Here is a 112,834-nt window from a genome sequence, read left to right as displayed (position 1 = left end):
CGGGAGTGGGCGTCGAGGTCGATCACCCGGTGCCCCGCCGCCCGCCAGAACGCCGCGACCGTGGACTTCCCGGAGCCGATGCCGCCGGTCAGGCCGAGTCGCAACAGGGACGGGGAGGTGGCCGGTCTCATGCCCCGATCGTACGGGGAGCACGCCGGTGCGGCGGCGGGGGACTACCGTCGTCTCCGTGGACCCCCTCGAGCTGCTCGTGACCAACGACTTCCTGCGCGTGCTGGACATGATCGGCGTGGCCGTCATGGGCGTCGCCGCGGGCGCCCTGGCCGCCCGACTGAAGTTCGACGCGGTGGGCTTCGCGATCATCGGCATCGTCGCAGGCCTGGGCGGCGGTCTCGTGCGCGACCTGATCCTCGACTACGGCACCCCGGCGGCCTTCGACGGCCCCTGGTACCTGGCCTGTGCGCTGGTGGGCTCGCTGTTCGCCTTCGTGATCTCCGCCGAGGGCGCCTGGTGGCGCCGCCTGGTGACCGTGCTGGACATCGCGGCGATGGCGCTGTGGGCCGCGACCGGGACGGCGAAGTCCTTCGGCTACGGTCTGGAGCCCCTGCCCGCGATACTGCTCGGAGTCACCAGCGGCGTGGGCGGCGGGGTGATCCGTGACGTGCTGGTGGGGCGCATCCCCGCGATCTTCGGCGGCGGTCCTCTCTACGCGACCGGCGCGCTGGTCACGGCCATCGGCACCTGGGTGGTCGTCGCGCTCGGCCTGCCCTCGCCCTACGTGCTGATCGCAGTGGGCCTCGGGGCGCTCCTCGCCGCGGTCGCCTCGTGGCGGCGGTGGAAGCTGCCCGCGCACGGCGACTGGCAGGTGACGATGTCCGCCTCCCAGCTGAAAGCGCTGGTGCGTCGCACCCGTCGCTCCGAGCGGGAGCGGGTGGCGCACGAGACCGGCGCGATCCCGGTGGTCGATGCCACCGTCGACGACCTCGCCGCCGACGTCGGCTTCCTGGACGGTGAGGCCGGCGAGTACGCCGAGCGCGCCTTCCTCGACCACGACGGCGACGACATCGAATTCCCGCAGTACGACGCGACGGGTTCCGAGAACGATACTGACCCCGATGACGACCGACCGCAGGAGAAGGGACGCGCACCATGACCCTGGCCGACCTCACCCACCCGATCTTCCCCGGCATGACGATGCACCCGGGGCTTCCCGGCCCCCGGACCGCGGACCACCTCGGCTTCGACGACTCCCGGGGCCATTACGCACCGGGCACGGAGTTCCGCATCGCCCGGGTCGAGATGATCACGAGCACAGGCACCTATCTCGATGCACCGCAGCACCGGTACCGGGACGGCGAGGACGTCGGGAACCTCCCCCTCGAGCGCGTCGTGGACATCCCGTGCCTCGTGGTCGAGGCGCCGGGGCCGGCGATCGGCGCCGAGGACCTGCCCGCCGCGGTCGATGGCTGCGCCGTGCTGGTGCGCACCGGGTGGGACCGGCACTGGGGCACCGAGGAGTACACGGCCGGAGAGAATCCGCACCTCACCGCGGAAGCGGCGGACCACCTCGCGGACGCCGGGGCCTTGCTGGTGGGGATCGACTCGGTGAACATCGACGGGACCACCGTCCCGGAGCGTCCCGTGCACACGAGACTGCTCGCGGCGGGAGTCCTGATCGTCGAGAACCTCACGAATCTGGCGGCGGTGCCGCCGTCCGGTGCCCGGTTCTCGGCGGTCCCGCTGCCCGTGGCGGGAATGCCCTCGTTCCCCGTCCGCGCCTTCGCGCGCCGGCCCTGAGGCCGCTCAGGGGCGCAGGAGCTCCAGCATCCGGGAGACGTCGTCGGCCTCGAGCTGCCCGGGAGCGGAGCTGCGACCGACGGCCGCGAAGGTCGCGGCGCTGCCGAAGGTCTCGGCCGAGACCCTGCTGACCACGCCGAGCGAGCCCATGGCGATCGCGATGTGCGGGCCCTCGCCGTCCGCGGCGACCGTGAGGCTCGCCGACATCAGGGTCAGCACGTCGCGCGCGTCGTGCGGGGTCACGGCGATCTTCGGGACGTCAGCCCCCAGCCGCCGCTGCGCCCGCAGCTGCTCGATCAGCTCTTCCTCCCCCGCAGTCCCCTCGAGGTCGTGAGAGGAGCCGACGACGACCACACCGTTGCCGTGCGCGGTCGCGATCACCCGCGAAACCATCTCCGGGGACCGGGAGGTCTCCACGTCGATCAGGTCGACCTGGGACTGGGTCCCGGCACGCCGGGAACCCATCAGGGCTTCCAGCAGGAGAGCGAGATCGAGGTCGCGGATCCGGCGGCCGCCGCCCTCGGCGGCGGTGCGCAGCGTGGCCAGGAGCGCCCGGTCCGGACCGAGGGTCGCGCGCAGCGTCGGCAGGGTGGCCAGCACCGCCTCGCGGTGCTCCTCCGCATCCTCGAGGTCCGGGCGGAAGCGGTCGATCCGCCACTCGAGGATGCGGGCAGGGGTCGCGGCCGCCGCCCCGGCCTGCGCCAGCACCTCCTCATGGTCCTCGCCCACCAGCGGCACGATGATCTCGGGCCGGGCCCTGCCCAGCTCGATCCCACGGACCGTCGCGGTTCTCGGGACGATGTCTGTCACCTTCTCCTCCTCAGTCTGCCGTGATGGCGGCGTAGGCGGACAGCAGCAGCGCGGGGTCGGGGCCCTCGAGGCGGGAGACAGTCCCGATCCGATCGAGCACCACGAACCGCAGCAGGCCCGCGCGGGTCTTCTTGTCGCGCTTCATCGCGTCCTCGAGCTTGGGCCACTGCCGGTCCCGATAGGTGATGGGAAGCCCGAGGGAGGTCAGGACGCGCCGATGGCGATCGACCTCGTCCTCCGAGAGCTTGCCGGCCAGGTGCGAGAGCTCCGCGGCGAACATCATGCCGACGGAGACCGCCGCTCCGTGACGCCACTGGTAGCGCTCGTTGCGCTCGATCGCGTGGCCGAGCGTGTGACCGTAGTTGAGGATCTCGCGATCGCCCTGCTCGGTGAGATCGGCGGAGACGACCTCCGCCTTGACCCGGATCTTGCGCTCGACGACCTCGCGGAAGGCGTCGGTGGAGACGTCGAGCACGGCGCGGGGGTCCTCCTCGATGATCTCGAGGATCCGCGGATCGGCGATGAACCCGCCCTTGACGACCTCGGCGAGCCCGGCGGCGACGTCGTGCGCGCCGAGACCGGCGAGCACGTCGAGATCGGCGAGGACCGCGAGCGGCGGATGGAAGGCGCCGACGAGGTTCTTGCCCTCGGCGGTGTTGATCCCGGTCTTCCCGCCGACGGCGGCGTCGACCATGGCGGCCACCGTGGTGGGGATCTGCAGCACGTCGACACCGCGCAGCCAGGAGGCGGCGACGAAGCCGGCCAGGTCGGTGGCGGCCCCGCCGCCGAGACTGACGACCAGATCGTGGCGTCCGATCTCCGCCTGGCCGCACACGCCCCAGAGGAAGCCTGCGACCTGGGCGGTCTTGGCCTCCTCCCCGTCGGGCACCTCGGCGGCGAAGGTGTCCCGTCCGGTCTCGGCGATCGCGGCGCGGACCTCCTCGGCGACCTCCCGCAGACTCGGCTGGTGGACGATCACCACCCGTCGCACCCGCTGAGGGACCAGCCCAGGGACGTCGGCGAGGATCCCCCGGCCGACGCGGACGTCGTACCCGCCGGTCGGGGTGGTCACGGGGATCACGGTGGAACTCATGCGGTCTCCTCCTCGGGGCCGGACAGCAGGTCCTGGCCCATCATGTCGGTGATGGCGCGGGCGACGGCCGCGGCGGTGCCGTGCCCGGCGTCGACCCGCCAGCGCGCCAGGTCACGGTAGACGGGGCCGCGCTCCGCGGCGAGCTCTCGCCAGCGGGGCATGGGATCCTCTCCGCCGCCGAGCATCGGGCGTCCGTGGCCGCGGCCGAGCCGCTCGGCGGCCACTGGCTCGTCGATCTCGAGCAGCACGATCGGGCCGCCCCGCAGCCGCTGCCGGGAGTCGGGATGCATGACCGCTCCCCCGCCGAGGGCGAGCACGCCGGAGCTCGCGGTGAGGGCGCTCTCGAGCACCGAGGCCTCGAGCGCGCGGAAGCCATCCTCGCCGTCGGTGGCGAAGAGGTCCGGGATGGAGCGTCCCGCCGCGCCGACGATCAAGGCGTCGAGATCCTCGAAGGGGAGGTCCAGCCGGGCGGCGAGCTCACGGCCGACGCTGGTCTTGCCCGCCCCCATGGGGCCGAGCAGGATGACCGCGGGACCCGTCACGGGGCCCCGCCCGTGCCGCCGCCCACGATCCGCGACTGCAGCGAGACGGTCTCCTCGAGATGAGCCCGGATCTCCTCGACGCTGTCTCCGCCGGTCTTCTCGAGCAGGGCGTCCACGAGGGTGAGGGCGACCACGGCCTCGGCGATGACGGCAGCGGGCGCCACGGCGCACACGTCCGAGCGCTGATGGTTCGCGGTGGTCTGCTCGCCGGAGGCGACGTCGATGGTGCGCAGAGCACGGGGCACCGTGGAGATCGGCTTCAGGGCGCCGCGCACACGGATCACCTGACCGTTGCTCATGCCGCCCTCGAGGCCGCCGGCGCGGTTGCTGCCGCGCGGGACCGACGTGGCGCCGACCGCCTGCTCGGCGGCGAGGATCTCGTCGTGGGCGGCAGAGCCGCGGCGGGCGGCGGTGGCGAAACCGTCCCCGATCTCCACACCCTTCATGGCCTGGATGGACATCAGCGCCTGGGCGAGACGGCCGTCGAGCTTGCGGTCCCACTGGGTGTGGGAGCCCAGCCCCACGGGGACGCCGTAGGCGAGGACCTCGACCACACCGCCGAGCGTGTCGCCGTCGGACTTGGCCGCATCGACCTCTGCGACCATCGCCGAAGAGGTCCCGGGATCGAAGCAGCGCAGCGGGTCGGCGTCCAGTGCGGCGTCGTCGCCCGGAGCGGGCAGGGGCGCCTCATCGGGCACGCGGACGGTGCCGACGGCGAGGGTGTGGGAGACCAGGCGGATCCCGGCGGCCTGCTCCAGGATGGCGCTCGCGACACGGCCTGCGACCACCCGCGCCGCGGTCTCGCGGGCGCTCGCGCGCTCGAGGATCGGGCGGGCCTCGCCGAAGCCGTACTTCAGCATCCCGGACAGATCGGCGTGGCCGGGCCGGGGACGGGTCAGGGGGCGATTGCGGGCGATCTCGCGCTCGTCGCCGGTGCCGGCATCGACCAGGAGGTCCTCCCGCGGCACCGGGTCCGCGCTCATGACCTTCTCCCACTTCGGCCATTCCGAGTTGGCGATCTCGATCGCCAACGGCGAGCCGAGAGTGCGTCCGTGACGGAGCCCGCTGTGGATCCTCAGCACGTCCTGTTCGAACTTCTGACGGCTGCCGCGGCCGTGTCCGAGACGACGGCGGGCCAGCGCCGCCTTCAGATCGTCACTGGTCAGCTCGACCCCGGCGGGGACGCCGTCGAGCAGGGAGATGAGGGAGGGGCCGTGGGACTCCCCGGCCGTGAGCCAGCGCAACATGGCTCCGATCCTCTCATGCGGGCCTGAGGGGACGAGTCGGCGTCCGCCGCCGTCGCCGCAGGCCGCTCACGGCCCGTCGATGCTGACCAGGAGCGCGGGTGCCTCGCCCTGCGTGGTGATCGGCAGCAGGGTCACTCCGACCGTGCGACCGGAGACCTCCTCGACCGCGGTGCCGGAGACGGGCTCGGGCACCCGCAGGTCGACGTCCTCCTGGACGGTGCGCACCGTGAGGTCATCGCGTCCGATCCCGTCGAGCACGTAGTTCGCGCGGTCGACGGCCAGGGAGGGCTCCAGCACCTGCGGCGCGTCCCCGTCCGTCTCGTCGAACACCGGATAGACGCCGGTGCCGTTGCTGCCGTCGTTCAGGGCCGTCCTCGCCGCCGAGGACAGCGGCGTGTCCTTCGCGAAGTAGAGCTCGTAGTCGACGTCTGCCACTGCCCCGGACGCGACGTACGCGTAGTAGGTCTCGGTGGTCCCCGAGTACCCGGTGACCGTGCAGGCGGCCACGCCGGTGGGGTCGTCCACGTCCAGGGAGGCGTCGCAGGAGGCGTCGTCCCCGGAGTCCGGGGAGACACGGTCGCCGAGCTCCTGGGCCACGCTCGAGGACGGGACCGCGGACTCGCCGAGCTCGGAGAAGTTCTGCGGCCCCGTCGTGAACAGGTCGGTCGGGTGCTCGCCCCGATGGGCGACCTCCGTCGGGGCCTGCGTGCCCGGGGCGGTCGGCGCAGCGGGCTGGGCGCCGGCCACGGATCCCGCGCCGAGACTCAGTCCGACGAGCAGCGGGGCGGCCAGCCCCAGCGCGGTCACGGTCCTGATCTGATGCCGACGAGTCATCGTCGTCTCCTTCGCTCTGTGGCCGGGGAAGCCCTTGCACCCCGGGACCCGCCGGGCTGACGGCCGACGTCGGGATCACCCCGAACCTCAGAATTTGACCGTCTCTTTACCGTTTGGCGGGTCAGGCATGACCCTTCCATGGGGTTCAGAAGGGGTCAAGCGCTGAGACCACGACGTCCACGCGGCCTACACAACCTCTTCACCTTTCGCCGTGGCGACATCGGGAGCCCCTGGCTCGGCTGGCTCGGCCTCCACCACATCGGCGCCGACCCGCTGCGCCCGGCCGCGCAGACCGGGGAGACGCGGAATCAGTCCTCGTCGAGCTCGACGGACTCCAGCGGGGTGAGCGTCTCGACGAGCGGGACGACGTCGGCGATGCCGTCCAGCACACTGGTCGGACGGTACGGGTACTGGGCGATCTCGTCCTCGCGGGTCGAGCCCGACAGCACCAGCACGGAGCGCATCCCCGCCTCGAGTCCCGACTTGACGTCGGTGTCCATCCGGTCCCCGATCATCACGGAGGTCTCGGAGTGGGCGCCGATGCGGTTCAGCGCGGTCCGCATCATCAACGGATTCGGCTTGCCGATGTAGTACGGGTGGATGCCGGTGGCCGCGGTGATCATGGCGGCCACGGAACCGGTGGCCGGCAGCGGGCCCTCCGCGCTGGGCCCGGTGACGTCAGGGTTCGTGGCGATGAACTTGGCCCCGTTCTTGATCAGGCGGATGGCGCGGGTGATCGACTCGAAGGAGTAGGTGCGGGTCTCCCCCAGCACCACGAACTCGACGTCGAAGTCGGCCAGGATGAATCCTTCCTCGTGCATCGCACTGGTGAGCCCCGCCTCGCCGATCACGTAGGCGGAGGAGCCGGGAGCCTGCTCGGCGAGGAAGCGGGCGGTGGCCAGGGCGCTGGTCCAGATCGACTCCTCGGGGATGTCGATACCGGTGCGCGAGAGGCGGGCGCGCAGGTCGCGGGGGGTGAAGATCGAGTTGTTGGTGAGCACCAGGAAGGGTCGCCCGAAGCGCTGCAGCGCCGCGATGAAGTCGGCCGCGCCGGGAAGGGCGGACTGCTCGTGGACGAGCACCCCGTCCATGTCGGTGAGCCAGGAATGGATCGGATGGTCATCGAGAGCGGTGGTCATGGCACCAGTGTGCACCGCGGAACGCCCCCGATGCAGGTCCGTTCGTGGCGCGTCCGTGCCCCACCGCGTCGCAGAGCGACCGGGAACGACACAGCGGCCCGACCCCTCCTCGGGGTCGGGCCGCTGTGTACGGCGGACGGATCGGCCGATCAGTTGCCGGTGAGCTTGGCGCGCAGGGCGGCCAGGGCCTCGTCGGAGGCCAGGGTGCCCTCGTCCGTGGTGTTCGACTGGTAGGAGGACTGCGCCGCGGGAGCGGCGACCGGCGTCGAGGAGGTCGAGGCGGAGGACGTCGTCGACTCGGCGGCCGGCGCGTTCGCGGACTCCTCGTCGGCCTTGATCGCCTCGGCGACCTGCGCCTTGTGGGCGGTCCAGCGCTCGTAGGCGGCCGCGTACTGGCCCTCCCACTCCTCGCGCTGGGTCTCGTAGCCCTCGAGCCACTCGTTGGTCTCCGGGTCGAAGCCCTCGGGGTACTTGTACTCGCCGTTCTCGTCGTACTCCGCGGCCATGCCGTACAGAGCCGGGTCGAAGGTGGTGTCGTCACCCTCGGGGTCGACGCCCTCGTTGGCCTGCTTGAGGGACAGCGAGATGCGGCGGCGCTCGAGATCGATGTCGATGACCTTGACGAAGACGTCCTGGTCGACGGTGACGACCTGCTCGGGCAGATCCACGTGGCGCTGGGCCAGCTCGGAGATGTGCACGAGGCCCTCGATGCCGTCCTCGACGCGCACGAACGCGCCGAACGGGACGAGCTTGGTGACCTTGCCCGGGACGACCTCGCCGATGGCGTGGGTGCGGGCGAAGAGCTGCCACGGGTCCTCCTGGGTCGCCTTCAGCGACAGGGAGACTCGCTCACGATCCATGTCGACGTCGAGGACCTCGACGTTGACCTTCTGACCGACCTCGACGACCTCGGAGGGGTGGTCGATGTGCTTCCAGGAGAGCTCCGAGACGTGCACCAGGCCGTCGACACCGCCGAGATCGACGAACGCGCCGAAGTTGACGATGGAGGACACGGCGCCCTCGCGGACCTGGCCCTTCTGCAGGGTCTGCAGGAAGTCGGAGCGGACCGCGGACTGGGTCTCCTCCAGGTAGGCACGACGCGACAGGACCACGTTGTTGCGGTTCTTGTCGAGCTCGATGATCTTCGCCTCGATCTCCTGGCCGACGTAGGGCTGCAGGTCGCGCACGCGGCGCATCTCGACGAGGGAGGCGGGGAGGAAGCCGCGCAGGCCGATGTCGACGATGAGGCCGCCCTTGACGACCTCGATGACGCGGCCCGTGACGACGCCCTCGTCCTCCTTGATCTGCTCGATCGTGCCCCAGGCGCGCTCGTACTGGGCGCGCTTCTTGGACAGGATCAGACGGCCTTCCTTGTCCTCCTTCTGGAGGACCAGAGCCTCGATCTCATCGCCGACCTCGACGACCTCACCGGGGTCGACGTCGTGCTTGATGGAGAGCTCGCGCGAGGGGATGACGCCCTCGGTCTTGTAGCCGATGTCCAGGAGGACCTCGTCGTGATCGACCTTCACCACAGTGCCCTCGACGATGTCACCATCGTTGAAGTACTTGATGGTCGCATCGATGGCAGCCATGAGGTCGTCGGCGCCGCCGATGTCGTTGATGGCGATCTGGGGGGTCGTGGTGTCGGTCATGTAGGTATGGACTCCGTCGGGACAGGTTTGAGTAGGAACGGTGGACGTGCAGCGCCCGTGAGGCGCATCCGTGCATGGTGTGCATGGCAGGACCCGCGAGGCGGGATAGCCTGCGCACAGACCTCCGAAATGTTACCAGCCCAGCTCGCGGAGCGCGAGGCACCTGGGCCCCCGAGCGCACTGCGAGCGTGTGAGGTGCATCCCGGACGCATGGATCGTAGGAGCCCGGCGGTCGACGCCCGGGCACCGTCCCGGGGGCCGAGGCGGCTGGGTCAGTGCGCCGCCTCGCGCCAGGTGCGGCCGATGCCGACGCCGACCTCGAGCGGGACCGAGAGCTCATAAGCACCGTCCATGCCCTCGACCACGATCTCCCGCACCGCCTCGAGCTCGCCGGGTGCGACCTCGACCACCAGTTCGTCGTGGACCTGCAGCAGCATCCGGGAGCCGAGCTCCGCCGCCTGCATCCGCTGCTCCACGGCGAGCATCGCGAGCTTGATGATGTCCGCGGCACTGCCCTGGATCGGGGAGTTCAGCGCGACGCGCTCGGCGTTCTCGCGACGCTGACGATTGTCGGAGGTGAGGTCCGGCAGGTAGCGGCGTCGACCGAGGATGGTCTCGGTGAATCCGGTGGACCGGGCCTTCTCGACGCTCTCGTGCAGGTAGTCCCGCACCCCGCCGAACCGTTCGAAGTAGCCGTCGCGCAGCGAGGTGGCCTCCGCGCGGGGGATGCGCAGCTGCCGCGAGAGCCCGAAAGCGGACAACCCGTAGGCCAGGCCGTAGCTGACGGCCTTGGTCTTCGAGCGCATGGCCGGGTCCACGGCGTCCGGGGAGACCCCGAACACGCGGGAGGCGACGAAGTTGTGGAGGTCCTCGCCCGAGCGGAACGCCTCGATGAGCCCGGAGTCCTCCGACAGGTGCGCCATGATGCGCATCTCGATCTGGGAGTAGTCGGCCGTCAGCAGCGTCTCGAAGCCCTCGCCCGCGACGAAGACGTCGCGGATGCGCTGGCCCTCCGCGGTGCGCACCGGGATGTTCTGCAGGTTCGGCTCGGTCGATGCGAGGCGTCCCGTCGCCGCGGCGGTCTGCTGGAACGTGGTGTGCACCCGCGAGGCGCCGTCGTGGGCCTTGTCCAGGCCGACGACGTAGCCGGTCAGCTTGCTCATCTCCCGGAAGCGCAGCAGCCAGGACAGGAAGTCGTGGCCCGAGGAGCCCGGCGCCAGCTTCTCCTGGAGGTCGGTGAGGGACTCCGCGTCGGTGGAGTGGCCCGAGGAGATCTTCCGCGTCGTCGGCAGCGCGAGCGTCTCGAACAGCACGATCTGGAGCTGCTTGGGCGAGGCGAGGTTGACCTCCTCGCCCACGATCGCGCCGGCCTCCCGCTTGGCCTGGGCGACGAAGCCCTCGAACTCCTCGCGCAACGCCGCCAGCGCCGGCAGGTCCACCGCGATGCCACGATCGTGCATGGTCTCCAGCACCGACTGCAGGGGCCGCTCGAGATCCGCGAGGATGCCCGAGGCCCAGGACTCCTCCCCCGCCTGTCGCGACAGCTCCTCGGCGGCAGGATGCAGCGCCGAGGCGGACTCCGCCAGCCGGGCCCCTGCGGCGGCGACGTTCTCCGCGCGCAGCTCGGGGGTCTCCTTCTTCAGGCTCGACTCGGCGGGCTTGCGCGGGCGCGGAGCGAAGCGGGCACCGCCCAGCTCGGTGCCGAGCGCCTCGGCGTCGTAGCTGCGGGCACCGGGACGCAGCACGAAGGCTTCCAGAGCCAGGTCGCGGGCCCGGCCGCCGAGCTCGTACCCGTTGGTCCGCAGCCAGGACCTCACCGCGGGCACATCGGCGGTGCGCACCTCGCGGGCGCCGTCGAGCGCCTCGGCCAGCACGGCGGAGGCATCGGAATCCAGCAGTTCGAGCCGGATCCCGGCGCGGGCGTCGGGCGTCGCGACCCCCAGCATCGGCCCGCCCCGGACGTCGTCGGCGACGGTCAGCGCCAGGGCCCCCGCCGTCTCCCCCACCAGGTCACGCACTGAGGCCGCTCCGTCGATCTCGAGCACCTCGGCGGTCGGCTCCTGCGCGGCGGGCGCACCCTCCTCCTCGCCGAACAGCACGGCGGGCAGGTCGCGGCGGATGGTGTCGCCGAAGGCGAGATCGTCGAACACCTCGGCGATGCGCCCGCGGTCCCCGCTGCCGAGCGTGTAGTGCCCCGGGTCGACGGGCAGATCCAGGTCGAGGACCGCGGCGTTCATGAGGCGGTTGCGCTCGACATCGGCCAGGTGGTCGCGCAGCGACTGGCCGGCCTTGCCCGCGATCTCCCCCGCATGGGCGATCACTCCCGGCAGGTCGCCGTACTTAACGATCCACTTGGCGGCGGTCTTCGGCCCCACCCCCGGCACCCCCGGCAGGTTGTCGGCGGCCTCGCCCACCAGGGCTGCGAGATCGGGATAGCGCTCCGGCAGGATCCCGTACTTCTCCTCCACGGCCGCGGGCGTCATGCGGCGCATCTCGGTGACGCCCTTGATGGGCTGCAGGAGGGTGACCTCGGGGCCCACCAGCTGGATCGCATCACGGTCGCTGGAGACGATCAGGGCCTCGTCGCCCTCGGCGGCGGCACGGGTGGCGAGGGTCGCGATGATGTCGTCGGCCTCGTAGTCCTGGACGGTCAGCCAGCGCACCCCGAGCGCGTCGAGCACCTGCATGATCAGGTCGATCTGGCCGATGAACTCGGGCGGGGTCACCTCGCGCCCACCCTTGTACTGGTCGTAGATGCGGTCGCGGAAGGTGCCGCCGGGCAGATCGAAGGCGACCGCGACGTGCGTCGGCCGCTCCGAGCTCACGACGTTGATGAGCATCCGTGCGAAGCCGTACACGGCGTTCGTCGCCTGCCCGCGTCCGTCGCTGAAGCCGTCGGCGGGCAGCGCGAAGAAGGCACGGAACGCCATGGCGTGCCCGTCGATCAGGAGGATTCGCTGGTCACCGGTGTCGCTCGCACTCATGAGGAGAAGTCTCGCACGTCGGGCGGACGCCCGTGGGTCACGCCGACCGAATGCCCCAGGTGTGGCACGCTCAGGGCATGACAGACGCGATGGACCTGCCGGACACCTCCTCCGCCCCGCTGTCGGGGGAGCCTCTGCGCGCCCTGATCGCCCCCATGATCCGGGGCACGATGGTGGAACGCTGCGGGATGGAGCTGCTCGAGCTGGACGCCCGGGGCGGGATCATGACGATGCCCGTGGACGGGAACACCCAGCCGGCCGGGCTGCTGCACGGCGGTGCCACCATCGCCCTCGCCGAGTCGGTGGCCTCCTTCGCGGCGATCCTGCGGGCCCGTGAGGTCCACGGCGAGGGGGCGCAGGCGGTCGGCACCTCGGTCTCGGCGCTGCACCACCGCTCGGCCCGCAGCGGAGTCGTCACCGCCACCTGCACCGTCCGTCATACCGGCCGCCAGGTCGCGAGCTATCTCGTGGACGTGCACGACGAGGCGGGAACGCTGCTGAGCACGGTGACCATCCAGACCATGCTGCTGCCGCAGCGCTGAGCGGAGCGATCATTCGGGGGCTTCGAAGTCCGCGTCGCCGCCGGAGACGATCGCGTTGGCCTCGTTCCAGGTGAAGGTGCGCAGCTTCCCGGTGCGCGGATCCTTGGCCGAGCCCAGCTCCAGCGGGCCCGTCCGTCCGGTGTAGGAGACCGACGCCCGCTCCTGCGACTGCAGTCCCGTGCGCAGGATCGAGCTGCAGTCTCCGTAGTTCGTGCACTCCTCCGTCCCGGTGAGCACCTTCTCCACGGAGCCGGCGATGTCGACCCCCTCCACCGACAGAGCGTCCTGGGCCGCCAGCGCTGCCAGCATCACGGCGTCGTAACCCTGCTGGGAGTACCCGTAGCTCGAACCCTCCAGCTCGGGATCGGCGTTGAGCATCATGTTCACGTGCTCGACCGTCAGCTCGGCGCCGGGGAGGTGGCCGGTCGCCTCGCTCAGCGTCTCGGCGGCGAGCTTCGCCTCCGAGTAGTCCACGCTCGAGGCCGGGCTCAGCCGCCGCGCGAACTCCACCGTCGGTCGCTTCCGGTCATCGAGGGTGGCCTCGTGCAGGGCCGACAGGAACGGCCCCACCTCGGGGCCGCCGTTGACGACCAGCAGCGCCGGCGGGGTCTTCAGCACCTTCTTCACGACGGGATCGGCCTTGCCCATCTTTCCGGCCGGGTAGAAGTGCTCGGCGATGACCTTGCCGCTGTTGGGGTCGAGGATCCGGCTGAGCTCCTCGCGCAGGCTGTGGCCGTGCGCCGTGTCCTCGGAGACGAATGCGACCGTTCCCGGCGAGCCGCTCTTGTCGGAGCCGCCCTCCCACGAGGCCTCCGCGTACAGCGCCGCGAGCGCCACGTCGTTCGGGGCCAGGCGGATCAGCATGTTGGAGGTCTGCACCTCGGGGGCGCGCACGCTCATGCCCGAGGTGAACACGTCGATCACGGCGATCCCCGCCTCGACGAAGGCCGGGATCGCCGCGACCAGCGCCTCCTCGTCGATCGAGGTGATCACCGCGGTCACCCCGGCCTCGGCGAAGCCGGCGATGACCTCGCTGAGGTCCTCACCGGCCTCCTTCATCACGTGGCGGTCGGCCATGGTGACCTCGTGGCCGAACAGTCCCTCCCACTGCTTGTTGAGGTCGATCATCGCCTCGTGGAGGGCGAGGCCGATCGGTGCCTCGAACGCGGCGGAGCGACCGTAGGAGGCGCCGATCGACCCCAGCACCAGCGGGGTGTCCGGCTCGGTGAGCTCCTCGCCCGTCGGCGCGGTCGTCTCCGCCTGGCGGCCACGACGTCCGCCGCGGGTGCAGGCCGACAGGGCGCCGGCCCCGAGGACCCCCGCCCCGAGACCGCGCACCAGCGTGCGTCGTGAGATCACCATCGCCCCTGTGCTTCCCCTCTCGTCCCGGCGCACCCCCGGCGCCGGGTCGACGTGTCGGTCAGTCCTTGCCGGAGCCGCCCAGCTGGTCCACCACGGCATCGGCGACCTCGCGCATGGTCAGCCGACGGTCCATGGAGGTCTTCTGGATCCACCGGAACGCCTCCGGCTCGGACAGACCCATGTTGGTCTGCAGCAGACCCTTGGCGCGGTCCACCCGCTTGCGGGTCTCGAAGCGCTCCCCGAGGTCCTGGATCTCGGACTCGAGCTGGGTGATCTGCGTGAAGCGGGAGATCGCGATCTCGATCGCGGGCAGCAGGTCCGCCGGGGTGAAGGGCTTGACCACGTAGGCCATCGCGCCGGCGTCGCGCGCCCGCTCGACCAGCTCGGCCTGCGAGAACGCGGTGAGCATCACGACGGGGGCCAGGCTGTCCTCGCCGATCCGCTCGGCGGCGGTGACGCCGTCGGTCTGGGGCATCTTCACGTCCATCACGACCACGTCGGGGCGCAGCTCGCGGGCCTTGGTCACGGCGCTCTCGCCGTCACCGACCGCGGCGACGACCTCGAATCCGGCCTCGGTCAGGGTCTCCACGATGTCCATGCGGATGAGGCTCTCGTCCTCGGCCACCACCGCGGTGCGATGGGGGCGGTCCTCCTCCTGGGGCGGGAGGTCCTGCGGGTCGTCGGGAAGGGAAGCGGTGTCGTCAGTCATGTCACCCTGTGTCTCGGGTAGTGCCTCGAGCGGGGGTGGCCTGCACCCACACGGTCGAGGACGGTGGTCATCAGCGGTATCCTAGTCCAGCCCTCCCCGGTGGGGGCGAGCCGGGTTGGCGGAATGGTAGACGCGGCGCACTCAAAATGCGCTGTCCGTGAGGGCATGCGGGTTCGAGTCCCGCACCCGGCACCTGCCGCGTGAGAACGCCCACGGCCCGGAGGTCGTGGGCGTCCTCACGCGCCTCGTGCATCTCAGCCCTGCGTCTGCGGACCGGCGGCGATACGGTCGGCCTCGATGCGCGCGGACTCGGTGCCGTCGAGGTCACCGATGCGATGCACGCGCAGCGTGTTGGTCGAGCCGTGGACGCCGGGGGGCGAGCCGGCCGCGACGACGACCAGATCGTTCTTCTGCAGGCCCTTGTGCTCGCGCAGCAGGTCGTCGACCTCGGCCACCATGGCGTCGGAGTCCTTCTGCATGGGCACCAGATGCGCCTCGATGCCCCAGGTCAGCGACAGCTGGCGGGCGACCTCCGGATAGGGGGTCATGGCCAGCAGCGGGATGGAGGGGCGCAGGCGGGACAGTCGGCGCGCGGTGTCGCCGGACTCGGTGAAGGTCACCAGGTACTGGGCGGAGAGCTGGTCACCGATCTCGGCGGCCGCACGGGTGATCGCACCGCCACGGGTGTGCGGGATGGTGCCCAGCGGGAGGATGCGGTCGGCACCGTTCTCCTCGGTGTTGGTGACGATGCGGGCCATCGTGCGGACCGCCTCGAAGGGATACTTGCCCACGCTGGTCTCGCCCGAGAGCATGACCGCGTCGGCGCCGTCGAGGATCGCGTTGGCGCAGTCGGAGGCCTCGGCGCGGGTCGGGCGCGGGCTCTCGATCATGGACTCGAGCACCTGGGTGGCCACGATGACCGGCTTCGCATTGCGGCGGGCGAGCTCGATGGCGCGCTTCTGGACCAGCGGGACCTGCTCCAGGGGCAGCTCGACGCCGAGGTCGCCGCGGGCGACCATGATGCCGTCGAAGGCGCCGACGATGGAGCGCAGCGCCCGCACGGCCTGCGGCTTCTCGATCTTCGCGATGACCGGGACCCGGCGACCCTCCTCCTGCATGATGCGCAGGACCTGGTCCATGTCGTGGGCGTCGCGCACGAAGGACAGGGCGATCACGTCGGCCCCGAGGGCCAGGCCCCAGCGCAGGTCGGAGATGTCCTTCTCGCTCATGGCGGGCACGGACACGGCGACGCCGGGGAGGTTGATGCCCTTGTTGTTGGAGACCGGCCCGGGCACCTCGACCACGGTGGTGACGTCGGTGTCGGAGACGTCGGTGACGCGGACGGAGACCTTGCCGTCGTCGATGAGCAGCACGTCGCCGGGGCGGCAATCGCCCGGCAGGCCCTTGAACGTGGTCGAGACGCGCTCGCGGGTGCCGACGATGTCGTCCGTGGTGATGACGAAGGTGTCACCGACCTCGAGCTGGTGCGGACCGTCGCCGAACGTGCCCAGGCGGATCTTCGGGCCCTGGAGGTCGACCAGCACGGCGACATTGCGCCCGAGATCCTCGGCGGCTCGGCGGATGTTCGCGTAGACCTGCTCATGCTCGTCGTGCGAGCCGTGGCTGAGGTTCATCCTCGCCACGTTCATGCCCGCCTCGATCAGGGTCCGGATCTGCTCGTAGGTGTTGGTCGCCGGACCGAGTGTGCAGACGATCTTCGCTTTTCGCATGTCAACCCATCAGTAGTTCGAATAAGGGCCGTGGCCCTCCGGCGGGCACCACGAAGTGCACTGCCGGACGGGCCGCAGCATCGCGTGGTCGCCCTAGTCTTTCACACCGCCACCGGCTTCTCCCCGGGACTCACCGGTGCCGGCAGGGAGCTGCTGCCCGTGAGGTGTCGGTCGACGGCGGCCGCGCAGGCGCGGCCCTCTGCGATCGCCCAGACGATGAGGCTCTGACCTCGGGCGCAGTCGCCCGCGGTGAACACATCGGGAGCGCTCGTCGACCACTGCTCGTCGTGGACGATGGTGCCGCGGGCCGTGAGGTCCACCCCGAGGGAGGACAGCAGGCCGTCCTCGCGGGCACCGGTGAAGCCCATCGCGATCAGCACGAGGGTGGCGGGCAGGACGGTCTCGGTGCCAGGGGTGGGCAGGCGGCCGCCGTCCCGGTACTGGGTGCGGGAGACCTTCAGGCCGGTCACCGCACCCGCGTCGTCGACCTCGAACCCGGTGGTGGAGGCCAGGAAGGAGCGATCGCCGCCTTCCTCGTGCGCCGCGGAGACCTCGAAGAGCACCGGGTGGGTCGGCCAGGGCTGGCTCTCGTCCCGCTCGGCGGGCGGCTGGTTGCCGATCGCGAGCGTGGTGACCGAGCGGGCACCCTGGCGCAGCGCGGTGCCCAGGCAGTCGGCGCCGGTGTCGCCGCCGCCGATGATCACCACGTCCTTGCCCTCGGCGGAGATCGGGTCGGCGACCCAGTCACCCTCCACCAGGCGGTTCGCCTGGGTCAGGTACTCCATGGCCGGGTGGATGCCGACGGCCTCGCGGCCGGGCACCGCCAGCTCCCGCGGGACGCTCGCCCCGGTCGCCAGGACGACGGCGTCGAACCGGGAGCGGAGGTCCTCGACCGAGAGGGCGCCCTCCCCTGTGCCGCCGACCTCCACACCGGTGCGGAAGCGGGTGCCCTCCGCGCGCAGCTGCTGCAGCCGGCGGTCGACGTGACGCTTCTCGAGCTTGAACTCGGGGATCCCGTAGCGCAGCAGGCCGCCGAGGCGGTCGTCGCGCTCGAGGACCACCACGGAGTGCCCCGCCCGGGTGAGCTGCTGGGCGGCAGCGAGCCCAGCGGGGCCGGAGCCGACAACGGCGACCGCTCGCCCAGTCTGCCGCGCGGGCTCGACGGGTTCGACCCAGCCCTCCTCGAAGGCGCGGTCGATGATCGAGACCTCGACGTTCTTGATGGTGACCGGGGGCTGGTTGATGCCCAGCACACAGCTCGACTCGCACGGGGCGGGGCAGGCGCGCCCCGTGAACTCCGGGAAGTTGTTGGTCGCGTGCAGGCGCTCGCTGGCCTCCCGCCAGTCGTCGCGGTAGACGAGGTCGTTCCACTCCGGGATCAGGTTGCCCAGCGGGCAACCCTGGTGGCAGAACGGGATGCCGCAGTTCATGCAGCGTCCGGCCTGGCGGGAGACGACGTCCAGGGTGCCCTTCTCACGGGCCTCGTAGACCTCCCGCCAGTCCATCAGTCGCACCGGCACGGGGCGACGCGTGGGCAGCTCTCGGTCGCGGTAACGCAGAAATCCCCGGGGATCAGCCATGAGTGCTCTCCATGATCTCGTTCCAGACATCGTTCGAATCGGGGTCGATCCCCTGGGCCAGGGCGTCCTCGCGGATCCCGGTGATGCGCAGGAAGGCCCGCGGCGTCACCTGCGTGATCCGGTCGAGCAGCTCCTCGGGATCGGCCAGCAGCGCGGCCGCCCGGTCCGAGCCGGTGCGGCGCTCGTGCTCCGTGATCGCCTCGAGCACGAACTCGCGATGCTCCGCCCGCACGGGCGTGATCGCGAAGGTCGCGGCGTCCTGGGGATTCAGTCTCGCCCGGTCGAGATCGAGGACGAACAGGGTCCCGCCGCTCATGCCGGCCCCGAGGTTGATCCCGGTAGGCCCCAGCACCAGCACGACGCCGCCGGTCATGTACTCCGCGCCGTGGTCACCGATGCCCTCGACGACCAAGGTGGCCCCGGAGTTGCGCACGCCGAACCGCTCCCCCGCCGCGCCGGCGAGGAGGAGCCGGCCGCTGGTGGCGCCGTAGGCGCAGGTGTTGCCGGCGATCACGGAGGAGGTCAGCGAGGGTTCGGTGCCGCGGCCATGGCCGACGGCGATCACCCCGCCGGAGAGCCCCTTGCCGACGTAGTCGTTGACGTCGCCGGTCACGTGCATGCTGATCCCTCGGGGCAGGAACGCCCCGAAGGACTGCCCGCCGGTGCCCACGAGGTCCAGCACGATGGAGTCCTCGTCCAGTCCGTCCCCGCCGGTGCGCCGGGTGACCTCGTGGCCGAGCAGGGTGCCGGTGGAGCGCTGGACGTTGCGGATGGTGTCCTGCAGGCGGATCGAGCCCTCCCCGGCCTCGAGCAGCGGTGCGGCCTGCGCGATCCAGGGGTGGTCGGCGGCCCGCTCCAACTGGTGGTCCTGCCCGCGGCGACGGCGCGGGAAGTCGCCCTCGTGGACGGTGGGGGGCGTGAGGATCGCCCCGAGGTCGAGTCCCTCGCGCTTGGCGACGCCGAGGGCGGAGGCGCTGCGGGGGTCGTCCCGCAGCGCGAGCAGATCGGTGCGGCCGACCGCCTCGTCCAGGGAGCGCAGCCCGAGTGCCGCGAGGTGCTCACGGACCTGCTGCGCGACGAACTGGAAGAAGGTGACCACGTGCTCGGCACGGCCGGTGTAGCGCGAGCGGAGCTCCGGGTTCTGGGTGGCCACCCCGACCGGGCAGGTGTCCAGGTGGCACACGCGCATCATGACGCAGCCGGAGACCACCAGAGGGGCGGAGGCGAAGCCGTACTCCTCCGCGCCCAGCAGGGCCGCGACGACCACGTCCCGCCCGGTCTTCATCTGCCCGTCGACCTGCACCGTGATGCGGTCCCGCAGGCCGTTCAGCAGCAATGTCTGCTGGGTCTCCGCCAGCCCCAGCTCCCAGGGGGTGCCGGCGTGCTTGAGCGAGTTCAGCGGGCTGGCGCCGGTGCCGCCGTCGTGCCCGGAGATCAGCACGACATCGGCGTGGGACTTGGAGACCCCGGCGGCGACCGTGCCCACCCCGAAGCGGGAGACCAGCTTGACGTGGACGCGGGCCGCCGGGTTGGCGGACTTCGCGTCGTGGATCAGCTGGGCGAGGTCCTCGATCGAGTAGATGTCGTGGTGCGGCGGCGGGGAGATCAGACCGATGCCCGGGGTCGAGTGGCGGGTGCGGGCGATCCACGGGTACACCTTCTGCGGGGGCAGCTGGCCGCCCTCTCCGGGCTTGGCCCCCTGGGCGATCTTGATCTGGATGTCCCGCGCGAAGGTGAGGTACTCGCTGGTCACGCCGAAGCGTCCGGAGGCGATCTGCTTGATCGCGCTGCGCCGCTCGGGATCCCGCAGTCGCTCGGGGTCCTCCCCGCCCTCGCCGCTGTTGGACATCCCGCCGAGACGGTTCATGGCGATGGCGAGGGTCTCGTGGGCCTCCTGGGAGATCGAGCCGTAGCTCATCGCGCCTGTCATGAAGCGCCGGGTGATCTCCTCGAGCGGTTCGACCTCCTCGAGGGGCACGCTCTCACGGTCGTCGGTGCGCAGCCGCAGCAGGCCGCGGAGGGTCATCAGGTGCTCCTGCTGGGCGTCGACCTCGTCGGTGTAGCGGCGGAACTCCTCGAACTGCCGGGTGCGGGTCGAGTGCTGCAGGCGGAACACCGCCTCGGGGGTGAACAGATGAGGCTCCCCCTCGCGGCGCCACTGGTACTCACCGCCCACGGGCAGGCTGCGGTGGGCCGGGCGCTGGCCGTCGACCGGATAGGCCAGGGCGTGGCGGGCGGCGTTCTCCGCGGCGATGACGTCCAGGGTGATCCCGCCGATGCGGCTGACGGTGCCGGGGAACCAGGTCTCCACCAGCTCCTCGGACAGCCCCACGGCCTCGAAGATCTGGGCCCCCCGGTAGGAGGCGACGGTCGCGATGCCCATCTTCGACATGATCTTCAGGACCCCCTTGCCGAGGGCGCGGATCAGTCCCTGCACCGCCTGCTCGGGGGTGAGGTCGCTGATCACGCCGCGGCGCACCAGCTCCTCGACGCTCTCCATGGCGAGATAGGGGTTGATGGCGCTGGCGCCGTAGCCGATCAGCAGCGCGGCGTGGTGGACCTCGCGGACGTCGCCGGCCTCCACGATCAGGCCGGCGGCGGTGCGTCGGCCGGTGCGCACCAGGTGGTGCTGGACGGCGCTGGTCAGCAGGAGCGAGGGGATCGGGGCGAGCACCTGGTTGGCGTCACGGTCCGAGAGCACCAGGAAGGTGGCGCCCTCGTCGATGGCCGCCACGGCCTCCTCACAGATCTCGCGCAGGCGCTGCTCGAGGGCGGCGGTGCCGCCACCGACCGGGTAGAGCCCGCGCAGGCGCACGGTATGGAAGTCGGCGGTCGCCGGGTGCGCGTCGACCGCGAGGAGGGTGGCCAGCTCGTCGTTGTCCAGGATCGGGAAGTCCAGGGCGAGCTGGCGGGTGTGCTCCGGGGTCGCCTCGAGCAGGTTGCGCGAGCGGCCGATCGCGACGCCCAGCGAGGTGACGATCTCCTCCCGCAGGGAGTCCAGCGGCGGGTTGGTCACCTGGGCGAACATCTGGGTGAAGTAGTCGAACAGCAGCCGCGGACGATCGGACAGCACTGCGATCGGGGTGTCCGTGCCCATCGCCCCGAGCGGCTCGGCTCCCTTGGACGCCATCGGGGCGAGGAGCACTCGCAGCTCCTCCTCGGTGTAGCCGAAGGTCTGCTGGCGCCGGACCACCGAGGAGCGGGAATGGATGATGTGCTCGCGCACGGGGAGGTCCGACAGATGCACCTTCTGCTCACGCACCCAGGTGCCGTAGGGGTGCTCGGTGGCGATGGTCCGCGTGAGCTCCTGGCTGGGGACGATCCGCCCCTGCTCGAGGTCGAGCAGGAAGATCTCCCCGGGGGCGACCCGCCCCGTGCGCACGAGGGAGCTGCGCGGCACGTCGATCAGCCCGGTCTCCGAGCCCAGGATCACGAGATCCTCGTCGGTGATCCAGTAGCGCAGGGGCCGCAGCCCGTTGCGATCCAGCCGGGCCCCGACCTGCGTGCCGTCGGTGAACACCACGGAGGCGGGGCCGTCCCACGGCTCCTGCAGCGCCGAGTGGTACTCGTAGAAGGCCCGCAGCTCCGGGTCCATCGACTCGTCGTTCTCCCAGGGCTCCGGGACCAGCATCATCAGCGCGTGGGCGAGGGACCGCCCCGACAGGTGCAGCAGCTCGAGAACCTCGTCGAGTCCGGCGGAGTCGGAGGCCCCGGGAGTGCCCACCGGCAGCAGCCGCGCGAAGTCCTCGCCGAAGACGTCCGTGCGCATGCTGCCCTCGGCGGCCCGCAGGCGGTTGCGATTGCCGATGACGGTGTTGATCTCGCCATTGTGCGCCAGGGTGCGGAAGGGGTGCGCGAGCGGCCAGGCCGGGAAGGTGTTGGTCGAGAACCGCGAGTGGACGATCGCGAGCTCGGAGGCGAAGCGCGGATCGCGCAGATCGGGATAGAACTCGTCCAGCTGGGCCGGGGTGAGCATGCCCTTGTAGACCATCACCCGCGTGGACAGCGAGGGGAAGTAGGCGCCCGTGGAGTGCTCGACGCGGCGGCGCAGCGCGAAGGCGGCGCGCTCCAGGGCGAGGCCGCTCCGGGTGCCGGCGGCGTCGACGAGGAAGACCTGCACCATGTCGGGGCGGACGGCCTCGGCGGCGGGCCCGACGAGGCCGTCGGTGATCGGCACCTGGCGCGTGCCGAGCAGGTCGAGCCCCTCGTCGGAGGCGACCGCGGTGAGGGCGTCCAGGGCCTCCTGACGGTCCGTCCCTTCCTGCGGGAGGAAGGCGATGCCGGCGATGTAGGAGCCACGGGGCGGAAGGTCCAGTCCGCTGACCTCGCGCAGGAACGCGTCGGGCAGCTGCACCATGATGCCGGTGCCGTCGCCGGTGGCTTCCTCGGCGCCGACCGCGCCGCGGTGCTCGAGATTGCGCAGCGCCGTCAGGGCGTGCTCGACGATGTCGTGGCCGGGGCGACCGCGCAGGGTGGCGATCATCGCCACACCGCAGGAGTCGACCTCGGACTCGGGGCGGTAGAGCCCCTGGGAGGCGGGCAGGTCAGAGAAACGGGAATCGAGAGGCAGCATGAGCGCGAGGCCCTTCCAGGTGGGCGGCCGGTGACCAGGACGTCGGATGTCGACGTGTTCCCGGTCCCGGGCTCGCTCCCCCTGCCGGCGAGCTCACTCGCGCGGGGTGCTGCGTGCCCTAGGGGCCGGGGGCGGGGTCCTCGCCCGGAGAAGGAGGCGTCCCGGACTTCTCGACCTCGTCCTCGTCAGGAGCGTTCCCGGCCGTCTGGCTGGACAGCTCGAAGGAGCCGTCGGCGGCGGCGACCTCGCCGCCGCGGGCGCGCTTGCGCAGGCTGAGGTGGACGAACACGGCGATGGCCACCAGCGCCATCAGGATGGCGACCAGGGTGTGGATGCGCAGCGGACCGACCATCAGCACCGGCTCGGAGCGGATCGCGTCGATCCCGGCCCGGCCGAGGGAGTAGAGGCCGACGTAGGCCCAGAAGATGCGCCCGCCGGCCAGGTGGAACCTACGGCTGACCAGCAGCAGCACGCCGAGCGCGGCGAGGTTCCACAGCTGCTCGTACAGGAAGGTGGGGTGGTAGGTGCCCGGCACGCAGCCGCTGATGGGCTGGCCGTTCGTCATGCAGGGGACGTCCCAGCCCCACCAGGCGTCCAGCTCGGGGCCGTAGAGCTCCTGGTTGAACCAGTTGCCGAAGCGGCCCAGGATCTGGGCGGCCAGGATCGTCGGGCCGATGGTGTCCGCCAGCGCGATGAAGGACACCTTCTTCACGCGGGCCATGATCCACACCGCGAGCGCGCCCCCGGCGACGCCGCCGTAGATCGCCAGCCCGCCCTGCCAGATGTAGAGCACGGCCAGCGGATTGCCCTCGGGGCCGAAGAACGGCTCCGGAGAGGTCAGCACGTGCCAGATGCGGGAGCCGACGATGCCGGCGACCACGGCCACGAAGACGATGTCGAACAGGTCGTCGCCGTCGCCGCCGCGGGCCTGCCAGCGCTTGGTGGCCCACCACAGGGCGAGGGCGATGCCGGCCAGGATGCAGATCGCGTAGAAGTGGACCGTGAGCGGGCCGAGGGAGAGCGAGGAGATGGGCGGGCTGGGGATCATCGCCGTGCGCTCCTCTCCCTGGGTGGCGGCCATGACGGCCGACGGGGCTCTGCGGTGTCCGGGCGGGTCCGGCGACCCTCAGGCCGCCTCCGCCGATTGCTGCGGGACGGGGGTCACTGCCGGGTGCGGGAACTCTCCACGCCGGAGCGCAGGTCGTCGGCCACTGCCGCCAGTGCGGTGCGTGCCGCCGGGGCGTCGCCCTCGTGCTCGAGGAGCGCCCGCACGAAGGCGGACCCGACGATCACTCCATCAGCGTACGCTCCCACCTGCGCGGCCTGTTCACCGTTCGAGACGCCGAGCCCGACGCAGACGTTCTCCGCACCGGCCGCGCGAGTGCGCTCGACCAGGGACTCGGTGGCCGCGGAGACGCTGGCCCGGGTGCCGGTGACCCCCATGGTGCTGGCGGCGTAGACGAAACCGCGTGTGTGGGAGACCACATGGGCGAGACGGTCCCGCGGGGAGCTGGGAGCGACGAGGAACACACGGTCCACGGCGTGCTCCTCGCTGGCCGCGATCCAGTCCGCCCCCTCGTCGGGGATCAGGTCCGGGGTGATGACGCCGGCGCCCCCTGCCGCGGCCAGGTCGCGCGCGAAGGCATCGGACCCGTAGGCGAGGATCGGATTCCAGTAGGACATGACCAGGATCGCGGCGCCTCGGCCGGACAGCTCCTCGACCGCGTCGAGCACGTGGCGGGTGCGCACGCCGCCGGCCAGGGCCGCGGAGGCGGCGCGCTGGATCACGGGCCCGTCCATCACCGGGTCGGAGTACGGCAGCCCCAGCTCGATCATGTCGGCGCCGTGGTCGATCAGGACGCGAGCGGCGTCGATCGAGCCGGACAGGTCCGGGTAGCCGACCGGGAGGTACCCGATCAGGGCGGCGCGATCCTCGGCGCGGGCGCGGTCGAGGGCGTCGGCCGCGCGCAGCCGGTGGGTGTCGGGGGCGGTCATCGCGTCTCCCTCGGGTCGATGAGGTCACTGGTGGCACGCGCCGCCTCGCGCAGCGTGCGGAGGTCTGCCCGGGCGGGCTCCTCCCCCACCAGGCCGAACCAGCGCGAGGCGGTGTCGACGTCCTTGTCCCCGCGGCCGGAGAGGCTCACCAGGATCACGGCGTCCTCGCCGAGCTCGCGGCCCAGCCGCAGCGCTCCGGCCAGGGCGTGCGCGGACTCGATCGCCGGCATGATGCCCTCGGTCATGGACAGCAGGGCGAAGGCCTCCATGGCCGCCTCGTCGTCGACGGCGCGGTACTCGGCGCGACCGATGTCGGCGAGCCAGGCGTGCTCGGGGCCGACGCTGGGATAGTCCAGGCCCGCGGAGACCGAGTGCGATTCGATGGTCTGGCCGTCCTCGTCCTGCATGACGAAGCTGCGCGCGCCGTGGAGGACGCCCGGGGAGCCTCCGCCGATGGTCGCACTGTGGCGTCCGGTCGCGACGCCGTCCCCTCCGGCCTCGCAGCCGACGAGCCGCACCATCGGATCGACGTCGTCGAGGAAGGCGTGGAAGATGCCCATCGCGTTGGAGCCGCCGCCGACGCAGGCGACCACGGCATCGGGCAGGCGGCCGACCGTCTCCAAGGTCTGGGCGCGGGCCTCCTCACCGATGATGCGGTGGAAGTCGCGGACCATCACCGGGAACGGGTGCGGACCGGCGACCGTCCCGAGCAGGTAGTGGGTGGTCTCGACGTTCGCGACCCAGTCGCGGAAGGCCTCGTTGATGGCGTCCTTGAGGGTGCGCGAGCCCTGGGTCACGGGGACCACCTCGGCTCCCAGCAGGCGCATGCGGGCGACGTTGAGCGCCTGGCGCTCGGTGTCCTCCTGACCCATGTAGATCGTGCAGTCCATGCCGAACAGGGCGGCCGCGGTGGCGGTGGCCACGCCGTGCTGACCGGCACCGGTCTCGGCGATCAGGCGGGTCTTGCCCATGCGCCTGGTCAGCAGGGCCTGGCCGAGCACGTTGTTGATCTTGTGGCTGCCGGTGTGGTTGAGGTCCTCGCGCTTGAGCAGGATCCGGGCGCCGCCGGCGAGGGCGGAGAAGCGCGGGGCCTCGGTCAGCAGCGAGGGGCGACCGGTGTAGTCGCGCGCAAGTCGCTGCAGCTCGGCGATGAACTCGGGGTCCAGGACCGCCTTCTCGTAGGTCTCGCGCAGCTCATCGAGCGCGGGGACCAGGGCCTCGGGCAGGAACCGGCCGCCGAAGTCGCCGAAGTAGGGGCCGGCCTCGGAGCGCAGCTCGCCGTCGGGCCGGGTGAGCTCGGTGACGGCGGGGCGGGGGTCCGAGGAATGGGTCTCGCTCATGCCTGAGCTCCTTCGGGGGCGGGGCGGCCGCGTCGGGCCACCTGGCGGAACGCGGCGACGGATCCGGCGGGGTCGCCGGAGGTGACCAGGGCCTCGCCGACCAGGACCGCGTCAGCGCCGGCGGCGGCGTAGGCCTCGACATCGGCGACGCCGGCGACTGCGGACTCCCCGATCGCGAGGGGGCCGGCGGGGATGCGGTGGAGGAGCTCCACGGCGCGGGAGAGGTCCACCTCGAGAGTCTTGAGGTCGCGGGCGTTGACGCCGATGAGATCGGCGCCCAGGGAGAGCGCCCGGTCCAGCTCCTCGTCGGTGTGGGCCTCGACCAGAGCACTCATGCCGAGCTCGGTGACGAGGTCGTGCAGCTCGCGCAGGGGCTCGTCCTCGAGGGCGGCGACGATCAGCAGCACCAGGTCGGCGCCGTGGGCACGGGCCTCGAGCACCTGGTACGGGTCGACCACGAAGTCCTTGCGCAGCACCGGTGCCTCGACCCGCTCGCGCACGGCGTCGAGGTCCGCCAGGGAGCCGCGGAAGCGGCGCTGCTCGGTCAGGACGCTGAGCGCGGAGGCACCGCTGTCGGCGTAGATCGCGGCGAGCTCCGCGGGCTCGGGGATCTCGGCGAGGGCTCCCTTGGAGGGGCTGGCGCGCTTCACCTCGGCGATCAGGCCCATGGTGGTGCCGTCGCCGGCGAGGGCGGCGCGCGCGTCGCGGGCCGGGGCCGCCGCACGGGCGAGCTCGCGGATCGCGGGCTCGGGGATGCGGGTGCGCCGAGACTCGAGATCCTCTCGTACTCCGGAGATGATCTCGTCGAGCACGGTTCCGGTGCTGGTCACGGAAGCCTCCTGCAGTGGTCGGGGGCGGTGGCCCGCACAGCGGGCCGGTGGTGGGGCGAGCGGTTCAGGCGCCGACGTAGGAGATCGGGGCGAGGAACCAGAAGGCCGGGACGTTGCGCAGCACGGTGAAGACGGCGATCACGACGAGGAGCGCGGCCACGAACCGTGGGGAGGGCAGCAGGTCGGTGGGCCTGCCCTGGACGCGGCGGACGGTCCAGAGCCCGAGCCCGAGGGCGGTCAGCGGCAGCGCCGCCATGACCAGTGCATTGCTGCGCAGCGCGAGCAGCAGGTCGCCGGCGATCAGGGAGTGGACTGCGCGGATCGCGCCGCACCCGGGGCAGTGCAGCCCGGTGAGGTGGTACACGGCGCACAGCGGGATGTCGGTGCGGAACGGGTCGAACACCAGCTGGACCGTGCCCGCGAGCGCGAGACCGCCGAGGACGATGCCGACGGGGAGCAGGGACCTGCGCAGGCTGCGGGCGGGCGCATCCTGCACGGCGCCGCCGTGCCGGCCGCCCACGGCCTGGGTCACCGCGCTTCGGCCTCGGCGGGTCGACGGCGGGGCTGGCCGAGTCCGACCAGGGACAGGACGATGCCGAGGACGATCGCGACGGCGATCACGCCGGCGCCGATCCAGACGAGCAGGATCATCGGCAGGACCATGCCGAGGCCCACGAGGAGCGCCCCGAGCACCACGCCGTAGTTGAGCGTGTAGGCGGCCACGGTCTTGCCCTCGTTGTGGGGCGGGGGCGGCGGCACGGCATAGGTCTTGGTCATGATCCTTCTCCAGTCAGGGGCCCGGTCGAGGCCATTGTGCCACGTCATCGGATGCTCAGCGGCGAGGCTCCGCGGCCCAGGGTCGGAGGCCGGATCGGGGCGTGAGCGTGGTCACCGGGAACCGTGCGGGCGGCCGTCGTCCTCCGCGCTCGGGTCGTCGTCCGCGCTCTGGTGGTCGTCCTCCGCGCTCGGGTCCTCGTCCTCCACGCTCGGGTCCTCGCCGCGGGTCAGGGCGTCCCACGCGGCGGCCGGGTCCCGCTCGGGGTCCGCGGGCGCGGCGACGGCGGCGCTTCGGTAGCGGGTGCCCCTCGGCCAGGAGCGGCCGACCAGGAGCACCATCACCCCCACCACGGCGACCAGCAATGCCGGGACCAGGGTGAGCACCGGCCAGGAGGTCGCGGTGGCCTGCACCTGCCCGCCGACGATCCCCGTGGCCTCGCCGGTGGCCGAGCCGGAGGCACCGGTCGGGTCGAGGACCACGGCGACGGCGGACCAGGCGGCGCCCAGCCCGGCGGCCACGAGGACCGGGCCGGTGACGAAGCGGACCCAGCTCGAGGACAGGGAGGTGGCCAGGGACGCTGCCAGAGCGACCAGACCGAGGGCGAGCACCGTCGGCGCCGCGTCCGAGCCGGTCACGGCCACCTCCTGGGCAGCACCGGTGAGGTCGGGGGCGGTGGCCTGGGCCCAGGTGGTGCGGGTGGCGCCGGCCAGCGCGGCGCCGGCGACGGTGCCCGCGAGCACGGTCACGCGTCGGCTCGGCGCCCACCGCCTGGGTCGACGGGGCGCTGTCGGCGCGCCGTCCGGGCGCTCGGTGCCGTCAGCGTCCAGCGGGGCCGGGGAGGTCGGGGTGCTCATGCGTGACGCAGCGTCTCGGCGGAGGCCACTGCCCGCAGGGCGGCGGCGGCCTTCGACTGGGTCTCGCGGTGCTCCATCGTGGCATCCGAATCGGCCACCACTCCCCCGCCGGCCTGGACGTGGGCGGTGCCGTCCTTGAGCACGGCGGTGCGGATGGCGATGGCCATGTCCATGTCCCCGGCGAAGTCGATGTACCCGACCGTGCCGCCGTACACGCCGCGGCGGACCGGCTCGAGCCGGTCGATGATCCGCATCGCCGAGGGCTTCGGGGCGCCCGAGAGGGTCCCGGCCGGGAAGGTGGCGCGCAGCGCGTCGTAGGCCAGGGCGTCGGCGCGGATGTGGCCGGTGACGGTGGAGACGATGTGCTGGATGTGGCTGAAGCGCTCGAGGTGCATGAAGTCCCGCACCACCACGGTGCCCGGGTCGCAGATCTTCTGCAGGTCGTTGCGGGCGAGGTCGACCAGCATGAGGTGCTCGGAACGCTCCTTGGGGTCCGCCAGCAGCTCTTGCCCGAGGCGCTCGTCCTCCTCGGGGGTGTCCCCGCGGGGACGCGAGCCGGCGATCGGATGGGTGGTCGCCGTGCTGCCGCGCACCGTCACCAGCGCCTCGGGGCTGGCCCCGACGACGTCGATCGGCGCGCCCTCGGCGTCGACCGTGCGCAGCAGGTACATGTACGGGCTCGGGTTCATCCTGCGCAGCACCCGGTACACGTCCAGCGGGTGGGCGGCGGCGGGGAGCGAGAAGCGCTGCGAGGGCACGACCTGGAAGATCTCGCCGTCGACGATGTCCTGGACCGCCTCGTGCACGGCGCGCTCGTAGTCGAGCCGGGCGGTGCGTGCCTTGGGGTCCAGGTCGCGGACGGTCTCGTAGACCATCGCGCCGCTGCTCAGCGGGGTGCGCAGACGCTCCCGCATCGCCTCCAGACGGGCGAGGGCGTCGTCGTAGGCGGCATCCACCCCGTCGTCGGTGGCGTTGAGGTTCAGCGCGTTGGCGACCAACACCACGGTGGAGTCGTGGGCGTCGTGGACGACGACGTCCTGGGCCAGGAGCATCGAGAGGTCTGGCAGGCCCACCTCGTCGGGCGGGGAGGCCTCGAGCTTCTCCCAGTGGCGCACCGCGTCGTAGGCGATGAAGCCGACCATGCCCCCGGAGAACGGTGGCAGATGGGGCTGGCGGGCCGCGCGGAAGGCGCTGGTGACCGCGCGCAGTGCCTCGACGGGGCTGCCGTCGGTGGGGACGCCGGCGGGCACGTCCCCGCTCCAGTGGGCCAGACCGCCCCGCTCGGTGAGGACGGCGCGGGCGCGGGTGCCGATGAGGGAGTAGCGCGAGGCCTCGCCCTCCCCCGCCGATTCCAGCAGGAAGGTGCCCCGGCCGTCACCGTCGGCGGTCAGCCGGCGGTACAGCGAGACAGGGGTGTCCTCGTCGGCGAGCAGGCGCACGCTGAGAGGGACGACGCGCTGGCGCGCCGCGAGGGCGCGGAAGGTCTCACGGTCGGGGTGGATGCGGCCGAGGGCGTCGCCCTCGCGGCCGGCCACCAGCTCGGGGTATGCCTCGTGGGCCTCGCCGGACTCGCCCGGGGTGGTCGGCTCGGGGCGGGAGGGGTCCGTCATGCAGTGCGCTCCGTGGGGTCCAGGACGACGGTGTCGAGGTCACCGCCGTCGAAACAGGTATCGGTGCCGCGGTGGCAGGCGGCGCCGACCTGGTCGACGCGGACCAGCAGGGTGTCGGCGTCGCAGTCGAGGGCGACCGAGCGGACCCACTGGACGTGGCCGCTGGTGTCGCCCTTGCGCCAGTACTCGCCGCGGGAGCGGGACCAGTAGGTGGCCCGCCCGGTGGTCAGAGTCCGGTGCAGCGCCTCGTCGTCCATCCAGCTGACCATCAGCACGCGGTGGTCCTCGGCGTCCTGGACGACGGCGGTGACCAGGCCCGCGTCGTCGCGCTTCAGCCGTGCGGCCAGTCGCGGGTCGAGGCCGGAGGCGGGGGTCGGGGCGGTCACAGGGCGCGCTCCAGCTCCTGGGCGCGGTCGGTCCGCTCCCAGGTGAACTCGGGCAGCTCACGGCCGAAGTGTCCGTGCACCGACGTCCGCGCGTAGATCGGGCGCAGCAGGTCCAGGGCGTCGATCAGCGCGGCGGGGCGCAGGTCGAAGACCTTCCGCACCGCGGCGGCGATCTGGTGGGCGGGACGGTGCGCGGTGCCGAAGGTCTCCACGTACAGCCCGACGGGCTCGGCGACCCCGATCGCGTAGGCGACCTGGACCTCGCAGCGGTCCGCGAGACCGGCCGCGACGATGTTCTTGGCCACCCACCGCATCGCGTAGGCCCCGGAGCGGTCCACCTTCGAGGGATCCTTGCCGGAGAACGCGCCGCCGCCGTGGCGGGCCATGCCGCCGTAGGTGTCGACGATGATCTTGCGGCCGGTCAGGCCGGCGTCGCCCTTGGGGCCGCCGAGCACGAAGCGGCCGGAGGGATTGATGTGGGTCGTGACGTCGGAGACGTCGAGGCCGAGCGCGGCGAGGTCCTCGAGGACCGGGGCGATGACCACCTTGGAGATCGCCGGGGCGAGCTGGCTGCCCAGGTCGACGTCCTCCCGGTGCTGGGTGGAGACCACGACGGCCTCGACGCTGCGGGCCACGCCGTCCTCGTCATAGCCGATGGAGACCTGGGTCTTGCCGTCGGGACGCAGGTAGGGCAGGACGCCGTCGCGCCGCGCGGTCGAGAGGTTCGCGGTGAGGCGATGAGCCGCGTGGATAGGCAGCGGCATCAGCTCGGGGGTGTCGCTGCAGGCGAAGCCGAACATGAGGCCCTGGTCGCCGGCGCCGAGGCGGGCGAAGGCCTCGGCCGCCGCGTCGCCGCGGGACTCGAAGGAGGTGTCGACGCCCTGGGCGATGTCCGGGGACTGCGCGCCGATGGAGACCTCGACACCGCAGGAGTCGGCGTCGAACCCCTTCTCGGAGGAGTCGTAGCCGATGTCGCGGATCACGTCGCGCACGATGGTGGCGACATCGCTGTACCCGGTGGTGCGGACCTCCCCGGCGACATGGACGAGACCGGTGGTCACCATCGTCTCGACGGCCACGCGGGCGCCGCGGTCCTGGTTCAGCAGGTCATCGAGGATCGCGTCGGAGATCTGGTCGCAGATCTTGTCCGGGTGCCCTTCGGTGACCGACTCCGATGTGAAGGTGCGCAGCTCGCTGGTGGTCATGCGGACCAGGGTACGTCCGGCAGATGACCGGCGAGCTCATCGAGCACGGCGTGGGCGACCGCCGTCTTCGAGCCCGCGGCCTCGGCGACCTCCTGCCCTTCGCGGTCCAGGATCCGCACGGCGTTGTCCGAGGACCCGAACACTCCTGCGGTCACGTCGTTGAAGACCAGCAGGTCGGCACCCTTGCGCCGGGCCTTGGCCCGGGCCAGGTCGAGGGCGGAGCCGCCGTTCCCGCCGGTCTCCGCGGCGAAGCCGACGATCGCCGGGTGCGAGGCGCCCCCGCGGTCCAGCACGCTGTGTCGCAGGATGTCCTCGGTGCGGCGGAGGTCGATCGAGGGCACCGAGTCCTCGTCGCCGTCGTCCTTCTTGATCTTCTCCGGTGACCGGTCCGCGGCCGTGAAATCTGCCACAGCAGCGGCCATGACCAGGGCATCGACCTGACCGCGGTGCTCGGCGACGGTCTCGGCGAGCTCAGCGGCGCTGCGCACGTCGAGGCGCCGGGCGCCCGGCGGGGTCTCGAGGTCGACCGAGGCCGCCGCCACACGGACCCGGGCGCCGCGCACGAGAGCGGCGTGGGCGAGGGCCCATCCCTGGCGACCCGAGGAGTGGTTGGCGAGGAAGCGCACGGGATCGAGATCCTCTCGGGTGCCGCCCGCGGTGATCAGCAGCTCCCGACCGGCCAGGTCGCGCAGGACAGCGCCGTGCTCGTCGCGCGGAGCAGCGATCGCGGCCCGCGCGGACTCGAGCAGGGCCTCGGGCTCGGGGAGCCGGCCGGGGCCGGAGTCCGGTCCGGTGAGACGGCCGACGGCCGGGTCGAGCACGGTGACCCCGCGCTCCCGCAGCACACGCACGTTCTCGATCGTCGAGGGGTGCTCCCACATCTCGGTGTGCATCGCCGGCGCCACCACCACGGGAGCGCGAGTGACCAGCAGCGAGGCGGTGAGCAGGTCGTCGGCGCGTCCTCCGCGCATCCGGGCGAGGAGATCGGCGGTCGCCGGGGCGAGGACCACCAGGTCGGCCTCCTGGCCGTAGCGCACGTGCGCCACCTCCTCGACGTCCTCGAAGACGGAGGTGAGGACGCGGTGGTGGCTCAGCGCTTCCCAGGTGGCGGCCCCCACGAACTGCAGGGAGGAGGCGGTGGGCAGGACGCGGACGTCGGCCCCGGCACCCACAAGACCGCGCACCAGGTGCGCGGTCTTGTAGGCGGCGATCCCCCCGCCGACGCCGACCAGGACGCGGGCACCGTCGAGGGTGCGCAGCACGGAGCTCATCGGGCCTCCCGGCGGCGGGAAAGGATCAGAAGGAGAAGTCTGTCGGCGGGATCTCGGGAGCGTCGTCGCCGAGCTTCAGCGGAGCCGGAGCGTTCGGATCCGGCTCGTTCTGCGCGGCGTACTCCGCCTCGTCGATCTCGCGGACGGTCAGCAGACCCTCGTCGATCTCGCGGAGCGCGATCGACAGCGGCTTCTCCTGGTTGTCGACGTCCACCAGCGGGCCGACGAACTCGAGCAGGCCCTCGGAGAGCTGCGAGTAGTAGGCGTTGATCTGGCGGGCGCGCTGGGAGCCGTAGAGCACCAGCGCGTACTTCGAGTCGACGGTCTCCAGGAGACGGTCGATCGGGGGGTTCGTGATGCCTTCGGGCTGAGCGACTGTTCCGGCCACGGATGTCCCTTCGAGAGTTTCGGCGTGCGACGTCCCAGGATACGCCCTCCACCCGGCAGGGGGCGAGGGGTGGGGCGCGCGGGTCAGGTGAGGTCGCGCACGCCCAGCAGTCCGGCGAGCTCGCGCGTGGCGCGCGGCACCTCGTCGTTGACGATGGTGACGTCGAACTCGCTCTCGGCGGCGAGCTCCCGGCGCGCGGTCGCGAGACGACGCTCGCGCTCCTCGGCGGTCTCCGTGCCGCGGCCGACGAGACGCTCGACCAGAGAGTCCCAGCTCGGCGGGGCGAGGAAGACGAAGCGGGCCTCCGGCACGGTGCGCCGGATCTGCCGGGCCCCGGCGAGGTCGATCTCCAACAGCACCGGGTGACCGTCCGCGACGGCCTCGTCGACCGGCCCGCGAGGGGTGCCGTAGCGGTGGCGACCGTGGACCACGGCCCACTCCAGCATCTGGTCGGTCTCGACCAGGCGGGTGAACTCGTCCTCGCTCACGAAGCGGTAGTGGACGCCGTCGACCTCTCCGGGACGGGGAGGCCGGGTGGTCGCCGAGACGGACAGCCAGATCTGCGGATACAGCTCGCGGATCTTGGCGGAGATCGTGCCCTTGCCGACCGCGGTCGGGCCGGCCAGGACCGTCACGGGGGCCGGTGCCTCATCGGCACCGGCCCCGTGGGATCCGGTCACTCGGAGAAGTGGGCGACGAGCTTCTCCGCCTGGTGGGAGCCGAGGCCGCGGATCTTGCGGGACGGGGAGATGCCGATCTCCTCCATGATCTGCTGGGCCTTCACCTTGCCGACGCCCGGAAGGGCCTCGAGCAGGGCGGCGACGCGGAGACGACCGACGATCTCGTTGGTCTCGGCCTCATCGAGGACCTTCTTGATCTCCTTGCCGCGACGGCCGGCGCTGTCCTTGAGCCGGGCCTTGATGGCCGCGCGCTCACGACGAGCCTCGGCGGCCTTCTTCAGGGCCTCGGCCCGCTGCTCTGGGGTGAGGGGAGGGAGAGCCACAGTTCTTACCTCAGTTCTCTTGCTGGTGACGGGCAGGATCCGGAAGGGTCCCGCTGTTCGAAGAGCGTAACCCCAATAGCGTGTCCGAGCCCACTTCTGACACGCACAATCCCAGGTCCGGTGCAGATCGGCTCCGGATCAGGGACCTCCGGGACGGACGTCGCGGGCGCCTCCCGGCGGGAGCCGGCGAGCCTCGGCGCGGGTCACGAGTACTGCTCGCGCAGCTCCTGGACGCGGGCCTTCAGCCGGGCCGGATCCGGCCCCACGGAGAGCACCCCACGGGACCACGAAACCAGCACATGACCTGCATTGTCGTCGAACACTTCGCGCATCTGCGCAGGTCCCGCGCCCTGGGCGCCGAAGCCCGGAGCGAGCAGCGGTGCCGAGGGGGCCGCACGGTCCAGACCGAGGCTCCGGTAGGCGTCCCCGACGGTCGCTCCGACCACCAGTCCGACGCTCCCCCACTCCCCCGGTTCGCCGGATCCGCTCTCCTCGGCGTGTCGCGCGATCTCACGTGCCACCGGCGTGTGACCACCGGTGAGGGCGTGCTGGACCTGAGGGCCGTCGGGATTGGAGGTCAGGGCGAGCAGGAACAGGCCCTTGCCGTGCTCGGTCGCGAGCCGCACGGCGGGGTCCAGCGAACCGGTCCCGAGGTAAGGGCTGAGCGTGATGGCGTCGGCCTCCCCCGGGGCGCCCGGGAGCAGGTGCGCCTCGGCGTAGGCCGCCATGGTCGAGCCGATGTCCCCGCGCTTGACGTCCAGGATGCTGAGCACCCCGCGGGCGCGAGCGGCCTCGAGCAGCTCCTCGAGCACCGCGACGCCGGCCGAGCCGTGCCGTTCGAAGAAGGCCGACTGCGGCTTGATCGCGCAGACCTCCTCCGCGACGGCGTCCAGCGCCACGCGGGAGAACGCGGCCAGACCCTCGGGGGTGTCCTCCAGCCCCCAGTCCTGGAGCAGCGAGGCGTGGGGATCGATGCCCACGACGATCCGTCCGCGGGTCTCCACGGCCTCCCGCAGTCGGGCGCCGAAGGCCCTGGCCGGCGCGCTCATGCGCCGGCCAGGGCGGTCCGGCCCTCGACGAGCCGGCGGGTGTGCTTCTGCAGGCTGCCCACCTCGAAGGGCTCCACGGGATGCGCCTCGATCGCCTGGACCGCCGCCTGGAACTCCTGCAGGGTCGTGATGCTGGGCACGTCCATGCTGGTCGCGGCGGCGCGGATGGCGTAACCGTCGACCCGGGCGTTCGAGCCGGAGGGGGTGTTCAGCACGAGTGCGACCTCGCCGTTCTCGATCAGCTCGAGGACGCTCGCCCCCTCTCCCGTCTCCGAGGCCTTGCGCAGCACCGTGCAGGGGATCCCCGAACGGCGCAGCACCCGACCGGTGCCGGCGGTGGTGAGGATGTCGAAGCCGAGGGCGGCCAGACGCGCCACCGGCAGGGCGAGCGCGCGCTTGTCGGCGTCGGCGACGGAGACGAACACATTGCCGGTCGCGGGCAGGCCCTGACCGGAGATGGCCAGCTGGGACTTCGCGAAGGCCAGGGGGAACGTGGAGTCCAGCCCCATCACCTCGCCCGTCGAGCGCATCTCCGGGCCGAGCACGGAATCGACCGCGCGTCCCTCGTGGGTGCGGAAGCGCTTGAACGGCAGCACCGCCTCCTTCACCGCGATGGGGGAATCGTCGGGGAGGTCCGCGCCGTCGCCGCGGACCGGCAGCACGCCGGCCGCGCGGAGGTCGGCGATCGACTCCCCCGCCATCACCCGGGCCGCGGCCTGGGCCAGCGGCACCCCGGTCGCCTTGGCGACGAAGGGCACCGTGCGGGAGGCGCGGGGGTTGGCCTCGAGGACGTACAGGATGCCCTGCGCCAGCGCGTACTGGACGTTGAGCAGCCCGCGCACGCCCACACCCTCGGCGATGCCGCGGGTGGAGGTGCGGATGCGCTCGAGCACCGTGTCGGACAGCGAGACCGGGGGCAGGGTGCACGCCGAGTCGCCGGAATGGATCCCGGCCTCCTCGATGTGCTCCATGACGCCGCCCAGGTAGAGGTCCTCGCCGTCGAACAGGGCGTCGACGTCGATCTCGATGGCGGTGTCCAGGAAGCTGTCGATCAGGATCGGTGCGTCCGCCCGGCCACCGTCGGGCAGGTTGCGACTCACGTAGTCGACCAGACCCTCCTGGTCGTAGACGATCTCCATGCCGCGACCGCCCAGGACGTAGCTGGGGCGCACCAGCACCGGGTAGCCCACCTCCGCGGCGACGTCCATCGCGTCCTGCAGCCCCCAAGCGGTCCCGTAGGGCGGTGCCGGCAGCCCGGCGTCGGCCAGGACGGCTCCGAAGTGGCCGCGGTCCTCGGCGAGGTCGATCGCCGAGGGGCTGGTGCCGATGATCGGCAGCCCGGCCTCCTCGAGCCGGCCGGCCAGCCCCAGCGGGGTCTGGCCGCCGAGCTGGACGATGACCCCGGCGACCGGACCGGCCGCCTTCTCCGCCTCGTACACCTCGACGACGTCCTCGAAGGTCAGCGGCTCGAAGTAGAGGCGGTCGGCGATGTCGTAGTCGGTCGAGACCGTCTCGGGGTTGCAGTTGACCATGACGGTCTCGTAGCCGCCGCCGGGCAGGTCGCGGTCGCCAAGCGCGAGCGCGGCGTGGACGCACGAGTAATCGAACTCGATGCCCTGGCCGATGCGGTTCGGCCCCGAGCCCAGGATCAGGATCGCGGGGCGCTCCCGCGGCTCGACCTCGGACTCCTGGTCGTAGGTCGAGTAGTGGTACGGGGTGCGGGAGGCGAACTCCGCGGCGCAGGTGTCGACCGTCTTGAAGACCGGGTTGATGCCGAGGGCCTCGCGCACCCCCTTGACCACGTCGCCGTGCTGACCGCGCAGCCGACCGATCTGGTCGTCCGAGAGGCCGTGGCGCTTGGCCAGCGCCAGCAGCGGCGCATCGAGCACCTCGGAGGTGCGCACTTCGGAGGCGATCTCGGCCACCAGCAGCATCTGGTCGAGGAACCAGCGGTCGATCCAGGTCGCCTCCACCAGGCGGTCCAGCGTCTCCGCGGGGTCGACGATCCCTTCGGCCGCGGCCCACAGGATGCGGGCGACGGTCACCAGGCGGCCGTCGGTCGGTGTGCGCACCTCCTCCAGCAGCGCCGGGACTTCGGCGGCCGACGGCGGGGCGCCCTCGTACGTCGGTGCGGAGCCCTTGACGTCGATCGAACGCTGGGCCTTGCCGAGCGCCTCGGTGAAGTTCCGGCCCAGGGCCATCGCCTCGCCGACTGACTTCATGGTGGTGGTCAGCGTCGCGTCCGCCGCCGGGAACTTCTCGAAGGCGAAGCGGGGCACCTTGACCACGACGTAGTCCAGGGCCGGCTCGAAGCTCGCCGGGGTGGTGCCGGTGATGTCGTTGCGGATCTCGTCCAGCGAGTAGCCGATGGCCAGGCGGGCCGCGATCTTCGCGATCGGGAAGCCGGTGGCCTTGGAGGCCAGGGCCGAGGAGCGGGAGACGCGCGGGTTCATCTCGATGACGACCACGCGGCCGGTCTCGGGATGGGTCGCGAACTGCACGTTGCAGCCGCCGGTGTCGACTCCGACTTCGCGGATGATGCCGATGCCGAGGTCGCGCAGCGTCTGCATCTCCACGTCGGTGAGGGTCAGCGCCGGGGCGACGGTCACCGAGTCGCCGGTGTGCACACCGACGGCGTCCACGTTCTCGATCGAGCAGACCACGACGCAGTTGTCGTTGCGGTCGCGCATCAGTTCGAGCTCGAACTCCTTCCAGCCGAGGATGGACTCCTCCAGGAGCACCTCGGTGGTCGGCGAGTAGTGCAGCCCGTCGCCGCCGATGCGGCGCAGGTCCTCCTCGTCGTAGGCCATGCCGGAGCCCAGGCCGCCCATGGTGAAGCTGGGACGCACCACCATCGGGTAGCCGAGCTCGTCGGCGGCCGCCAGCAGGTCGTCGACGCTGTGGCAGATCTTCGAGCGCGCGGACTCCCCGCCCACCCGGTCGACGACCTCCTTGAACAACTGACGGTCCTCGGCCTTGCGGATCGCATCGAGGCTGGCACCGATCATCTCGACGCCGAACTCCTCGAGGGTCCCGTTCTCGGCCAGGGCGATCGCCGCGTTCAGCGCCGTCTGCCCGCCCAGGGTCGGAAGCAGCGCGTCGGGGCGCTCGGCAGCGATGATCGAGCGGATGATGTCGGGGTCGATCGGCTCGACGTAGGTGGCGTCGGCGATGCCCGGGTCGGTCATGATCGTCGCCGGGTTGGAGTTGACGAGGATGACCCGCAGGCCCTCCTCACGCAGCACCCGGCAGGCCTGGGTGCCGGAATAGTCGAACTCGGCGGCCTGACCGATGACGATCGGCCCGGAGCCGATGACGAGGACGGAGGAGATGTCGGGACGACGGGGCATCAGGACTCCTTCTGGGCGGATCCGGCGCGATGCGTCGCGACCAGGTCCACGAGACGGTTGAAGAGGTAGGAGGCGTCGTGCGGGCCGCCGGCCGCCTCGGGGTGGTACTGGACGGAGTAGGCGGGTCGGTCGAGGCAGCGGATTCCCTCGACCACCTCGTCGTTGAGACCGACGTGGGTGACCGCGACCCGGCCGTAGCGGCCTGCGTCGTACGGGGCGACGTGCTCGCCGTCCAGCGGGACGTCGACCGCGAAGCCGTGGTTGTGGGCGGTGATCTCGACCTTGCCGGTCTCCCGGTCCAGCACGGGCTGGTTGATGCCGCGGTGGCCGAACTTCAGCTTGTAGGTGTCGAAGCCGAGCGCACGGCCCAGCAGCTGGTTGCCGAAGCAGATCCCGAAGAACGGGATCCCGGCGTCCAGGACGCCGCGCAGCAGCTCGACCTGGGCGTCGGCGGCGGCCGGGTCGCCGGGGCCGTTGGAGAAGAAGACCGCATCGGGCCGGGTGGCGAGCAGCTCCTCGAGGGTGGAGGTCGCCGGCAGCAGGTGCACCCGCAGACCGCGGACGAGCATGCTGCGCGGCGAGGCGCCCTTGATGCCGAGGTCGACGGCCGCGACCGTGCCGACCGCCTCCCCCTCCGGTTCGAGCACGACCGGCTGGGCGAGGGTCACCTCCTCGACGAAGCTGGAGCCGCTCATCGAGGGCTGCTCCCGGACCTGGGCGAGCAGCTCCTGCTCGGAGGCCTCCAGGGCGGCCCCGGAGAAGATTCCGCCGCGCATCGAGCCGACCTCGCGCAGGATGCGGGTGAGCATGCGGGTGTCGATGTCGCTGATGCCCACGACGTCGCTGCCGGCCAGCAGGTCGTCGAGGGTCTGCTCGGCGCGGTAGTTGGAGGAGATGCGGCTGGCGTCGCGCACCGCGTAGCCGCGCACCCAGACCTTGCGGGACTCCATGTCCTGGGCGTTCGCCCCCGTGTTGCCGATGTGGGGTGCCGTCTGCACCACGATCTGGCCGGCGTAGGAGGGGTCGGTGAGGGTCTCCTGGTAGCCGGTCATCCCGGTGGTGAAGACGACCTCGCCGAGACGGGCGCCGCGAGCGCCATAGGCGGCGCCGCGCAGGACGGTCCCGTCCTCGAGGACCAGCAGCGCCCGCTCGCGGCGGGCGCGGGAGGTGGAGGGGAGAGCGGTCGGCGCCGGCTTCGGGGACCGATGCGGGGCGGAGGCTGTCATGAGTGCTCCTTCCGGGAGAGCAGGAGGTCGTGGTCCTCGCGTCGGGCGAGACGCAGACCGGTGTCGAGGAGCTGGTCGCCGAGGCGCCAGCGGAGGATGAGGACGCCGTCGCCTCCGATGAACTTGCCGGCCATGCCGGGACCGGCGGTGACCTCGGCGACGGAGGCGGCGGGGACGGTCAGGGCCGGGATCCCCTCGCGGACGATGTGCCAGGTGCCGCCGGTCCCGACGCTGACGCGGGCGGCGGCGCGCTGTCCGAGGGTGTGGGCGACGACCCGTTCGAGCGGCCGGCCGGCGAGCACCGTGCTGACGTAGACGGCCGCCAGCGGGCCCACCTCGGTGTCCTCGCCGAGCTCCTGAAGCGGTGCGGTGGCGGGGGCGGGCAGATCCTGCTGCGAGCGCCCTCGTCGTCGCCAGCCCCAGGCCATCAGCGACAGGATCACCAGGAACAGGACCGCGAGGGCGAGGACCGGCACCAGCTGGTCCATCAGTGCTCCACCACGGCGCCGTCGCGCACGGTGACTTGGCCCTCGAGCACCGTCAGACGGTTCGCCCCCGGCAGCTCGCGGCCGACGAACGGCGAGTTGCGGCCGCGCGAGGCGTGCTCGCTCGGGTCGGCGGTCCGCACCGGACGCGGGTCCCACACCAGCAGGTGCGCCGGGGCGCCGGGCTCGAGCGGGCGCCCCTGGTCCTGGTCGCGCCCGATCTCGGCCGGCTTCTGGGACAGCACCCGGGCGACGTCCCGCCAGGTCAGACGCCCGTCATCGACCATCGTGAGCTGGACGAGGGACAGAGCGGTCTCGAGACCGGTCATGCCCATCGCGGCCTGATCCCATTCGCGGTCCTTGGCGTCGCGGGGATGCGGGGCGTGATCGGTGGCGACGATGTCGATGGTGCCGTCGGCGAGGCCCTCGCGGACCGCCTCGACGTCCTCGGCGGTCCGCAGCGGCGGGTTCACCTTGAACACGGGGTCGAAGCGGCGCACGTTCTCGTCCGTCAGCAGCAGGTGGTGCGGGGTGACCTCGGCGGTGACCGCGATCCCCCGCTGCTTGGCCCAGCGCACGATGTCGACGCTGCCGGCCGTGGACAGGTGGCACACGTGCAGGCGCGAGCCGACGTGCTGGGCGAGCAGCACATCACGGGCGATGATCGACTCCTCGGCGACCGCGGGCCAGCCCGTCAGGCCGAGCTCGGCGGAGACGACGCCCTCGTGCATCTGCGCGCCGTCCGTCAGCCGCGGGTCCTGGGCGTGCTGGGCGATGACTCCGTCGAAGGACTTCACGTACTCGAGGGCACGGCGCATGAGCACCGGGTCGTGGACGCACTTGCCGTCGTCGCTGAACACGCGGACCGCGGCGCGGGAGTTCGCCATCGCGTCCAGCTCGGCGAGACGCTCCCCGGCCAGACCGACCGTCACCGCGCCGACGGGGCGCACCGAGCACCACCCGGCGGCGTCGCCGCTGCGGGCGACCTGCTCGACGACGCCGGCGGTATCGGCCACGGGCGTCGTGTTGGCCATGGCGTGCACGGCGGTGAATCCGCCGCGGGCGGCCGCTCGGGTGCCTGACTCGACGGTCTCGGCCTCCTCGCCGCCGGGCTCGCGCAGGTGGGTGTGCAGGTCCACGAGTCCGGGCAGCACGATGCAGCCGTCGGCCTCGACGACCTCTCCGTCGGCGGGGACGGCGAGATCGGGACCGATCGCCTCGATCCAGCCGCCGACCAGGAGGACGTCCTGGACGTCCTCGCCGTAGGGCCGGCCCCCGCGGATCAGCAGCGGGGCGGTGGCGGGGTCTGCACCGGGTGAGGTCTGTGCAGCGGTCTCAGTTCTCACGGGGCGCCTCCCGGGCGTCGGTGGCGAGCAGGTGGTAGAGCACGGCCATCCGCACGAACACGCCGGAGGCGACCTGCTCGACGATGACGCTGCGTGGTGAGTCGGCGACGTCGCCGGCGATCTCGAAGCCGCGGTTCATCGGCCCGGGGTGCAGGACGATCGCCTGCGAGGGCAGGCGGTCGGCTCGCGCGGTGGTCAGCCCGTAGCGGCGGGAGTACTCCCCCGCGGTGGGGAAGAAGCCGCCGCCGACCATGCGCTCGCGCTGGACGCGCAGCATCATCACCGCATCGGGCCCGCTCGCGAGGGCCTCGTCGAGGTCGTAGACGATCTCGCAGGGCCAGGCGCCCGCACCGACCGGCACCAGGGCGGGCGGCGCGACCAGGGTCACGCGCGCGCCGAGCAGCGTCAGCAGCAGCACGTTCGAGCGCGCCACCCGCGAGTGCAGGATGTCCCCGACGATGACCACGTGCAGGCCGTCCAGGCCCGCACCCGGGTCCCCGGGGCGCAGATGGCGGCGCAGGGTGAAGGCGTCGAGCATCGCCTGGGTGGGGTGCTCGTGGGCCCCGTCGCCGGCGTTCACGATCGGCTGGTCGATCCAGCCGGCATGGGCCAGCAGATGGGCGGCACCGGAGGAGCCGGAGCGCACCACGACCGCGTCCGCCCCCATCGCCTGCAGGGTCAGCGCCGTGTCCTTGAGGGACTCGCCTTTGGACACGCTCGACCCCTTGGCGGAGAAGTTGATGACGTCGGCCGAGAGGCGCTTTGCGGCGGCCTCGAAGCTGATCCGGGTGCGGGTGGAGTCCTCGAAGAAGAGGTTCACCACGGTGGTGCCCACCAGGGTGGGCAGCTTGCGGATCGAGCGGGACTGGGTCTCGGCCATGTGCTCGGCCGTCGCCAGCACCGAGATCGCCTCGGCGCGGTCGAGGTCCGCGATGGAGATGAAGTGCCTCATACCTCCTCCCGAGCCGTCGTCGAGGCATCGGGACGGGCGATGTCCACCGCGTCCACGCCGTCGGTCTCGGCGAGCTGGACGTGCACACGCTCGCTGCGGGAGGTGGGGAGGTTCTTGCCCACGTGGTCGGCCCGGATCGGCAGCTGTCGATGGCCGCGGTCGACGAGCACCGCCAGCCGTACGGCGGCCGGGCGGCCGATGGCACCGAGGGCGTCCAGTGCGGCGCGGATGGTCCGCCCGGAGTAGAGCACGTCGTCGACCAGCACCACGGTGCGGCCGTCGATGCCGGCGCGCGGGATGCGGGTCGGGCTCGGGGCGCGGGTGGGATTGTGCCGCAGATCGTCGCGGTACATGGTGATGTCGAGCGAACCCGCCAGGTCCTCGAGGGGTCGGTCGTCTCCCTCGGCCCGGGCGATCTGCTCCGCGAGCCGGTGGGCCAGCGGGACGCCGCGGTGCGGGACGCCCAGGAGCACGAGGTCGTCGGCGCCGTGGCCGCTCTCGAGGATCTCGTGGGCGATGCGGGTCAGCGCCCGGCGGATCTCGTCCGCGCCGAGCACTCGCGAGCTCTGCGCCGCCGAGGAGTCCTCGGGGGCGGTCCTCGCAGGGGGTCGTTCGTCGTGCATGGGTTCTCTCCCTTCCACGCCTCACAGGACGTGTCGTTAAAGGGTGTGGGCGCTCGGATGAGCTGAGCGGAGTCTACGGGGCCCGGGGTCCTCGCCGTGCGGGCGCCCGCCCTTCGGACGGCGGCGCCGCGTCCCGGGCCTGGGATGCGTCCGCGGCACCGGAGGTGGGTCCTCTCAGGTCAGCAGGCCGCGGACGTCGGCCAGGCGCTGCAGGAGCCCGTTGACGAAGCGCGGCGAGTCGTCGGTCGAGAGCACCTCGGCGATCTTGGTGTACTCCCCGATGATCGCTCCGCGCCCGGCGTCGTCCCCGCCGTACAGCACCTCGGCGCTGCCCAGGCGCAGGATGGCGCGGTCCACCGCGGGCATCCGGTACAGGGGCCAGTCCCGCGAGTGGGTCTCGAGGTCCTCGTCGATGTCCCGGGCCTGGGGCGCGTAGAGCTCGACCAGCTCCCGGGCGGCCTGCGGCAGCGGGCTCTGCGCGGCCGTGCGCCGCACGCGCTCGGCGAGCACGTCGAGCACGTCCTGGTCGCGGGCGTCGGCCTCGAAGAGGACGTCGAGGGCACGGATGCGGTCGCGAGAGCGCCGGTGGAGGCGATCGGTGGCGGCAGGCACGGTGCGCTCGAACTCGACCTCGGCCCCCTCCCGCGACGGGAGGGGGAGGCCGGTGCCCCGGGGGGCGGGGGAATCGGTCACTTCACGCGCTCGAGGTAGTCGCCGGTGCGGGTGTCGACCTTGACCTTCTCGCCCTGGTCCAGGAACAGCGGGACCTGGATCTCACGGCCGGTGGTCAGCGTCGCGGGCTTGGTGCCGCCGCTGGAGCGGTCGCCCTGCAGGCCTGGCTCGGTGAACTCGATCTCCAGCACCACGGAGGGCGGCAGCTCGACGAACAGCGCCTCTCCCTCGTGGAAGGCCACGACCACGTCCTGCTCCTCGACCATGAAGTCCTTGGCGTCACCCACGACCTCCGGGGCGAGGCTGGTCTGCTCCCAGTTCGAGGTGTCCATGAACACGTACATGTCGCCGTCGAGGTACGAGTACTGCATGTCGCGACGGTCGACCGTCGCCGTCTCGACCTTCACCCCGGCGTTGAAGGTCTTGTCGATGCCCTTGCCGGACATCACGTTCTTCAGCTTGGTGCGCACGAAGGCAGGGCCCTTCCCGGGCTTGACGTGCTGGAACTCGACCACGCTCCACAGCTGCTTGTCCAGAACGAGGACCATCCCGTTCTTCAGATCGTTCGTCGTCGCCATGTGTCTCCTCGGTTGTCGTCGGGGCGCGACAAGAATACCGCGCGCTCACGCGGAGTCCGCGGTACGGGCGGACCTCACCGCGCCGACGTGAGGTCGATCATGCTGAGCAGCCGCACGGCCAGGGGGTGGGCCGCGCTCTCCTCCCGCCAGCCGCTGGTGCGCACGGCCCGGGAGACGGTCTGCTGGGTCACGCCGAGCCGCTGCGCCAGCTCGGCCTGGGTCGCCCCCGGGTCCTCGCGCAGCGCGCGGACGGTCTGCCACTGGCCGCGGTTGCGCGTGCGGATCATCCACCCGATCAGACGCAGCACCGCTTCGGCATCCTCGGCGGTGCTCTGCTGGCGGTCGTCGGCGGCCCGCACGACCAGTGGCACGCTGGAGGTCGTCCGCGCCGCCCGCACCGCCGCGGCGGCGGCCTCGACCGCCGGGCCCGCGGCCTCCCGGACGCTTCCGGGCAGCGGCCGGTCCACGGCGCCGATCCCGAGTCCGATCCGCCACCGATCCGCCTCCCGGGCCCGCAGCATCGCCTCGAGGGCATCCTCCGCCCGAGAGGCCAGCGCCAGCACCTCGGGCCCCGCGGTGCGCTCGGCCGGGCGGGTGAGCATCACGGGCTCGAGCGCCTCGAGCAGGGCGGGCACCGGGTCCGCACCGTCGGACGAGGGCCGCGCCGCGGCCGCGGAGAGGGACAGGACGAACATGCGGAACTCACCACCTGACACCGGGACCGCGGGAGGGTCCTCGATGCGTCGACGTCGCAGGGATCAGCCGAAACCTGCTGTAGTCGACAGTACAGTCTCCGGTCGCTGAGCGGTCGCTCCCCACGGGGGTCGCGAGCGGTCGGCGATCAGGCCAGTTCGACGAGCTCCTGGTACTCCGCGTTCCACAGGTCCTCGACGGCGTCGGGCATCATCAGCACCCGCTCGGGGGACAGCGAGGAGACCGCGCCGGCGTCGTGGGAGACCAGCACGACGGCTCCCTCGAAGGCCGCGAGCGCCCCGAGGATCTCCTCGCGGCTGGCGGGATCGAGGTTGTTCGTCGGCTCGTCCAGCAGCAGCACGTTCGCGCTGGAGACCACGAGGGCCGCGAGCGCGAGACGGGTCTTCTCCCCGCCCGAGAGCACGTGGGTCGGCTTGTGGACGTCGTCCCCGGTGAACAGGAAGGAGCCGAGGATCTTGCGGGCCTCGACCTCGGGCAGCTCGTAGGCCGCCGTCATCATGTTCTCGAGCACGGTGCGGTCGAGGTCGAGGGTCTCGTGCTCCTGGGCGTAGTAGCCGATCCGGAGGCCGTGACCGGGCAGGATGCCGCCGGTGTCCGCCTCGTCGACCCCGGCGAGGATCCGCAGCAGCGTCGTCTTGCCCGCACCGTTCAGGCCCAGGACCACCACGCGCGAGCCGCGGTCGATCGCGAGGTCCACGCCGGCGAAAATCTCGAGGCTGCCGTAGGACTTCGAGAGGTCCTCGGCCATCAGCGGGGTCTTGCCGCAGGGGGCGGGCTTGGGGAAGCGCAGCGAGGCCACCCGGTCCTGCTGCCGCTCCCCCTCGACGCCGTCGAGCATCCGCTCGGCCCTCTTGAGCATGTTCTGGGCGGCCACGGCCTTGGTGGCCTTGGCGCGCATCTTCTCCGCCTGCGCGGTCAGCGCCGTCGCCTTCTTCTCGGCGTTCTGGCGCTCGCGCTTGCGGCGTTTCTCGTCGTCCTCGCGCTGGCGCTGGTACAGCTTCCAGCCCATGTTGTACATGTCGATCACGGAGCGGTTCGCGTCGAGGTAGAAGACCTTGTTGACGACGTGCTCGACGATCTCCACGTCGTGGCTGATGATGATCAGCCCGCCGCGGTAGGCCAGCAGGTACTCGCGCAGCCAGATGATCGAATCGGCGTCGAGGTGGTTGGTCGGCTCGTCCAGGATCATGGTCGAGGCCTGGGAGAACAGGATCCGGGCGAGCTCGACCCGCCGGCGCTGGCCGCCGGAGAGGGTGCCCAGCTCCTGCTCGAGCAGCCGGTTGGGCAGGCCCAGGTTCGCGGCCATCCGCTTGGCCTCGGCCTCCGCGGCGTAGCCGCCCACGGCGTCGAGCTCGGCCTCCAGCCGCGGATAGCGGTTCATCGCCTTCTCGCGACGCGCCTCGGACAGGCTCATGTCGCCCATCTCCTCCTCGGCGCGGCGCAGACGGCGCAGCACGTCGTCGAGGCCGCGGGCCGAGAGGATGCGGGCGATCACGGGTTCGGTGTCGTCCCCGCTGTGGGTGTCCTGGGGCAGGTACCCGAGCTGGCCGGTCACCTCGACCGAGCCCTCCGAGGGCTGCAGCGTGCCCGAGAGCACCTTGGTCAGGGTGGTCTTGCCGGCGCCGTTGCGACCCACCAGGCCGACGCGGTCGCCGTCGGTGAGCTGGAAGGAGACGTCGCTCATGAGCAGCCGGGCACCGACGCGGATGGCGAGGTCGTGCACGGTGATCACAGGATCGGACTCCTAGGTCGGGAGGGAAGCGGTCGGGGGCCACGGCAGGGGCCGCAGCGCGGCGCCCGGGCCCGGGGCGGCACCCCGGTGCAGGGCCGGATCGAGTCTAGGTGCGCGGGCCCCCGACGGCCTCCGATTTCCGCTCCACGGTGCCACGGACCACAGTCACGCCCGCGACCGCGACCGTCCCTCACAGGATGGTCACCGTGTCGTCCTGCGCCCGCCTCCTCCAGGTGCGATGCTGGTGCTCGACGGCCGCCGCGGGCGGCCCGGCAACGTCGCGTGGAGCGAGGAGGCTTCGTCATGCTCATCGGGGTGCCCCGGGAGATCAAGAACAACGAGAACCGGGTGGGCCTGACCGCCTCCGGGGTCCATGAGCTCGTCGTCCGCGGCCACGAGGTGGCCGTCGAGAGCGGGGCCGGGCTCGGCGCCCGGATCTCGGACGAGGACTACCGAGCGGCAGGAGCGCGGATCCTGGGCACCGCCGAGGAGGTCTGGGGCCGGGCCGGCATGATCGTCAAGGTCAAGGAACCTCTGGAGGCCGAGTACCCGCTGCTGCGGCGGGGCCAGGTACTGCTGACCTACCTGCATCTCGCGGCGGACGCAGCGCTGACCGAGGCGCTGCTGTCCTCCGGCGTCACCGCGATCGCCTACGAGACGGTCCAGCGCCCGGACCGTTCGCTGCCCCTGCTCGCCCCCATGTCCATGATCGCCGGTCGTCTCGCGACCCAGGTCGCCGCCTATCACCTGATGGCACCTGTGGGCGGTTCCGGGATGCTGATGGGCGGAGTGCCCGGAACCGACGAGGCCGATGTCCTCATCCTCGGCGGCGGCATGGTCGGCGAGCAGGCTGCCATGATGGCCCACGGGCTGCACGCGGACGTCACCGTCATGGACCTCGACGTCTCGCGCCTCGGACAGATCGCGACCATGCACCACGGCGGCATCCTCACCCGCTACTCCACGACGCTCGACCTGGCCGCCAAGATCCGCGAGGCCGACGTGGTGATCGGCTCGGTGCTGATCCCCGGCAAGAAGGCCCCGAAGCTGGTGACCGACGAGATGGTCGCGACCATGAAGCCCGGCTCGGTGCTGGTCGACGTGGCGATCGACCAGGGCGGCTGCTTCGAGAACTCCCGCCCCACCACGCACGACGCCCCCACCTTCGCGGTCCACGACACGAGGTTCTACTGCGTGGCAAACATGCCGGGCTCGGTGCCCGTCACCGCGACCTCGGCGCTGACCCACGCCACCCTCCCCTACGTGCTGAAGGTCGCGGACGCCGGCTGGCGCGATGCCCTGCGGTCCGATCCGGCCCTGGCCAAGGGGTTGCACACCCATGAGGGCGCTCTCACGCACGAGGGCACCGGCGAGGCGCACGGCCTCGAGGTCACCCCCGCGGACCGCCTCCTGGGCTGACCTCTTCCCCGCACGCCAGGACGGGCCCCGGGAATGATCCCGGGGCCCGTCCTGGCGTGGTGCGCGGAGCTGGGCTCAGAGGTTGAAGCCGATCGCGCGCAGCTGCTCGCGACCGTCCTCGGTGATCTTCTCCATGCCCCACGGCGGCATCCACACCCAGTTGATGCGATGGGACTCCGTGATGGGGTCGAGCACCGCGAACGTCTGCTCCTCGAGCATGTCCGTCAGCGGGCAGGCGGCGGAGGTGAGCGTCATGTCGACGACGGCATCGCCGTCCTCGATCCTCACGCCGTAGACGAGGCCGAGGTCGACGACGTTGATCCCGAGCTCGGGGTCGATCACGTCCTTCATCGCCTCGATCACGTCCTCGGAGCTCACGGTCGCCGACGGGGTCTCCTGGTCGGTCATGGCTTCCTCCTGATGAGGTGCGGGCCGTGATCACGACCCGCGGTGGGATGGGCTCCGGGCCGACCGCGGATCGCTCCCGCGCCGGCCCGGGTGGCGTGGTCAGCTGCCCGCGCCGACGAGGAACCGGTCGTAGCCCTCGGACTCGAGCCGCTCGGCCAGTTCCGGGCCGCCCTGCTCCGCGATCCGACCGCCCACGAAGACGTGGACGAAGTCCGGCTTCACGTACTGCAGGATGCGCGTGTAGTGGGTGATCAGCATGATGCCGACGTCGGTGGTCTCCTTGGCGCGGTTGACGCCCTCGGAGACGATGCGCAGCGCATCGACGTCGAGGCCGGAGTCGGTCTCGTCGAGGATGGCGATGGAGGGCTTCAGCAGCTGCATCTGCAGGATCTCGTGGCGCTTCTTCTCGCCGCCGGAGAAGCCTTCGTTGACGTTGCGCTCGGCGAAGACCGGATCCATGCGCAGGTCGTCCATGGACCCCTTGACGTCCTTGACCCAGGTGCGCAGCGAGGGGGCCTCGCCGTCGATCGCGGTCTTGGCGGTGCGCAGGAAGTTCGAGACGGTGACGCCGGGGACCTCGACCGGGTACTGCATGGCGAGGAAGAGACCGGCGCGGGCGCGCTCGTCGATGCTCATCTCCAGCACGTCCTCACCGTCGAGCGTCAGCTCGCCCTCGGTGATCTCGTACTTGGGGTGGCCGGCGACCGCATAGGCGAGGGTCGACTTGCCGGAGCCGTTGGGGCCCATGATGGCGTGGGTCTCGCCGGAGCGGATCGTGAGGTCGACGCCCTTGAGGATCTCCTTGGTGCCCTCGGGGGTCTCGACGGTGGCGTGGAGGTTCTTGATCTCCAGGACAGACATGTGCAGTTCTCCTTGACCAGGGGTGCTGGTGGGTTCGGGGGCGGGCATCGAGGCGCGGTGCCCGGGTGATCAGGTGTCGTCGGCGGCGGTCGGATCCACCAGGATCTCGCCGCTGCTCTCATCGACCCGCACGGGGAAGACCCGCACGGGAAGGACGGCCGGGAGCTGCAGCGGACGACCCGTGACCAGGTCGAACTGGCTGCCGTGCTTCCAGCATTCGATGGTGCAGCCCTCGACGTCGCCGTCGGACAGCGGGATCTCCTCGTGCGAGCAGACGTCCTCGAGGGCGTGGACGCCGCCGTCCTCGTCGCGCACCAGGGCGATCTCGACGCCGCCGGCGACGAGGTCGATCGCCTCGCCCGCATCGAGCTGGTCGAGGGTGGCGACGGGGACGAAGGCGTCGGACATCAGCTCATGCTCCGGGCGAGCTCGACCTCGATGGACTCGGTGAGGTGCTCACGGATCTCCGGCACGTCGATCCGCTGGATCAGCTCGGCGAAGAAGCCGCGCACCACCAGGCGGCGGGCCTCCTTCTCCGGGATTCCGCGGGCGCGCAGGTAGAACAGCTGCTCGTCGTCGAAGCGACCGGTGGCGGCGGCGTGGCCGGCCCCCTCGATCTCCCCCGTCTCGATCTCCAGGTTCGGCACCGAGTCGGCGCGCGCACCCTCGGTGAGCACGAGGTTGCGGTTCAGCTCGTAGGTGTTGGTGCCCTCGGCCTCCTTGCGGATCAGCACGTCGCCGACCCACACCGAGCGAGCGCTCTTGCCCTGGAGCGCGCCCTTGTAGGCGGAGTCCGAGGTGCAGTTCGGGGCGGTGTGGTCCACGAACAGGCGGTGCTCGAGGAACTGGCCCTCGTCGGAGAAGTACAGGCCGAGGTTCTCGACCTCGCCGCCGGGACGGACCAGGTCGGAGATCGTGTTCACGCGCACGGCGCTGCCGCCGAGGGAGACCACGATGTGCTTGATCTTGGCGTTGCGACCGATCGAGCCGTGGTGGGTGGCGATGTGCAGTGCGTCGTCGTCCCAGTCCTGCAGGGCGATCACGGTCATCTGCGAGTTGTCGCCGGCGACCATCTCGACGTTCTGCGCGTACTGCGCGGAACCGGTGTGGTTGAGCACGAAGGTCGCGGCCGAGGACTCCTTGGTCTCCAGGACGATGTGCCCGTTGGCCCGACGGTCGGCGCCACGGCCGGAGATCTCGACCCGGTAGGGCGCAGGGAGCTCCGCGTTCTTCGGGGCCACCAGGTGCAGTGCCTGCTCGCTGCGCGCCGACGCGACGGCGGAGGGGAGGTCCTCGGGCACCAGGACGGTGCCGCGGGGGGCCTCGCCGACGGCGAGCGTGGAGGGCGCGGGGGCACCCTCGGGCACCTCGACGCGGTAGTCCACCGCGGGGTCGCCCTCGCGGTCGTCGGTCGGGGCGTCCACCAGCAGAGGGCCGAACCGGCGCAGCGGGGTGAAGCGCCACTCCTCGATGTCGCTGGTGGGCCGCTCGTGGTCCGAGAGCTCGAAGGAGCGGGCCCGGTCGCCGCGGTTGTGAGCGCCGTGCGCCGCGGACTGCTCGTCCGTCAGCGTCAGCCCCTCCTCCTCGAGTTCCACCGCGGCGGCGGAGTCCTCGGCCAGCGCGGACCGGGCGGCGACGGGCGCGGCACCCGCGGCGTGTCCCGCGTTCTCGTCGGCCGCAGGATCCTCTGCGCCGCCCGCATCCTTGAGTTCGGTCATGTCGGAGGTGGTCATCAACCGACTGCTCCTTCCATCTGCAGCTCGATCAGGCGATTCAGTTCGAGGGCGTACTCCATCGGGAGCTCGCGCGCGATGGGTTCGATGAACCCGCGCACGATCATGGCCATCGCCTCGGTCTCCTCCATGCCGCGGCTCCTCAGGTAGAAGAGCTGCTCCTCGGAGACCTTGGAGACGGTGGCCTCGTGGCCCATCTGCACGTCGTCGACGCGGACGTCGACGTAAGGGTAGGTGTCGGTGCGGGAGATCTGGTCCACCAGCAGCGCGTCGCACAGCACGGTGGAGGCGGCGTGCTCCGCTCCGGGCATCACCTGGACCAGGCCGCGGTAGGAGCTGCGCCCGCCGCCGCGCGAGACCGACTTGGACACGATGGAGCTCGAGGTGTGCGGCGCCATGTGCACCATCTTCGAGCCGGTGTCCTGGTGCTGGCCCTCGCCCGCGAAGGCGACCGACAGCGTCTCGCCACGGGCGTGCTCGCCCATCAGCCAGACGGCCGGGTACTTCATGGTGACCTTCGAGCCGATGTTGCCGTCGACCCACTCCATGGAGCCGCCCTGCTCGACCGTGGTGCGCTTGGTGACCAGGTTGTACACGTTGTTCGACCAGTTCTGGATGGTCGTGTAGCGCACGTTCGCGTCCTTCTTCACCACGATCTCGACGACGGCCGAGTGCAGGGAATCGGACTGGTAGATCGGCGCGGTGCAGCCCTCGACGTAGTGCACCGAGGAGCCCTCGTCGGCGATGATCAGGGTGCGCTCGAACTGGCCCATGTTCTCGGTGTTGATCCGGAAGTAGGCCTGCAGCGGGATCTCCACGTGGACGCCCTTGGGGACGTACACGAAGGAGCCGCCCGACCACACGGCGGTGTTCAGCGCGGAGAACTTGTTGTCCCCCGCGGGGATCACGGTGCCGAAGTACTCCTCGAACAGCTCGGGGTAGTCCCGCAGACCGGTGTCGGTGTCCACGAAGATGACGCCCTGCTCCTCGAGATCCTCGCGGATCTGGTGGTAGACGACCTCGGACTCGTACTGGGCGGCGACGCCCGCGACGAGGCGCTGCTTCTCGGCCTCCGGGATCCCCAGCCGGTCGTAGGTCTCCTTGATGTCGGCCGGGAGGTCCTCCCAGTCGGTGACCTGCTGCTCGGTGGAGCGCACGAAGTACTTGATGGTGTCGAAGGCGATGCCGGACAGGTCCGGGCCCCAGGTGGGCAGCGGCTTCTTGCCGAACAGCTTCAGCGCCTTCAGGCGGCGCTTGAGCATCCATTCCGGCTCGTCCTTCAGCTCGGAGATGTTGCGGACGACCTCCTCGCTCAGACCGCGGCGGGCGGTGGCGCCGGCCGTGTCGTCGTCACGCCAGCCGTACGCGTAGTGGCCCATGGAGTCGATGATCTCGTCCTGGGAGAGCTTCTCTGGTGCGCTCGTCATGATGTCCTTCCCTCGGTGAGCGGAATGTGTGTCGTGCAGCAGTGGGCGCCCTGCGCCAGGGTGGCCAGGCGTTGGACGGGCGCCCCGATGATTCGGGAGATGACTCGGGTCTCGGCCTCGCACAGCTCGGGGTGATCCGCGGCGACGTCGAGGACAGGGCAGTGGCCGTGGCACAACTGCGCCGTGACGAGCGTACGCGGGCTCGAGCCGGACCGCGCACCCGGTGTGGGCAGCGGGACGTGCAGGGGGCGCACGGTGGTGGCGTAGCCCCGCGAGGTCAGCAGCTCGGCGAGCAGCTCGACCTTGCGGGAGATGGTGACCTTCTCCCCCGCCGCCTCGCGGACGGCGACGGCCTCGGCCAGTGCCGCTTCCCAGTCGGCGACCCGGCGCTCAGCGAGACGGGCCACGGCCTCGTCGCCGCGTCGGGCGAGTTCCTCGACCGCCATCACGGCGAGCTCGTCATAGCCGCCGGGAAGGTGATCGTGCGCGGACTTCGAGAGCACGAAGGCCTTGCTGGGGCGGCCCCGGCCGCGGTGCGCGACCGGCATCTCGTGCTCGGCGATGACGTCCTCGGCCTCGAGCGCCGCGAGATGGCGCCGGACGGCGGCGCTGGTGAGCCCGAAGCGCTCGGCCAGCTGGCGGGCGGTGATCGGTCCGTGCGCCGAGATCGCCTCGACGAGCCGGTCGCGAGTGGCCGGCGGGCCCGCCGGGTCCAGATCCGGTGCGGTCATCCGTGCATCACCTTCTTCCGTCGACCGTTCTTCATTTTACAACATACGGCTTGCCAAATACCCCCGCAAGGGTGTGTGCCACGGCACCAAGGGTGCCCTTACCTGCGACATCGCGCCCAGGGCAGCTCGGAGCACTGTGCGCCCTTTTCTTTAATACTATTTTCAACTACCGTGGAGCGCACCACGGCACCGCGCCGCCGCCGCCGGAGATCGAGGAAGGGACACCATGACCACCGAGGACCGCACCGCCGAGCACTCGACCGAGGGCTCCTACGTCCACAAGGGCAAGCCCTTCGACCGGGACATGAACTACATCGACGACCGCATCACCCGCGACGGCCGGGATGGCTGGCCCGTCGAGGCGGGGCGTTACCGTCTGATCGCCGCCCGTGCCTGTCCCTGGGCCAATCGCACCCTGATCTCCCGCCGTCTGCTCGGACTCGAGGAGGCCCTCTCGGTCGGCATGCCCGGCCCCACCCACGACCGGCGCTCCTGGACCTTCGACCTCGACGAGGGCGGCGTCGACCCGGTGCTGGGCTACGAGCGCCTCCAGCAGGCCTACTTCGCCCGCTTCCCCGACTACCCGCGCGGCATCACGGTCCCGGCCGTCGTGGACGTCCCCACCCGGGCCGTGGTGACCAACGACTTCCAGCGCATCACCCTCGACTTCGCCACCGAATGGACGGCCCTGCACCGCGAGGGCGCGCCGGACCTCTATCCGCAGTCCCAGCGCGAGGAGATCGACGCGCTGAACACCTGGATGCTCCATCGGGTGAACAACGGCGTCTACAAGGTCGGCTTCGCCGGCGGCCAGGAGGTCTACGAGAAGGAGTACCGCGAGCTGTGGGCGGCGCTGGACGAGCTCGAGGAGCGCCTGGCCGACCGGCGCTACCTGATGGGCCCCTCGCTCACCGAGGCCGATGTGCGCCTGTTCCCCACCCTGATCCGCTTCGACCCGGTCTACTTCGGTCACTTCAAGGCGAATCGCCAACCGCTGGTGACCATGCCGAACCTGTGGAACTACACCAAGGACCTGTTCCAGACCCCGGGCTTCGGCGACACCGTCGACCTGCAGCAGATCAAGGAGCACTATTACATCGTGCACGAGGACATCAACCCCACCCAGGTGGTGCCGCTCGGGCCCGACATGAGCGGCCTGCTGGAGGCCCACGACCGTGACCGGTTCCCCACCGACACCTGGGGCGTCGGCGGCACCGCGCCCGAGCCGCCGCTCGCGGCGGAGGTCGTCGACCCCGCCCACACCCCGCTGCACGTGACGGGGCGCTGACAGGTTCGGTTCCGCTCGTCCGGCCGTGGAGCGCCGATATCCGACGAGCTGACGACGAGGGCGCTCCGCGGCGCAGTCGGACCCCTCCCCTCGTCCCCGCCTACGATGGGTCCGCCATGACTGACCACTCCAGCGCGCCCCCGGCGCTCGTCGCCGAGGACCTCACCCATTCCTACGGCCCCGTCCGCGCCCTCGACGGACTCTCTCTGCGGGCCCACCGCGGGGAGGTGACGGCCCTGCTGGGCCCCAACGGCGCCGGGAAGACCACGGCCGTCTCCTGCGCCACGGGGCTGCTGCGTCCCAGCGGCGGCACCCTCGAGGTGCTGGGACGCGACCCCTGGCGCGCCGGCCCCGAGCATCGCGCCCGGGTGGGCCTGATGATCCAGGACGGCGGCCTCGCCTCCGGGGCGAGGACGATGCAGCTGCTGCGCTACGGGGCGAGCCTGCACGCCGACCCGCTCGATGTGGACGAGGTCGCCGAGCACCTGGGGATCGACGAGTTCGCCGGCTCCCTGGTGCGCCGGCTCTCCGGCGGGCAGCGCCAGCGCCTGGCCCTCGCCCTCTCGCTCATCGGCCGCCCCGAGCTGATCTTCCTCGACGAGCCCACCGCCGGGATGGACCCCGCGATCCGCCGCCGGGTCCGCCGGCTGATCCGGGCGCTCGCCGACACCGGCACCGCCGTCGTGCTGACCACCCACATGATGGACGACGTGGTGGGGCTCGCCGATGCGGTCTGTGTCATCGCCGGGGGCCGCAGCGTCGCCTCCGGGTCGGTCCAGGAGGTCATCACCGCGCACCGTCAGGAGGAGGGCGAAGTCACCGTGCGCGCCGTCGCCCACGGCGTCGAGCGTGAGAGGGTCGCGGCGCTCGAGGCCGATCTGCACGCCGCCGCCGCCCGCCACGGGGCCCGCTTCGAGCTCACCGGGGCCGGCTCCGCCGATCTCGAGGCCGTGCTGCTGGACCTCATGCAGCAGGATCCGCCGCAGCCCGCCACCCCCTCGCCCACCACCCGGGGAGTCACACGCCGATGAGCACCACCTCCGACGGTCCCGCCGCTCCCGGGGCCTCCCTCGCCCCGGGCCCGGCCGTGCGCCCCACCGCCGCACCCGCTCCGCGTCTGCGCCGCGTGCTCGCCCACACCTCCCTCGAAGCCCGCGTGCTGCTCAGCAACGGCGAGCAGCTGATGGTCGCGATCGCCCTGCCGACGCTCGTGCTCCTCGGGCTGCGGCTGCTTCCCGTCGGCCGGCTCGAGGGCGCCGAGCCCATCGACACCGCCCTCGCCGCGACGCTCGCGACCGCGCTGATCTCCACCTCCTTCACCTCCCAGGCGATCCAGACCGGCTTCGACCGGCGCAACGGGGTGCTGCGCTGGATCGCGACCACTCCCCTGGGCCGGGACGGATACCTCGCCGGGAAGGTGCTCGCGACGCTGCTCGTGCACGCCGTGCAGATCGTGGTGCTGGGACTGCTCGCCCTGATCCTCGGCTGGCGCCCCGGTGCGCTGGAGCTCCTGGCCGCGCTGCCCGTCTGGCTGGTGGGCACGGTCGCCTTCGGAGCCCTCGGCCTCCTGGTCGCCGGACTGCTGCGCACCGAGGCCGTGCTCGCCGTGTCGAATCTCGTGTTCGTGCTGCTGGTCGCCGTCGGCGGCGTCGCCTTCCCGGCCGAGGCCTACCCGCGGATCCTGCGCGGTCTCGTGGACCTGCTGCCGTCCGGGGCACTCGGCGAGCTGCTGCGCGCCAGCCTCGCCGGCGGCGTGTTCAGCCTCGGATCGGTGCTCGTGCTGCTGGCCTGGGCCGTGCTCGGCACCGCCGCCGTGATCCGCTGGTTCCGTTGGACGGACAGCTGAGGGGCACGATCACCCCGTGGGCGGGACGGGGAGAGCACCGATGTGAAAGGCGTCGCCGCGACGATGGGACACCCAGGGAAAGTTCTTACACTCGATGGCATGAACGCTTCTCCGCCGGCCGTCGACGAGCATCCGGCTCCCGCCCCGCGCCTCGAGCTCGTCGGACGGATCTCCCTGTCCGGAGAGCGCACCCTGGGGCTCTCCGCGGCCAATCGCGCTCGGATCGCCGCCGTCGTGTTCTGGGGGAATCTGGTCTGCCAGATCGGCATCATCGTCTCCGGCGGCGTCGTCCGCCTGACCAGTAGCGGGCTGGGGTGCTCGACCTGGCCGAACTGCGAACCGGGCCAGTTCACCCCTGAGCTGACCATGGAAGCCGGGATCCATCCCTTCATCGAGTTCGGCAACCGCACCCTGACCGGGGTCCTGGGCGTCTTCGCCGTCGCCCTGCTGCTGGTCTCCCTGCTCTGGCTGGGTCACAAGGGCAGCAGCCTGCGGTGGCTCTCCCTGGTCCCGCTGATCGGCACCGCGGTGCAGGCGATCGTCGGCATGGTGGTCGTCCACGCGGACCTCCACCCGGGCGTCGTCAGCCCCCATTTCCTCATCTCGCCGATCCTCGTCGCGGTCTCCACCGTGCTCCTGTTCCGGCTGTACGACGGGGACGCCGCACGACGGCGCTCGCTCGTCCCGGGTGCCATGCACTGGATGAGCGGGGCGCTGGCCGTCATCGGCTTCGCGATCCTCGTGCTCGGCACCCTGGTCACCGGCACCGGCCCCCACTCGGGGGACGATGTCCACCCCGAGCGCCTCCCCTTCGACGCCCGCACGATCTCCTGGCTGCACGCGGACTCCGTGATGCTCTTCTGCGGCCTCCTGGTCGGACTCCTCATCGCCCTGTACCTCATCGGTGCCGCGCGGCAGACGCGCCGGGCTACCTGGAGCCTGGTCGTCATCACCGTGCTGCAGGCGGCGATCGGGTACACGCAGTACTTCACCCAGCTGCCGGAAGTGCTGGTCGGTCTCCACATGCTCGGTGCGGGCCTGGTCGCCGCCGGCATCGCCTGGGTCGCCGTCTCCCTGTACTCGTGGCAGGGCACGGGGCCCGACGTCGTCGAGTACGGCACGGACCGCTCGGCGCCTCCCGCCCCCACCGGAAAGGCTCCGCGATGATCCTCGGCCGCCGCCGTCGCAGCGCGACGCAGGACCTGCCCACCTTCGAGCAGGCGCAGCCCGCGGGCCGCTTCGTGGCCTCGGTGCTCTCGCACCTGCGCGAGGTCGTGGACGTCGGCTGGAACCTGCTGGAGGTGGACGCCGAGGCCCATCGCCTCATCCGCGAGGCCGGGGCGACCAGCTGCTACATCGACTACCACCCGGTGTTCGGGGCGTCCCCGTTCGGCTACGTCATCTGCACCTCCGTCAACGAGGGCGTGCTCCACGGTCGTCCCTACGACCGGGTGCTCGTGGACGGGGATCTGCTCTCCCTCGACTTCGCCGTCGAGGTCGAGGGCTGGGTCGCCGACTCCTGCCTGACCATCGCGGTGGGCACGCCGCGACCGGAGGACCAGCAGCTCATCCGGGATACCGAGCAGGTGATGTGGGCGGGCATCGATCAGGTGCGCGCCGGCAGCACGGTCGGCGACATCGGCCACGCGGTGATGACCACGGCGCACGACCTCGGCTACACGATCAACGACCGCTTCGGGGGCCACGGCGTGGGGCGCACCATGCACGAGGCGCCCTTCGTGCCCAATCACGGCACCCCCGGCGGCGGCGCGGAGCTGGAGGCCGGCCAGCTGCTCACGGTCGAGCCGTTCCTGGTGCCCACCACGCACGAGCTCGTGGTCGACGACCGGGACGGCTGGACCCAGCTGGCGGTCGACGGGTCCCGCGGCGCGCACGCCGAGCACACGCTGCAGGTCACCGACGGCGAGCCGATCGTGCTGACCGCCCGCGCGAACGATCCCGACCCCCGCAGCTCGGTGCGCTGACGCCCGAGAACGGCCCCGTCAGCCCCGTCCCTCCGCGACCCTCACGTCGAGACCCCCGATATGCACCAGGAACGGTGCATATCGGGGGTCTCGACGAGCGCAGGCGGCGCGCCCGCGGGGCGGCGGGCGCCCGCCAGGGGCTAGGGCCCCCGCGTCGATCTCAGGCGGCGACCAGGGAGCGCAGCACGTACTGCAGGATCCCCCCGTTGCGGAAGTACTCGGCCTCGCCCGGTGTGTCGATGCGCACCACCGCGTCGAAGGTCACGGTGCCGGCGGCATCGCCCTCCTTCGTGGCGACGACCTCGACGGTCTGCGGGACGCTCCCCTCGTTCAGGGCGGTCACGCCGGAGATCGAGAAGGTCTCGGTGCCGTCCAGGCCCAGCGACTCGGCGGACTCGCCGGCCGGGTACTGCAGGGGCAGCACACCCATGCCGATGAGGTTGGAGCGGTGGATGCGCTCGAAGCTCTCGGCGATGACGGCCTGGACGCCGAGGAGCTTCGTGCCCTTGGCCGCCCAGTCGCGGGAGGAGCCGGTGCCGTACTCCTTCCCCGCCAGGACCACCAGCGGGATGTCGCGCTCGGCGTAGGCCTGCGCCGCGTCGTAGATGAACTCCTGCTCACCGGTCAGGAAGTTCTTCGTGTACCCGCCCTCGACGCCGTCGAGCAGCTGGTTGCGGATGCGGATGTTGGCGAAGGTGCCGCGGATCATCACCTCGTGGTTGCCGCGACGGGAGCCGTAGGAGTTGAAGTCCTTGCGTGCGACCCCGTTCTCCTGCAGGTAGCGGCCGGCCGGGGAGTCGAGCTTGATGGAGCCGGCGGGTGAGATGTGGTCCGTGGTGGTGGAGTCGCCGACCTTGACCAGCACGCGGGCGCCGGAGATGTCGCCGACGGGCTCGGGCTCCTGCCCCATGCCCTCGAAGTACGGGGGCTTGCGCACGTAGGTCGATTCCGCGTCCCACGCGAAGGTCGCACCCTCGGGGGTGTCCAGGCTCCGCCAGCGCTCGTCCCCGGTGAAGACGTCCTTGTAGTCCTCGGTGAACATCTCCTGGGAGATGGACTCGCCGATGACCTTCTCGACCTCGGTGGGGCTGGGCCAGAGGTCGCGCAGAAAGACGTCCTCGCCCTCCTCGTCCGTGCCCAGCGGATCGTTCTCGAAGTCGAAGTCCATCGTGCCGGCGAGGGCGTAGGCGATGACCAGCGGCGGCGAGGCCAGGTAGTTCATCTTCACGTCGGGGTTGATGCGGCCCTCGAAGTTGCGGTTGCCCGAGAGCACCGCGGTGACGGCGAGGTCCTTCTCGGCGATCGCGTCGGAGATCTCCGGGTCCAGCGGGCCCGAGTTGCCGATGCAGGTGGTGCAGCCGTAGCCGACGAGGTGGAAGCCGAGCTCCTCGAGCGCGGGCCACAGCCCCGCCCTGGTGTAGTAGTTCGTGACCACCTGGGAGCCGGGTGCCATCGAGGTCTTCACCCACGGCTTGGAGGTCAGGCCGCGGTCGGCGGCGTTGCGGGCCAGCAGGCCCGCCGCCATCATCACCGAGGGGTTGGAGGTGTTCGTGCAGGACGTGATCGAGGCGATCGAGACGATGCCGTGGTCGATCGAGAAGTCCTGCCCGGCCACCTGCGCCGGGTTCGAGGCGCGTCCGGCGACGTGCTGGTGCTCGGGGGCCGCGCCGCCGGACTCGTTGTCCGAGTCCAGGGCCGCCGGGTCCGAGGCGGGGAAGGAACCGGCGGTGTCCGCGCCGTTGACGGAGGGCTCCTCGTGGCCCGCGTAGGTCGGCAGGACCTCGCGGAAAGCCTCCTTGGCCTGGGACAGGACGACGCGGTCCTGCGGACGCTTGGGGCCGGCGATCGAGGGCACCACGGTGGACAGGTCCAGCTCGAGGTACTCCGAGTAGGCGGCCTCCTTCGAGGGGTCGTGCCACAGGCCCTGACGCTTCGCGTAGGTTTCGACCAGATCGAGCTGCTCCTCGGTGCGACCGGTCAGCCGCAGGTAGTCGACGGTGACCTCGTCGACCGGGAAGATCGCGCAGGTCGAGCCGAACTCGGGGCTCATGTTGCCGATGGTCGCACGGTTGGCCAGCGGCACCTGGGCCACGCCGTCGCCGTAGAACTCGACGAACTTGCCGACCGCGCCGTGCTCGCGGAGCATCTCGGTGATCGTGAGGACCACGTCGGTGGCGGTGGCGGCGGGCGGGATCTCGCCGGTCAGCTTGAAGCCGACCACGCGCGGGATGAGCATCGAGACCGGCTGACCGAGCATCGCGGCCTCCGCCTCGATGCCGCCGACGCCCCAGCCCAGCACGCCCAGGCCGTTGACCATGGTGGTGTGCGAGTCGGTGCCGACGCAGGAGTCGGGGTAGGCACGCAGAACCGAGCCGTTCCCGTCACCGGCGGGGACCTCGCGGGTCATGACGGTCCGGGCGAGGTACTCGATGTTCACCTGGTGGACGATGCCGGTGCCCGGGGGGACGACCTTGAAGTCGTCGAAGGCGGTCTGTCCCCAGCGCAGGAACTGGTACCGCTCCCGGTTGCGCTCGTACTCCAGCTCCATGTTCTTCTCGAGCGCGTCGAGGCGACCGGCGACGTCGATCATCACGGAGTGGTCGATGACCATCTCGGCCGGGGCGAGGGGGTTGATCCGCTCGGGGTCGCCGCCGAGGTCCCGCATCGCCTCGCGCATGGTGGCGAGGTCGACGACGCAGGGCACGCCGGTGAAGTCCTGCATGATCACGCGCGCCGGCGTGAACTGGATCTCGACCGACGGGTCCGCCGTCGGCTCCCAGGCCGCCAGCGCCCGCACGTGATCGGCGGTGATGTTGGCGCCGTCCTCGGTGCGCAGGAGGTTCTCGAGCAGGATCTTGAGGCTGTAGGGAAGCTTGTCGGCGCCGTCGACGGCGTCGAGCGCGAAGATCTCGTAGTCGGTCCCGCCGACGGTGAGATCCTGCTTCGCGGCGAATGAGTTGGCTGTGCTCACGGGGCGAACTCCTCGGGTGTTGGGGCGACCCTGTCATCGTAGGCGGGCCCGCGAAGGCGGACGGGCGAACGGCGAACACGGCGACCGCCTGATGCAGGGCTGCGCTCGGGGGCCGCGGGGTCTCCGGAGTGATTCTCCGGCAGGTATCTTGAAGTCAAGATAAAGTCTACCACGGCCGGGCGTGTTCTTCTGACAGGTCGTCAGCTTACGCCGGTGTGCCGCCCCTCACCTCTGCGCTGTCCGTGATGGCCGAACGGCGCCGGAGCGCAGGCCCCTGCGCCCTCAGACGCGCTCGAGCACCGTCACCGACTCCACGTGATGGGTGTGCGGGAACAGGTCGAAGGCGCGCAGGTCCACGATCCTCCAGCCGGACTTCTCGATCGCGGCCAGATCGCGGGCGAGCGTGGAGGGCTCGCAGGAGACGTAGACGATCCGCTGGCGCACCGCATGGGCCAGCAGGCCCATCAGCTCGACCCCGGCGCCGCTGCGGGGCGGATCCAGCACCACGGCGTCCACGCCGCCGCGGCGGGCCCGCACCCAGTCGACGACATCGGCCGTGGCCGTCGAGACCTGGGGCAGGTCCTCGAGGTTCTCACCGGCGAGCTGGGAGGCGCGCCGGTTGCCCTCGACGGTGATCACGCTGCCGTCGGGGCCGACCTGCTCGGCGGCGGTCGCGGCGAACAGCCCGACCCCGCCGTAGAGGTCCCAGGCGCTCCCGCCGTACGGGGCGGCCAGGGTGGAGCCGACCACCTCGGTCAGCAGCTCGGCCGCGCGGCGGTGGCCCTGCCAGAACCCGGTGGCGCTGACGGAGAACAGCCGCTCGCCGACCCGCTCGTGCACGATGCCGTCGCCGCGCAGCGGCACCAGACCACGGCCGGTGCGCACGGCCACGTCGGCCTCGCCCCAGGCCTCGGGGATCTGCACGGAGGCCGGATCCAGCTCGCGGCCGATCAGCACCACCGAGGCGGGGCCTGCCGAGGGGGCGACGACGTCGACCGCCTCGGTGGCCTCGGGGGCGGTCCACTCCCCCAGCCGCAGGTCGCGGATCGCGGCGGCCGCGAGGGGGTTCTCCCCGGCGTCGCGGACGTCATGGGAGCGCCATCCGCGCATCCCCACGCCCCCGTCGCCGTCCACGGCGAACCGCACCCGGGTGCGGGAGCCGAGCCCGTCGATGTCGTGGGGTGCGGGCTCGACCTGCACGTCCTCGATCGGGTAGCTGCCCACGCCGGCGCGGCGCAGCAGCTCCTGCATGACCTCGCTGGCGATGCGCCGCTGGGCGGGCAGGGCGATGTGCGCCCATTCGGCCCCGCCGACGCCGTCGACCGAGGCCTCCTCCCAGACGGTCGGGACGCGGTCCACCCCGGCTTCGAGCACATCGATCGTCTCGGCCCGCCAGAAGCGGGCGTCCGCCTGCTTCTCGGGATCGTCCAGGAGGCGTGCGGTGACCGTCTCGCCCGGAGCGGTGCCGCGCACGAACACCACGCGACCCTCGTGCCGTGCGACGAACGTGCCGCCGGCAGCGGGAGGCCCGACGGTGAGGGTCAGAAGTCGGCCCGGCACGGCGGGGGTGCTCGGCACTCGTCGGGGGTCCGTGCTCATCGGTCCGCTCCCTCTCCGTCCGCCGCAGATCTCCCGCGCGGATCGCTGTCGCTGTGTCTCGATCTCGTGGTGACCCCCGTCATCGGCCGGGGCCGGTCGCCGGGAGTCATCGTGCTCCAGTGTCCCACCAGGCGGACCGGACTCCGAACCGGCCCGGCGCCCGCGCCGGTCAGGACCGGTCGCGGCGGGCCAGGAGCGAACGGTGCATCAGCCACACGAGGTAGGCGATCACCGCGAAGGCGGGCAGGCCCATCGCGAGCTTGGCCACCCCCAGCGCCGCCACCTGGCCGGTCAGCAGCAGCGGCACCTGGACGGCGAGCTTGGCCGCGTACAGCACGACGAACAGCAGCGTCGCCCGGGTATACACGGCGCGGGCATCGGGATCCCGGGCCCAGTCCTGCACCCTCGCATCCAGCAGTCCGATGAACAGGCCGATCAGCGGGCGTTTGGCGATCAGCGAGACCACCAGGACCAACAGGGTCACCGCGTTGATGACGATCCCCGGCGCGTAGAAGTCGGTGCCGTCGCCGGAGCGGATCGCGAGCACGGCACCGAGACCGACCCCGAGCAGTCCGCCGAGCACGGTCGAGGGGCTCTGGCGCTGGACGATGCGCACCAGCAGGAACACCGCGACCACCGCGACGGCGGCCACGGAGGCGACCGTCACCGAGCCCGTGGCGACGAACAGCACGATGAACAGCAGCGTGGGCAGCGCCGACTCGATGATCCCGCGGGGGCCGCCGATCGCGTCGCCGACCGAGAACTCCTCCTGGCGCAGGACACCGCCGAGCCCGCGGCCGGAGGGCTGCTCCTCGGCCCCGGTGCCGGGGGGATCGCTCGGACCGCCCCCGGCCCCGCCGTGCGCTTCCGGGCGGGGAGGCTCGGCTCCGGTGCCCTCGGGTGCGTGGCTCATCCGACCTCGGTGATCTCGGGACCGCGGGCCAGCGGGTCCAGGGGGCCGGCGCCGATCTGGTTCACCCCGGGACGCTGGCCGGGAAGGTTGAGACCGATCAGCTCCTGCGGAGCCATGGCCTCGCCGCCCCGTACGACGACGAGCCGGGAGATCAGGGTCTCGAAGGTCCGCGACTGCTCCGCATCACCGAGCGCCTTGCCGGTGAGGATGGCCCGCAGGAACCAGCGGGGCCCGTCGATCCCGATGAACCGGGCGGGGCGGTAGCCGGTGCGGCCGTCGCTGCGCTTGACGGGGAGGCGGGTGATGAGCTCGGTGCCGAAGACGCCGTCCCGGGTCTCGGCCGTCCCGCCCTGCTTGACGACCGAGTCGCGAAGGGAGGTGCGCACCTCGTCCCACAGTCCACGCGACTTGGGGGCGGCGAAGGCCTGGACCTGCAGCGAGGAGCCGCCGATGACCAGGTTGGCGCCGGTGACGGAGCCGCTGCGCTGGTCGACCTCCATGCGCAGCTCCATGCCGTCGATCGTCGGCACGCGCAGGCCGCCGAGGTCGACGTGATCGTCCTCGGGGGCGTCGTCCTCGTCGTAGGGCCCGTCCTCGAGGTGCTCGGGGCGGGCCTGCTCCGGCGCGTCCTGCTCGGCCCTCTCCTCAGCGGAGTCGTCAGCGGTCCCCTCAGCGGGGTCCTCACCGTCCGCCGTCAGCTCCTCGTCGGGGAGGTCGGTGGCGTCCGACCCCGTCTCCTCGGGGCCCGCGGGCTCCTCGGGGTCCTGTCGCTTGGTGCGCGAGAACAGTCCCATCTCTCATCCCTCCGTGGTCTCGTCGGTCCCGGCGGTGGCCGGGCCGGTGCCGAACCCGCCGCTGGAGCCGAATCCCGAGGCGGCGCGATCGGTGACGTCCAGGTCGTCGACCTCCTGCAGCACAGGCGCCAGGAAGGGCACCACGACCAGCTGGGCGATGCGATCGCCGGCGCGGAGGCCGAACGGCTCGGCCAGGTCGGTGTTGTGCAGGGAGACCTTGATCGGCCCGCGATATCCGGCGTCCACGATACCGGGACCGTTCAGCACGGTGATCCCGTGCTTGGCGGCGAGCCCCGAACGGGGGCAGACCAGCCCCACGGTTCCCGGGGGCAGTGCCAGCGAGATGCCGGTGTCCACGAGCGCGCGACCGCCGGCGGGGATCTCCACGTCCTCCGCGCTGGTCAGGTCCAGCCCGGCGTCATCGGCATGAGCGCGGTGGGGCATCGGGGCGCCCGGGGCAGGACGGATGCGCAGCGGGCTCCCGCCGGCCGGGGCGGGCGTGATGTCGGGGACGGTGTCCAAGGTGTCGGGCTCAGCAGGCATGCGCCCAGGGTAAGCGCTGCGGGCGCGGGAGCACCCAGGACGTGCGTGAGACCATGGACCCATGTCCGCCACGCCCGATCCCGCCACGTCTGCGAGCCCGTCGCGCGGGAACCAGCCCTCGTCCGCACCGGAACCCGCCTCCGGGCAGGAGCCGCTGTTCCGGGAGCGGGTGCTGCCCACCCCCGGTGTCTGGGTCGTGGTGGTGCTGCTGGGCTCGATCTTCGGACTGGTCATGGTCCCGCTGGATCTCACCCTCGCGATCGTGGTCGGGGCGGCGTGCGTGGTGATCGCGATCGTCCTCGCAGTGCTGTACTCCCCCGTCCTGGAGGTCGCCGGCGGTCGTTTCCGGCTCGGCCGCGCCCAGATCGAGGTCTCGCTGCTGGGCGAGCCCGAGGAGCTGCGGGGCGAGGACTGGCAGCACACCGTCGGACAGGGCTTCGAGCCCTTGGCCCACCACTGCGTGCGCGGCTGGGTGCGCTCCGGGATCCGCGTCGAGGTGCTCGACGAGGACGATCCGACCAGCGCATGGGTCGCCTCGACCCGTCGGCCCGACGACCTCGCACTGGCCCTGCGCACCGCCCAGCACAGCGCCTGAGCGGCCACGGCGGAACCGCTCCCCCGGGGCAGCCTTCCCGGGACAGTCGTGCCGAGGGATGATCTCGAGCGGGGCCGGCGAGGGCTCCCCCGACGATCACGACGGCGCCGCCCCGGAGGGGTGCGGCGCCGTCGTGCGCGCAGGAAGGCGGGCGATCGCTCAGGCGGCGGCGCACTCCTTGCAGATGATGAGGGTGCCCTCGACGTGGTCGATCTGGCTGCGGTGCTTGACGAGGAAGCAGCTCGCGCAGGTGAACTCGTCGGCCTGGCGGGGAAGCACCCGCACTGAGAGCTCCTCGCCGGAGAGGTCGGCACCGGGGAGCTCGTAGGAGTCCGCGGCCTCCGCCTCGTCCTCGTCGACCGTCGGGGTCGCCGCTTCGTTCCGGCGACCCTTCAGCTCTTCGATCGAGTCGTCGTTCGAGTCGTCGTCGTTCTTGCGCGGGGCGTCGTAATCAGTGGCCATCTACGGTCCGTTCTCGTGTCTGTGACTGTCACCGGGCGGTGGCCCGACCGGGAAGGCGTGCGGCGATCCAGCACGGCGCGACCGCCCTGTCCCCCAATGGGCCGGTCCGGGTCGCAACGCTGAATGCGGCGGCATTATTGCAGAGAGGTCTGTGTCCGGCAACATAGCGCCCGGAGCGGCCCGACACGCCCCGGACGGAGGTCCGGACACCGGCGCGCGGGGCCCGCAGGAGATATGGTCGCTGCCTAGACTTCTGCACGCGACCGAGCAGGCTCCGACGGAGAGGACGACGATGCGCGAGCTCGAACTCGACGGGATCCATGACGACGGGGAACATGTGATCCTGGTCGACTCCGACGGCGAGCGGTACACGCTGCGCATCGACAAGGCCCTGCGGGCCGCGGTGCGCACGGACCGACCTGCCCTGGGCATGATCCAGGCCGCCGACGCGGCACCGCTGCGTCCGCGGGAGATCCAGGCGATGCTCCGCTCAGGACGCAGCGCCGAGGACATCTCCGAGGCCGCGGACATCCCGCTGGACCACGTGCGTCGCTACGAGGGTCCGGTGCTGGCCGAACGGGAGTGGACCGCCCAGCGCGCCCGCTCCTTCCCGGTCGGTCGCGGAGGGCCCAGCCTCGACGACGTGGTCGCCGAACGACTGGCGGCCCGGGAGGCCACCGAGGAGACCGTCTGGGACGCCTGGCGCCGCACCGACGGCAGCTGGACCCTGGAGCTCACCTTCTCCGCCGGCGGCCGGACCCGCCAGGCGCACTGGGTCGCCGAACTCGACAACCGCTCGGTCGCACCGGTGGACGACGAGGCCCGCTGGATCAGCGACGAGGACGCGCCGCCCGAGCCCACCCGGGGCCGCGGCCGGCTGCAGGCGGTCAAGAGCTCGGTCTACGACGTGGAGGCCGACGGCTCCTTCGACGAGCGCTCCGCGGGGCCCCGTCGTCGCACCCCGTGGCCCGGTCAGCGCCCGGTCTCCGACGAGCATCCCTCGACCCTGGACGAGGGCGAGCTCGACGCACTCAACGCCCGGCGCGGGCTGCGGTCCGTGCCACCGCCCGAGGACGACTCCGCGACGGTCTGGGCCAGCCTCGACGAGGACCCGGCCGAGGGCGAGGCAGCCGGAGACGCCGCCGGGACCGCCCCGGCCGCAGCGGACGCCGGGGCCTCCGCTCCGAGCGCGCAGGAGGCCGACGAGGAGATCGACGAGTCGGATCGCGAGGCGCTGCTGGAACATTCCAGTGCGCCCGCTGAGGAGGATTCCGAGGACGAGTACCCGGCCGAGGACCTCGGCGTCCCCGCGCCGGAGACCGACGACCTCTCCCCGGACGAGGAGGACGAGGAGGACGAGGAGGACGAGGAACTCCCGGCCGCGGAGATCCGCTACCAGGACACCGTCGACCTCACTCCCCTGCCCGGCTTCGACGACGCCGAGGGGACCTCTTCCTCCGGCTCCGACCCCGAGGAGAAGTCGGCGAACTCTGCGAAGTCTGGGAAGTCGGCGAAGTCGAAGCCGAAGAGCAAGCGGGCGTCGATGCCGAGCTGGGACGAGATCGTCTTCGGCTCCAAGCACGAGTGACCCCGCCGGCCGGCGTCGCGGCAGCGCGCCGGCCCTCAGACCGTGACGCGCAGCAGCGGCACCCGGCTCTCGGCCGATGTCAGCGACCCGTGCACCCCGATCAGCGCACGAGCACCGTCCGGGCGGCGTGAGAAGTCATCGACCGTCCATCGCCCGCGGGCCAGGACCAGCACGTCGGGGATCCGTCCCTCCACCCGCGCGGGCACGGGGGTGCCGAGCGGGGCCAGCAGGGCGGAGGCGAGCACCTCGGCGCGGGTGAGCACCAGCGCCCGCTGACCCAGCAGCTCGGACAACCCGCCCGCGAGCTCCGCCGCCGCTCCCCGCCCCTCGACCGCGCGGAGCGCGAGCGCACGGGATTCCCCCGCCACCGTCGCGATCAGCCGCTGCAGCTGCGGATGGTCGGCGAGGTCGACGGTGGTCCCGGGCGCGGTGTCGACCATGCCGTGGTCGGCGGTCAGGTGGATCCGGGTACCGCGCGGGAGCCGTCGCAGCAACGTGCCCACGAGGGCGTCGACGTCCGCGAGGGCCGTGCGCCATGCCTCGCTGTCCACGCCGTGACGGTGCCCGGCGTGGTCGACGTCATCGACGTGCAGGTGGACCAGTCCGTCGGGCCCCGCCCGGTGCAGGGCTGTGCGCAGGGCCTCGACCCGGTCGCCGCGGCCGTGACCGAGGAACTCCCAGCCACGGTAGGCGACACCGCTGAGGTGGGAGCGGGCGTGCTTGGCGGGAGCCACCTGGACGGCGCGGCGGCCTCCCCGCTCCACGGGCGTCGTCTCGGGCATCCACCGGTGCGGGTCGACGGCGGGATCGCCCGTCAGCTGGTTGATCGCGCGGCCGCTGTCCGGGTCGTGAGTGAGATAGCCGAGGACCCCGTGCACCAGCGGCGGGAGCCCGGTGTGCAGGGAGACCATCGCCGTGGCCGTGGTCGCCGGGGACACGGTGCGCACCTGCACGGTGCTGTCCTCGAGGCGGCGCAGGGTCGGGGTGAGGGCCCGGTGCTCGGCCAGCAGCTCCGCCCCGGCGCCGTCGAGCACCACGACCAGGTCGCGGCCCGGCTCCGGGGTCGACACCAGAGGCTCGATCACGTCGAGCTGACCGGGCCGGGCACCGTCGGCGAAGGGTGGGGGCAGCAGGTCCTGCGGCCAGGTGACCTCGGGGCCGAGTGCGCGGTGGGTCCCCTGCTCAGCCACGGCGGACCGGCTCAGGCGTCGGTCGCATCGACCGCGTCGACCAGCTCGGCGTGGAAACGCAGCGCGGACTCGACCGCGTCGTCCCCGTCGGCCAGCGCGCTGACCCGCAGCGCGAGGTCCGCAGGAGCCATCGTGCCCGTGTAGCCGTGGTCGATCTGGCAGTTGGGGTCCTCGCAGACCGCTCGTTCGAGGTCCACCCGCCGGCTGCCGTCCCAGGTGATGCCGAGGGTGATCTCGGACTCCCGGCCCGGAGCGCGCTGGCCGTCGGTGTCGAAGACCTGGGAGATGCCGGTGGAGTAGATCCGGTTCAGCCGCACCCGCTCCGTCGTGGAGACCACCTGGGAGGGGTTCAGGGCGTCGGCCGGGTCGTCGTCGAGGTGGGTGACCAGCAGGTGGGTCGCGGTCAGGACCAGGACGGTGAGATGACGGCGCACCTCGGGGCCGTCGAAGGTGGTCTCGGGGCGCACGAGATGTGCCAGCGGGTGCGCGCCGTGCAGGGAGCGCTGCACGGACTGGGCAGCGGTCTGCGGGAAGTACCCGGCGGTCTCGAGCTCCGTGAGCAGATCAGCAGGGAGAGCGGTGGTCATCGCTCCATTGTTCCACGTGGGGATCGTTCCCCGCGGGCGGCTCAGCTTCCCGCCGGGCCCGACAGCACCCGCCGGGCCCCGTCGGTGCGGTTGGGCGCCGGGGACAGCTGCGCGGTCGCCCCGACCATGCTGACCCCGTCCTGTCCCACCAGCACCGGGTAGAGCTCGAGCCGGGAGAGCTCGGGCAGGTCTTCCGCGAGCAGGCCGATGCGCACCACCAGGTCGGCGAGCGCGGTGCGGTCGGCGCGGGGCAGTCCGCGGGTGCCCCGCAGCTTCACGGCACTGGCGGGCGCGTCGACCAGCCCTGCCGCCGCGGTCTCGCTGAACGGCGGGATGGCGTAGGCGATGTCGTCGAGCAGATCGGTCGCGTCCCCGGCGACGGACAGCGAGACCACGGGTCCCAGTGAGGGGTCCTCGACGCTGCGCACCACCATGGGCACCCCGGGCGGCGCCATCGCCTGGACCTCGAGCGGCGCGCTCGAGTAGGACAGGTCCCGCCCCATGGCCTCGACCGCATGGCGCAGCTGGACGTCGTCGGGGATGGACAGACGGACGCCGCCGAGATCGGCGCGGTGACGCAGCACCGGGTCGGTGCTCTTCAGGGCGACCGGGTAGCCGATCTCCTGCGCCCGCGAGACCGCGTCGTCGCCGTCCCGGATCGGGTGCGCCTCCAGCAGCGGGATCCCGTAGGCGGCCAGCAGGGCACGCACGTCCTCCGCGGCGAGGTCGAGCGTCGGCGGCGCCGGATCCGGCAGCAGGCGGTCGACGAGGTCGCGGGCGGCGGCGCGGTCGAGGTCCTCGCGATGGGCGGGCTCCTCGTCGTCGGCCGCGGGACGCAGGGTGGCCGCGAGCATGCCTGCTGCGGCACGCAGGGCGGCGTGGGGCGTCGCGTGGACCGGGGGCAGGTCCGGGTCCGTGCGGACTGCCCGCTGCACCGCGCCGTAGCGGTCGGCATCGGTGATCAGGCACACCAACAGGACCACTTCGGAGTGGCGAGCGACCGTCGCCATCTGGCGGATCACCTCGAGGGCGTCGCCGCTGAGCGGATCGAGCATCCCGGCGATGACCAGGTCGACCTCTCCGAGTGCGGCCATCGAGGTGAAGGCGCGCTGGATCAGGCGGGGGTCAGGGGCCAGGGGCACGCTGCGGTTGTCGGCGACGATCTGGAGCCGGGCCTGGTCGGCGGCGCCCCGCAGGGCGGCACCGAGGGCCGCGGTGTTCGAGAGCAGCCCCACCCGGGGGCCGTGGGGCAGGCCCTGGCGGCCGAGGGCGTCGGTGATGTCCAGGAGGTGGTCGACGCCGGTGGCCTGCACCACCCCGGCGGAGTCGAGGACCTGGCCGAGAGCGCGCCGGGACAAGGTCGAAGGACGCACGTCGTGCCCGGGCGCGTGGTCCACTCCCGGGGGACGCAGCACGATCAGAGGCACCCGGCGGGTGAGCCGCCGCGCGAGGCGGGTGAACTTGCGCGGGTTCCCCATCGACTCCAGGGCCAGCGCGATCACGCCGACGTCCTCGTCGTCCTGCCAGTGCTGGAGGGTGTCGTTGAGGGAGACGTCCGCACGGTTGCCGGCGCCGACGAACTCGTGGATCCCGATCCCCCGGGTGTCGGTCCCGGCCAGCAGCAGGGCCGACAGGGCGCTGGACTGCCCGGCCAGGGCCACGGGGCCCGGGCGCGGCATGGCCGGGGCCAGCGAGAGACTGATGGCGTCTTCGCCGGTGCGCAGGAAACCCAGCGATCCCGGGCCCAGCAGCCGCATCCCGTGCAGACGCGCTCGGGCCACCAGTTGCCGCTGGAGGTCGCGGCCGTGCTCGCTGTCGGTGAAGCCCTCGGTGGGGATCACGACGCTGCGCACGCCGATGGAGGCGCACTCCTCGATCGCCTCGAGGCACGCCGCGGGGCGCAGGGCGATCACGGCGAGGTCGATCGTGCCCGGCACGTCCGTGATGCGGGCGTGGGTGCGATGGCCGCGCAGCTCCATCTGCTCGCGGGAGACGACGTGGACCGCGCCACGGTAGCCGGAGAGCTCCAGGGCGGACAGAAAGCGGCCACCGGCGGAGTCCGCGCGGGAGGAGACCCCGATCAGCAGCACCGACTCGGGGTGCAGCAGGCGTTCCATGGCCTGTGCCTCGGCGCGATGCTCGCGCTCGGCCATGACGGCCAGGGAGCGGGCTGTGGGGTCGATCCGGAAGGAGACCATCACCACGCCGTCGTCGAGGGAGCGTTCGACGTCGAAGCCCGCCTCGGTGAACACGTTGATCATCTTGGCGTTCTGCGGGAGCACCTCGGCGGTGAAGATGCTGAGACCCCGTTCGCGGGCGGCGGCGGCGAGGTGCTCGAGCAGCACCGAGGCGAGGCCGCTCCCCTGCCGGGCGTCGGAGACGTTGAACGCGACCTCGGCCGCCTGCGGAGCGATCCGGTCGTAGCGGGCGACGGCGATGATCTCGTCCCCCACCAGCACGACGAACGCCACCCGGTCGCGATGGTCGACGTGGGTGAAGCGCTCGAGGTCGCGCGGGGACAGGCGCGGCATGGGCGCGAAGAACCGCAGATAGCGGGAATGCTCGGACTGGCGCTGGTGGAACGCCTGCAGCGCCTCGGCGTCCGTGGGCAGGATGGGCCGCAGATGGGCGGCGGACCCGTCGTGCAGGGCGATGTCAGCCTCCCAGTGCGCCGGGTAGGCAGACGATGCCTGGGAGTCCTCGTCCCCGGGGGCCCGACGCCGCAGGGGTCGCAGTGCTTCGCGCCTGTCCGCCATATGCGGATCCTATCGTCGTACCTCGGGGACTTGACGGGATTCACGTCCCCGACCGGCGCTGGTTCCCGGGATCGTGCCCGGTCATGCGCCATGATGTCCCTCATGGCCCGATCACGAAGCACCCAGCAGAGCGCCGGGGACGACAGGGTCGACGAGACGATCGTCGACATCGACGTCACCAGCGAGATGGAGACGTCCTTCCTCGAGTACGCGTACTCCGTGATCTACTCCCGGGCGCTCCCCGACGCCCGGGACGGCCTCAAGCCCGTCCAGCGCCGCATCCTCTACATGATGGCCGAGATGGGACTGCGTCCCGATCGCGGGCACGTGAAGTCCCAGCGCGTCGTCGGCGAGGTGATGGGGAAGCTCCACCCGCACGGCGACACCGCCATCTACGACGCCCTGGTGCGCATGGCGCAGGGCTTCAACATGCGGATGCCCCTGGTGGACGGCCACGGCAACTTCGGGTCCCTCGACAACGGCCCGGCCGCCCCCCGGTACACCGAGGCACGCCTGGCCAAGGCCGCTCTGCTGATGACGGACTCGCTGGACGAGAACGTCGTGGAGATGGTCCCGAACTACGACAATCAGCTCACACAGCCCGAGGTGCTGCCGGCGCAGTACCCGAACCTGCTGGTCAACGGAGCCTCCGGGATCGCCGTCGGGATGGCGACGAACATGGCGCCCCACAACCTGGTCGAGACCGTCGCCGCGGCCCGGCACCTGATCGACCATCCCGAGGCGGATCTCGAGCAGCTCATGCGCTTCGTGCCCGGCCCCGATCTGCCCACGGGCGGCCGGATCGTCGGGCTCGACGGCATCCGGGACGCGTACCGCACCGGCCGGGGTTCCTTCAAGGTCCGCGCCACCACCCGGATCGAGAACATCACCTCGCGGCGCAAGGGCATCGTCGTCACGCAGCTGCCGTACCAGGTGGGCCCGGAGAAGGTGGCCGAGAAGCTGCGCGACGCGGTGCAGTCCAAGAAGGTCCAGGGCATCACCGACTACCAGGACCTCACCGACCGCCATCACGGCCTGCGCCTGGTGATGTCCGTGAAGTCCGGCTACGAGCCCGACGCGGTGCTCGAGCAGCTGTACAAGCACACTCCGCTCGAGGAGTCCTTCGGGATCAACAACGTGGCGCTGGTGGAGGGCCAGCCCCGCACGATGGGCCTCAAGCAGCTGCTCGAGGTGTTCGTCGACCACCGCCTCACCGTCGTGCGGCGCCGTACAGAGCACCGGCTGGACCGGCGCAAGGCACGCCTGCACCTGGTCGAAGGGCTGCTGCTGGCGATCGTCGACATCGACGAGGTCATCCAGATCGTCCGCACCAGCGACGACGCCGAGAACGCCCGCACCCGCCTGATGGGCGTGTTCGACCTGTCGCAGATCCAGGCCGAGTACATCCTCGAGCTGCGGCTGCGCCGACTGACGAAGTTCTCCCAGATCGAGCTCGAGGGTGAGCGCGACGAGCTGCGCCGGGAGATCGAGCGACTCGAGGAGATCCTGGGCTCCGAGGAGATCCTGCGCCGCCTGGTCTCCGACGAACTGGCCGCGGTCGCCTCCGAGCACGGCGACTCGCGCCGCACCGTCCTGCTCGAAGCCGCCGACCAGCCCGCCCCCGCCGCCGGTGGTTCACTCGAGGTCGCCGACGAGCCGTGCCGGGTGCTGCTGACCGGCACCTCGCTGGTGGCCCGCGTCACCGGCGAGGGTCCCCTGGAGCGGGAGGGCCCGCGCAGCTCGCACGACGTGATCGTCGCGGACGTGCGTACCACCACCCGCTCCACCGTCGGGGTCGTCACCGATCGCGGCCGCGTGCTGCACCTGTCCGTGGTGGACCTGCCCTCCCTGGCCCCCACCGCCGGTGCGCCCTCACTCGCCGGCGGCACCCGCCTGACGGACCTGCTCGACCTCGAGCGCGAGGAGCGAGCCCTGGGACTGATCCGTGTCGCCGAGGCGGACGTGGCTCGCGGCGGGGCGATCGCGCTCGGCACCCGGGACGGTGTCGTCAAGCGGGTCCAGCTCGACTTCCCGCGCTCGGACGGCTTCGAGATCATCGCGCTCAAGGACGGCGACCGCGTCGTCGGCGTGGTGGACCTGGAGGACGACACCGACCTGGACCTGGTCCTCGTCACTTCCGAGGCGCAGCTGCTGCATTTCCCCTCCTCCGGAGTGCGCCCGCAGGGGCGCGGGGCCGGCGGCGTCGCCGGGATCAAGCTCGCTGCGGGGGTGCGGGTGATCTCCTTCGGCGCGATCGATGTGACGTCCCCGGCGGACGTGGTCACGGTCTCCGGCAGCTCCGACACCCTGCCGCTGCTGCAGACCGGGTCCCTGAAGGTCTCTCCGCTGACCGAGTTCCCCGCCAAGGGGCGGGCCACCGCCGGCATGCGCTGCCATCGCTTCCTGCGCGGCGAGGACGTGCTGATCGGCGCCTGGGTGGTGCCGCACCCGGCGCGCGCCTCGTCCGAGGCGGGCCAGCCGATCGACCTGCCTGAGCCGACCGGGCGGCGCGACGGCTCCGGCACGCCGGTGGCCGTGCCGATCGCCGCCGTCGGCTGACCACGGACGCCACGGCGCATCCCATGAGGGCGGTCCTCTCCCGGCGCTCCACCCCCGCCTCCCGCCGGGAATCCGTCCACCTCGCCCTCGGGGCCGGGGGCGGCCTGGTCGGTCTCGTCGTCGGGCTGTGCGCGCTGCGGGGCACCGCCCCTCTCGCCGGGAGCGGCTCCATCGGCCAGGTCGCGGCCCTGTCGGTGCTCTGCTGCGGCACGCTCACCGCGGCCGGTGTCCTCGCGACTCTCACCCGTCGCTCGCTGCCCTGGTTCGGCGGCCGTCGCTGGTGGCGCCGGGCGGTCGACATCGCGGGGCTCTCCCTCGTCCACGGGATCCTCGGCCTGTTCCTGGTGGGCGCGCTGTTCACGGTCTTCCAGCTGGCCTTCCAGGGCGTCGCCCTGGACCGCCTGGCGGGCACCTTCTGGGTGATGGCCTCGAGTGCGGGAGCCTCCTACATCATCTCCGCGTCCGCCGCGTCCCTGACCGGGCGATCGCTCGCGACCCTGTTGGCCGCCTTCCTGACCGTCGGGGTGCTCGCCAGTGCCATGAACTCCCCCGACCCGTACTGGTGGGAGCGATACTTCTCCGAGCTCGGCGAGGGCGGGGACCTCGCGAGCCTCACGTTCAACCTGACGCTGCTGCTGACGGGCATCGCGCTGGTCACCGTCGCCGAGTTCGTCGGGCACGACCTCGACCGCTGGGCACGCGGCGTCGGGGAGCCCGCGTGGGTGCCGAAGACCGTGCGCTCGATGCTGTCCGCCGTCGGCGTCCTGGTCGCGCTGGTCGCCCTGGTCTCCCGCACCGTCAGCGTGTTCTGGCACGACGTGGTCGCCCAGACGCTCGTGGTCGTGTTCGGCCTGGTCCTGCTGGTGGTCCCGGTGCTCCTGCGCCGGCTGCCCGGCGGGCTGCTCATCGTCACCGTGACCGCCTTCGGGCTGCTCGTCGGCCTCATCGTGCTGTTCGTCGGCGTCGGGTACCTGAACATGACGGCGTTCGAGATGGGGGCCGCGGCGATCGTGTACGTATGGCTGCTGCTCTTCCTGCGCGCGGTCTCCGCCGCGGAGGGGCACACGGCGCGGTCGGGGTCCGGGGACGACGACGCCTGAGCACCGCGACGTGGGACGATGGCTCCATGAACGCTTCCACGGCCTCCCCGTCCGTTCCGCTTCCCGAGGGCGTCGCCCAGGAGCAGGTCCATGGGGTCGACGCGCTCGTCGTCGACACCCCTGCCGCGCACGGTGTGATCCACCTCGATGGCGCGCACCTGACCAGCTGGTCCCCCACCGGAGAGGCGGACCTGCTCTGGCTGAGCCCGGCCTCGGCGTTCGGGGAGGGCGAGGCGATCCGGGGCGGGATCCCCCTGGTGGGACCGTGGTTCGGTCCCGGTCGTGACGGTGCGATGCCGGTCAAGCACGGATGGCTGCGCAACATCCGTTGGGAGCTCTCCTCCGCCGCGCTCGAGGGTGAGGACGTGGTCCTGGAGCTGGTGACCCCGGCGGACGTCGCGAAGCTGAGGGGCACCGTCGCCTTCCGGATCGGTCGCGAGCTCTCGGTGGACCTGAGCATCACCGCCGGGGCGACGCCGCTCGAGCTGGAGGCCGCTCTGCACACCTATCTGGCCGTCGGCGACGTGCGCCGGATCGCCGTCGAGGGACTCGAGGGCGCGGAGTACCTCGACAACACCCGGGGACTGGCCCCGGACGTCCTCGGGGACGAGCCCGTCCGGCTGACCGGCTCCACGGACCGCATCGTCGATGCCGCCGGCGTGGTGGTCATCGACGACGAGACCGGTGGTCGCCGCCTCGTCTCCAGCCCGCGCGGCACGGCCAAGACGATCCTCTGGAATCCCTGGGACGAACTGGTCACCTCGATGGCCGACATCCCCGACGACGCCTGGTCCCGGTTCGTCTGCGTGGAGCCCGCGGTCGCCAAGGACCGCTTCGTCAGCCTCCAGCCGGGCCAGGAGCACACCCTCGGGGTCACCTACCGCATCGAGCACTGACCCTCTCGACGTCGGCGTCGCCAGCGGTATCGGCGACCCGGCGACGCGGTACGCGCCGCGGGTCCGGTCGCCACCGTGCACGGGCGCGGCCGGGCCCTTCGTGCGCCCCGACCCGGCACGGCGAAGGACGGCGGCACGGTGGCGGACAGCGGCCCGACGTAAATCAGTTGTGCCGCACCACCGCTCGATGGTCGACTGTCCGTATGGAGATGCACACGACCCCGACACCGACCCCGGTCCGCCCGGACGCGTCGCTGCTCGGCCTCGTCGCATCCCCCATCCGGCGCCACGGATTCTCCGTGGACCTGCGCGCGTCCGGTGGGGGACGCCGCGATGCCGCCGGCGCCGTCCAGGCAGCTCGCTGACCCCGAGCCCCTCTGCGCGCCCTGCCGGGCGGTCCTGAGTCCGCCGGCACCCCACGTCCTGCGACGCCCTCGACGCCCGTCGAGCGCTCGATGACGTCCTTCCCCGCTTCGAGGACAGCGCCTGTCCTGCCTGCGCGGAACACTCGATCCCACCACCTCCCCCAGGAGACCTGCCATGTCGGTCCGGACTCGACCCGACGTCCCCCTGTCCACTCCCACGACCACACCCGATGCCCCGCGCCGGTCACCGGCCCCGGCCGAGGCTCGCTCCGCCGAGCGGTTCCTGCGCAGGGCGCCCGAGACGACCGACGCGAAGGAGGCGAAGGAGACCCGTCGGCGCCGGCGGGATCTCGTACGGGCCCGTCGCCGCCGGACGGCGCTGCGCGCCCTCGAGGAGCGGGACCTCGCCTACCAGCGGGCCCTCGTCCGCTCCGGCGTCCCCGTGCGATGACTGCTCACTGCGGCCACTCACGCGGCCCGCACCGATGATGCCCCGGCCCCTTCTGGGACCGGGGCATCACTCCTGCGGTCTCACGAGGGGGACGTCCGGGCCGGTCAGCCGCGGGGTCCCGCGGGATCCTCCTGCCCCGACCCGTCCGTCCTCGGATCGCCGACGGGCTCGCGCCCCGTGCTGCCGTGCTACCGCACCGTGATGCCGTCGTCCGCCATGGCGCGTTTCGCCTCGGCGATGGTCATCTGCTGGAAGTGGAAGACGCTCGCCGCGAGCACCGCGTCGGCGCCGGCGTGCACGGCCGGCGGGAAATCGGCCGGTGCGCCGGCTCCGCCGGAGGCGATCAGCGGCAGGTCCGTGGCCGCGCGGGCCAGGCCGATGAGCTCGAGGTCGAATCCCTTCTCGGTGCCGTCGGCGTCCATGGAGTTCAGCAGGATCTCCCCGGCGCCGCGCTCGGTCACCTCGCGGGTCCACGCGATCGCGTCGATCCCCGTACCGCGTCGCCCGCCGTGAGTGGTGACCTCGAATCCGGAGCCGGACCGCGCCGTGCCCTCCGGGGTGTCCTCGGTGACGCGTCGCGCGTCGATCGACAGCACCAGCACCTGGTTGCCGAAGCGGCGAGAGATCTCGCTGATCAGCTCGGGGCGACCGAGGGCTGCGGTGTTGACCCCGCACTTGTCGGCACCCGCGCGCAGCAGCTGGTCGACGTCGCCGCTCGAGCGCACGCCACCGCCGACGGTCAGCGGGATGAAGATCTGCTCCGCGGTCCGTCGCACCACGTCGATCATGGTCTCGCGCCCCCCGGAGGAGGCGGTGACATCGAGGAAGGTGAGCTCGTCGGCGCCCTCGGCGCCGTAGCGGGCGGCGAGCTCCACGGGATCACCCGCATCGCGCAGTCCCTGGAAGTTCACGCCCTTGACCACCCGGCCCGCGTCGACGTCGAGGCAGGGGATCACGCGGACGGCGACGCTCATGCGTCGATCCTCTCCAGGTCGAGCTCCTCGGCCCCCTCGATGATGAACTGCTTGCGGGGCGCGACCTCCGAGCCCATGAGGAGCTCGAACATGGCGCTGGCGGCCTCGGCGTCCTCGATCCGTACCCGCCGCAAGGTGCGGTGCTGAGGATCCATGGTCGTGTCGGCCAGCTGGTCGGCGTCCATCTCCCCCAGGCCCTTGTAGCGCTGGATCGGCTCCTTGTAGCGCTTGCCCCGGCGCTCCACGCTCTTGAGCAGCTTGAGCAGCTCCGCCTCCGAGTAGGTGTAGACGAACTCGTTCTTCTTGGACCCGCCGTGGATGATCTCCACCCGGTGCAGCGGCGGCACCGCCGCGTACACCCGGCCCTCCTCGACCAGCGGCCGCATGTACCGGTGGAACAGGGTCAGCAGCAGGGTGCGGATGTGGGCGCCGTCGACGTCGGCGTCGGTCATCATCACGATCTTGCCGTACCGGGCGGCCTCGAGATCGAAGGTGCGCCCGGAGCCGGCGCCGATGACCTGGAAGATCGCGGCGCATTCGGCGTTCTTGAGCATGTCCGTGACGGACGCCTTCTGGGTGTTGAGGATCTTCCCGCGGATCGGCAGCAGCGCCTGGAACTCCGAGGAGCGCGCGTTCTTCGCCGTGCCCAGCGCGCTGTCGCCCTCGACGATGAACAGTTCGGAGCGGTCGACGTCATGGGTGCGGCAGTCGGCGAGCTTGGTGGGCATGGTGGAGGATTCCAGCGCGTTCTTGCGGCGCGAGACCTCCTTGTGCATGCGGGCGGCGATGCGGGCACGCATCTCGGAGACCACCTTGTCGACCACCAGCGCACCCTGTTCCTTCTCCTCCTTCTTGGAGGAGGTCAGGAAATCGGTCAGGCGCTGCTCGACGACCTTGGCGACGATCGCGCGGATCGCGGGGGTGCCGAGCACCTCCTTGGTCTGGCCCTCGAACTGCGGTTCGTCGATCCGGACGCTGACGACGACCGTGAGCCCGGCGAGGGTGTCGTCCTTCTCGATCTTCTCGTTCTTGGCGTTGAACTTGACACGTCGCGCCTGGTTCTCCACCTGCTTGCGCAGGGTCTTGACCAGCGCCTGCTCGAACCCGGTGACGTGGGTGCCGCCCTTGGGGGTGGCCACGATGTTCACGAACGAGCGCAACGTCGAGTCGTAATCCGCGCCCCAGCGCAGCGCGATGTCGACCTCGCAGGTGCGGTCGACGTCGGTGGAGACCATGTGCCCCTTCTTGTCGAGCACGGGGATGGTCTCGGTGTAGGTGCCCGAACCCTGCAGCCTGATCACATCGGTGATCCGCTGGTCCTGGGCCAGGTACTCGACGAACTCGCTGATGCCGCCGTCGTACCGGTAGCTGCGGGTGGCGGGCTGATCCGGCAGGCGCTCGGGCCGCTCGTCGGTGACGGACAGCTCGAGACCGGGCACCAGGAAGGCCGTCTGGCGGGCGCGACGGTGGAGCTCGTCGAGCGCGAAGTGCGAGCCCTTGATGAAGATCTGGGGATCGGCCCAGTACCGCACGCGGGTGCCGGTCACGCCGCGCTTCGTCTTTCCGATCACGCGCAGTTCGGCCGGTCCGACGCTCGGGGTGAAGGGCGCCTCGGGGTCGGGCTCACCGGCGTCGTCGAAGACGCCGGCCTGGCCCCGCTGGAAGCTCATCGCGTAGGTCTTGCCCCCGCGGTCGACCTCGACGTCGAGCCGTCCCGACAGGGCGTTGACGACGCTCGCGCCGACACCGTGCAGACCGCCCGAGGCAGCGTAGGAGCCGCCGCCGAACTTCCCGCCGGCGTGGAGCTTGGTGTAGACCACCTCGACACCGGACAGCCCGGTGCGCGGTTCGACGTCGACCGGGACTCCACGGCCGGTGTCACGGACCTCGACGGAGGCGTCGGGGTGCAGGATCACGCTGATGGAGTCGCCGTCACCGCCCAGCGCCTCGTCGACCGAGTTGTCGAGGATCTCCCACAGGCAGTGCATGAGACCGCGTGAATCCGTCGAACCGATGTACATGCCGGGGCGCTTGCGGACGGCCTCCAGGCCCTCGAGGACCTGGAGATTGCGCGCGTCGTAGGCGTTCTTTGTCGTTGCGGTGGAGGGGGACACGTCTGGGATCCTACGGTGCCGAGGAGCCGGATCCCTGCATTGCGGCACCGCTCACAGGGTGTTGCGCCCCCAGCGAACCAGGGCGGGAGGTGCTCCCCTTCCTGCACGTCGGATGCTAGAAAAGAACCATGAACCTGACTCTTGAAGCCCCCCGGCTGACCGCTCACGACCGCTGTGACCGCTGCGGAGCACAGGCGTACGTCAAGGTGCTCCTGGAGGCCGGCGGTGAACTGATGTTCTGCGCGCATCATGCCCGCGCCCACCAGGACGCCCTGAAGGGCATCGCCGCAGAGGTGATCGACGAGACCGAACGGCTCCACGCGAAGCCGGAGCCGGTCGAGGACTGACCTCAGCCCCCACCGACACCCGCGAGGGCGCCCACCGATCGGTGGGCGCCCTCGCGCTCTGTCGGGACGGTGGCGGGGGCCTCGGTCGTGCCGGCCGCGGTTCTGCCGGAGCCACGGTTCTGCCGGACCCACCGGGGAGAGCGGGGCACCAAGACGAAGCGGGGCACCCACCGACCGGTGGATGCCCCGCTTCGTCTCCTGCCGCCACGGCAGGAGGACCTACATGTCAGTCCGTGTCAGTCGAGGTAGTCGCGCAGCACCTGGGAGCGCGAGGGGTGACGCAGCTTCGACATGGTCTTCGACTCGATCTGGCGGATCCGCTCCCGGGTGACCCCGTAGACCTTGCCGATCTCGTCGAGGGTCTTGGGCTGGCCGTCCTCGAGCCCGAAGCGCATCGAGACCACGCCGGCCTCCCGCTCGGAGAGTGTGTCCAGCACCGAGTGGAGCTGCTCCTGCAGGAGCGTGAAGCTCACCGCATCGGCGGGGACGACCGCCTCGGAGTCCTCGATGAGGTCGCCGAACTCGCTGTCGCCGTCCTCTCCCAGCGGGGTGTGCAGGGAGATCGGCTCCCGGCCGTACTTCTGGACCTCGACGACCTTCTCGGGCGTCATGTCCAGCTCCTTGGCGAGCTCCTCCGGGGTGGGCTCGCGGCCGAGGTCCTGAAGCATCTGGCGCTGCACGCGAGCGAGCTTGTTGATGACCTCGACCATGTGCACGGGGATGCGGATGGTGCGGGCCTGATCCGCCATGGCGCGGGTGATGGCCTGGCGGATCCACCAGGTGGCGTAGGTCGAGAACTTGTAGCCCTTGGAGTAGTCGAACTTCTCCACGGCGCGGATCAGACCCAGGTTGCCCTCCTGGATGAGGTCCAGGAACAGCATCCCGCGGCCGGTGTAGCGCTTGGCCAGGGAGACGACCAGACGCAGGTTGGCCTCGAGCAGGTGGTCCTTGGCGGCGCGGCCGTCCTCCGCGATCATCGCCAGCTCGCGACCGGGCTTGGTCCTGACCATGGACTCGTCGCCCTTGAGCTTCTGCTCGGCGTACAGGCCGGCCTCGATGCGCTCGGCGAGCTCGACCTCCTGGGCGGCGTTCAGCAGAGCGACCTTGCCGATCTGCTTGAGGTAGTCCTTGACCGGATCGGCGGTCGCACCGGCGGTGACGACCTGCTGGGCCGGGGCGTCGTCCTCGGCCGCATTGAAGACGAAGCCGCCGGAGGCCTCGACCTTGGCGTCGGCCTGAGAGGTCTCCTTCTTGGGCTCGGCCTCCTCGGTCTCGTCCTCGGCGTCTTCGGAGTCCTCCGCAGCCGCGGTGGCCTTCGAGGCCTTCGCGGGCGCGGCCTTCTTCTTGGCGGCGGCCTTGCGCTTGGCAGCGGTGGTCTTCGCGGAGCGCTTCGAGGATGCGTCCGCCTCGGACCCGGCCACCTCGGCGGTCGTATCGGTGGCGGTCTCAGCGGTCTTGGAGGAGGTCACAGAGTTCCTTCTTCCGGCAGTGCTCCCAGGGGTGCACCGCCACACTCGGGCGATCAGTCATCACGGCGCGGCTCGCGGACTGCGCTCGTGACCGTCGTCCCGGGGGATCCCGGTTTCACGGCGCACGAAGGCACGATGCCGTCAAGCCTCACGAGTATAACGTCCCTGCGGCGTACTTATTCCCAGCCTCCCAGAAGTCCCGGGATCCGAGGCTCCGAGGTGCCGACGGGCGTGGCGCGGTCGGCTGCGGATCACACTCCTCGACGCGCCGCGTGGCACGAGCGTGTGCGATGGAGCGCGCAGACTGCCGTGCCGAGGGACGCGCGCCCCGCGTGCCGCGAAGCACGGAGAGGCGTGAGGTCAGGCTCCGGCGACGAGGGCGTCCTCGTCCACGCGGTGGTCGTCCTTGACGGCGAGCACCGGGCAGGGTGCGCCGAGCACGACCCGGCGGGCCGAGGCCCCCAGGTTGAGCTTGCCGATCGGCGACTTGCGACGCAGACCGATCACGAGCAGCGAGGCGGCGACCTCGTCGACCACGGCCAGCAGGAACTCCCCGATGTCCACGCCGTCCCGGGTGCGCACGGAGACCTCGACCCCCTCGGCGTCGGCCCCGGCGAGGGCGGTGCGGAGCTCCTCCTCGGAGGAGGCTCCGCGTTCGTCCTCCCCGTCGCCGAACTGGTAGGAGGCGATGACGACGTCCTCCCCCGTGCGTCGCGCGGATCGGACGGCCGCGCGCAGGGCGGCCGCGCCCTGACCGGAGGGCGAGTACCCCACGACGATGGTCATGCGCCAGCTCCCCCTCGGGACGATTTGGGCGAGATCCCGCGGCGGGGACCTTCGACTGATCGGCCCAGCTTAGCCATCCAGCAGGGCGCGGATCCACTCGCCCAGATCCGGATGCGCGAGCAGGAACGCATCGTGGCCGATCGGAGAGGAGGCCACGTGCCAGTCAGCGTCCGGGATGTGCCGCGCCATCTCCGCGACCAGGTCGGTCGGGAACAGCCGATCCGAGTCGATGGCGACCGCCAGGGTGCGGGCTCGCACGCGCTCGAGGGCCGCCACGGTGCCTCCGCGGCCGCGGCCGACGTCATGGGTGTTCATCGACTGGGCGAGGACCAGGTAGGAGTTCGCGTCGAAACGTCCGGAGAGCTTGCCGGCGTGATGGTCGAGGTAACTGGTCACCTGGTGCCGCCCGCAACCGTCGAAGGGGTCCTCGTCGGCCTGCGCCCGGTTGCCGAACCTGCTCTCGAGCTCGTCCGCGGTGCGATAAGTGGTGTGGGCGATGCGCCGTGCGATGCCGAGCCCTTGCTGGGGGCCCTCTGCGTCCGGGACGTCGTAGTAGTCGCCCCCGCGGAAACCGGGATCGACCCGGATCGCCGCGATCTGCGCGCTGTTCCAGGCGATCTGATCCGCGGTCGCGCGCGCCGAGGTCGCGATGACTCCGAGCCTCTCGACCTCGTCAGGATGGGTCACCGCCCACTCGACCGCGCGCATCCCGCCCATCGATCCGCCGATCACGAGCGCCCAGCGCCGCAGGCCGAGCTCATCGCGCAGCCTTCGCTCCGCCTCGACCTGGTCGCGGACGGTCAGCAGCGGGAAGCGCGAACCCCACGCCCGTCCGTCCGGGCCCGGGGAGCTGGGGCCGGTGCTGCCCTGGCATCCGCCCAGGATGTTGGGGGCGATGACGAAGTAGCGGTCGGTGTCGACCGGACGGCCGGGACCGACCATCTCCTCCCACCACCCGGGGCTCGCGTGTGCCTCGCCGGCCGGGCCCCGCACGTGGGAGTCCCCGGTGAGCGCGTGCAGGACGAGCACCGCATTGCCGCCGTCGGCCGCGAGGGTGCCCCACGTCTCGTACGCCATGGTGACGTCCTCGAGCACGACACCGCTCTCGAGCGGGAGGTCTCCGATGTCGACGAACCGGCGGTCCCCGACGCCGTGCTCGGGACGCCAGGCCCCCGTCACCGTCGACGGCGCCTGCGCGGGACGGGTCGGGGCCGACGCCGAGGCCGTGTGCGCGGGCCGCGGCTGCGGCGCGGCGGCCGACGTGCCCCGGTCCAGAGCTCCGAGAACGCTCATCGGTGGCTCCTCCTCCCTGCTCCCCTGCGCGGCGCACCGGCGGTCCTGGGGTCAGGTGCTGGGCCACCAGGCCGGGAAGATCGGCGTGTCGGTCATTCGTGCCAGCAAGGGTGCCAGAGTCGAGCCGGGTTCGCGCACCCGCAGCTCGTCCACGAGACCGCCGGCGGTCGCGAAGCGGAGGTTCCACCACGCCAGCATCACCAGCAGGGCGGTGAGCCCGCGCCACGCCTCCCGGGCGATCCCGCACTGCGGCGCGGGGAGGTCCCCCAGCGCCCGCTCGGCGACGGCCCGAAGCCGCTCGAGCGCCACGTACCAGCTCCCACCTGCACAGACATCCGGATCGGGTCGCCACTGGTCCTCGCGCACGAGGGTCTGCAGCAGCTCCTCGCGATCGATGCGGTCCTGTTGCCCCCGCTCGACGCACTGTGCCAGGAGCTCCCAGTGGAGACGGTCGACGGCGACGGCCGAGAGCAGCGCGGCGACGCGTTCACAGTCCGTCACGAAGTCCTCCTCGCGCCCGCTCCTCCCGGGGGCGTCGAGTCGCTCGAGAGCACGCCGGGCCGCGTCGAACAGCTCGCCGGGATCGCAGGCCGCGGACAGTTCGGTGCGGACCAGACGGAGACCGCGCGCGACCTGTGTGAGCTCCGGCTGCTCACGAGGGGCCTGCGGGACCGGGCGCCCGGTGAGCACCTCGCCCGCCGCCGCGCAGGTCTCGGAGAATTCGCGCAACGGTTCCGGCGGGGAGATCAGCAGGCGCTCCCCGGCACCGTCCTGTTCTCCGCGATGGACCCGTCGACACACCCCGTTGCCGACCACCCACAGCGAGTCGATGTCGAAAGGGTCGCCCGTCAGCTCTGCGACGGTCAGCAGCAGACGGGCGGAGGCCAGCACCGTGATCTCGTCCACGAGATGATCGGGCAGCGGCTGATGACCGTCGCCGACGACGAGCAGGGCATGGGCACGCCTGCCACCACGCCGCCGGATCAGGTCGAGATGTTGCACGAGCACGGGGGTCTCGTCCTGGTCGACCAGCACGTCGAGGGTGGCGGAGGTGATCATCGGTGGACCCCCCGGGCAGCTGCTCATCAGGATCAGGCAGTCCGTGGGCACCGTGTGCAGGCAGATCCGGGCCTCGGCGAGGAGCTCGGAGGGGTCGGCGGCGTGCAGCAGGCGGCGGTCGGGACCGGCAGGAGAGGTGTTCGTCGTCATGGTCCGACCGTCCAGCACCGGCGCCCCGGGCGGGAGACCCCGGAGCGCATTGGGGACGAGGGCCCTCTGTGGAGGAACGATGGGAGCCCCGCTCCCGGTCAGGCGGCCATGGGAGGATCGGCCCGTCCAGGCACGAGAAGGAGGACCGATGTCCACTGCTGAGGCACCGCCGGGAGGCGGTCGGGCGATCGAGCTCGATGACCTCCTGGTCGCGAGGATCACGGAGATCACGCGGACGGAGCTCGCCCGCCGTCGGCGCCGGCTCGAGGAGATCTCGCCCGAGACGGCGACCCTGGTGGACTCCTTGGAGTCCTATCTCGAGGGCGGCAAGCTGCTGCGCCCACGGTTCTGCTTCTGGGGAGGGGTGGCGGCGCTGGGCCGCGAACCCACCGCGCAGGAGATAGACGACCTTGCACGCTGCGGAGCCGCGATCGAACTGGTCCAGGCCGCCGCGCTCATGCACGACGACGTCATCGACCACTCCCCCGTCCGCCGCGGTCGGCCGGCACTCCATGCCGCCGCCGCAGCACGGCACGAGCGCGATCGTCTCGTCGGCTCGGCGGAGGACTTCGGGGTCGCGGTCGCGATCGTGCTGGGGGACCTCGCGCTGAGCTGGGCCGAGCAGCTCGCGGCCGCCGTCGAGGGCGACTCGGCGTGCACGGCCCGCGCCCGGCGCGAGTTCGACGAGCTGCGCACCGAGGTGATGTCGGGCCAGTTCCTGGACATCCTCCACCAGGCCGGCGGCTTCGCCTCGGCACCGGACGCGGAACAGGCCGCCCTGGCGGTGATCCGCTGGAAGACGGTGCCCTACACCGTGCTGCGGCCGGTGCGTGTGGGCGCGGCGCTGATGGGTGCCGACGACACCGTGCTCGAGCGGCTCTCAAACTGGGCGATCGAGGTCGGGACCGCGTTCCAGCTGCGGGACGATCTGCTCAGCGTGGTGGGGGACCAGGACGAGACGGGCAAACCGATCGGTGGCGACATCGTCGAGGGCAAGCGCACGGTGCTGCTGGCACGGACGGAGGCGGCGGCCGACGGGCCCGGCCGCGCCCTGTTGTCCGGGGTGATCGGTCGAGCCGACGCCGCGCCGTCGGAGATCGCCGCCGCCCACGAGCTCATGGTCGCCACGGGCGCCGTCCGCTCGGTCGCCGACGAGGTGCGCGAGCGCGCCCGTCGCGGCCACGACCTGCTCGACGACAGCGCGGCGGGGATCGGTCAGCTCGGCAGGGACGGGCTGTCCGCGCTCGCCGCGCTCGCCACCGACGTCGAGTCGCTGCCCGCTTGAGCCGGTCGCCCCGCGCAACCCGGACCTCGCCCGCGCAGCCGGTCAGACCGTGCGGACGGCAGCGAAGGGTGCGGTGCTCAGAGGGCGAGTGCCTGCGCGCGGCGTCGCACCTCGCCGCGCTGACCGCTGCGCAACTGATCGATCGGGCGACCCGGAAGGGTCTCGTCCTCGGTGAACAGCCAGGTCAGCAGTTCCACGTCGTCGAAGCCTCCGTCCCGCAGCAGCGTGACCGTGCCCTGGAGGTACGGCGCGACTCCGTCGTCGGTCAGCAGCAGTGCGGGGATCATGCGCACGACGGGGTCGCCGCGCCGGACGGCGATCAGGTGCCCGTCCTCGAGGAGGCGGTGGACGCGCGAGACCTCCAGGTCCAGTCGCAGCGCGACGTCGGGAAGGGTCAGCCAGTCGGTGATGAGGTCATCGAGGTCGTTCACGCCCCTAGCGTGCCACGCCCGGGCCGAGACGCGCACCCGCTGCGCCTCCCGCCGGAGAGGAGGACGTATCTCACTGTTCTCGCGGGCGCCGACCGTGTGTCGGTCCGAGCCTCCCGCTCCACCACGTCCTAGGTTGGGCCCGTGAGCGCGGCGACGTCGACTTCCCCCGGCATCAGCCTGCTCCTCGACGACCGGTATCGGGTCGAGGAGCCCATCGCGCGCGGCGGTATGGCGACGGTGCACCGCGGGCACGACGAGCGCCTCGACCGCGTCGTCGCCCTGAAGATCATGCATCCCCACCTCGCGACGGACGAGGACTTCCGGCGACGGTTCGGCCGTGAGGCGCGCGCCGCGGCCCGGCTCGCGCACCGCAATGTGGTCGGGGTCTTCGACCAGGGCGAGGACGAGGACCGCATCTATCTGGCCATGGAGCTGGTCGAGGGGCAGACGCTGCGGGCCCGCGTCCTCGAGCAGGGCCGCCTCAGGATCCGCGAGACCCTCGAGGTCACTGCGCAGGTGCTCGAGGCGCTGGTGGCGGCGCACGACGCCGGGATCGTCCACCGCGACATCAAGCCGGAGAACATCCTCCTGGACCAGGACGACGTGGTGAAGGTCGCCGACTTCGGCCTCGCCCGGGCGATCGGGGCCAGCAACTCCTCCGCGAGTGCGACGCTGCTCGGCACCGTCGCCTACATCAGCCCCGAGGTGGTCACCCGCGGGCACAGCGACGAGCGCAGCGATCTGTACTCGCTCGGCGTGGTGCTGTTCGAGATGCTCACCGGACGCCAGCCGTTCCTCGGGGAGCAGCCCGTCCACATCGCCTTCCAGCATGTCCACGAGGACATCCCGGCGCCCTCCACGTTGGTCTCCGGGATCCCCCGAGAGCTCGATTCCCTGGTCACCTGGGCGGCCTCCCGGACGGTCGAGCAGCGCCCCGCGACCGCCGCCGAGCTGCTGCGCGCGGTGCGAGAGCTCAGCCGGACCATGCCGGCCCCGACCCTCGACCAGCGTCCGGTGCCTCGTGAGGACGACGACACCTCGGACGTGCCGCGGCCGACGGCTCCGCTCGAGGACGCCGTGGCAGAGCTGGGCAGCGGACCGCGCGTCTTCCCCGCGGGACTCCTGGCCGACGCCGAGGACGTCTTCGCGGCCCCCCTGCCGGAGGTCGATGGTGACGAGGACTCCGGCGCGCAGGAGGAGGACGATCCCGCGCAGGACGCGACCGACGACGGCTCCGCCATCGAACCACCCGGGTCCGAGGAGGCGGACGAGGAGGATGCCGCGCCGCGGGCCGTGGTGATGCGGGCACCGCAGGGTCGCCGTGGTCGTCACTTGCCCCTGGGCACCCGGCGCCGCTCACGGCCGGTCGCCCTCCTCGCCGCGCTCAGTCTCCTGGCAACTCTCGTGACCGGCGCCTGGTTCGGCACCGACTGGTATCTCAACACCGGCCCCGGCGCCGATCGCACCATCCCCGTGCTCTCCGGCACCGAGCTGAGCGATGCCGAGGCGGTGCTCGACTCCTCCGGCCTCGGCATCACCACCGAAGAGAGGTTCGACGACACCGTCCCCGCCGGCCACGTCATCACGGCCGATCCCGGTCCCGGGACCACCGTCAAGAAGGGCACGAGCGTCGAGATCGTGGTCTCCCGGGGCGTCGAGACCTTCCCGGTCCCCGATCTGGTCGGTACCGGTCTGGAGTCGGCCACGCAGCAGGTCGAGGACCTGGGGCTCGAGCTCGTGGAGGAGGACCCCGAATATTCCGAGACCGTTCCGGAGGGCGAGGTGATCTCCCAGTCGCAGGAGGCCGAGGCACTGCCCGCCGGCGGCGAGGTGCACGTGGTCGTCTCCCAGGGTCGCCAGCCGATCACCATTCCTGACCAGACCGGCAGGAGCGGTGAGGCCGCCCGCAGCGCCCTGGAATCGGCCGGTTTCACCGTCGATGCCTCCTCGAGCCATTCACCCAGCGTGCCCGCCGGTTCGGTCATCTCCCAGTCACCCGCTTCCGGCACCGGCCACCGCGGGGACACCGTCACCCTGGTGACCTCGCTGGGACCCGAGATGGTGACCGTCCCCGACGTCTTCCGCCGACCGGAGGCCGAGGCGAGGAAGACCCTCGAGGGCGCCGGATTCGAGGTCACCGTCGAGCACGACCGCGGTGAGCCGGTGTTCGGCCTGGTCTACGAACAGTCCGCCGCGGCCGGGTCCGAGCTCGCGAAGGGCTCCGCGATCACCATCACGGTGTTCTGAGCTCGCTGCGCAGACACGGGAACAGGAATCACGGGGCAGGCGGCGAACGCCGCGCCGGCTGGGGAGGCAGAGGACAGCGCCGGTACGTCCCGAGGGGGCGTGCCGGCGCTGTCCCGGACCGAACGGGGGCGGGGTTCAGCGGCGCGAGAGCATCTCCGCGACCAGGAAGGCGAGCTCGAGGGACTGCTGGTGGTTCAGGCGCGGGTCCACGAGGGTCTCGTAGCGCCGGGTCAGGCCCTCCTCGTCGATCTCTCCGCTGCCGCCGAGCACCTCGGTAACGTCGTCGCCGGTGAGCTCCATGTGCAGGCCGGCGGGGATCGTGCCGAGCCCCTGGTGGACCTCGAAGAAGCCGACGACCTCGTCGAGGATGTCCTCGAAACGTCGGGTCTTGTACCCGTTGGAGGAGGTGATGGTGTTGCCGTGCATCGGGTCGGTCACCCAGGCGACCTCCGCCCCGGCATCGCGCACCCCCTCCACCAGGGCCGGGAGACGATCACGGATCTTCCCCGCCCCCATCCGGGTGATGAACGTCAGGCGCCCGGGCTCGCGCTCCGGGTCGAGCCTGTCGATCAGGCGCAGCGCGTCGTCGACCGAGGCGTCCGGCCCGAGCTTGACCCCGATGGGGTTGCGCAGGCGGGACATGAAGTCGACGTGCGCGCCGTCGAGCTGCCGGGTCCGCTCGCCGACCCACAGGAAGTGGCCGGAGCAGCCGTAGATCTCCCCGCTCCGGGAGTCGATCCGCGCCAGCGCTTCCTCGTAGTCCAGCAGCAGGGCCTCGTGCGAGGCGTAGAACTCGACGACCTTGAGGGAGTCGAAGTCCGCGCCGATGGCGTCCATGAAGCGGATCGCCTTGTCCACCTGGGCGGCCAGCTCCTCGTAGCGGTCGTATCCCGCGCCCGAGGTGAATCCCCGGTTCCAGGAGTGCACCTCGCGCAGGTCGGCGAAGCCGCCGCCGGTGAAGGCCCGCAGCAGGTTCAACGTCGAGGCGCTGGTGGTGTACATCTGCCACAGGCGGCGCGGATCCGGGATCCGTGCCTGCGGGGTGAAGGCGTGAGCGTTGACGGCGTCGCCGCGGTAGGTCGGCAGGGTCACGCCGTCGCGGGTCTCCTCGTCACCCGAGCGCGGCTTGGCGAACTGGCCGGCCATCCGGCCCATCTTCACCACCGGCACCGAGGCGCCATAGGTGAGCACGGCGGACATCTGCAGGATGGTGCGGATCTTGTTGCGGATGCGATCCGCGGTGGAGTCGGCGAAGGTCTCCGCGCAGTCTCCCCCGGCGAGCAGGAACGCCTCACCGCGGGCCGCGGCCGCGACGCGCTCGCGCAGCACGTCGACCTCGCCGGCGAACACCAGTGGCGGCGCAGCGCGCAGGTCGTCGGAGACCCGGGCCCGCTCGGCCTCGTCGGGCCACACCGGCTGCTGCACCCGCGGATACTCGCGCCAGGACCCGAGTGCCGCCAGGCCGTCGTCGGCCGAGGACAGCGTGAAGTCGTGGGCGCGGGCGGGGGCATCGGGGCTGAACTGAGTCACCCTCACAGGGTACGCAGTCCACCTCGGCGCGGCGGCGGGATCCCAGTGGGCAGGACCACAGTCGCGAGGGCTTGCGGACACGCTTCGCGAGACCGTGGCGAGGCGGGCCGGTGGGTGCGGCCCGGTCGCGACCGGTCACCTCGTCGCGTCGGGCCCCGGTCCCTCCGCACCCTCCTGGGCTGCCGCCCGCAGGCGTCGCTTGACGTCGGTCGCGTACTCCTCGCTGCGCTCCTGCCCCGACAGCTCGTGGATGCGGTCCATGACCACGTCCGTCACGGCACGCAGGACCTGCGCCTCCTCCGCCCCCTCGAGCGAGCGGGCGATCGCGGCGGCGTCCAGCGGCTCCCCCAGCACGGCACGGACCCGGGGAGTGCGCCGCGGGAAGAAGCGCCGTCCACGCTGGGCCTCGAAGGCGCCGAGCATCGCCACAGGGATGATCGGGGCGCCGGTGGCCAGGGCGAATCGCGCCACGCCGGTCTTGCCGCGGTAGAGCCGACCGTCGGGGCTGCGGGTGCCCTCGGGGTAGATCCCGAGCACCTTCTGGGCCCGCAGCACCGTCAGTCCCGCCTCGATCGCGGTGCTCGCGGCATGCCCGCCCGAGCGGTCCACCGGCATCACGTGCAGACCGCGCATCACCCCGGCGACCACCTTGTTCAGCGGGGACCGGCCGGCGAAGATATCCGACTTGCCCAGGAAGTGCACGGTCCGACGCACCTGTCCGGGCAGGAACACGGCGTCGGAGTAGGCCAGGTGATTGGAGGCCAGGATGACCGCGCCGCGGTCGGGGATGTTCTCGGTGCCGGCGATCGTGGGGTTCCAGAGCACTCTCGCCACGCCCATGACGACAGGTTTGGCGAGCTCGTACAGCACTACGCACTCCTCAGCTGCAGGCTCCGGGGAGCCGGGGTCTCGGACGGGGATGAAGCATGCCGGCGCGGGTGCGACGATGTACCCATGGCGTTCAGCGAACTGTCCCGCCCCTGGCGCGCGCGGGGTCACTCTAACCCGCGCGGCGGTCTGCTCCTGTGCCACGGATTCACCGGAACCCCGCAATCGATCCGCCCATGGGCGGAGGACCACGCGGCCCGCGGGTGGGCCGTCGAGCTGCCGTTGCTGCCCGGTCACGCCACCACCTGGCAGGACCTCGCCGCCCACCGATGGCAGGACTGGTACCACCAGGTGCGCGAAGCGGCGCTGGAGCTCTCCGCACGGCACGGGCCGATCGCCGTGGGCGGCCTGTCGATGGGTGGCTCGCTCGCCCTCGCCCTGGGCGAGGACCCGGAGTTGCGAGGGCGTGTCGCAGCGCTAGTGGCGGCGAACCCGGGGGTGACCCTCCCGGGGGCGGCGGGTGCCGCAGGGCTGCTCGCGCCGCTGCTGCGCACCGTGCCCGGGATCGGGTCCGACGTCGCTCGCGAGGGAGCGGTCGAGGAGGCGTACGAGCGCACGCCGCTGCGTGGCGTCGCCCAGCTGCGGCGCCTGTTCTCCCGCACGCGGGACCACCTCGCAGACGTGACGGTGCCGCTGCTGCTGGCGACCTCGCGCACCGACCACACCGTCCCGCCCCGGGACAGCGACCTCGTCGCCGCCGGGGTGAGCGGACCGGTCCAGCGCCTGTCCCTGCCGCGCAGCTATCACCTGGTCCCACTGGATCACGACGCCCCGCAGCTGTTCGAGGCCTCCGCGCGGTTCCTGGACCGGCACGTCCCCGGCCCGGCGGGAGGTGCCCGATGACCTCGGACCGCGGCAGCACGCCCGATCCCCGCGACGTCGACGCCGAGTTCGCGCGCATGCTGGAGGACGAGGGAATGGTGCTGCGCCCCGGCGAGGCGCCGCGGGAGCCGGCGGCACCCGAGGGCCCCGAGAGCCCGCGGGGCCCTTCCTCGGACGACGACTTCTGGTCCCCCAGTGCCGAGTCCCCGCCGGAGCCGCCGAGCGAGGAGTCGCGCGCCCGTTCGCGCGCCGCGCATCCCGCCGCCGGAGGGAGCGACGGCATCGGCGGTCTGCGCGGCGCGGCGGGTCCGCGCGAGCTCGATGACGACGAGGTGCTCTACGGCGACTTCGAGCCGCCGGACCCCGATCTCCCGCAGCCGTCCTCCGGCACCCTGTGGTCCTGGACCGCGCTGATCGGCGGGTTCGTGCTGCTGGTCGCCTCCTCGGTGTCGCCGGCGCTGCCCGGCGCCCTTGGGTGGGTGGGCGCTCTCGCGGCCGTGGGCGGCGTGGTCTCGCTGCTCCTGCGGGTCCCCGGCTCCCGCGACGGGGACGACGACGGCGCGGAGGTCTGAACGCTCCATCGCCCCGGCGCTCCCCGTGCCCCCGGCCATGCTCCTCGGGCGACCCCGACCGCCGGGACCTGGACCTCAGCGGGCGAGGTCCGCGGCGCCCACGATTCCGGCCCGATTCCCCATGCCGGCGAGCACGAAGGGGGCGAGCTCACGGTGCGTGCGCGCGGTCAGGTGCGCGGCGTAGGAGTCGCGGGCCGGATCCAGCAGCAGGTCCCCGGCCGCGGCGACCCCGCCGCCGACGACGATCATGTCGGGGTCCAGCAGCGAGGAGATCGAGGCGACGCCGATCCCCAACCACGACCCGAGCTCTGCGATCAGCTCCACGGCGCCGGGGTCGCCCTGCTGCGCCAGACGGGTGATCAGCGGGCCGTCGATCTCCTTGCGCGCTCCGCCGGCCGCCTGCACCAGCGGCCCCATCAGCGGGTCGCCCGCGGAGGCGCGGCGCTTGGCCGTGCGCACCAGGGCGGTGCCCGCGGTGTACTGCTCCAGACATCCCTTGCGGCCGCAGCCGCACCACTGCCCGTCGGGCACCGCGGTCATGTGCGCCACCTCGCCCGCGAAGCCGCCGCTGCCGCGGATCAGACGTCCGTCCAGGACGATCGCACCGCCCAGCCCGGTACCGACCGTGACCATCAGCATGTGCCGCGCCGCCGTCGCCGCCCCGAATCGGTACTCGGCCCACCCGGCCGCGTTGGCATCGTTCTCGATCACGACCGGCAGGCCGGTCAGCCGCTCCAGCTCGTCGGCCAAAGGGTGCTCGCGCCAGGCCAGGTTCGCGGCGAACTTCACGGTGCGGCGATCGGAGCTGACGAAGCCCGCCGCACCGACACCGACCCCGACGACCTCGTGGTCGGTGCGCAGCTCCGCCACCGCATCGGCGACACCGGCCTCGAGCAGTTCCGGATCCGTGGCGGGCGTGCTCCGCGTCGTCGCAGCGATGACCTCCCCGTCCTCGTCGACCACGCCCGCCGCGATCTTCGTGCCGCCGATGTCCACTCCGATGGAGAGCATGGTGCTCCTTCTCGATCACGCAGGATCGCTTGGTCCTCTATCGCCGGTCGCCCGGGCCGTCGTGACATATCGTATGCGGCGCTGACGTAGGATCGGTCCGACCCCACCAGCGCTTCCGGGCAGGCGTCCGGGATGACGAGGGAGCGCACCGGCCCGGATCGAAGGAGATTCGATGAAGCAGTTCACGACCGCCCCGCAGCACGAGAGCCGACCGGACGAGAACACGACCGATCTGCTCCTGGGGCGCCTTCGGTCGAATCCCGCGGTGCCGATCTTCGAGCACGCCCAGGAGGACGGCACCTACCGGCCGATGAGCACGGCCGATTTCGTCGACGAGGTCAAGCAGGTCGCCAAGGGCCTGCTCGCCTCCGGGCTCGCGAGCGGGGACGTCGTCGCGATCCTCTCCCGCACCCGGTACGAGTGGACGCTGGCCGACTGGGCCGTGTGGTGGGCCGGCGGCGTGAGCGTGCCGATCTACGAGACCTCCTCCCCCAGCCAGATCCAGTGGATCGCCTCCGACACCAGCGCCCGCTTCGCCCTCGTCGAGGCCGCCCGCCATCAGGAGGACGTCGAGTCCGTACGCGGCGAGCTGCCCGCGCTCGAGCACATCGGGGTGCTCGACGACGGCATCATCGAGGACCTCAAGGCACGCGGCGCAGACGTCAGCGACGAGGACCTGGAGGCCCGCCGCACCTCGCGCCGCCTCGACGATGTCGCCACCATCATCTACACCTCCGGCACCACGGGCCGTCCCAAGGGGGCCGAGCTCACGCACGCCAACTTCGTGGACACCTCCCGCAGCGCGGTGAACCTGCTCGGTCAGCAGGTGCTTCCCCCCGGCTCGCGGATGCTGATGTTCCTGCCGATGGCGCACGTCTTCGCCCGTCTGCTCACCGTGCTGGCCGCCTCCTGGCCGGTCACCACGGCGTTCACCGCGGACACCAAGAACCTGCTGCCCGATCTCGAGGCCTTCAAGCCCACCTTCCTGCTCGCCGTGCCACGCGTGTTCGAGAAGGTCTACAACGGCGCCGAGGCGAAGGCCATCGCCGGGGGCCGCGGGAAGATCTTCGCCGCGGCCGCCGAGAGCGCGATCGCGTACTCGTCGGCCCAGAGCGCCGGCGCCGTGCCGATCGCCCTGAAGGTCAAGCACGCGGTCTTCGACAAGCTCGTCTACGGGAAGCTGCGCGCCGCCATGGGCGGAGACGTCGGCTGGGCCGTCTCCGGTGGTGCACCGCTGGGCGCGCGTCTGGCGCACTTCTTCCGCGGCATCGGGGTCACGGTGCTGGAGGGCTACGGCCTCACCGAGACCACCGCCCCGATCTGCGTGAACCTGCCCTGGGCGGTCAAGCCGGGCACCGTCGGCCCGCCGCTGCCGGGCTCCACGGTCGCGATCGACGAGAACGGCGAGATCCTGGTCAAGGGTGTGATGGTCTTCGCGGGCTATCGCAACAATCCCGAGGCCACGGCCGAGGCGCTCCAGGACGGCTGGTTCCGCACCGGGGACCTGGGCTCGCTGGACGAGGACGGTGCGCTGACCATCACGGGGCGCCGCAAGGAGGTCATCGTGACCGCGGGCGGCAAGAACATCTCCCCCGCCCAGCTCGAGGACCAGTTGCGAGCCCATCCGCTGGTCAGCCAGTGCGTCGTGATCGGCGACCAGAAGCCCTTCGTCGCCGCGATCCTCACCCTCGATGCCGAGATGCTCCCCACCTGGCTGAAGAACAAGTCGCTGCCGGAGATGACCCTCTCCGAGGCCGCCGCGGACGAGCAGGTCCGTGCCGAGCTGCAGACGGTCATCGACTCGGCCAACCAGTCCGTCTCGCGGGCGGAGTCCATCCGCGCGTTCGAGGTCATCGACTCGGACTTCACCGAGGAGAACGGATACCTCACGCCGTCGCTGAAGCTCAAGCGCAACGTGGTGGTCAAGGACATGGCTCCGGTCATCGAGAAGATCTACTCCGGCTCCCGGCCCGCTTCCTGATCCGAGGACCTGGGGCCGGGGTCGCATCCGCTCCGCTCGGCCCCGAGCCGCCCTGGCCCCGCGCAGCCGTGGTCCCCGCGCCGCGGACTCGGGTGAGCGTCCGCACCTCGCGGCGCGCACCCGGGTGTCGGGGCCCCGTCGTAGTCTGCCGTCATGTCCGCACGCCGTCAGCTGAGCTTCGAGGATCTCGGGACCCCGCTGGTGGAGGCCACGCTGGTGGTCGTCGATCTGGAGACCACCGGCACGGACCCCGCGAGCGACGCCATCACGGAGATCGGCGCGGTCAAGATCCGCGGTGGCGAGGTGCTCGGTGAGTTCCGCACCTTCGTCGATCCCGAGCGTCCGATCCCCGCCTACATCGCCTCGCTGACCGGTATCACGGACGCCTCGGTCGCCGGCGCCCCGCGTGTGGCGACCGTGCTGCCGATGTTCCTCGAGTTCGTGGGGGACGCCGCACTGGTCGCGCACAACGCCCGGTTCGACATCTCCTTCCTCAGCGCCCAGGCCGCCCGCTGCGAGATCGGCTGGCCGCGGCCGCTGGTGCTCGACACCCTGGCGCTCGCCCGCAGGGTCTTCCGCCGGGACGAGGTGCGCGACCACAAGCTGTCGACCCTGGCCTCGCACGTCGGAGCCGGCATCACACCGGACCACCGGGCACTCTCCGACGCCCGCGCCACGGTCGACGTGCTCCACGCGATCATCGAGCGGCTGGGGCCGACGGGTGCCGCGACCCTCGAGGACCTCTCCTCGGCCCACCGCCGGGCCACGCCGGTGCAACTGCGCAAGAAGCACCTCGCCGAGGACGTCCCGTCCGTGCCCGGCGTCTACCGGTTCCTCGATGCGCGCGAGCAGGTGCTCTACGTGGGCACCTCCCGGAACCTCCGGTCACGGGTGCGCACCTATTTCACGGCGGCCGAGACCCGGCGCAAGGTGCTGGACATGCTGCCGCGCGCGGAGTCGATCCGGGTCATCGAATGCACCACCCCCACCGAGGCCGCGATCCGCGAGCTGCGGATCATCGGCTCCGAGAAGCCGCCCGCGAACCGGCACGGACTGACGCCCCAGAAGGCGATGTGGCTGCGACTGGGCAGCGGCACCGAGGGCCTGCGAGCCGCACGGCTCGCACGCGCCGAGACCGACGGCTCCGCCCAGATCGGCCCGCTCGCCTCCCGGCACGACGTCGAGCCGATGCGCGGGCTGCTCACCGACGCCGTGCTGGGACGCGGGGCGTCCTTCGAGCAGGGCGCAGGAGGGGCCTTGCCCCGCGGGCGCCCTCGCGACCGGATCCGCCGGGCCATGCTCACCGACCCCCGCGAGGTGCTCGACCACGTCGCCGGGCGGCTGCGGGCCCATACCGCGGCCGGACGCTACGAGGACGCGGAGAAGCTGCGCCGGCTGACCCTGACCTTCCTCGAGGCCGCTCGCCGCGCCGCCCGGCTGCGGGCGATCGCGGAGGTCCCGCTGCTGGTCGCCGCGCGGCCCAGCACCGATCCGGTGATCGGCGGGCGCGGATGGGAGCTCCTGGCGACCCGGCACGGACGCTTCTCGGGCACCGCCCTGGTCCCTGCCCGGGCCGATCCGGTGGCGGTCGCCCGCTCGCTGGCGGCGACCGGTGCCGGGGAGGCGGAGCACGCGGCGGTGATGTGCCAGGGATACCACCAGGAGACCGAGATCCTTCTCACCTGGCTCGAGTCCGAGGGGATGCGCACGGTCCTGGTCGAGGGCGAGTGGTCCCAGCCCGCACTGGCCCGTTTCGACGCCGAGCATCTCGCGGAGCGCTTCGCCCGGACCGTCCCGGCGTCCGGGGCATAGGCTCGGGACACCTGTCCCGCCGCGATCGCCGCCCCGCCCTAGGAGAAGTCATGATCACCGCCATCGTCTCGATCGTCGTCGAGTCCGCCCGCATCCCCGAGGTCGCCGAGGCAATCGTCGATCTGGAGGGCATCGAGCAGGTCTATTCCGTCACCGGGGACGTCGACCTCATCGCCGTGGTGCGGGTGCGCGCCCACGAGGATCTGGCCGGGGTCATCGCCGATCAGCTCAGCAAGGTCGCCGGCGTGCTCGACACCTCGACCAACATCGCCTTCAAGACCTATTCCAAGCAGGATCTCGACGCGGCCTTCGACCTGGGCATCGACGGCTGAGACCGACGCAACCGATCCGGCGCGCTCAGGACTCGGCCGCGGAGGCCTCCTGCGAGGCCGCGGCCCAGCGCCTCACCAGATCGATCGGCCGGCCGGAGTCCAGTGCCTCACGGGCCTCGGCGAAGGCAGCGGCGAAGCGGTCGTGGAACCCGTCGGAGGCCTCCTGCCCGATGCCGTCGAAGGCGAGGACGCCCGCCGCGGCGTTCAGCAGCACCGCGTCCCGGATCGGACCCATGCGCCCGTCCCGGACGCCTCGGAACAGCTCGCGCGCCACCTCGGCGTTCTCCTCGGCGGTGCCGCCGCGGAGCACCTCGGCGTCGCTGCGCGGGATCCCCAGCAGGCGCTCGGGGTCGAGCACGTGCTCGCGCACCTGACCGCCTCGCACCTCCCACACGTCCGACGGGGCGGTCACGGTGAGCTCGTCGAGCCCGTCCTGGCCCCGGAAGACCAGGGCGCTCGTGCCCCGGGCGGCGAAGACTCCCGCCACGGTGGGAGCGATGAGCGGATCCGCCACGCCCACGGCGCTCGCCCGCGGCCGGGCCGGATTGGTGATCGGCCCCAGGATGTTCATCACGGTGGGGATGCCCAGCCCTTTGCGCGCCTCGGCGGCGAAGCGCATCGACGGGTGGAAGACCTGCGCGAACAGGAAGGTCATCCCGATCTTCCCGACCAGCTCCTCGACCGCGGGCACGGGCAGGTCGAGACGGACGCCGAGGGCCTCGAGCACGTCCGCGGAGCCCGAGCGGGAGGTCGAGGCACGGTTGCCGTGCTTGACGACCGTGCGCCCCGTCGACGCGATGATCATCGAGGCCATCGTCGAGATGTTCACCGTCTGGGCGAGGTCGCCGCCGGTGCCGACGATGTCGACCGCGCGACGCGGAGCCTGCACCGGGCGGGCGTGAGCCACCATCGCGTCCGCCAGCGCGGCGAGCTCTTCGCTGGTGGTCCCCTTGGCCTGCAGCGAGACCAGGAATCCTGCGAGCTGCACCGCGGTCGAGCTGCCGGACATGACCTCGTCCATCGCCCACGAGGCCTCCTGGGGCTCGAGCTCCTCGCCCCGCACGAGACGCGCCGTGATCGTGGGCCAGGTCGGAGTGTTCTCGCTCATGCCTCGATGATCGCACCTCCCGCGCGCGTGGGCCGCACCGATCACGGATCGGATCACAGATGCATCACGTCCGCGCACACGCTGGTCACCTGCGGCTATCGGAGGCGTGTCCCGGTTCGTGACACGGCGTCAGGAGGGATATGCTGGCCCCGTCCTCCCGGGGCCGAGCCCTGCGGTGCGCCTGCCGTCGTGATCCGGCGCGCCGACCCTGACGACACGACATAATGGTGACGTGACTACTGCGACCTTGCCTGAGCGCTCCCCCGCCGCTGCACCAGCGGTCGGCCGCCCGAACCCGACGCAGATCGGCACGATCGTCTGGCTCTCCAGCGAGCTGATGTTCTTCGGCGGCCTGTTCGCCATGTTCTTCACGCTGCGGTCGATGGCGCCGGACACCTTCTTCGAGGGTGAGTCGCACTTCACCCACGGCTTCGCCCTGGTGAACACGACCATCCTGGTGCTGAGCTCCGTGACCTGCCAGATCGGCGTGTTCCTGGCCGAGGGCAAGTTCCCCGGCGGCAAGCCCTTCGCCCCGCGCAAGCGCCGCAGCGGCTCGATCTTCAACGTCGCCGGGTGGGGGATGATCGAGTGGTACACCCTCACCTTCATCATGGGCGCGATCTTCGTGTCCGGCCAGGCCTACGAGTACACCGAGCTGGTCCACAACGGAGTGACGCTGTCGTCGACGCCGTTCGGCTCGATCTTCTACCTCGCCACCGGCTTCCACGGCATCCACGTGGTCGGCGGCCTCGTCGCCTTCCTCCTCGTGCTCATGCGGGCCTTCGTCGCCGAGGAGTTCACCCAGCACGAGCAGGTCTCCGCGATCTGCATCTCGTACTACTGGCACTTCGTCGACATCGTGTGGATCGTCCTGTTCTTCATCGTGTACATGCTCGATCCGCTCTCGACCCTGTTCAACTCCGGTCACTTCATCCCGGTCGAGTTCACCTGGAGCATCTTCTGATCCCCGCGCCCGCACCCGCCGTCCGGCCCGGTGCGCTCACCACCGTCCATCCCTCCCCCGCTCGCCCCCTCCACGAATCGAGGTCCGAACCGTGAAGGCACTCGCCGCACGTCGTCATCACCCGATGGCGCTTCTCGTGATTCTGCTGCTCGCTCTGGTGGCGACCGGCGGGCTGTACGTCGCCTTCCAGCCGCAGACAGCTCAGGCAGAGGGCTACACGCAGGACGACGTCGAGGCCGGCGAGTCGCTGTTCCTCGCCAACTGCGCGACCTGTCACGGCACCAACGGGGCGGGTCTGGAGAACGCCGACGGTTCCACCCTCGGCCCCTCCCTGGTCGGCGTGGGCGCCGCCGCGGTCGATTTCCAGGTCGGCACCGGCCGCATGCCCATGCAGTCCTCGGGCCCGCAGGCCTGGGAGAAGCCGCCGCAGATGAACGAGGAGCAGACCCGGCAGCTCGCCGCGTACGTCGCCTCGCTCGGCCCCGGCCCGGCCGTCCCCGACGAGGAGGCCCTCGACACCTCGAAGGGTGACGCCACCAAGGGCGGCGAGATCTTCCGCGTCAACTGCGCCATGTGCCACAACGCCGCCGGCCAGGGCGGCGCCCTCACGCGTGGCAAGTTCGCCCCGCCGGTCGTGGGCGTGGAGCCCAAGCACGTCTACGAGGCCATGGACACGGGCCCGCAGAACATGCCGGTCTTCAACGAGACGAACCTGTCCTCCGAGGACAAGCGTGACGTCATCACCTACCTCGAGGCCCTGGAGGAGAACGGCTCGCCAGGCGGCATCTCCCTGGGCTCCCTCGGCCCCGTGACCGAGGGCCTGTACGCCTGGACGATCATCCTGACCCTCCTCCTCGGCTGTGCCGTGTGGCTGGGGGCGAAGGCCAAGTGAACGCGAGCATGAACAACTCTTCCCACGCCACGAGCCAGGACTCCGGGGTCAGCGCTGTCGCGCCCAAGGAGGGCGGCGGATTCCCCAACCCGGGGCTCCCCCCGCATGTCCATCGTCAGGCCGACGTCTCCCCCGCCGCGGAGAAGCGCGCCGAGCGCCTCGTCGCCGGCATGTTCCTGCTGTCCGTCCTGGGCACGGCGATCTTCATCGCGGCGTACTTCGTCGTGACCCCTACAGGCACGAACCTCTTCGCGGAGGAGGGCACGTCGCAGGCCCTGTGGTGGTCGAACCTCGTCACCGGCCTGGGCCTGGCGATCGCGGTGTTCTTCATCGGTGCCGCCGCGGTCCACTGGGCCAAGACCCTCATGCCCGATGAGGAGATGGTCGAGGAGCGCCACGACATCCGCGGCTCCGACGAGACCCGCGAGATCGCCGCCGGCATCATCACCGACGGCCTCGAGGAGTCCGGTATTGGGCGGCGGCCCCTGATCGTGACGGCCATGGTCGCCTCGCTGGCCGCGCTGCCGATCGCCGTGCTCGCACCGCTGTCGACCCTCGGGCCGCTGCCGGGCAACAAGCCCTTCCACACCTTCTGGGGCCAGCACCCCGGCCAGCGTCTGGCCCGGGACCACGACGGCACCCCCATCAAGCTGTCCGACGTCGCGATGAATTCGATCTTCCACGTGATGCCCGAGGGCCTCACCGAGGACACGCCGCACCACCTCGAGGAGCGAGCGAAGGCCGCCACGATGATCGTGCGCTTCGACCCCAAGTTCGGCAAGAACCCCGAGAGCTTGGCCAACGGCGTGGAGGGCGTGCTCGCCTTCTCGAAGATCTGCACGCACGTCGGCTGCCCGGCGGCGCTCTACGAGCAGCAGACCCACCACATGCTGTGCCCCTGCCACCAGTCGACCTTCGACGCCACCGATGGCGCGAAGGTGCTCTTCGGCCCGGCGCACCGTCCGCTGCCGCAGCTCCCGATCGAGGTCGATGACGAGGGCTACCTGGTGGCCCCCGGCGACTTCCCCGAGCCGATCGGTCCCAGCTTCTGGAACATCCACAAGGACAAGTGATCCCATGACGACCACGACTCCCGAAACCCGGAAGCCGGCTTCCGACGACGCGAGCAGCTCGCGCATGTACAAGCTCGGCGCGGTGGGCGGCGACTGGCTCGACCAGCGCGTCTCCGGCGGCGGCTTCGTCAAGTTCATCGCCCGCAAGATCTTCCCCGACCACTGGTCGTTCATGTTCGGCGAGGTGGCGCTGTACAGCTTCGTCATCCTGCTGATCTCGGGCACGTTCCTGACGATGTTCTTCGACCCCTCCATGGAGGAGGTCGTCTACGACGGCCCCTACGTGCCGCTGCAGGGCGAGACCATGTCGCGCGCCTACGAGTCCACGCTCCAGATCTCCTTCGAGCTCCGCGGCGGCCTCCTGTTCCGCCAGATGCACCACTGGGCCTGCCTCGTCTTCATGGTCGCGATCTTCGTGCACATGTTCCGGGTCTTCTTCACCGGCGCCTTCCGCAAGCCGCGGGAGCTCAACTGGCTCGTCGGCTTCTCGCTGATGGTCCTGGGCATGGTGGCCGGCTTCTCCGGCTACTCCCTCCCGGATGACGTGCTCTCCGGTAACGGCGTTCGAATCATCGACGGCCTGATGCGCGCGATCCCCATCGTGGGCACCTATCTGTCCATGCTGCTGTTCGGCGGCGAATTCCCCGGCACCGACATCATCCCGCGCCTGTTCACGATCCACATCCTGCTGGTGCCGGCGATGATCCTCGGTCTGATCGCGATCCACCTGGTGCTGCTGGTGCTGCACAAGCACACGCAGTACCCCGGCCCGGGTCGCACCGAGCGCAACGTGGTCGGTTTCCCCGTCTTCCCGGTCTACGCGGCCAAGGCCGGCGGATTCTTCTTCCTCGTCTTCGGCGTCATCACCCTGATCTCGGCCACCACCGCGATCAACGCCGTCTGGGTCTACGGCCCCTACGACCCCTCGCCCGTGTCCGCGGGGTCGCAGCCGGACTGGTACATGCTCTGGACGGATGGCGGTCTGCGCCTGATCCCGGGCTGGGAGTTCACGATCTTCGGGTACGTGATCTCGCTGAACATGCTGATCCCGATCGCGCTCTACGGCGGTCTGCTGGCGGTGCTCGCCCTCTACCCCTTCCTCGAGGCGTGGGTGACGGGCGATGATCGCGAGCACCACCTCAACGATCTGCCGTACAACGCACCGGTCCGCACCGGCCTCGGCGTGGCCTGGATCATGATCTATCTGATCCTCGCCCTGGCCGCGACGAACGACCTCATCGCGATCGCGCTGCATCTGTCGATCAACGACATCACCTGGTTCTTCCGGGTGGGCATCTTCGTGATACCCGTGCTGGCGTTCTTCATCACCAAACGACTGTGTCTCTCGCTCCAGCGTCAGGCGCGGCAGAAGGCGCTGCACGGCGAGGAGAGCTCGCGGGTGGTGCGCACGGATTCCGGGCAGATGCTCGAGATCCACGAGCCGCTCGACGAGTTCGATCGCTGGGTCCTGGTGCAGCACGACGACTACCGTCCGCTCAAGGCCGGCAAGGGCGTCTCCTCGCTGCGCGCGAAGGCGACCAGCTTCTTCTTCAAGGATCGGATCGAGCCGGTCACGCCGGCCGAACTGCGCGAGGCCCTCGAGCATGCCGGTCACGAGAAGCACACGATCGACGCGGCCACCGGTGGGGACTACCGCATCCCGGCCGAGAAGGCGCACCACTCGGGCTGACCTCGAGACACCTCAGCGTGCACCATGAGAGCGGGCCCCGGGAAGATTCCCGGGGCCCGCTCTCATGGATGCGGGGACGGCTCAGGCACCCCCTCCCGGGAGAACTCAGCGCAGGAGAGGACTGCGGCGGCCCGGCCGCTGCGGGGGGCGGCCCGCGGCCGCCGAGACGAGATAGCGGGCACCGACGAGGCTCAGGCGCCGCTCGACCCGTCGCAGTTCGCGCATCGCCCGCAGCTGCTGGGAGCTCGCATCGATCCCCGCCTCGGACAGGACGGTCCGCGCCCAGCCCACGGCGCGGTCCAGCGCCGCCTCGTCCGCGAACAGGCCGCGGACCTCGCGCTCGGCCCGTGCCGACGGGTCCATGTCACCGATGATCATGCCGACCCCCTGAGAACTGATGCCGCCGTGGCGAGGAGCCTCGGCACGCTCCGCGGCGGCTCCCCTGCCCACGCTAGCACCGTGTCCCGCGCACGGTCCCCGGAGGACCTCGTGGCACCGCGGAGCTCGGCCCCCTTCCCTCGCTCCCCGCCCGTCGCTCGCCATCCGCCGTGCGCGAGCCGCCGGGCCCGAGGAGAGCACAGCATCACAGCGTCACTCGGCTGTTCAGGGGTGTACGCATGTTTCATGTTTTATGTTGGCGCATCACAGGTGAGGACGCAGTCCCTCGTCACCGGCCGTCCGGTGCTGCGGGTGGACCGCCCCGAAGAAGCGCGTGCCCGGGCCGATCACGACGGGCAGGACGCCCATGCGCACCTCGTGGACCATGCCCGCGACAGGACCCGGTCGTCCAGCGTGTGACGACTGTCGCCGCAGAGGAAGTCCCCGCTCGCAGGGGCAGGCACACAGAACGACGGCCCCGCATCGAATGCGGGGCCGTCGAGCGGCGTCCACAAGGGCGCCGGAAGTGGGAGGTAGGGCCTCAGTGCTGGTGCTGACCGACCGAGAACTCCAGGACCCAGCTCAGCACGCCATAGATCGAGAAGATGACGCCGAAGGCGAAGATCCACCAGCCGGCGGCGACACCGAGGAAGCACAGGGCCGCACCGATACCGGCCCAGAGCGGGGCCCAGCTGTACGGGGAGAAGCTGCCCTGGACGCCGGCATGCTCGGAGACCTCGGCGTCCAGATCGTCGGACGGGCCGACGTCGTTCTTCTTCGCCGCGAGAGTCAGGCCCATGGCGATCATGAAGGCGAGGCCCGTCACGGCGATCAGGGCCGGGAACCCGGCGCTCTCGACGCCGAGGGGCTCGAAGTTGCCGGTGACGACTCCGTACGCCACGGCGACGATCAGGAAGAAGACTCCCAGGATCCAGAAGATCTGCGCAGTTGCTCTCATGTCAGTTGGTCCTCGGATTCACGGCGGGCTCCTGCTCGAGCATGTGGTCCTGGAGCGCGACCTCGGGGTAATGGAGATCGAAGGCGGGACGCTCGGACCGGACGCGGGGCAGGGAATGGAAGTTGTGCCGGGGCGGCGGGCAGGAGGTCGCCCATTCGAGCGAGGCTCCGTAGCCCCACGGGTCATCGACCTCGACCTTCTTCCCCTTCAGGTGCGTGAGCACCACGTTCAGGAGGAAGGGCAGCGTGGAGGCGCCCATGATCACGGCACCGATCGTCGAGACCTGGTTCAGCCAGCCGAAGTCGTCCTCGGCCAGGTAGTTCACGTAACGGCGGGGAGCACCCATCACGCCGAGCCAGTGCTGGACCAGGAACGTCATGTGGAAGCCGATGGTCAGCAGCCAGAAGTGCAGCTTGCCGATCCCCTCGTTGAGCTTGTACCCGAACATCTTCGGCCACCAGAAGTAGAAGCCGGCGAACATCTCGAAGACCACGGTCCCGGCCATCACGTAATGGAAGTGCGCGACGACGAAGTAGGTGTCCGAGATGGTGAAGTCGAGAATCGGCGAGGAGAGGATCACGCCGGTCAGGCCACCGAAGATGAAGGTGGTCAGAAAGCCGAGCGTGAACAGCATCGGGGTGTCGAAGGTCAACGACCCTCTCCACATGGTGCCGATCCAGTTGAAGAACTTCACGCCGGTCGGCACCGCGATCAGCATCGTCATGAAGGCGAAGAAGTCCAGCATCACGGCGCCGGTGGTGTACATGTGGTGCGCCCACACGGTGACGGACAGGGCGGCGATCGAGATCGTCGCACCGACCAGCGTCTTGTAGCCGAACACCGGTTTGCGCGAGAACACCGGGATGATCTCGGTGGCGATGCCGAAGAACGGCAGGGCCAGCACGTACACCTCGGGGTGCCCGAAGAACCAGAACAGGTGCTGCCACAGGACGGCGCCGCCGTTCTCGGGGTTGAAGATCTGCGCGTCGAAGCGTCTGTCCGCACCCAGTGCCAGCAGCGCGGAGGCCAGCGGCGGGAAGGCCATCAGCACCAGAACGGCCGTGATCAGCGCGTTCCAGGTGAAGATCGGCATGCGGAACATGGTCATGCCGGGCATGCGCATGCACAGGATCGTGGTGATGAAGTTGACCGAGCCCAGAATCGTGCCGAAGCCCTGCAAGCCCAGGCCGAATACCCAGAGATCACCACCCAACCCTGGTGAGAAGGTCGTGTCCGACAAGGGCGCGTAGGCGAACCAGCCGAAGGAGGCCGCGCCCTGCGGGGTGAGGAAGCCGGAGACCACGATCAGCGAGCCGAACAGGGTGATCCAGAAGGCGAACATGTTCAGGCGCGGGAACGCCATGTCCACGGCGCCGATCTGCAGCGGCACCAGGTAGTTGGCGAAGCCGTTGAACAGCGGCGTGCCGAACATCAGCAGCATGATCGTGCCGTGCATGGTGAACAGCTGGTTGTACTGGTCCTTGGAGACCACGACCTGCAGGCCGGGCTCCCACAGCTCGGTGCGGATGCCCAGGGCGAGAAGGCCGCCGAACGCGAAGAACGCGAACGCCATACCCATGTACATCAGGCCGATCAGCTTGTGATCGGTGGTCGTCAGCAGGTTGAAGATCTGCTTGCCGAGGCCGGTGCTGCCGGTCTGCTGGAACCGCGCAGTCTCCGGAGTGGCCGGCGCGGTCGTCGTCTCGGCGCTCACTGGTTCGCTCCCTCGGTGGGCTCGGTGTAGCGAGGACCGGCGTCGTCATGCTTCTCGCGCATGCTCCACTCCTCCTCGTTTCGGTTCAGATCCACACCGAGCTGGCCCTCGTAGCCCTGGTCCTTCAGCTCCTGCATGTGGGCGTCGAACTCCTCCTGGGAGACGACCTTCACGTTGAAGAGCATGTCCGAGTGGTACTCGCCGCACAGCTCGGCGCACTTGCCCGCGTAGGTGCCCTCACGGGTCGGGGTCACCTGGAAGCTCGTGGTGTGGCCCGGCATCATGTCCTTCTTGTACAGGAAGTCCACGACCCAGAAAGAATGGATGACGTCACGTGAGTCGAGGTTGAACTCGACGGTCTCGCCCACCGGCAGGTACAGCACCGGCAGGGACTCGGCCGCGCCCGGCTCACCGGTGGCGAAGGACTGCACGCCGGCGGGCTCGTGGACGTCGTCATCGACGTAGTTGAAGTCCCAGCTCCACTGCTTGGCGACGACGTCGACCGTGTAATCGGGCTCCGCCTCGTGCATCTCCACCGCGCGGGTGTCCTGCTGGGTGAAGTAGAAGAAGGTGAGCACCATGATCACCGGCACGAGCGTGAACATGAGCTCGAGCGGGACGTGGTAGCGCAGCTGGATCGGGAAGCCGGTGTCGTTCTTGCGGCGGCGGTAGGCGATCGCGCACCAGATCGTCAGGCCCCAGATGATCAGGCCGACGATGAGCAGCACTCCCCAGGCACCGACCCAGAGGTTGGTGATCGTGCCGGTCCGGTCCGTGACCTCGCCGTCCGGGTAGCCGGGCAGGAAGCCTCTGCGCTGCTCGTCGGTGCAGCCCGACAGGAACAGGACGGCCAGGGCGAGGCCTGCTGTCGCCGCGCGGCGGACACCTCGCGCACGCTGGGGGACCTGGGGGATCACAGGGTATGACCTTCCGCTCGTCGTCTCCGGTGCCCGATCGCCGTTCCGCGCTGAGCTGCGCGACCGGCCCCGGTCCCCGGAGTTGGTACTGATGTGGGCGGGGACATGCCCACAGTGCCGCGCCTGCTCCGGGGAGCGGGCCGACGGGCGCAGGGCCCGCCGTATGACGGCACGTCGTCATCATACGGCTTTCGCGAAGCGCGTACCGCATCGGCACGCGCGCTGACCGTGCCCGTCACCGGTCCGTGATCTCTACCCAGGCGTACTGGGGCATGAAAACGGGCCCGACCAGGTGACGAGATCGTCACCGGGTCGGGCCCGGACCGCTCGCGGGACAGGTGCGGAGACCGTCGGCAGGCCTGCGCGGTCCCGGACCGCACGAGTCAGCTGAAGGAGTCCCCGCAGGCGCAGGAGCTGCCGGCATTGGGGTTGTCGATCGTGAAGCCCTGCTTCTCGATCGTGTCCGCGAAGTCGATGACCGCGCCGGAGAGGTACGGGCTGCTCATCTTGTCGACGATGACCTCGACGCCGTCGAAATCGGCGACCAGGTCCTCATCCATCTGACGTTCGTCGAAGTACAGCTGGTAGATGAGGCCGGAGCAGCCGCCGGGCTGTACGGCGATCCGCAGACGCAGGTCATCGCGCCCCTCCTGCTGCAGCAGGGACGTCACCTTCTCGGCGGCGCCGGAGGTGAGGGTGACGCCATGCGTCGCGGTCGGGCGCTCGGTGGTGGGCGTGGTCATGAGGTCCTCCTCGAAGCTCGTGTGCGCCCAGAGTACGCCCCGTGGGCCGGGAACGGGGGACGCGGCCCCTGTCCCCTCACAGGACCCCGCGGAAGGCCGCGAGCAGGATCACGATCCCGTACCCGGCCACCACCCCGAGGATCGCGCCCGTCGCGGCGTCGCGGCTCCCGCCCCGCACCACCACCGTGACGGAGGCGGCCAGGACGGCGAGCACGACGAGCAGGCCCGACCACAGCAGGAAGTACCCGGCGAGGAAGCCGACGATCAGCCCGAGCAGCAGCAGCGGGACCGTCGCCGGGGAAACGGTGGGGCTGCCTCCCCCGTCCCCTCGGCCCGGGTCCGTTCACGCCCGCCCCTCGCGCAGGCTGCCGGCGTCCTTCAGCAACAGCGCCTCGGCGAGGCAGACCCGCGCGAACTCGTCCAGGTGCAGCGACTCGTCGATGCCGTGGGCGCGCGACTCGGGATCCTCGACGCCGGTCACCAGCACCTCGGCCGACGGGAAGACCTCCAGCAGGTCCGCGATGAAGGGGATCGAGCCGCCCAGGCCCGTGTCCACGGCCGCGGCTCCCCAGGCGGCGCCGAGCGCGGTGCGGGCGAGATCCATCGCCGGGGAGTCCTGGCGCGCGCTGTAGGGCTTGCCCGTCTCCCCACGATGCACCGTGACCTGCGCCGTGTCGGGCGCGTGCCGCTCGAGGTGGCGGACCAGGGCATCCATCGCCTCCTGCGGGTCCTCGCCCGGCGGGATCCGCAGCGAGACCTTCGCGCGAGCGAGGGGGACCAGGGTGTTGGAGGCGTCCCGCACGCTCGGGGCATCGATCCCGATCACGGACAGGGCGGGGCGCGTCCACAGCCGCGCCGTGAGGGAGCCGCTGCCCGAGAGAGCGAGACCGTCGGGGACGCCCGCGTCCCGCCGGAAGTCGGCCTCGTCCATCTCGACGCTCGGGTCCTCGGCCCGCACCAGGCCCTCGACCGTCACCTCACCGTTCTCGTCGTGCAGGGTGGCCAGGAGGCGGGACAGCTGGGTGAGCGAGTCCATCACCGGGCCGCCGAAGAGCCCGGAGTGGACGGCGTGCTCCAGGGCGCGCACCTCGACCACGACGTCGACCAGGCCGCGCAGGCTGGTGGTCAGAGCGGGAGTGCCGACCGCCCAGTTGGCGGAGTCGGCCACGATGATCAGGTCCGCCTCGAGCGCGTCGCGATGTGCCTCGATGAAGGGCCGGAAGGTCGGCGAGCCGGCTTCTTCCTCGCCCTCGACGAAGACGGTGACGCCGATGCCGTCGGCGGCGAGCTCCTCCCCGACCAGGCGCAGCGCGGTCACATGGGCCATGACACCGGCCTTGTCGTCGGCGGCCCCGCGACCGTAGAGCCGACGGCCCCGCCCGGTGGGCTCGAACGGAGGGGTGCTCCAGTCGCTGACGTCGCCGGTGGGCTGCACGTCGTGGTGGGCATAGAGCAGCACCGTGGGCCGGCCCGGGGACGCCGGGTTGCGACCGATGACCGCCGGCGCGCCCTCGCCGACCGATTCGATGCTCACCTCCGCCATGCCCGCCCCGCGCAGCAGGTCGGCGACGGCCTCGGCGCTGCGTCGGACCGGCTCGCGGTCATAGCCCTCGAAGGCGATCGACGGGATCCGCACGAGGTCCTGCAGGTCATCCACGGCGGCGGGCAACAGGCCGTCGAGGCGGTTGCGCAGGGCGTCGAGGGCCGCGTCGTCTCCCGGCGCGGCAGGTGTCGTCGAGGGGACGTCCGGGGTGCTCATGGCGTCACCGTACCGCTCCGGCCTCAGCTCCTTCTGGCACGGAGAAGCATGTCACGCCACGCGTACCGGGGAATCCCAGGCGCAGTTGCCTAGAATGCCCCGGTGATCTTCCGCAAGTCAGAGACCCCGCAGACCCCCGAACCGGACCAGCCCGAGCGGCCCGGTTCCAAGGGGCGGCCCACCCGTTCGCGCAAGGAGGCCGAGGCCGCCCGTCGGCGACCCCTCGTGGTCGACGACCGCAAGGAGGCCCGGAAGCGGGATCGTGCGCGCGCCGCCCGGGAGCGGGCGGAGTCCCAGCAGGCGATGATGACGGGCGACGAGAAGAAGATGCCGCTGCAGCACCGCGGCACCGACCGCCGCCTGGTGCGCGACCTCGTCGACTCCCGACGCAACGTCGCCGAGTACTTCTTCCCGATCGCCCTGATCTTCATGCTGGTCGCGCTGGTCATGCCGCTGATCCGCCCGGAGCTCTACCTCGCGATGAGCACCGGCATGATCGTGGTGCTGTGGGGCGGCATCCTGGTGTGCGTCATCGACTCCTTCTTCCTGCGCCGACACCTGCGCAAGCGTCTCACCGCGGAGTTCGGTGAGGTGCCGCGGGGGCTGGTCGGCTACGGGATCATGCGCGCGATCCAGATCCGTCGATTCCGTCTCCCCCGCGCCCAGGTCAAGCACGGCCAGCTCGCACGCTGAGCGGACCGGCGCCCGGTCCCCCACGGCCGTTCGCCCTTGACGCTCCGCCCCGACCGCCTTCGGCCCCGGGACCACGAGAACAGCCCCCGCGAACTCTCGCGGGGGCTGTTCTGCGGTGCGGGAGGCTCAGGCGGTCGCGGTGTCCTCGGCGGTCTTCTCCGCCGCGTCGGCCCCGTCCTGCCGTGCCGGCTTCGCGTCGACGCCGGCCTCCTTGCGCTGCTGGGGGGTGATCGGCGCCGGAGCGGCCGTCAGGGGGTCGTAGCCGTTGCCCGTCTTGGGGAAGGCGATCACCTCGCGGATGGACTCCTCCCCGGCCAGCAGGGCGACGATGCGGTCCCAGCCGAAGGCGATGCCGCCGTGCGGCGGGGCGCCGAACTGGAAGGCGTCCAGCAGGAAGCCGAACTTCTCCTGCGCCTCCTCCTGCCCGATGCCCATGACCTCGAACACCCGCTGCTGGACGGACTGGTCGTGGATACGGATCGATCCGCCGCCGATCTCGTTGCCGTTGCAGACGATGTCGTAGGCGTAGGCGAGGGCCGAGGCCGGGTCGGAGTCGAAGGTGTCCATGAACTCGGGCTTGGGAGAGGTGAAGGCGTGGTGGACCGCGGTCCACGCCCCCGCCCCCACGGCGACGTCCCCGGCGGCGCGAGCCTCCGCGGCGGGCTCGAACATCGGCGCGTCCACGACCCACACGAAGGCGAAGGCGTCGTGGTCGATCAGGCCGAGTCGCTCGGCGATCTCGCCGCGGGCCGCTCCCAGCAGGGCGCGGGAGGACTTCGCGTCCCCGGCCGCGAAGAAGATGCAGTCCCCGCGGGCGGCACCGGTCGCCTCGAGCA

103 protein-coding genes and 1 tRNA gene (2 of these 104 running past the window's edge) are annotated in these 112,834 nt (G+C 71.4%); 30 read left to right on the top strand and 74 right to left on the bottom strand.

The window, feature by feature from the left end:
• Positions 1-131: the beginning of a dephospho-CoA kinase gene (gene coaE, locus JOF43_RS13340; protein ID WP_209902725.1), read on the bottom strand. 511 nt of this gene lie to the left of the window's left edge; 131 of the gene's 642 nt are visible here — the first part of the coding sequence; it begins with the start codon at positions 129-131; its stop codon lies beyond the left edge, outside the window.
• Positions 132-187: 56 nt separating this feature from the next.
• Between coaE and JOF43_RS13335 the strand changes: the two genes are divergently transcribed.
• On the top strand, positions 188-1,111 hold the full coding sequence (locus tag JOF43_RS13335) for a trimeric intracellular cation channel family protein (protein ID WP_209902723.1): 924 nt from the start codon (positions 188-190) through the stop codon (positions 1,109-1,111).
• On the top strand, positions 1,108-1,755 hold the full coding sequence (locus JOF43_RS13330) for a cyclase family protein (RefSeq protein ID WP_209902721.1): 648 nt from the start codon (positions 1,108-1,110) through the stop codon (positions 1,753-1,755). The genes JOF43_RS13335 and JOF43_RS13330 overlap by 4 nt, the downstream gene beginning before the upstream one ends.
• 6 nt (positions 1,756-1,761) lie before the next feature.
• On the opposite strand, the gene aroD is transcribed toward JOF43_RS13330, so the two are convergent.
• The 8 genes from aroD to polA form a co-directional block, all read right to left on the bottom strand.
• Positions 1,762-2,565, bottom strand: a complete 804-nt coding sequence (gene aroD / locus JOF43_RS13325; protein WP_342592177.1) for a type I 3-dehydroquinate dehydratase — start codon at positions 2,563-2,565, stop codon at positions 1,762-1,764.
• Positions 2,566-2,575: 10 nt separating this feature from the next.
• Positions 2,576-3,658 carry a 3-dehydroquinate synthase gene (aroB, locus tag JOF43_RS13320; protein ID WP_209902719.1) on the bottom strand — a complete coding sequence of 361 codons (1,083 nt, stop codon included), beginning with the start codon at positions 3,656-3,658 and terminating at the stop codon, positions 2,576-2,578.
• Positions 3,655-4,200, bottom strand: a complete 546-nt coding sequence (locus JOF43_RS13315) for a shikimate kinase (RefSeq protein ID WP_209902718.1) — start codon at positions 4,198-4,200, stop codon at positions 3,655-3,657. The genes aroB and JOF43_RS13315 overlap by 4 nt, the downstream gene beginning before the upstream one ends.
• Entirely contained in the window at positions 4,197-5,447 is a 1,251-nt protein-coding gene (gene aroC, locus JOF43_RS13310) for a chorismate synthase (RefSeq protein ID WP_209902716.1), read from the bottom strand. The genes JOF43_RS13315 and aroC overlap by 4 nt, the downstream gene beginning before the upstream one ends.
• Before the next feature lie 66 nt (positions 5,448-5,513).
• Positions 5,514-6,281, bottom strand: a complete 768-nt coding sequence (locus JOF43_RS13305; RefSeq protein ID WP_209902714.1) for a hypothetical protein — start codon at positions 6,279-6,281, stop codon at positions 5,514-5,516.
• 308 nt (positions 6,282-6,589) lie between these two features.
• Positions 6,590-7,420, bottom strand: a complete 831-nt coding sequence (locus JOF43_RS13300; RefSeq protein WP_209902712.1) for an HAD-IIA family hydrolase — start codon at positions 7,418-7,420, stop codon at positions 6,590-6,592.
• Positions 7,421-7,569: 149 nt separating this feature from the next.
• Positions 7,570-9,072 carry a 30S ribosomal protein S1 gene (rpsA, locus tag JOF43_RS13295; protein WP_209902710.1) on the bottom strand — a complete coding sequence of 501 codons (1,503 nt, stop codon included), beginning with the start codon at positions 9,070-9,072 and terminating at the stop codon, positions 7,570-7,572.
• Between the two features lie 272 nt (positions 9,073-9,344).
• A complete protein-coding gene (gene polA / locus JOF43_RS13290; protein ID WP_209902708.1) occupies positions 9,345-12,056 on the bottom strand; it encodes a DNA polymerase I in 2,712 nt (903 codons plus the stop codon).
• 77 nt (positions 12,057-12,133) lie between these two features.
• Between polA and JOF43_RS13285 the strand changes: the two genes are divergently transcribed.
• Positions 12,134-12,598, top strand: a complete 465-nt coding sequence (locus JOF43_RS13285; RefSeq protein ID WP_209902706.1) for a PaaI family thioesterase — start codon at positions 12,134-12,136, stop codon at positions 12,596-12,598.
• 9 nt (positions 12,599-12,607) lie between these two features.
• Here JOF43_RS13285 and JOF43_RS13280 read toward each other — a convergent pair whose 3' ends face one another.
• Both JOF43_RS13280 and JOF43_RS13275 read right to left on the bottom strand, forming a co-directional pair.
• Positions 12,608-13,960, bottom strand: coding sequence for an ABC transporter substrate-binding protein (locus tag JOF43_RS13280; RefSeq protein WP_209902704.1), 1,353 nt, complete (start codon positions 13,958-13,960; stop codon positions 12,608-12,610).
• A gap of 58 nt (positions 13,961-14,018) precedes the next feature.
• Complete coding sequence (locus JOF43_RS13275; RefSeq protein WP_209902702.1) at positions 14,019-14,669, bottom strand: ANTAR domain-containing response regulator; 651 nt, start codon at positions 14,667-14,669, stop codon at positions 14,019-14,021.
• Between the two features lie 109 nt (positions 14,670-14,778).
• On the opposite strand from JOF43_RS13275, the gene JOF43_RS13270 reads away from it, so the two are divergent.
• Positions 14,779-14,861 (top strand) — tRNA-Leu (locus JOF43_RS13270).
• Between the two features lie 62 nt (positions 14,862-14,923).
• Here JOF43_RS13270 and pyk read toward each other — a convergent pair.
• From pyk to JOF43_RS13130, 28 genes are all read right to left on the bottom strand, one after another.
• Entirely contained in the window at positions 14,924-16,399 is a 1,476-nt protein-coding gene (gene pyk / locus JOF43_RS13265; protein ID WP_209902700.1) for a pyruvate kinase, read from the bottom strand.
• 101 nt (positions 16,400-16,500) lie between these two features.
• Positions 16,501-17,979, bottom strand: a complete 1,479-nt coding sequence (locus JOF43_RS13260; RefSeq protein WP_209902698.1) for a glutamate synthase subunit beta — start codon at positions 17,977-17,979, stop codon at positions 16,501-16,503.
• Positions 17,972-22,552 carry a glutamate synthase large subunit gene (gltB, locus tag JOF43_RS13255; protein ID WP_209902697.1) on the bottom strand — a complete coding sequence of 1,527 codons (4,581 nt, stop codon included), beginning with the start codon at positions 22,550-22,552 and terminating at the stop codon, positions 17,972-17,974. The genes JOF43_RS13260 and gltB overlap by 8 nt, the downstream gene beginning before the upstream one ends.
• Before the next feature lie 118 nt (positions 22,553-22,670).
• Complete coding sequence (lgt, locus tag JOF43_RS13250; RefSeq protein ID WP_209902695.1) at positions 22,671-23,600, bottom strand: prolipoprotein diacylglyceryl transferase; 930 nt, start codon at positions 23,598-23,600, stop codon at positions 22,671-22,673.
• A 113-nt stretch (positions 23,601-23,713) separates the two neighbouring features.
• On the bottom strand, positions 23,714-24,547 hold the full coding sequence (gene trpA / locus JOF43_RS13245; RefSeq protein WP_209902693.1) for a tryptophan synthase subunit alpha: 834 nt from the start codon (positions 24,545-24,547) through the stop codon (positions 23,714-23,716).
• Entirely contained in the window at positions 24,544-25,887 is a 1,344-nt protein-coding gene (trpB, locus tag JOF43_RS13240) for a tryptophan synthase subunit beta (RefSeq protein WP_209902692.1), read from the bottom strand. Before trpB ends, trpA begins: the two co-directional genes overlap by 4 nt.
• Positions 25,884-26,717 carry an indole-3-glycerol phosphate synthase TrpC gene (gene trpC / locus JOF43_RS13235; RefSeq protein WP_209902690.1) on the bottom strand — a complete coding sequence of 278 codons (834 nt, stop codon included), beginning with the start codon at positions 26,715-26,717 and terminating at the stop codon, positions 25,884-25,886. The genes trpB and trpC overlap by 4 nt, the downstream gene beginning before the upstream one ends.
• Before the next feature lie 64 nt (positions 26,718-26,781).
• Positions 26,782-27,249, bottom strand: coding sequence for a DUF2752 domain-containing protein (locus JOF43_RS13230; RefSeq protein WP_209902688.1), 468 nt, complete (start codon positions 27,247-27,249; stop codon positions 26,782-26,784).
• Positions 27,246-27,494 carry an HGxxPAAW family protein gene (locus tag JOF43_RS13225; RefSeq protein WP_209902686.1) on the bottom strand — a complete coding sequence of 83 codons (249 nt, stop codon included), beginning with the start codon at positions 27,492-27,494 and terminating at the stop codon, positions 27,246-27,248. Before JOF43_RS13225 ends, JOF43_RS13230 begins: the two co-directional genes overlap by 4 nt.
• A gap of 111 nt (positions 27,495-27,605) precedes the next feature.
• Positions 27,606-28,349, bottom strand: a complete 744-nt coding sequence (locus JOF43_RS13220; RefSeq protein WP_209902684.1) for a Trp biosynthesis-associated membrane protein — start codon at positions 28,347-28,349, stop codon at positions 27,606-27,608.
• Positions 28,346-29,959, bottom strand: a complete 1,614-nt coding sequence (locus JOF43_RS13215; protein ID WP_209902682.1) for an anthranilate synthase component I — start codon at positions 29,957-29,959, stop codon at positions 28,346-28,348. The genes JOF43_RS13220 and JOF43_RS13215 overlap by 4 nt, the downstream gene beginning before the upstream one ends.
• On the bottom strand, positions 29,956-30,345 hold the full coding sequence (hisI, locus tag JOF43_RS13210; RefSeq protein ID WP_209902680.1) for a phosphoribosyl-AMP cyclohydrolase: 390 nt from the start codon (positions 30,343-30,345) through the stop codon (positions 29,956-29,958). Before hisI ends, JOF43_RS13215 begins: the two co-directional genes overlap by 4 nt.
• Positions 30,342-31,550, bottom strand: a complete 1,209-nt coding sequence (metK, locus tag JOF43_RS13205) for a methionine adenosyltransferase (RefSeq protein WP_209902678.1) — start codon at positions 31,548-31,550, stop codon at positions 30,342-30,344. The genes hisI and metK overlap by 4 nt, the downstream gene beginning before the upstream one ends.
• On the bottom strand, positions 31,547-32,821 hold the full coding sequence (gene coaBC, locus JOF43_RS13200; protein ID WP_209902676.1) for a bifunctional phosphopantothenoylcysteine decarboxylase/phosphopantothenate--cysteine ligase CoaBC: 1,275 nt from the start codon (positions 32,819-32,821) through the stop codon (positions 31,547-31,549). Before coaBC ends, metK begins: the two co-directional genes overlap by 4 nt.
• A 25-nt stretch (positions 32,822-32,846) precedes the next feature.
• Complete coding sequence (gene rpoZ, locus JOF43_RS13195; RefSeq protein WP_209902675.1) at positions 32,847-33,209, bottom strand: DNA-directed RNA polymerase subunit omega; 363 nt, start codon at positions 33,207-33,209, stop codon at positions 32,847-32,849.
• Positions 33,210-33,292: 83 nt separating this feature from the next.
• Positions 33,293-33,889, bottom strand: coding sequence for a guanylate kinase (gmk, locus tag JOF43_RS13190; protein WP_209902673.1), 597 nt, complete (start codon positions 33,887-33,889; stop codon positions 33,293-33,295).
• Positions 33,886-34,212 (bottom strand): integration host factor, actinobacterial type, encoded by a 327-nt coding sequence (gene mihF, locus JOF43_RS13185; RefSeq protein ID WP_076806160.1) that lies wholly within the window; start codon positions 34,210-34,212, stop codon positions 33,886-33,888. Before mihF ends, gmk begins: the two co-directional genes overlap by 4 nt.
• Positions 34,213-34,415: 203 nt before the next feature.
• Complete coding sequence (gene pyrF / locus JOF43_RS13180) at positions 34,416-35,261, bottom strand: orotidine-5'-phosphate decarboxylase (RefSeq protein WP_209902671.1); 846 nt, start codon at positions 35,259-35,261, stop codon at positions 34,416-34,418.
• On the bottom strand, positions 35,258-38,611 hold the full coding sequence (gene carB, locus JOF43_RS13175; protein ID WP_209902669.1) for a carbamoyl-phosphate synthase large subunit: 3,354 nt from the start codon (positions 38,609-38,611) through the stop codon (positions 35,258-35,260). Before carB ends, pyrF begins: the two co-directional genes overlap by 4 nt.
• Positions 38,611-39,837 carry a glutamine-hydrolyzing carbamoyl-phosphate synthase small subunit gene (carA, locus tag JOF43_RS13170; protein WP_209902667.1) on the bottom strand — a complete coding sequence of 409 codons (1,227 nt, stop codon included), beginning with the start codon at positions 39,835-39,837 and terminating at the stop codon, positions 38,611-38,613. Before carA ends, carB begins: the two co-directional genes overlap by 1 nt.
• Entirely contained in the window at positions 39,834-40,325 is a 492-nt protein-coding gene (locus JOF43_RS13165; protein ID WP_209902665.1) for a PH-like domain-containing protein, read from the bottom strand. The genes carA and JOF43_RS13165 overlap by 4 nt, the downstream gene beginning before the upstream one ends.
• Entirely contained in the window at positions 40,325-41,668 is a 1,344-nt protein-coding gene (locus JOF43_RS13160) for a dihydroorotase (RefSeq protein WP_209902663.1), read from the bottom strand. Before JOF43_RS13160 ends, JOF43_RS13165 begins: the two co-directional genes overlap by 1 nt.
• A complete protein-coding gene (locus tag JOF43_RS13155) occupies positions 41,658-42,620 on the bottom strand; it encodes an aspartate carbamoyltransferase catalytic subunit (RefSeq protein WP_209902661.1) in 963 nt (320 codons plus the stop codon). The genes JOF43_RS13160 and JOF43_RS13155 overlap by 11 nt, the downstream gene beginning before the upstream one ends.
• Positions 42,617-43,243, bottom strand: coding sequence for a bifunctional pyr operon transcriptional regulator/uracil phosphoribosyltransferase PyrR (gene pyrR / locus JOF43_RS13150; protein ID WP_209902659.1), 627 nt, complete (start codon positions 43,241-43,243; stop codon positions 42,617-42,619). The genes JOF43_RS13155 and pyrR overlap by 4 nt, the downstream gene beginning before the upstream one ends.
• 174 nt (positions 43,244-43,417) lie before the next feature.
• Positions 43,418-43,936, bottom strand: coding sequence for a transcription antitermination factor NusB (gene nusB / locus JOF43_RS13145; protein ID WP_209902657.1), 519 nt, complete (start codon positions 43,934-43,936; stop codon positions 43,418-43,420).
• The gene (gene efp, locus JOF43_RS13140; protein ID WP_209902656.1) at positions 43,933-44,493 is read right to left on the bottom strand and encodes an elongation factor P; all 561 of its coding nucleotides are present in this window, start codon (positions 44,491-44,493) and stop codon (positions 43,933-43,935) included. Before efp ends, nusB begins: the two co-directional genes overlap by 4 nt.
• 74 nt (positions 44,494-44,567) lie before the next feature.
• Positions 44,568-45,188: a MarR family transcriptional regulator gene (locus JOF43_RS13135; protein WP_209902654.1), complete on the bottom strand. Its 621-nt coding sequence runs from the start codon at positions 45,186-45,188 to the stop codon at positions 44,568-44,570.
• 146 nt (positions 45,189-45,334) lie between these two features.
• Positions 45,335-46,939, bottom strand: a complete 1,605-nt coding sequence (locus JOF43_RS13130) for an ABC-F family ATP-binding cassette domain-containing protein (RefSeq protein ID WP_209902652.1) — start codon at positions 46,937-46,939, stop codon at positions 45,335-45,337.
• 303 nt (positions 46,940-47,242) lie between these two features.
• Here JOF43_RS13130 and ald point away from each other — a divergent pair, with 303 nt between their 5' ends.
• Entirely contained in the window at positions 47,243-48,358 is a 1,116-nt protein-coding gene (gene ald / locus JOF43_RS13125) for an alanine dehydrogenase (protein ID WP_209902650.1), read from the top strand.
• A gap of 75 nt (positions 48,359-48,433) precedes the next feature.
• Here the strand turns inward: ald and JOF43_RS13120 are convergent, their stop codons facing one another.
• The 6 genes from JOF43_RS13120 to JOF43_RS13095 form a co-directional block, all read right to left on the bottom strand.
• Positions 48,434-48,766 (bottom strand): metal-sulfur cluster assembly factor, encoded by a 333-nt coding sequence (locus tag JOF43_RS13120; protein ID WP_209902648.1) that lies wholly within the window; start codon positions 48,764-48,766, stop codon positions 48,434-48,436.
• A gap of 99 nt (positions 48,767-48,865) precedes the next feature.
• Complete coding sequence (gene sufC / locus JOF43_RS13115) at positions 48,866-49,627, bottom strand: Fe-S cluster assembly ATPase SufC (RefSeq protein ID WP_209902647.1); 762 nt, start codon at positions 49,625-49,627, stop codon at positions 48,866-48,868.
• A 69-nt stretch (positions 49,628-49,696) separates the two neighbouring features.
• Positions 49,697-50,035, bottom strand: coding sequence for a non-heme iron oxygenase ferredoxin subunit (locus JOF43_RS13110; RefSeq protein ID WP_209902644.1), 339 nt, complete (start codon positions 50,033-50,035; stop codon positions 49,697-49,699).
• Positions 50,035-51,360, bottom strand: coding sequence for a Fe-S cluster assembly protein SufD (gene sufD, locus JOF43_RS13105; RefSeq protein WP_209902643.1), 1,326 nt, complete (start codon positions 51,358-51,360; stop codon positions 50,035-50,037). Before sufD ends, JOF43_RS13110 begins: the two co-directional genes overlap by 1 nt.
• The gene (gene sufB / locus JOF43_RS13100) at positions 51,360-52,787 is read right to left on the bottom strand and encodes a Fe-S cluster assembly protein SufB (protein ID WP_209902641.1); all 1,428 of its coding nucleotides are present in this window, start codon (positions 52,785-52,787) and stop codon (positions 51,360-51,362) included. The genes sufD and sufB overlap by 1 nt, the downstream gene beginning before the upstream one ends.
• Entirely contained in the window at positions 52,784-53,518 is a 735-nt protein-coding gene (locus tag JOF43_RS13095; protein WP_209902639.1) for a helix-turn-helix transcriptional regulator, read from the bottom strand. The genes sufB and JOF43_RS13095 overlap by 4 nt, the downstream gene beginning before the upstream one ends.
• Positions 53,519-53,744: 226 nt before the next feature.
• On the opposite strand from JOF43_RS13095, the gene JOF43_RS13090 reads away from it, so the two are divergent.
• The 5 genes from JOF43_RS13090 to map all read left to right on the top strand — a co-directional run bounded on the left by JOF43_RS13090 (position 53,745) and on the right by map (position 58,637).
• Positions 53,745-54,806: a glutathione S-transferase family protein gene (locus JOF43_RS13090; RefSeq protein WP_209902637.1), complete on the top strand. Its 1,062-nt coding sequence runs from the start codon at positions 53,745-53,747 to the stop codon at positions 54,804-54,806.
• Between the two features lie 116 nt (positions 54,807-54,922).
• The gene (locus JOF43_RS13085; RefSeq protein WP_209902636.1) at positions 54,923-55,837 is read left to right on the top strand and encodes an ABC transporter ATP-binding protein; all 915 of its coding nucleotides are present in this window, start codon (positions 54,923-54,925) and stop codon (positions 55,835-55,837) included.
• On the top strand, positions 55,834-56,652 hold the full coding sequence (locus JOF43_RS13080) for an ABC transporter permease (protein WP_209902634.1): 819 nt from the start codon (positions 55,834-55,836) through the stop codon (positions 56,650-56,652). Before JOF43_RS13085 ends, JOF43_RS13080 begins: the two co-directional genes overlap by 4 nt.
• Positions 56,653-56,751: 99 nt before the next feature.
• Entirely contained in the window at positions 56,752-57,819 is a 1,068-nt protein-coding gene (locus tag JOF43_RS13075) for a COX15/CtaA family protein (protein ID WP_209902632.1), read from the top strand.
• Positions 57,816-58,637, top strand: a complete 822-nt coding sequence (gene map, locus JOF43_RS13070; protein WP_209902630.1) for a type I methionyl aminopeptidase — start codon at positions 57,816-57,818, stop codon at positions 58,635-58,637. Before JOF43_RS13075 ends, map begins: the two co-directional genes overlap by 4 nt.
• Before the next feature lie 160 nt (positions 58,638-58,797).
• Here the strand turns inward: map and acnA are convergent, their stop codons facing one another.
• From acnA to dut, 5 genes are all read right to left on the bottom strand, one after another.
• A complete protein-coding gene (gene acnA / locus JOF43_RS13065) occupies positions 58,798-61,608 on the bottom strand; it encodes an aconitate hydratase AcnA (protein WP_209902628.1) in 2,811 nt (936 codons plus the stop codon).
• Between the two features lie 282 nt (positions 61,609-61,890).
• A complete protein-coding gene (locus tag JOF43_RS13060; protein WP_209902626.1) occupies positions 61,891-63,207 on the bottom strand; it encodes a class I SAM-dependent RNA methyltransferase in 1,317 nt (438 codons plus the stop codon).
• Between the two features lie 169 nt (positions 63,208-63,376).
• Complete coding sequence (locus JOF43_RS13055) at positions 63,377-64,120, bottom strand: DUF3159 domain-containing protein (protein ID WP_209902625.1); 744 nt, start codon at positions 64,118-64,120, stop codon at positions 63,377-63,379.
• Positions 64,117-64,914, bottom strand: a complete 798-nt coding sequence (locus JOF43_RS13050) for a DUF3710 domain-containing protein (RefSeq protein ID WP_209902623.1) — start codon at positions 64,912-64,914, stop codon at positions 64,117-64,119. Before JOF43_RS13050 ends, JOF43_RS13055 begins: the two co-directional genes overlap by 4 nt.
• A gap of 3 nt (positions 64,915-64,917) precedes the next feature.
• Complete coding sequence (gene dut, locus JOF43_RS13045) at positions 64,918-65,457, bottom strand: dUTP diphosphatase (RefSeq protein ID WP_209902621.1); 540 nt, start codon at positions 65,455-65,457, stop codon at positions 64,918-64,920.
• A 61-nt stretch (positions 65,458-65,518) separates the two neighbouring features.
• Between dut and JOF43_RS13040 the strand changes: the two genes are divergently transcribed.
• The gene (locus JOF43_RS13040) at positions 65,519-66,052 is read left to right on the top strand and encodes a DUF3093 domain-containing protein (protein ID WP_209902619.1); all 534 of its coding nucleotides are present in this window, start codon (positions 65,519-65,521) and stop codon (positions 66,050-66,052) included.
• Positions 66,053-66,211: 159 nt separating this feature from the next.
• Here JOF43_RS13040 and JOF43_RS13035 read toward each other — a convergent pair whose 3' ends face one another.
• Positions 66,212-66,514, bottom strand: coding sequence for a DUF4193 domain-containing protein (locus tag JOF43_RS13035; RefSeq protein ID WP_012805050.1), 303 nt, complete (start codon positions 66,512-66,514; stop codon positions 66,212-66,214).
• Positions 66,515-66,806: 292 nt separating this feature from the next.
• Here JOF43_RS13035 and sepH point away from each other — a divergent pair, with 292 nt between their 5' ends.
• The gene (sepH, locus tag JOF43_RS13030; protein WP_209902618.1) at positions 66,807-68,102 is read left to right on the top strand and encodes a septation protein SepH; all 1,296 of its coding nucleotides are present in this window, start codon (positions 66,807-66,809) and stop codon (positions 68,100-68,102) included.
• A 35-nt stretch (positions 68,103-68,137) separates the two neighbouring features.
• Here sepH and JOF43_RS13025 read toward each other — a convergent pair whose 3' ends face one another.
• From JOF43_RS13025 to JOF43_RS13015, 3 genes are read right to left on the bottom strand one after another with little or no spacing between them, the layout of a single operon-like run.
• A complete protein-coding gene (locus JOF43_RS13025; RefSeq protein WP_209902616.1) occupies positions 68,138-69,292 on the bottom strand; it encodes an alkaline phosphatase family protein in 1,155 nt (384 codons plus the stop codon).
• An 11-nt stretch (positions 69,293-69,303) separates the two neighbouring features.
• Complete coding sequence (locus tag JOF43_RS13020; protein ID WP_209902614.1) at positions 69,304-69,879, bottom strand: DUF5998 family protein; 576 nt, start codon at positions 69,877-69,879, stop codon at positions 69,304-69,306.
• Positions 69,880-69,920: 41 nt separating this feature from the next.
• Positions 69,921-72,635, bottom strand: a complete 2,715-nt coding sequence (locus JOF43_RS13015) for a GNAT family N-acetyltransferase (RefSeq protein ID WP_209902612.1) — start codon at positions 72,633-72,635, stop codon at positions 69,921-69,923.
• Positions 72,636-72,737: 102 nt separating this feature from the next.
• On the opposite strand from JOF43_RS13015, the gene JOF43_RS13010 reads away from it, so the two are divergent.
• From JOF43_RS13010 to JOF43_RS12990, 5 genes are all read left to right on the top strand, one after another.
• The gene (locus JOF43_RS13010; RefSeq protein ID WP_209902610.1) at positions 72,738-75,194 is read left to right on the top strand and encodes a DNA gyrase/topoisomerase IV subunit A; all 2,457 of its coding nucleotides are present in this window, start codon (positions 72,738-72,740) and stop codon (positions 75,192-75,194) included.
• Between the two features lie 23 nt (positions 75,195-75,217).
• A complete protein-coding gene (locus tag JOF43_RS13005) occupies positions 75,218-76,294 on the top strand; it encodes a hypothetical protein (protein WP_209902608.1) in 1,077 nt (358 codons plus the stop codon).
• 26 nt (positions 76,295-76,320) lie between these two features.
• Positions 76,321-77,190 carry a D-hexose-6-phosphate mutarotase gene (locus JOF43_RS13000; protein ID WP_209902606.1) on the top strand — a complete coding sequence of 290 codons (870 nt, stop codon included), beginning with the start codon at positions 76,321-76,323 and terminating at the stop codon, positions 77,188-77,190.
• A gap of 203 nt (positions 77,191-77,393) precedes the next feature.
• Positions 77,394-77,555, top strand: coding sequence for a hypothetical protein (locus JOF43_RS12995; protein WP_209902605.1), 162 nt, complete (start codon positions 77,394-77,396; stop codon positions 77,553-77,555).
• Positions 77,556-77,730: 175 nt separating this feature from the next.
• Positions 77,731-78,006 (top strand): hypothetical protein, encoded by a 276-nt coding sequence (locus JOF43_RS12990; RefSeq protein ID WP_209902603.1) that lies wholly within the window; start codon positions 77,731-77,733, stop codon positions 78,004-78,006.
• Between the two features lie 188 nt (positions 78,007-78,194).
• Here the strand turns inward: JOF43_RS12990 and hisF are convergent, their stop codons facing one another.
• Complete coding sequence (hisF, locus tag JOF43_RS12985; protein WP_209902601.1) at positions 78,195-78,980, bottom strand: imidazole glycerol phosphate synthase subunit HisF; 786 nt, start codon at positions 78,978-78,980, stop codon at positions 78,195-78,197.
• Complete coding sequence (locus tag JOF43_RS12980) at positions 78,977-81,094, bottom strand: DNA gyrase/topoisomerase IV subunit B (RefSeq protein ID WP_209902599.1); 2,118 nt, start codon at positions 81,092-81,094, stop codon at positions 78,977-78,979. The genes hisF and JOF43_RS12980 overlap by 4 nt, the downstream gene beginning before the upstream one ends.
• 128 nt (positions 81,095-81,222) lie before the next feature.
• Here JOF43_RS12980 and JOF43_RS12975 point away from each other — a divergent pair, with 128 nt between their 5' ends.
• Positions 81,223-81,441 carry a DUF7455 domain-containing protein gene (locus tag JOF43_RS12975; protein ID WP_209902597.1) on the top strand — a complete coding sequence of 73 codons (219 nt, stop codon included), beginning with the start codon at positions 81,223-81,225 and terminating at the stop codon, positions 81,439-81,441.
• A gap of 236 nt (positions 81,442-81,677) precedes the next feature.
• Here the strand turns inward: JOF43_RS12975 and JOF43_RS12970 are convergent, their stop codons facing one another.
• From JOF43_RS12970 to JOF43_RS12955, 4 genes are all read right to left on the bottom strand, one after another.
• Entirely contained in the window at positions 81,678-82,910 is a 1,233-nt protein-coding gene (locus JOF43_RS12970; RefSeq protein ID WP_209902595.1) for an RNA polymerase sigma factor, read from the bottom strand.
• Positions 82,911-83,270: 360 nt separating this feature from the next.
• Positions 83,271-83,696, bottom strand: a complete 426-nt coding sequence (locus JOF43_RS12965; protein WP_209902593.1) for a universal stress protein — start codon at positions 83,694-83,696, stop codon at positions 83,271-83,273.
• Positions 83,697-83,765: 69 nt separating this feature from the next.
• Positions 83,766-84,989 carry a homoserine O-acetyltransferase MetX gene (gene metX / locus JOF43_RS12960; RefSeq protein ID WP_209902591.1) on the bottom strand — a complete coding sequence of 408 codons (1,224 nt, stop codon included), beginning with the start codon at positions 84,987-84,989 and terminating at the stop codon, positions 83,766-83,768.
• 51 nt (positions 84,990-85,040) lie between these two features.
• Positions 85,041-86,198, bottom strand: a complete 1,158-nt coding sequence (locus JOF43_RS12955) for a hypothetical protein (RefSeq protein WP_209902589.1) — start codon at positions 86,196-86,198, stop codon at positions 85,041-85,043.
• 148 nt (positions 86,199-86,346) lie between these two features.
• On the opposite strand from JOF43_RS12955, the gene JOF43_RS12950 reads away from it, so the two are divergent.
• Positions 86,347-87,483, top strand: a complete 1,137-nt coding sequence (locus JOF43_RS12950) for a polyprenyl synthetase family protein (protein ID WP_209902588.1) — start codon at positions 86,347-86,349, stop codon at positions 87,481-87,483.
• 77 nt (positions 87,484-87,560) lie between these two features.
• Here JOF43_RS12950 and JOF43_RS12945 read toward each other — a convergent pair whose 3' ends face one another.
• Complete coding sequence (locus tag JOF43_RS12945; protein WP_209902586.1) at positions 87,561-87,914, bottom strand: Rv2175c family DNA-binding protein; 354 nt, start codon at positions 87,912-87,914, stop codon at positions 87,561-87,563.
• Between the two features lie 141 nt (positions 87,915-88,055).
• Here JOF43_RS12945 and JOF43_RS12940 point away from each other — a divergent pair, with 141 nt between their 5' ends.
• Positions 88,056-90,161 (top strand): PASTA domain-containing protein, encoded by a 2,106-nt coding sequence (locus JOF43_RS12940; RefSeq protein ID WP_209902584.1) that lies wholly within the window; start codon positions 88,056-88,058, stop codon positions 90,159-90,161.
• 135 nt (positions 90,162-90,296) lie between these two features.
• Here JOF43_RS12940 and JOF43_RS12935 read toward each other — a convergent pair whose 3' ends face one another.
• Positions 90,297-91,691 (bottom strand): class II 3-deoxy-7-phosphoheptulonate synthase, encoded by a 1,395-nt coding sequence (locus JOF43_RS12935; RefSeq protein ID WP_209902583.1) that lies wholly within the window; start codon positions 91,689-91,691, stop codon positions 90,297-90,299.
• A gap of 135 nt (positions 91,692-91,826) precedes the next feature.
• A complete protein-coding gene (locus tag JOF43_RS12930; RefSeq protein ID WP_209902581.1) occupies positions 91,827-92,561 on the bottom strand; it encodes a lysophospholipid acyltransferase family protein in 735 nt (244 codons plus the stop codon).
• A gap of 84 nt (positions 92,562-92,645) precedes the next feature.
• Between JOF43_RS12930 and JOF43_RS12925 the strand changes: the two genes are divergently transcribed.
• Together JOF43_RS12925 and JOF43_RS12920 are read left to right on the top strand one after the other, a co-directional pair.
• Complete coding sequence (locus JOF43_RS12925; RefSeq protein ID WP_209902579.1) at positions 92,646-93,422, top strand: alpha/beta hydrolase; 777 nt, start codon at positions 92,646-92,648, stop codon at positions 93,420-93,422.
• On the top strand, positions 93,419-93,973 hold the full coding sequence (locus JOF43_RS12920) for a hypothetical protein (protein WP_209902577.1): 555 nt from the start codon (positions 93,419-93,421) through the stop codon (positions 93,971-93,973). Before JOF43_RS12925 ends, JOF43_RS12920 begins: the two co-directional genes overlap by 4 nt.
• Positions 93,974-94,048: 75 nt before the next feature.
• Here the strand turns inward: JOF43_RS12920 and JOF43_RS12915 are convergent, their stop codons facing one another.
• Positions 94,049-94,984, bottom strand: coding sequence for an ROK family glucokinase (locus JOF43_RS12915; protein ID WP_209902575.1), 936 nt, complete (start codon positions 94,982-94,984; stop codon positions 94,049-94,051).
• Positions 94,985-95,156: 172 nt separating this feature from the next.
• Between JOF43_RS12915 and JOF43_RS12910 the strand changes: the two genes are divergently transcribed.
• The 3 genes from JOF43_RS12910 to JOF43_RS12900 all read left to right on the top strand — a co-directional run bounded on the left by JOF43_RS12910 (position 95,157) and on the right by JOF43_RS12900 (position 99,109).
• A complete protein-coding gene (locus JOF43_RS12910; RefSeq protein WP_209902573.1) occupies positions 95,157-96,965 on the top strand; it encodes an AMP-dependent synthetase/ligase in 1,809 nt (602 codons plus the stop codon).
• Positions 96,966-97,118: 153 nt separating this feature from the next.
• Positions 97,119-98,777: a DEDD exonuclease domain-containing protein gene (locus JOF43_RS12905; protein ID WP_209902571.1), complete on the top strand. Its 1,659-nt coding sequence runs from the start codon at positions 97,119-97,121 to the stop codon at positions 98,775-98,777.
• Positions 98,778-98,827: 50 nt separating this feature from the next.
• Entirely contained in the window at positions 98,828-99,109 is a 282-nt protein-coding gene (locus tag JOF43_RS12900; RefSeq protein ID WP_209902569.1) for an Lrp/AsnC family transcriptional regulator, read from the top strand.
• 25 nt (positions 99,110-99,134) lie between these two features.
• Here the strand turns inward: JOF43_RS12900 and trpD are convergent, their stop codons facing one another.
• The gene (gene trpD / locus JOF43_RS12895) at positions 99,135-100,217 is read right to left on the bottom strand and encodes an anthranilate phosphoribosyltransferase (protein ID WP_209902568.1); all 1,083 of its coding nucleotides are present in this window, start codon (positions 100,215-100,217) and stop codon (positions 99,135-99,137) included.
• Positions 100,218-100,449: 232 nt separating this feature from the next.
• On the opposite strand from trpD, the gene ctaE reads away from it, so the two are divergent.
• The 4 genes from ctaE (at position 100,450) to qcrB (ending at position 104,836) form a co-directional block, all read left to right on the top strand.
• A complete protein-coding gene (gene ctaE, locus JOF43_RS12890; protein WP_209902566.1) occupies positions 100,450-101,181 on the top strand; it encodes an aa3-type cytochrome oxidase subunit III in 732 nt (243 codons plus the stop codon).
• 91 nt (positions 101,182-101,272) lie between these two features.
• Positions 101,273-102,073 carry a cytochrome bc1 complex diheme cytochrome c subunit gene (gene qcrC / locus JOF43_RS12885; RefSeq protein ID WP_209902564.1) on the top strand — a complete coding sequence of 267 codons (801 nt, stop codon included), beginning with the start codon at positions 101,273-101,275 and terminating at the stop codon, positions 102,071-102,073.
• A gap of 8 nt (positions 102,074-102,081) precedes the next feature.
• Positions 102,082-103,146: a cytochrome bc1 complex Rieske iron-sulfur subunit gene (gene qcrA / locus JOF43_RS12880; RefSeq protein WP_209902562.1), complete on the top strand. Its 1,065-nt coding sequence runs from the start codon at positions 102,082-102,084 to the stop codon at positions 103,144-103,146.
• Positions 103,147-103,150: 4 nt separating this feature from the next.
• Entirely contained in the window at positions 103,151-104,836 is a 1,686-nt protein-coding gene (qcrB, locus tag JOF43_RS12875; RefSeq protein WP_209902561.1) for a cytochrome bc1 complex cytochrome b subunit, read from the top strand.
• 105 nt (positions 104,837-104,941) lie between these two features.
• Here qcrB and JOF43_RS12870 read toward each other — a convergent pair whose 3' ends face one another.
• The 8 genes from JOF43_RS12870 to JOF43_RS12840 all read right to left on the bottom strand — a co-directional run bounded on the left by JOF43_RS12870 (position 104,942) and on the right by JOF43_RS12840 (position 111,305).
• Entirely contained in the window at positions 104,942-105,286 is a 345-nt protein-coding gene (locus tag JOF43_RS12870) for a hypothetical protein (protein ID WP_342592176.1), read from the bottom strand.
• A 192-nt stretch (positions 105,287-105,478) separates the two neighbouring features.
• Positions 105,479-105,601, bottom strand: a complete 123-nt coding sequence (locus JOF43_RS23010; RefSeq protein ID WP_281065030.1) for a hypothetical protein — start codon at positions 105,599-105,601, stop codon at positions 105,479-105,481.
• 154 nt (positions 105,602-105,755) lie between these two features.
• Positions 105,756-106,172, bottom strand: coding sequence for a cytochrome c oxidase subunit 4 (locus JOF43_RS12865; RefSeq protein ID WP_209902559.1), 417 nt, complete (start codon positions 106,170-106,172; stop codon positions 105,756-105,758).
• Between the two features lies 1 nt (position 106,173).
• Positions 106,174-107,886 (bottom strand): aa3-type cytochrome oxidase subunit I, encoded by a 1,713-nt coding sequence (gene ctaD / locus JOF43_RS12860; protein WP_209902557.1) that lies wholly within the window; start codon positions 107,884-107,886, stop codon positions 106,174-106,176.
• Positions 107,883-108,803, bottom strand: coding sequence for an aa3-type cytochrome oxidase subunit II (gene ctaC, locus JOF43_RS12855; protein WP_209902555.1), 921 nt, complete (start codon positions 108,801-108,803; stop codon positions 107,883-107,885). Before ctaC ends, ctaD begins: the two co-directional genes overlap by 4 nt.
• A 383-nt stretch (positions 108,804-109,186) precedes the next feature.
• The gene (locus tag JOF43_RS12850; RefSeq protein ID WP_209902554.1) at positions 109,187-109,546 is read right to left on the bottom strand and encodes a HesB/IscA family protein; all 360 of its coding nucleotides are present in this window, start codon (positions 109,544-109,546) and stop codon (positions 109,187-109,189) included.
• 76 nt (positions 109,547-109,622) lie between these two features.
• Positions 109,623-109,760 carry a hypothetical protein gene (locus tag JOF43_RS12845; protein ID WP_245354108.1) on the bottom strand — a complete coding sequence of 46 codons (138 nt, stop codon included), beginning with the start codon at positions 109,758-109,760 and terminating at the stop codon, positions 109,623-109,625.
• A 129-nt stretch (positions 109,761-109,889) separates the two neighbouring features.
• Positions 109,890-111,305 carry a dipeptidase gene (locus tag JOF43_RS12840; protein ID WP_209902552.1) on the bottom strand — a complete coding sequence of 472 codons (1,416 nt, stop codon included), beginning with the start codon at positions 111,303-111,305 and terminating at the stop codon, positions 109,890-109,892.
• A 102-nt stretch (positions 111,306-111,407) separates the two neighbouring features.
• Here JOF43_RS12840 and JOF43_RS12835 point away from each other — a divergent pair, with 102 nt between their 5' ends.
• Positions 111,408-111,998 carry a DUF3043 domain-containing protein gene (locus tag JOF43_RS12835; protein ID WP_209902550.1) on the top strand — a complete coding sequence of 197 codons (591 nt, stop codon included), beginning with the start codon at positions 111,408-111,410 and terminating at the stop codon, positions 111,996-111,998.
• Between the two features lie 126 nt (positions 111,999-112,124).
• Here the strand turns inward: JOF43_RS12835 and aspS are convergent, their stop codons facing one another.
• Positions 112,125-112,834, bottom strand: the 3' end of a protein-coding gene (aspS, locus tag JOF43_RS12830) for an aspartate--tRNA ligase (protein ID WP_209902549.1). The gene runs 1,099 nt beyond the window's last position; 710 of the gene's 1,809 nt are visible here — the last part of the coding sequence; the start codon falls outside the window, past its right edge; its stop codon occupies positions 112,125-112,127.

The organism is Brachybacterium sacelli (assembly GCF_017876545.1).
Taxonomy (GTDB): domain Bacteria; phylum Actinomycetota; class Actinomycetes; order Actinomycetales; family Dermabacteraceae; genus Brachybacterium; species Brachybacterium sacelli.
Note: the sequence above shows the minus strand (reverse complement) of the source record. Positions and strands in the feature narration are given on the sequence as shown.

What these genes read in the sequence shown, in the direction of transcription:
- JOF43_RS23010 (WP_281065030.1), bottom strand. Translation starts at nt 105,601, where the DNA reads ATGGTCCACGAGGTGCGCATGGGCGTCCTGCCCGTCGTGATCGGCCCG.
- sufC (WP_209902647.1), bottom strand. Translation starts at nt 49,627, where the DNA reads ATGTCTGTCCTGGAGATCAAGAACCTCCACGCCACCGTCGAGACCCCC.
- JOF43_RS12920 (WP_209902577.1), top strand. Translation starts at nt 93,419, where the DNA reads ATGACCTCGGACCGCGGCAGCACGCCCGATCCCCGCGACGTCGACGCC.
- JOF43_RS13000 (WP_209902606.1), top strand. Translation starts at nt 76,321, where the DNA reads ATGAACGCTTCCACGGCCTCCCCGTCCGTTCCGCTTCCCGAGGGCGTC.
- JOF43_RS13135 (WP_209902654.1), bottom strand. Translation starts at nt 45,188, where the DNA reads ATGTTCGTCCTGTCCCTCTCCGCGGCCGCGGCGCGGCCCTCGTCCGAC.
- JOF43_RS13085 (WP_209902636.1), top strand. Translation starts at nt 54,923, where the DNA reads ATGACTGACCACTCCAGCGCGCCCCCGGCGCTCGTCGCCGAGGACCTC.
- trpB (WP_209902692.1), bottom strand. Translation starts at nt 25,887, where the DNA reads ATGAGCGAGACCCATTCCTCGGACCCCCGCCCCGCCGTCACCGAGCTC.
- aroB (WP_209902719.1), bottom strand. Translation starts at nt 3,658, where the DNA reads ATGAGTTCCACCGTGATCCCCGTGACCACCCCGACCGGCGGGTACGAC.
- coaBC (WP_209902676.1), bottom strand. Translation starts at nt 32,821, where the DNA reads ATGAGCTCCGTGCTGCGCACCCTCGACGGTGCCCGCGTCCTGGTCGGC.
- JOF43_RS13275 (WP_209902702.1), bottom strand. Translation starts at nt 14,669, where the DNA reads ATGACTGACGACACCGCTTCCCTTCCCGACGACCCGCAGGACCTCCCG.
- JOF43_RS12955 (WP_209902589.1), bottom strand. Translation starts at nt 86,198, where the DNA reads ATGACGACGAACACCTCTCCTGCCGGTCCCGACCGCCGCCTGCTGCAC.
- rpsA (WP_209902710.1), bottom strand. Translation starts at nt 9,072, where the DNA reads ATGACCGACACCACGACCCCCCAGATCGCCATCAACGACATCGGCGGC.
- JOF43_RS13330 (WP_209902721.1), top strand. Translation starts at nt 1,108, where the DNA reads ATGACCCTGGCCGACCTCACCCACCCGATCTTCCCCGGCATGACGATG.
- ald (WP_209902650.1), top strand. Translation starts at nt 47,243, where the DNA reads ATGCTCATCGGGGTGCCCCGGGAGATCAAGAACAACGAGAACCGGGTG.
- pyrF (WP_209902671.1), bottom strand. Translation starts at nt 35,261, where the DNA reads ATGAGCGCGCCGGCCAGGGCCTTCGGCGCCCGACTGCGGGAGGCCGTG.
- JOF43_RS13260 (WP_209902698.1), bottom strand. Translation starts at nt 17,979, where the DNA reads ATGGCTGATCCCCGGGGATTTCTGCGTTACCGCGACCGAGAGCTGCCC.
- polA (WP_209902708.1), bottom strand. Translation starts at nt 12,056, where the DNA reads ATGAGTGCGAGCGACACCGGTGACCAGCGAATCCTCCTGATCGACGGG.
- JOF43_RS13020 (WP_209902614.1), bottom strand. Translation starts at nt 69,879, where the DNA reads ATGACCACCGCTCTCCCTGCTGATCTGCTCACGGAGCTCGAGACCGCC.
- JOF43_RS13080 (WP_209902634.1), top strand. Translation starts at nt 55,834, where the DNA reads ATGAGCACCACCTCCGACGGTCCCGCCGCTCCCGGGGCCTCCCTCGCC.
- dut (WP_209902621.1), bottom strand. Translation starts at nt 65,457, where the DNA reads ATGCCTGCTGAGCCCGACACCTTGGACACCGTCCCCGACATCACGCCC.
- JOF43_RS13220 (WP_209902684.1), bottom strand. Translation starts at nt 28,349, where the DNA reads ATGAGCACCCCGACCTCCCCGGCCCCGCTGGACGCTGACGGCACCGAG.
- sepH (WP_209902618.1), top strand. Translation starts at nt 66,807, where the DNA reads ATGCGCGAGCTCGAACTCGACGGGATCCATGACGACGGGGAACATGTG.
- JOF43_RS12965 (WP_209902593.1), bottom strand. Translation starts at nt 83,696, where the DNA reads ATGACCATCGTCGTGGGGTACTCGCCCTCCGGTCAGGGCGCGGCCGCC.
- trpA (WP_209902693.1), bottom strand. Translation starts at nt 24,547, where the DNA reads ATGACCGCCCCCGACACCCACCGGCTGCGCGCGGCCGACGCCCTCGAC.
- pyrR (WP_209902659.1), bottom strand. Translation starts at nt 43,243, where the DNA reads ATGCACGACGAACGACCCCCTGCGAGGACCGCCCCCGAGGACTCCTCG.
- JOF43_RS13285 (WP_209902706.1), top strand. Translation starts at nt 12,134, where the DNA reads ATGACAGACGCGATGGACCTGCCGGACACCTCCTCCGCCCCGCTGTCG.
- map (WP_209902630.1), top strand. Translation starts at nt 57,816, where the DNA reads ATGATCCTCGGCCGCCGCCGTCGCAGCGCGACGCAGGACCTGCCCACC.
- JOF43_RS12915 (WP_209902575.1), bottom strand. Translation starts at nt 94,984, where the DNA reads ATGCTCTCCATCGGAGTGGACATCGGCGGCACGAAGATCGCGGCGGGC.
- pyk (WP_209902700.1), bottom strand. Translation starts at nt 16,399, where the DNA reads ATGCGAAAAGCGAAGATCGTCTGCACACTCGGTCCGGCGACCAACACC.
- JOF43_RS13110 (WP_209902644.1), bottom strand. Translation starts at nt 50,035, where the DNA reads ATGTCCGACGCCTTCGTCCCCGTCGCCACCCTCGACCAGCTCGATGCG.
- lgt (WP_209902695.1), bottom strand. Translation starts at nt 23,600, where the DNA reads ATGATCCCCAGCCCGCCCATCTCCTCGCTCTCCCTCGGCCCGCTCACG.
- efp (WP_209902656.1), bottom strand. Translation starts at nt 44,493, where the DNA reads ATGGCGACGACGAACGATCTGAAGAACGGGATGGTCCTCGTTCTGGAC.
- metK (WP_209902678.1), bottom strand. Translation starts at nt 31,550, where the DNA reads ATGACCACCAGCGAGCTGCGCACCTTCACATCGGAGTCGGTCACCGAA.
- JOF43_RS13010 (WP_209902610.1), top strand. Translation starts at nt 72,738, where the DNA reads ATGGCCCGATCACGAAGCACCCAGCAGAGCGCCGGGGACGACAGGGTC.
- JOF43_RS13225 (WP_209902686.1), bottom strand. Translation starts at nt 27,494, where the DNA reads ATGACCAAGACCTATGCCGTGCCGCCGCCCCCGCCCCACAACGAGGGC.
- sufB (WP_209902641.1), bottom strand. Translation starts at nt 52,787, where the DNA reads ATGACGAGCGCACCAGAGAAGCTCTCCCAGGACGAGATCATCGACTCC.
- JOF43_RS12995 (WP_209902605.1), top strand. Translation starts at nt 77,394, where the DNA reads ATGGAGATGCACACGACCCCGACACCGACCCCGGTCCGCCCGGACGCG.
- JOF43_RS12925 (WP_209902579.1), top strand. Translation starts at nt 92,646, where the DNA reads ATGGCGTTCAGCGAACTGTCCCGCCCCTGGCGCGCGCGGGGTCACTCT.
- JOF43_RS12905 (WP_209902571.1), top strand. Translation starts at nt 97,119, where the DNA reads ATGTCCGCACGCCGTCAGCTGAGCTTCGAGGATCTCGGGACCCCGCTG.
- JOF43_RS13280 (WP_209902704.1), bottom strand. Translation starts at nt 13,960, where the DNA reads ATGGTGATCTCACGACGCACGCTGGTGCGCGGTCTCGGGGCGGGGGTC.
- JOF43_RS12990 (WP_209902603.1), top strand. Translation starts at nt 77,731, where the DNA reads ATGTCGGTCCGGACTCGACCCGACGTCCCCCTGTCCACTCCCACGACC.
- aroC (WP_209902716.1), bottom strand. Translation starts at nt 5,447, where the DNA reads ATGTTGCGCTGGCTCACGGCCGGGGAGTCCCACGGCCCCTCCCTCATC.
- JOF43_RS13155 (WP_209902661.1), bottom strand. Translation starts at nt 42,620, where the DNA reads ATGAGGCACTTCATCTCCATCGCGGACCTCGACCGCGCCGAGGCGATC.
- qcrA (WP_209902562.1), top strand. Translation starts at nt 102,082, where the DNA reads ATGAACAACTCTTCCCACGCCACGAGCCAGGACTCCGGGGTCAGCGCT.
- sufD (WP_209902643.1), bottom strand. Translation starts at nt 51,360, where the DNA reads ATGACCACCTCCGACATGACCGAACTCAAGGATGCGGGCGGCGCAGAG.
- gltB (WP_209902697.1), bottom strand. Translation starts at nt 22,552, where the DNA reads ATGCTGCCTCTCGATTCCCGTTTCTCTGACCTGCCCGCCTCCCAGGGG.
- qcrB (WP_209902561.1), top strand. Translation starts at nt 103,151, where the DNA reads ATGACGACCACGACTCCCGAAACCCGGAAGCCGGCTTCCGACGACGCG.
- JOF43_RS12840 (WP_209902552.1), bottom strand. Translation starts at nt 111,305, where the DNA reads ATGAGCACCCCGGACGTCCCCTCGACGACACCTGCCGCGCCGGGAGAC.
- JOF43_RS12950 (WP_209902588.1), top strand. Translation starts at nt 86,347, where the DNA reads ATGTCCACTGCTGAGGCACCGCCGGGAGGCGGTCGGGCGATCGAGCTC.
- JOF43_RS13015 (WP_209902612.1), bottom strand. Translation starts at nt 72,635, where the DNA reads ATGGCGGACAGGCGCGAAGCACTGCGACCCCTGCGGCGTCGGGCCCCC.
- JOF43_RS13120 (WP_209902648.1), bottom strand. Translation starts at nt 48,766, where the DNA reads ATGACCGACCAGGAGACCCCGTCGGCGACCGTGAGCTCCGAGGACGTG.
- JOF43_RS13040 (WP_209902619.1), top strand. Translation starts at nt 65,519, where the DNA reads ATGTCCGCCACGCCCGATCCCGCCACGTCTGCGAGCCCGTCGCGCGGG.
- JOF43_RS13300 (WP_209902712.1), bottom strand. Translation starts at nt 7,420, where the DNA reads ATGACCACCGCTCTCGATGACCATCCGATCCATTCCTGGCTCACCGAC.
- JOF43_RS13050 (WP_209902623.1), bottom strand. Translation starts at nt 64,914, where the DNA reads ATGGGACTGTTCTCGCGCACCAAGCGACAGGACCCCGAGGAGCCCGCG.
- JOF43_RS12910 (WP_209902573.1), top strand. Translation starts at nt 95,157, where the DNA reads ATGAAGCAGTTCACGACCGCCCCGCAGCACGAGAGCCGACCGGACGAG.
- JOF43_RS13060 (WP_209902626.1), bottom strand. Translation starts at nt 63,207, where the DNA reads ATGAGCACGGACCCCCGACGAGTGCCGAGCACCCCCGCCGTGCCGGGC.
- trpD (WP_209902568.1), bottom strand. Translation starts at nt 100,217, where the DNA reads ATGAGCGAGAACACTCCGACCTGGCCCACGATCACGGCGCGTCTCGTG.
- JOF43_RS13095 (WP_209902639.1), bottom strand. Translation starts at nt 53,518, where the DNA reads ATGACCGCACCGGATCTGGACCCGGCGGGCCCGCCGGCCACTCGCGAC.
- JOF43_RS13090 (WP_209902637.1), top strand. Translation starts at nt 53,745, where the DNA reads ATGACCACCGAGGACCGCACCGCCGAGCACTCGACCGAGGGCTCCTAC.
- carB (WP_209902669.1), bottom strand. Translation starts at nt 38,611, where the DNA reads ATGCCCCGTCGTCCCGACATCTCCTCCGTCCTCGTCATCGGCTCCGGG.
- metX (WP_209902591.1), bottom strand. Translation starts at nt 84,989, where the DNA reads ATGAGCGTTCTCGGAGCTCTGGACCGGGGCACGTCGGCCGCCGCGCCG.
- JOF43_RS13035 (WP_012805050.1), bottom strand. Translation starts at nt 66,514, where the DNA reads ATGGCCACTGATTACGACGCCCCGCGCAAGAACGACGACGACTCGAAC.
- JOF43_RS12975 (WP_209902597.1), top strand. Translation starts at nt 81,223, where the DNA reads ATGAACCTGACTCTTGAAGCCCCCCGGCTGACCGCTCACGACCGCTGT.
- carA (WP_209902667.1), bottom strand. Translation starts at nt 39,837, where the DNA reads ATGACAGCCTCCGCCCCGCATCGGTCCCCGAAGCCGGCGCCGACCGCT.
- JOF43_RS13075 (WP_209902632.1), top strand. Translation starts at nt 56,752, where the DNA reads ATGAACGCTTCTCCGCCGGCCGTCGACGAGCATCCGGCTCCCGCCCCG.
- JOF43_RS13005 (WP_209902608.1), top strand. Translation starts at nt 75,218, where the DNA reads ATGAGGGCGGTCCTCTCCCGGCGCTCCACCCCCGCCTCCCGCCGGGAA.
- JOF43_RS12865 (WP_209902559.1), bottom strand. Translation starts at nt 106,172, where the DNA reads ATGAGAGCAACTGCGCAGATCTTCTGGATCCTGGGAGTCTTCTTCCTG.
- JOF43_RS12850 (WP_209902554.1), bottom strand. Translation starts at nt 109,546, where the DNA reads ATGACCACGCCCACCACCGAGCGCCCGACCGCGACGCATGGCGTCACC.
- hisF (WP_209902601.1), bottom strand. Translation starts at nt 78,980, where the DNA reads ATGAGCGTCGCCGTCCGCGTGATCCCCTGCCTCGACGTCGACGCGGGC.
- JOF43_RS12900 (WP_209902569.1), top strand. Translation starts at nt 98,828, where the DNA reads ATGATCACCGCCATCGTCTCGATCGTCGTCGAGTCCGCCCGCATCCCC.
- JOF43_RS13055 (WP_209902625.1), bottom strand. Translation starts at nt 64,120, where the DNA reads ATGAGCCACGCACCCGAGGGCACCGGAGCCGAGCCTCCCCGCCCGGAA.
- JOF43_RS13215 (WP_209902682.1), bottom strand. Translation starts at nt 29,959, where the DNA reads ATGACGGACCCCTCCCGCCCCGAGCCGACCACCCCGGGCGAGTCCGGC.
- JOF43_RS13305 (WP_209902714.1), bottom strand. Translation starts at nt 6,281, where the DNA reads ATGACTCGTCGGCATCAGATCAGGACCGTGACCGCGCTGGGGCTGGCC.
- JOF43_RS13165 (WP_209902665.1), bottom strand. Translation starts at nt 40,325, where the DNA reads ATGGACCAGCTGGTGCCGGTCCTCGCCCTCGCGGTCCTGTTCCTGGTG.